At 59.9% G+C, this 113,381-nt stretch carries 106 protein-coding genes, 3 tRNA genes, 1 other RNA gene and 3 pseudogenes (2 of these 113 running past the window's edge); 70 read left to right on the top strand and 43 right to left on the bottom strand.

Going from position 1 to position 113,381, the window contains the following annotated elements; all coding sequences use genetic code 11:
* From AACY42_RS10755 to AACY42_RS10700, 12 genes and pseudogenes are all read right to left on the bottom strand, one after another.
* Positions 1 to 809, bottom strand: a pseudogene (locus tag AACY42_RS10755) (YfjI family protein); it reaches 585 nt to the left of the window's first position.
* Between the two features lie 1,385 nt (positions 810 to 2,194).
* Positions 2,195 to 3,181: a ComEC/Rec2 family competence protein gene (locus AACY42_RS10750; RefSeq protein WP_339479186.1), complete on the bottom strand. Its 987-nt coding sequence runs from the start codon at positions 3,179 to 3,181 to the stop codon at positions 2,195 to 2,197.
* A 75-nt stretch (positions 3,182 to 3,256) separates the two neighbouring features.
* The gene (locus tag AACY42_RS10745; protein ID WP_339479184.1) at positions 3,257 to 5,782 is read right to left on the bottom strand and encodes a hypothetical protein; all 2,526 of its coding nucleotides are present in this window, start codon (positions 5,780 to 5,782) and stop codon (positions 3,257 to 3,259) included.
* A 361-nt stretch (positions 5,783 to 6,143) separates the two neighbouring features.
* Positions 6,144 to 6,275, bottom strand: a complete 132-nt coding sequence (locus AACY42_RS10740; RefSeq protein ID WP_256573472.1) for a hypothetical protein — start codon at positions 6,273 to 6,275, stop codon at positions 6,144 to 6,146.
* A 544-nt stretch (positions 6,276 to 6,819) separates the two neighbouring features.
* The gene (locus AACY42_RS10735; RefSeq protein WP_339479182.1) at positions 6,820 to 8,076 is read right to left on the bottom strand and encodes an integrase domain-containing protein; all 1,257 of its coding nucleotides are present in this window, start codon (positions 8,074 to 8,076) and stop codon (positions 6,820 to 6,822) included.
* A gap of 187 nt (positions 8,077 to 8,263) precedes the next feature.
* Positions 8,264 to 8,660: a transfer-messenger RNA gene (gene ssrA, locus AACY42_RS10730) on the bottom strand.
* Positions 8,661 to 8,757: 97 nt separating this feature from the next.
* Complete coding sequence (locus tag AACY42_RS10725) at positions 8,758 to 9,048, bottom strand: hypothetical protein (RefSeq protein WP_339479181.1); 291 nt, start codon at positions 9,046 to 9,048, stop codon at positions 8,758 to 8,760.
* 96 nt (positions 9,049 to 9,144) lie between these two features.
* The gene (locus AACY42_RS10720) at positions 9,145 to 12,012 is read right to left on the bottom strand and encodes an FAD-binding and (Fe-S)-binding domain-containing protein (protein ID WP_339479179.1); all 2,868 of its coding nucleotides are present in this window, start codon (positions 12,010 to 12,012) and stop codon (positions 9,145 to 9,147) included.
* A complete protein-coding gene (locus AACY42_RS10715; protein ID WP_339479178.1) occupies positions 12,009 to 12,680 on the bottom strand; it encodes a LutC/YkgG family protein in 672 nt (223 codons plus the stop codon). Before AACY42_RS10715 ends, AACY42_RS10720 begins: the two co-directional genes overlap by 4 nt.
* Positions 12,677 to 14,134: a LutB/LldF family L-lactate oxidation iron-sulfur protein gene (locus AACY42_RS10710; protein ID WP_339479176.1), complete on the bottom strand. Its 1,458-nt coding sequence runs from the start codon at positions 14,132 to 14,134 to the stop codon at positions 12,677 to 12,679. Before AACY42_RS10710 ends, AACY42_RS10715 begins: the two co-directional genes overlap by 4 nt.
* The gene (locus AACY42_RS10705; RefSeq protein WP_339479175.1) at positions 14,131 to 14,955 is read right to left on the bottom strand and encodes a (Fe-S)-binding protein; all 825 of its coding nucleotides are present in this window, start codon (positions 14,953 to 14,955) and stop codon (positions 14,131 to 14,133) included. The genes AACY42_RS10710 and AACY42_RS10705 overlap by 4 nt, the downstream gene beginning before the upstream one ends.
* Before the next feature lie 149 nt (positions 14,956 to 15,104).
* Positions 15,105 to 16,799, bottom strand: a complete 1,695-nt coding sequence (locus AACY42_RS10700) for a lactate permease LctP family transporter (protein WP_339479174.1) — start codon at positions 16,797 to 16,799, stop codon at positions 15,105 to 15,107.
* 262 nt (positions 16,800 to 17,061) lie between these two features.
* On the opposite strand from AACY42_RS10700, the gene AACY42_RS10695 reads away from it, so the two are divergent.
* On the top strand, positions 17,062 to 17,829 hold the full coding sequence (locus AACY42_RS10695; RefSeq protein ID WP_339479172.1) for an FCD domain-containing protein: 768 nt from the start codon (positions 17,062 to 17,064) through the stop codon (positions 17,827 to 17,829).
* Positions 17,830 to 18,012: 183 nt separating this feature from the next.
* On the opposite strand, the gene smpB is transcribed toward AACY42_RS10695, so the two are convergent.
* The gene (smpB, locus tag AACY42_RS10690; RefSeq protein ID WP_003197663.1) at positions 18,013 to 18,495 is read right to left on the bottom strand and encodes an SsrA-binding protein SmpB; all 483 of its coding nucleotides are present in this window, start codon (positions 18,493 to 18,495) and stop codon (positions 18,013 to 18,015) included.
* 118 nt (positions 18,496 to 18,613) lie between these two features.
* Between smpB and AACY42_RS10685 the strand changes: the two genes are divergently transcribed.
* Genes AACY42_RS10685 through AACY42_RS10675 form a run of 3 tightly spaced genes read left to right on the top strand, consistent with a single transcriptional unit; the run spans position 18,614 to position 20,767 of the window.
* Positions 18,614 to 20,017, top strand: a complete 1,404-nt coding sequence (locus AACY42_RS10685) for a sodium-dependent transporter (RefSeq protein WP_339479171.1) — start codon at positions 18,614 to 18,616, stop codon at positions 20,015 to 20,017.
* 7 nt (positions 20,018 to 20,024) lie between these two features.
* Positions 20,025 to 20,468: a type II toxin-antitoxin system RatA family toxin gene (locus tag AACY42_RS10680; RefSeq protein ID WP_339479170.1), complete on the top strand. Its 444-nt coding sequence runs from the start codon at positions 20,025 to 20,027 to the stop codon at positions 20,466 to 20,468.
* The gene (locus tag AACY42_RS10675) at positions 20,465 to 20,767 is read left to right on the top strand and encodes an RnfH family protein (RefSeq protein WP_339479169.1); all 303 of its coding nucleotides are present in this window, start codon (positions 20,465 to 20,467) and stop codon (positions 20,765 to 20,767) included. Before AACY42_RS10680 ends, AACY42_RS10675 begins: the two co-directional genes overlap by 4 nt.
* A gap of 61 nt (positions 20,768 to 20,828) precedes the next feature.
* Here the strand turns inward: AACY42_RS10675 and AACY42_RS10670 are convergent, their stop codons facing one another.
* The gene (locus AACY42_RS10670) at positions 20,829 to 21,356 is read right to left on the bottom strand and encodes an outer membrane protein assembly factor BamE (RefSeq protein WP_339479168.1); all 528 of its coding nucleotides are present in this window, start codon (positions 21,354 to 21,356) and stop codon (positions 20,829 to 20,831) included.
* A gap of 97 nt (positions 21,357 to 21,453) precedes the next feature.
* Between AACY42_RS10670 and fur the strand changes: the two genes are divergently transcribed.
* A complete protein-coding gene (gene fur / locus AACY42_RS10665) occupies positions 21,454 to 21,858 on the top strand; it encodes a ferric iron uptake transcriptional regulator (protein WP_230150441.1) in 405 nt (134 codons plus the stop codon).
* Positions 21,859 to 21,933: 75 nt separating this feature from the next.
* Here fur and recN read toward each other — a convergent pair whose 3' ends face one another.
* On the bottom strand, positions 21,934 to 23,607 hold the full coding sequence (recN, locus tag AACY42_RS10660; protein WP_339479164.1) for a DNA repair protein RecN: 1,674 nt from the start codon (positions 23,605 to 23,607) through the stop codon (positions 21,934 to 21,936).
* Between the two features lie 241 nt (positions 23,608 to 23,848).
* On the opposite strand from recN, the gene grpE reads away from it, so the two are divergent.
* From grpE to AACY42_RS10620, 8 genes are all read left to right on the top strand, one after another.
* Positions 23,849 to 24,415, top strand: coding sequence for a nucleotide exchange factor GrpE (grpE, locus tag AACY42_RS10655; RefSeq protein WP_013692249.1), 567 nt, complete (start codon positions 23,849 to 23,851; stop codon positions 24,413 to 24,415).
* A gap of 104 nt (positions 24,416 to 24,519) precedes the next feature.
* Entirely contained in the window at positions 24,520 to 26,436 is a 1,917-nt protein-coding gene (gene dnaK / locus AACY42_RS10650) for a molecular chaperone DnaK (RefSeq protein WP_339479162.1), read from the top strand.
* Between the two features lie 321 nt (positions 26,437 to 26,757).
* Positions 26,758 to 27,882, top strand: coding sequence for a molecular chaperone DnaJ (dnaJ, locus tag AACY42_RS10645; protein ID WP_339479161.1), 1,125 nt, complete (start codon positions 26,758 to 26,760; stop codon positions 27,880 to 27,882).
* Between the two features lie 9 nt (positions 27,883 to 27,891).
* A complete protein-coding gene (gene dapB / locus AACY42_RS10640) occupies positions 27,892 to 28,698 on the top strand; it encodes a 4-hydroxy-tetrahydrodipicolinate reductase (RefSeq protein WP_003197696.1) in 807 nt (268 codons plus the stop codon).
* A gap of 256 nt (positions 28,699 to 28,954) precedes the next feature.
* Positions 28,955 to 30,091 carry a glutamine-hydrolyzing carbamoyl-phosphate synthase small subunit gene (gene carA, locus AACY42_RS10635; protein WP_339479159.1) on the top strand — a complete coding sequence of 379 codons (1,137 nt, stop codon included), beginning with the start codon at positions 28,955 to 28,957 and terminating at the stop codon, positions 30,089 to 30,091.
* A 105-nt stretch (positions 30,092 to 30,196) separates the two neighbouring features.
* The gene (carB, locus tag AACY42_RS10630; RefSeq protein WP_339479158.1) at positions 30,197 to 33,418 is read left to right on the top strand and encodes a carbamoyl-phosphate synthase large subunit; all 3,222 of its coding nucleotides are present in this window, start codon (positions 30,197 to 30,199) and stop codon (positions 33,416 to 33,418) included.
* 2 nt (positions 33,419 to 33,420) lie between these two features.
* A complete protein-coding gene (greA, locus tag AACY42_RS10625; RefSeq protein ID WP_339479203.1) occupies positions 33,421 to 33,897 on the top strand; it encodes a transcription elongation factor GreA in 477 nt (158 codons plus the stop codon).
* A gap of 28 nt (positions 33,898 to 33,925) precedes the next feature.
* Positions 33,926 to 34,330, top strand: coding sequence for an MFS transporter (locus AACY42_RS10620; protein ID WP_339479156.1), 405 nt, complete (start codon positions 33,926 to 33,928; stop codon positions 34,328 to 34,330).
* A 10-nt stretch (positions 34,331 to 34,340) separates the two neighbouring features.
* On the opposite strand, the gene AACY42_RS10615 is transcribed toward AACY42_RS10620, so the two are convergent.
* Complete coding sequence (locus AACY42_RS10615) at positions 34,341 to 34,649, bottom strand: YhbY family RNA-binding protein (protein ID WP_003197704.1); 309 nt, start codon at positions 34,647 to 34,649, stop codon at positions 34,341 to 34,343.
* 107 nt (positions 34,650 to 34,756) lie between these two features.
* Here AACY42_RS10615 and rlmE point away from each other — a divergent pair, with 107 nt between their 5' ends.
* The 17 genes from rlmE (at position 34,757) to AACY42_RS10530 (ending at position 51,670) form a co-directional block, all read left to right on the top strand.
* Positions 34,757 to 35,407, top strand: coding sequence for a 23S rRNA (uridine(2552)-2'-O)-methyltransferase RlmE (gene rlmE / locus AACY42_RS10610; protein WP_060739222.1), 651 nt, complete (start codon positions 34,757 to 34,759; stop codon positions 35,405 to 35,407).
* Between the two features lie 191 nt (positions 35,408 to 35,598).
* Positions 35,599 to 37,509: an ATP-dependent zinc metalloprotease FtsH gene (gene ftsH / locus AACY42_RS10605; RefSeq protein WP_339479153.1), complete on the top strand. Its 1,911-nt coding sequence runs from the start codon at positions 35,599 to 35,601 to the stop codon at positions 37,507 to 37,509.
* 8 nt (positions 37,510 to 37,517) lie between these two features.
* Positions 37,518 to 38,369 carry a dihydropteroate synthase gene (gene folP / locus AACY42_RS10600; protein ID WP_339479151.1) on the top strand — a complete coding sequence of 284 codons (852 nt, stop codon included), beginning with the start codon at positions 37,518 to 37,520 and terminating at the stop codon, positions 38,367 to 38,369.
* Between the two features lie 16 nt (positions 38,370 to 38,385).
* On the top strand, positions 38,386 to 39,723 hold the full coding sequence (glmM, locus tag AACY42_RS10595) for a phosphoglucosamine mutase (protein WP_339479149.1): 1,338 nt from the start codon (positions 38,386 to 38,388) through the stop codon (positions 39,721 to 39,723).
* 66 nt (positions 39,724 to 39,789) lie between these two features.
* Entirely contained in the window at positions 39,790 to 40,545 is a 756-nt protein-coding gene (gene tpiA / locus AACY42_RS10590) for a triose-phosphate isomerase (protein ID WP_339479147.1), read from the top strand.
* 4 nt (positions 40,546 to 40,549) lie between these two features.
* Positions 40,550 to 40,933: a preprotein translocase subunit SecG gene (gene secG, locus AACY42_RS10585; RefSeq protein ID WP_339479201.1), complete on the top strand. Its 384-nt coding sequence runs from the start codon at positions 40,550 to 40,552 to the stop codon at positions 40,931 to 40,933.
* A gap of 21 nt (positions 40,934 to 40,954) precedes the next feature.
* Positions 40,955 to 41,040 (top strand) — tRNA-Leu (locus tag AACY42_RS10580).
* A gap of 97 nt (positions 41,041 to 41,137) precedes the next feature.
* Positions 41,138 to 41,214: transfer RNA gene (locus AACY42_RS10575), tRNA-Met, on the top strand.
* 140 nt (positions 41,215 to 41,354) lie between these two features.
* Positions 41,355 to 41,813, top strand: coding sequence for a ribosome maturation factor RimP (rimP, locus tag AACY42_RS10570; protein ID WP_013692254.1), 459 nt, complete (start codon positions 41,355 to 41,357; stop codon positions 41,811 to 41,813).
* Positions 41,814 to 41,872: 59 nt separating this feature from the next.
* Positions 41,873 to 43,354, top strand: coding sequence for a transcription termination factor NusA (gene nusA, locus AACY42_RS10565; RefSeq protein WP_003177868.1), 1,482 nt, complete (start codon positions 41,873 to 41,875; stop codon positions 43,352 to 43,354).
* A 27-nt stretch (positions 43,355 to 43,381) separates the two neighbouring features.
* The gene (infB, locus tag AACY42_RS10560) at positions 43,382 to 45,901 is read left to right on the top strand and encodes a translation initiation factor IF-2 (RefSeq protein WP_339479144.1); all 2,520 of its coding nucleotides are present in this window, start codon (positions 43,382 to 43,384) and stop codon (positions 45,899 to 45,901) included.
* Between the two features lie 157 nt (positions 45,902 to 46,058).
* Positions 46,059 to 46,460, top strand: a complete 402-nt coding sequence (gene rbfA, locus AACY42_RS10555; protein ID WP_003177871.1) for a 30S ribosome-binding factor RbfA — start codon at positions 46,059 to 46,061, stop codon at positions 46,458 to 46,460.
* Between the two features lie 3 nt (positions 46,461 to 46,463).
* Positions 46,464 to 47,381: a tRNA pseudouridine(55) synthase TruB gene (truB, locus tag AACY42_RS10550; protein ID WP_339479142.1), complete on the top strand. Its 918-nt coding sequence runs from the start codon at positions 46,464 to 46,466 to the stop codon at positions 47,379 to 47,381.
* Between the two features lie 143 nt (positions 47,382 to 47,524).
* On the top strand, positions 47,525 to 47,794 hold the full coding sequence (gene rpsO / locus AACY42_RS10545) for a 30S ribosomal protein S15 (protein WP_003197723.1): 270 nt from the start codon (positions 47,525 to 47,527) through the stop codon (positions 47,792 to 47,794).
* A gap of 194 nt (positions 47,795 to 47,988) precedes the next feature.
* Positions 47,989 to 50,094, top strand: a complete 2,106-nt coding sequence (gene pnp / locus AACY42_RS10540; RefSeq protein ID WP_339479140.1) for a polyribonucleotide nucleotidyltransferase — start codon at positions 47,989 to 47,991, stop codon at positions 50,092 to 50,094.
* Between the two features lie 125 nt (positions 50,095 to 50,219).
* Positions 50,220 to 50,295: transfer RNA gene (locus AACY42_RS10535), tRNA-Thr, on the top strand.
* A 163-nt stretch (positions 50,296 to 50,458) separates the two neighbouring features.
* Positions 50,459 to 51,670: a tyrosine-type recombinase/integrase gene (locus tag AACY42_RS10530; protein WP_339479139.1), complete on the top strand. Its 1,212-nt coding sequence runs from the start codon at positions 50,459 to 50,461 to the stop codon at positions 51,668 to 51,670.
* Here AACY42_RS10530 and AACY42_RS10525 read toward each other — a convergent pair.
* From AACY42_RS10525 to AACY42_RS10445, 17 genes and pseudogenes are all read right to left on the bottom strand, one after another.
* On the bottom strand, positions 51,640 to 51,888 hold the full coding sequence (locus tag AACY42_RS10525) for a helix-turn-helix transcriptional regulator (protein WP_339479138.1): 249 nt from the start codon (positions 51,886 to 51,888) through the stop codon (positions 51,640 to 51,642). The two genes, AACY42_RS10530 and AACY42_RS10525, sit on opposite strands and share 31 nt — an antisense overlap.
* 2 nt (positions 51,889 to 51,890) lie before the next feature.
* Positions 51,891 to 52,667, bottom strand: a complete 777-nt coding sequence (locus AACY42_RS10520) for a hypothetical protein (protein ID WP_339479136.1) — start codon at positions 52,665 to 52,667, stop codon at positions 51,891 to 51,893.
* 85 nt (positions 52,668 to 52,752) lie between these two features.
* Positions 52,753 to 52,926, bottom strand: a complete 174-nt coding sequence (locus AACY42_RS10515) for a hypothetical protein (RefSeq protein WP_339479134.1) — start codon at positions 52,924 to 52,926, stop codon at positions 52,753 to 52,755.
* Complete coding sequence (locus tag AACY42_RS10510; RefSeq protein ID WP_339479132.1) at positions 52,923 to 53,558, bottom strand: hypothetical protein; 636 nt, start codon at positions 53,556 to 53,558, stop codon at positions 52,923 to 52,925. Before AACY42_RS10510 ends, AACY42_RS10515 begins: the two co-directional genes overlap by 4 nt.
* Positions 53,555 to 53,863, bottom strand: coding sequence for a hypothetical protein (locus AACY42_RS10505; protein WP_339479130.1), 309 nt, complete (start codon positions 53,861 to 53,863; stop codon positions 53,555 to 53,557). Before AACY42_RS10505 ends, AACY42_RS10510 begins: the two co-directional genes overlap by 4 nt.
* 15 nt (positions 53,864 to 53,878) lie before the next feature.
* The gene (locus AACY42_RS10500; protein ID WP_339479128.1) at positions 53,879 to 54,736 is read right to left on the bottom strand and encodes a phosphoadenosine phosphosulfate reductase family protein; all 858 of its coding nucleotides are present in this window, start codon (positions 54,734 to 54,736) and stop codon (positions 53,879 to 53,881) included.
* Positions 54,737 to 54,738: 2 nt separating this feature from the next.
* On the bottom strand, positions 54,739 to 55,347 hold the full coding sequence (locus AACY42_RS10495; RefSeq protein WP_339479127.1) for a 3'-5' exonuclease: 609 nt from the start codon (positions 55,345 to 55,347) through the stop codon (positions 54,739 to 54,741).
* Between the two features lie 362 nt (positions 55,348 to 55,709).
* A pseudogene (locus tag AACY42_RS10490) lies at positions 55,710 to 55,907 on the bottom strand (DNA translocase FtsK); the annotation flags it as partial.
* Between the two features lie 540 nt (positions 55,908 to 56,447).
* Complete coding sequence (locus AACY42_RS10485; protein ID WP_339479125.1) at positions 56,448 to 56,648, bottom strand: hypothetical protein; 201 nt, start codon at positions 56,646 to 56,648, stop codon at positions 56,448 to 56,450.
* Between the two features lie 14 nt (positions 56,649 to 56,662).
* Positions 56,663 to 58,360 (bottom strand): YqaJ viral recombinase family protein, encoded by a 1,698-nt coding sequence (locus tag AACY42_RS10480; protein ID WP_339479123.1) that lies wholly within the window; start codon positions 58,358 to 58,360, stop codon positions 56,663 to 56,665.
* The gene (locus AACY42_RS10475; protein ID WP_339479122.1) at positions 58,357 to 59,244 is read right to left on the bottom strand and encodes a RecT family recombinase; all 888 of its coding nucleotides are present in this window, start codon (positions 59,242 to 59,244) and stop codon (positions 58,357 to 58,359) included. The genes AACY42_RS10480 and AACY42_RS10475 overlap by 4 nt, the downstream gene beginning before the upstream one ends.
* Before the next feature lie 149 nt (positions 59,245 to 59,393).
* On the bottom strand, positions 59,394 to 59,537 hold the full coding sequence (locus tag AACY42_RS10470) for a hypothetical protein (RefSeq protein ID WP_339479121.1): 144 nt from the start codon (positions 59,535 to 59,537) through the stop codon (positions 59,394 to 59,396).
* Positions 59,527 to 59,682: a hypothetical protein gene (locus tag AACY42_RS10465; protein WP_339479119.1), complete on the bottom strand. Its 156-nt coding sequence runs from the start codon at positions 59,680 to 59,682 to the stop codon at positions 59,527 to 59,529. Before AACY42_RS10465 ends, AACY42_RS10470 begins: the two co-directional genes overlap by 11 nt.
* Positions 59,679 to 59,921, bottom strand: a complete 243-nt coding sequence (locus AACY42_RS10460; RefSeq protein WP_339479118.1) for a hypothetical protein — start codon at positions 59,919 to 59,921, stop codon at positions 59,679 to 59,681. Before AACY42_RS10460 ends, AACY42_RS10465 begins: the two co-directional genes overlap by 4 nt.
* A gap of 70 nt (positions 59,922 to 59,991) precedes the next feature.
* A complete protein-coding gene (locus AACY42_RS10455) occupies positions 59,992 to 60,183 on the bottom strand; it encodes a hypothetical protein (protein WP_339479116.1) in 192 nt (63 codons plus the stop codon).
* Between the two features lie 71 nt (positions 60,184 to 60,254).
* On the bottom strand, positions 60,255 to 60,395 hold the full coding sequence (locus AACY42_RS10450; protein ID WP_339479114.1) for a hypothetical protein: 141 nt from the start codon (positions 60,393 to 60,395) through the stop codon (positions 60,255 to 60,257).
* Positions 60,396 to 60,750: 355 nt separating this feature from the next.
* Positions 60,751 to 61,428 carry an XRE family transcriptional regulator gene (locus tag AACY42_RS10445; RefSeq protein WP_339479112.1) on the bottom strand — a complete coding sequence of 226 codons (678 nt, stop codon included), beginning with the start codon at positions 61,426 to 61,428 and terminating at the stop codon, positions 60,751 to 60,753.
* Between the two features lie 100 nt (positions 61,429 to 61,528).
* On the opposite strand from AACY42_RS10445, the gene AACY42_RS10440 reads away from it, so the two are divergent.
* From AACY42_RS10440 to AACY42_RS10295, 30 genes are all read left to right on the top strand, one after another.
* Complete coding sequence (locus tag AACY42_RS10440) at positions 61,529 to 61,717, top strand: helix-turn-helix domain-containing protein (protein WP_339479110.1); 189 nt, start codon at positions 61,529 to 61,531, stop codon at positions 61,715 to 61,717.
* 2 nt (positions 61,718 to 61,719) lie between these two features.
* Positions 61,720 to 62,025 (top strand): CII family transcriptional regulator, encoded by a 306-nt coding sequence (locus tag AACY42_RS10435; RefSeq protein WP_339479108.1) that lies wholly within the window; start codon positions 61,720 to 61,722, stop codon positions 62,023 to 62,025.
* A gap of 30 nt (positions 62,026 to 62,055) precedes the next feature.
* Positions 62,056 to 62,823 (top strand): hypothetical protein, encoded by a 768-nt coding sequence (locus tag AACY42_RS10430; RefSeq protein WP_339479106.1) that lies wholly within the window; start codon positions 62,056 to 62,058, stop codon positions 62,821 to 62,823.
* Complete coding sequence (locus AACY42_RS10425; protein WP_339479104.1) at positions 62,820 to 63,539, top strand: replication protein P; 720 nt, start codon at positions 62,820 to 62,822, stop codon at positions 63,537 to 63,539. The genes AACY42_RS10430 and AACY42_RS10425 overlap by 4 nt, the downstream gene beginning before the upstream one ends.
* Positions 63,532 to 63,768 carry a hypothetical protein gene (locus AACY42_RS10420; protein ID WP_339479103.1) on the top strand — a complete coding sequence of 79 codons (237 nt, stop codon included), beginning with the start codon at positions 63,532 to 63,534 and terminating at the stop codon, positions 63,766 to 63,768. The genes AACY42_RS10425 and AACY42_RS10420 overlap by 8 nt, the downstream gene beginning before the upstream one ends.
* A complete protein-coding gene (locus tag AACY42_RS10415; RefSeq protein WP_339479102.1) occupies positions 63,765 to 64,208 on the top strand; it encodes a RusA family crossover junction endodeoxyribonuclease in 444 nt (147 codons plus the stop codon). Before AACY42_RS10420 ends, AACY42_RS10415 begins: the two co-directional genes overlap by 4 nt.
* Positions 64,205 to 64,471 carry a hypothetical protein gene (locus AACY42_RS10410; protein WP_339479100.1) on the top strand — a complete coding sequence of 89 codons (267 nt, stop codon included), beginning with the start codon at positions 64,205 to 64,207 and terminating at the stop codon, positions 64,469 to 64,471. Before AACY42_RS10415 ends, AACY42_RS10410 begins: the two co-directional genes overlap by 4 nt.
* A 2-nt stretch (positions 64,472 to 64,473) precedes the next feature.
* Positions 64,474 to 64,734: a hypothetical protein gene (locus AACY42_RS10405; protein ID WP_339479098.1), complete on the top strand. Its 261-nt coding sequence runs from the start codon at positions 64,474 to 64,476 to the stop codon at positions 64,732 to 64,734.
* 117 nt (positions 64,735 to 64,851) lie between these two features.
* Positions 64,852 to 65,058 carry a hypothetical protein gene (locus AACY42_RS10400; protein WP_256454349.1) on the top strand — a complete coding sequence of 69 codons (207 nt, stop codon included), beginning with the start codon at positions 64,852 to 64,854 and terminating at the stop codon, positions 65,056 to 65,058.
* A complete protein-coding gene (locus AACY42_RS10395; protein WP_339479096.1) occupies positions 65,058 to 65,567 on the top strand; it encodes a glycoside hydrolase family protein in 510 nt (169 codons plus the stop codon). The genes AACY42_RS10400 and AACY42_RS10395 overlap by 1 nt, the downstream gene beginning before the upstream one ends.
* Before the next feature lie 4 nt (positions 65,568 to 65,571).
* Positions 65,572 to 65,796 (top strand): hypothetical protein, encoded by a 225-nt coding sequence (locus AACY42_RS10390; protein ID WP_339479095.1) that lies wholly within the window; start codon positions 65,572 to 65,574, stop codon positions 65,794 to 65,796.
* A 28-nt stretch (positions 65,797 to 65,824) separates the two neighbouring features.
* Positions 65,825 to 66,322 carry a DUF2829 domain-containing protein gene (locus AACY42_RS10385; protein WP_339479094.1) on the top strand — a complete coding sequence of 166 codons (498 nt, stop codon included), beginning with the start codon at positions 65,825 to 65,827 and terminating at the stop codon, positions 66,320 to 66,322.
* Between the two features lie 2 nt (positions 66,323 to 66,324).
* Entirely contained in the window at positions 66,325 to 66,777 is a 453-nt protein-coding gene (locus tag AACY42_RS10380; protein ID WP_339479092.1) for a lysis system i-spanin subunit Rz, read from the top strand.
* A 70-nt stretch (positions 66,778 to 66,847) separates the two neighbouring features.
* Positions 66,848 to 67,276: a hypothetical protein gene (locus AACY42_RS10375; RefSeq protein ID WP_339479090.1), complete on the top strand. Its 429-nt coding sequence runs from the start codon at positions 66,848 to 66,850 to the stop codon at positions 67,274 to 67,276.
* Between the two features lie 5 nt (positions 67,277 to 67,281).
* Positions 67,282 to 67,485, top strand: coding sequence for a hypothetical protein (locus AACY42_RS10370; protein WP_339479089.1), 204 nt, complete (start codon positions 67,282 to 67,284; stop codon positions 67,483 to 67,485).
* On the top strand, positions 67,482 to 69,074 hold the full coding sequence (locus tag AACY42_RS10365; RefSeq protein WP_339479088.1) for a portal protein: 1,593 nt from the start codon (positions 67,482 to 67,484) through the stop codon (positions 69,072 to 69,074). The genes AACY42_RS10370 and AACY42_RS10365 overlap by 4 nt, the downstream gene beginning before the upstream one ends.
* A complete protein-coding gene (locus AACY42_RS10360; RefSeq protein WP_339479087.1) occupies positions 69,071 to 69,310 on the top strand; it encodes a hypothetical protein in 240 nt (79 codons plus the stop codon). The genes AACY42_RS10365 and AACY42_RS10360 overlap by 4 nt, the downstream gene beginning before the upstream one ends.
* Before the next feature lie 2 nt (positions 69,311 to 69,312).
* Positions 69,313 to 70,161: a hypothetical protein gene (locus AACY42_RS10355; protein ID WP_339479085.1), complete on the top strand. Its 849-nt coding sequence runs from the start codon at positions 69,313 to 69,315 to the stop codon at positions 70,159 to 70,161.
* 196 nt (positions 70,162 to 70,357) lie between these two features.
* Positions 70,358 to 71,224 (top strand): phage capsid protein, encoded by an 867-nt coding sequence (locus tag AACY42_RS10350; RefSeq protein WP_339479083.1) that lies wholly within the window; start codon positions 70,358 to 70,360, stop codon positions 71,222 to 71,224.
* Between the two features lie 42 nt (positions 71,225 to 71,266).
* Complete coding sequence (locus AACY42_RS10345; protein WP_339479081.1) at positions 71,267 to 71,791, top strand: hypothetical protein; 525 nt, start codon at positions 71,267 to 71,269, stop codon at positions 71,789 to 71,791.
* Positions 71,792 to 71,864: 73 nt separating this feature from the next.
* The gene (locus AACY42_RS10340; protein ID WP_339479079.1) at positions 71,865 to 72,452 is read left to right on the top strand and encodes a hypothetical protein; all 588 of its coding nucleotides are present in this window, start codon (positions 71,865 to 71,867) and stop codon (positions 72,450 to 72,452) included.
* A complete protein-coding gene (locus AACY42_RS10335) occupies positions 72,452 to 74,602 on the top strand; it encodes a hypothetical protein (RefSeq protein WP_339479078.1) in 2,151 nt (716 codons plus the stop codon). Before AACY42_RS10340 ends, AACY42_RS10335 begins: the two co-directional genes overlap by 1 nt.
* 9 nt (positions 74,603 to 74,611) lie before the next feature.
* Positions 74,612 to 75,055, top strand: coding sequence for a GNAT family N-acetyltransferase (locus AACY42_RS10330; protein WP_339479077.1), 444 nt, complete (start codon positions 74,612 to 74,614; stop codon positions 75,053 to 75,055).
* Positions 75,056 to 75,057: 2 nt separating this feature from the next.
* The gene (locus AACY42_RS10325; protein WP_339479075.1) at positions 75,058 to 75,576 is read left to right on the top strand and encodes a hypothetical protein; all 519 of its coding nucleotides are present in this window, start codon (positions 75,058 to 75,060) and stop codon (positions 75,574 to 75,576) included.
* The gene (locus AACY42_RS10320; RefSeq protein WP_339479073.1) at positions 75,576 to 77,597 is read left to right on the top strand and encodes a hypothetical protein; all 2,022 of its coding nucleotides are present in this window, start codon (positions 75,576 to 75,578) and stop codon (positions 77,595 to 77,597) included. The genes AACY42_RS10325 and AACY42_RS10320 overlap by 1 nt, the downstream gene beginning before the upstream one ends.
* Positions 77,594 to 79,486: a hypothetical protein gene (locus AACY42_RS10315; RefSeq protein WP_314383150.1), complete on the top strand. Its 1,893-nt coding sequence runs from the start codon at positions 77,594 to 77,596 to the stop codon at positions 79,484 to 79,486. The genes AACY42_RS10320 and AACY42_RS10315 overlap by 4 nt, the downstream gene beginning before the upstream one ends.
* A gap of 75 nt (positions 79,487 to 79,561) precedes the next feature.
* Entirely contained in the window at positions 79,562 to 82,006 is a 2,445-nt protein-coding gene (locus AACY42_RS10310) for a hypothetical protein (RefSeq protein ID WP_339479070.1), read from the top strand.
* Position 82,007: 1 nt separating this feature from the next.
* Positions 82,008 to 82,346: a hypothetical protein gene (locus AACY42_RS10305; protein ID WP_092348004.1), complete on the top strand. Its 339-nt coding sequence runs from the start codon at positions 82,008 to 82,010 to the stop codon at positions 82,344 to 82,346.
* Positions 82,336 to 83,958 carry a phage terminase large subunit gene (gene terL, locus AACY42_RS10300; RefSeq protein ID WP_339479065.1) on the top strand — a complete coding sequence of 541 codons (1,623 nt, stop codon included), beginning with the start codon at positions 82,336 to 82,338 and terminating at the stop codon, positions 83,956 to 83,958. Before AACY42_RS10305 ends, terL begins: the two co-directional genes overlap by 11 nt.
* An 83-nt stretch (positions 83,959 to 84,041) precedes the next feature.
* Positions 84,042 to 86,351: a hypothetical protein gene (locus tag AACY42_RS10295; protein ID WP_339479064.1), complete on the top strand. Its 2,310-nt coding sequence runs from the start codon at positions 84,042 to 84,044 to the stop codon at positions 86,349 to 86,351.
* A gap of 41 nt (positions 86,352 to 86,392) precedes the next feature.
* On the opposite strand, the gene AACY42_RS10290 is transcribed toward AACY42_RS10295, so the two are convergent.
* Together AACY42_RS10290 and AACY42_RS10285 are read right to left on the bottom strand one after the other, a co-directional pair.
* On the bottom strand, positions 86,393 to 88,057 hold the full coding sequence (locus AACY42_RS10290) for a D-glucuronyl C5-epimerase family protein (RefSeq protein WP_339479063.1): 1,665 nt from the start codon (positions 88,055 to 88,057) through the stop codon (positions 86,393 to 86,395).
* 323 nt (positions 88,058 to 88,380) lie between these two features.
* Positions 88,381 to 88,929: a hypothetical protein gene (locus tag AACY42_RS10285; protein ID WP_339479200.1), complete on the bottom strand. Its 549-nt coding sequence runs from the start codon at positions 88,927 to 88,929 to the stop codon at positions 88,381 to 88,383.
* Positions 88,930 to 89,233: 304 nt separating this feature from the next.
* Between AACY42_RS10285 and AACY42_RS10280 the strand changes: the two genes are divergently transcribed.
* Positions 89,234 to 89,539 (top strand): DUF6388 family protein, encoded by a 306-nt coding sequence (locus AACY42_RS10280; RefSeq protein ID WP_339479061.1) that lies wholly within the window; start codon positions 89,234 to 89,236, stop codon positions 89,537 to 89,539.
* Positions 89,540 to 89,577: 38 nt separating this feature from the next.
* On the opposite strand, the gene nadC is transcribed toward AACY42_RS10280, so the two are convergent.
* Complete coding sequence (gene nadC, locus AACY42_RS10275; protein WP_339479060.1) at positions 89,578 to 90,426, bottom strand: carboxylating nicotinate-nucleotide diphosphorylase; 849 nt, start codon at positions 90,424 to 90,426, stop codon at positions 89,578 to 89,580.
* A gap of 226 nt (positions 90,427 to 90,652) precedes the next feature.
* Between nadC and AACY42_RS10270 the strand changes: the two genes are divergently transcribed.
* From AACY42_RS10270 to AACY42_RS28600, 5 genes and pseudogenes are all read left to right on the top strand, one after another.
* Positions 90,653 to 92,866: a DUF1631 domain-containing protein gene (locus AACY42_RS10270; RefSeq protein ID WP_339479058.1), complete on the top strand. Its 2,214-nt coding sequence runs from the start codon at positions 90,653 to 90,655 to the stop codon at positions 92,864 to 92,866.
* Positions 92,867 to 92,930: 64 nt separating this feature from the next.
* Positions 92,931 to 93,491: a 1,6-anhydro-N-acetylmuramyl-L-alanine amidase AmpD gene (ampD, locus tag AACY42_RS10265; RefSeq protein WP_339479056.1), complete on the top strand. Its 561-nt coding sequence runs from the start codon at positions 92,931 to 92,933 to the stop codon at positions 93,489 to 93,491.
* Positions 93,488 to 94,324, top strand: a complete 837-nt coding sequence (ampE, locus tag AACY42_RS10260; protein WP_339479055.1) for a regulatory signaling modulator protein AmpE — start codon at positions 93,488 to 93,490, stop codon at positions 94,322 to 94,324. Before ampD ends, ampE begins: the two co-directional genes overlap by 4 nt.
* 340 nt (positions 94,325 to 94,664) lie before the next feature.
* Positions 94,665 to 95,756, top strand: a pseudogene (locus AACY42_RS28605) (methyl-accepting chemotaxis protein); the annotation flags it as partial.
* Positions 95,733 to 96,662, top strand: a complete 930-nt coding sequence (locus tag AACY42_RS28600) for a methyl-accepting chemotaxis protein (RefSeq protein ID WP_445261742.1) — start codon at positions 95,733 to 95,735, stop codon at positions 96,660 to 96,662. The pseudogene AACY42_RS28605 and the gene AACY42_RS28600, both read left to right, overlap by 24 nt.
* Before the next feature lie 118 nt (positions 96,663 to 96,780).
* On the opposite strand, the gene AACY42_RS10250 is transcribed toward AACY42_RS28600, so the two are convergent.
* Both AACY42_RS10250 and cra read right to left on the bottom strand, forming a co-directional pair.
* Entirely contained in the window at positions 96,781 to 97,557 is a 777-nt protein-coding gene (locus AACY42_RS10250; RefSeq protein ID WP_339479052.1) for a TatD family hydrolase, read from the bottom strand.
* 20 nt (positions 97,558 to 97,577) lie between these two features.
* Positions 97,578 to 98,573: a catabolite repressor/activator gene (gene cra / locus AACY42_RS10245; RefSeq protein WP_339479050.1), complete on the bottom strand. Its 996-nt coding sequence runs from the start codon at positions 98,571 to 98,573 to the stop codon at positions 97,578 to 97,580.
* 288 nt (positions 98,574 to 98,861) lie between these two features.
* Between cra and ptsP the strand changes: the two genes are divergently transcribed.
* From ptsP to AACY42_RS10225, 4 genes are all read left to right on the top strand, one after another.
* Entirely contained in the window at positions 98,862 to 101,726 is a 2,865-nt protein-coding gene (gene ptsP / locus AACY42_RS10240) for a phosphoenolpyruvate--protein phosphotransferase (protein WP_339479048.1), read from the top strand.
* A complete protein-coding gene (gene pfkB / locus AACY42_RS10235; protein ID WP_339479046.1) occupies positions 101,726 to 102,667 on the top strand; it encodes a 1-phosphofructokinase in 942 nt (313 codons plus the stop codon). Before ptsP ends, pfkB begins: the two co-directional genes overlap by 1 nt.
* Positions 102,668 to 102,681: 14 nt before the next feature.
* Complete coding sequence (locus tag AACY42_RS10230) at positions 102,682 to 104,424, top strand: PTS fructose-like transporter subunit IIB (RefSeq protein ID WP_339479044.1); 1,743 nt, start codon at positions 102,682 to 102,684, stop codon at positions 104,422 to 104,424.
* Positions 104,425 to 104,613: 189 nt separating this feature from the next.
* Positions 104,614 to 106,155 carry an alkaline phosphatase D family protein gene (locus AACY42_RS10225; RefSeq protein WP_339479042.1) on the top strand — a complete coding sequence of 514 codons (1,542 nt, stop codon included), beginning with the start codon at positions 104,614 to 104,616 and terminating at the stop codon, positions 106,153 to 106,155.
* Between the two features lie 138 nt (positions 106,156 to 106,293).
* On the opposite strand, the gene AACY42_RS10220 is transcribed toward AACY42_RS10225, so the two are convergent.
* The 5 genes from AACY42_RS10220 to AACY42_RS10200 all read right to left on the bottom strand — a co-directional run.
* Complete coding sequence (locus tag AACY42_RS10220) at positions 106,294 to 108,819, bottom strand: sulfite reductase flavoprotein subunit alpha (RefSeq protein WP_339479198.1); 2,526 nt, start codon at positions 108,817 to 108,819, stop codon at positions 106,294 to 106,296.
* 687 nt (positions 108,820 to 109,506) lie between these two features.
* Entirely contained in the window at positions 109,507 to 110,670 is a 1,164-nt protein-coding gene (locus AACY42_RS10215; RefSeq protein WP_339479040.1) for a type III PLP-dependent enzyme, read from the bottom strand.
* Positions 110,671 to 111,147: 477 nt separating this feature from the next.
* Positions 111,148 to 112,305, bottom strand: coding sequence for an osmoprotectant ABC transporter ATP-binding protein OsmV (locus AACY42_RS10210; RefSeq protein WP_339479039.1), 1,158 nt, complete (start codon positions 112,303 to 112,305; stop codon positions 111,148 to 111,150).
* A complete protein-coding gene (locus AACY42_RS10205; protein WP_339479037.1) occupies positions 112,302 to 112,955 on the bottom strand; it encodes an ABC transporter permease in 654 nt (217 codons plus the stop codon). Before AACY42_RS10205 ends, AACY42_RS10210 begins: the two co-directional genes overlap by 4 nt.
* 15 nt (positions 112,956 to 112,970) lie before the next feature.
* Positions 112,971 to 113,381, bottom strand: the final stretch of a protein-coding gene (locus AACY42_RS10200) for a glycine betaine ABC transporter substrate-binding protein (protein ID WP_339479036.1). 492 nt of this gene lie beyond the right edge of the window; only the last 411 of its 903 coding nucleotides appear in the window; its start codon lies beyond the right edge, outside the window — the gene reads right to left on this strand; the stop codon is at positions 112,971 to 112,973.

The following is a 113,381-nucleotide window of genomic DNA, read 5'->3' as shown; positions in this document are numbered from 1 at the left end:
CTTGTAGAGCCGCTGGCCGGCCAGGCGCTCGGGCCAACTGATCAGGCAACGGCCCAGGATGCCTTGGCCATTGATCACCGGGTCTTTGAACAGCTGGTTGGCCAGGTAGGGCTGCAGCATCAGGTGCAGGCTGAGGCGGCGATCATAGGCACGCAGGCTTTCTCCGGCCAAGGAGCGGGCCCGGTCGATCGGGCTGCCATCCCACAGCATCGACAAGGTGGTGATTGCCTTGAGCAGATTCTCTTTGCTCATGGTACTGCTGCCCAAGAACTGGCCACCTTCATCATTGAACAAGCCCATGCTGGGCAGGCCATGGCACAGGCTTTTGACCAGGGCCTCAATGGTCGGCTCGGCAATGATCAGTCTCGGTGGCACCGGCTGGGATAGCCCACCGCCTTCCGCCTCCGCGTGTTTCTTTGAGGTTTTGGGTTTGGCCATGATATTGCTGGCTGCACGATAGGCTTTGAGCTTTTCCGCATACAGGGTCCACTGCTGTCGTTCCCAGTCGCGCGCCGCCTTCAGTGCCAGCTGATCCACCGCGCTTTTACGATCACCCGAGGACGCCACCGTCAGTAGGTAGAGGGACAGCGGATAGGTTCGACCGTCGAGTTGGACATTGGCATGGCCCTGACTCACCAGAGCAGCGCTGGCCAGCACCGATTGTGCAGCCATGGCGCAGGGCACGCCGATCACCTCGGCCAGTCGCTCGACCGCGGGGCCCAACAGACCCCGAGTGCTTCGACCGGATAGGGCGCCTGTTGGTATTCCAGCAATGGTTGTGGTGGCTCGAACGCTTCGCACAGTTGCATCGCTATTCTCCTGAGATTATCGACTTCGTCCTCACTCATCCCGCCACGGTTGTTGAGTGTTATCAGGGTTCAAGGCCCCTGCGACCTGTGAGGTTTGTCCACTTACGCGGGACTGACGGCTCCTTACGACCGGGAGCTTGGGCATCTCATGATCTGGCCTCCTGAGCACTTCCGAAGAAGTGGGCGGGTGGAGGCTGCACTGGCTGACGAGACCGGTGCCGCGAGATCCTGAGTCGGGTGAAGGCAATGAGGCGATGACCGGGGCGTGCCTGACTGTCAGTCAGGTGCAGTCCATTCCTTGGGCTGCGGCACCATCATCGGCATCGCTGTTGATGGTGACTTCGGTGTTTGTCACGCCGATTGTCACGAGGAGGGAAGCCGCAAAGGCCCGTGCGAGCAGGGCTGCAGCAGTGTGATATGCGCCCGTCTCTTTAGGGGGCAAAGAGACGGGCAACAGGTTGGCGCAAGAAATGGCCAAGCGAATAAATTGCTGCGGAGCAGCCAGGAGAAGGCCTGAGTTGCCGCAATGGGCAAAGCTGAGAAGTAGGCATCCATCACATCGCTGTGACCGTGCGAGCCGCCGGACACTAATCGCACTTGGGGTGAACCACCACGATGTGGCGTAGCCTCAAAGGTTCTAGCTACCTGGGTGCTATCGAGGACAGCGCTTGTACAGTTCTGGTTTAGCGCTCGTTCTGCTCGAGGTCAACCGTATTTTGGGGGCGGCTGTTGCGCCAATCGATAGCGCTGGAAGACCTTGGAGGCCGGTGGCTTTCCATGGCCGGGTGGTCGTTTGTCGGTTTTTAATGTGAACCTGCGTAATTGCATGGACTTGACCGTTTGCATTGTTACTGACTAGTCAATTGCAGTCGTGCGGATCAGCCGTTTTCATTCGACTTGATCAGCACACGCTGTGGTGACGACCAGCGGACAGCGGCCAGAAGCGGCCAGTTCAGCGGCTGGCGCACGACACTTCCACAGTACTGAAGAATGCAATGTCACGATCAGCCGCGCCAGCACTGGATCAGTTGGGAAAACCGCAGACGCGCTGTCTGCTCGGGCGTGCTCAGGCTGCGGGTGATGTTGCTTTAAACCCGATCAAAAGGCTCACGGATATCATCATTCTCAACCGAAAAGTTGAACCATGGACCCAGTAGATCTAATAGGGCAGGATCCCGCAGCCGAATCTATTGCCGAGAAGTTCCACCAGGCTGAGCAGATCGGTATTGGGGCGATTCCTGTGGTTCGGAGTGTCTGCGGTTTCTCTCTCACAAACCGTTCAGTCGGCCATGCCAGAACTGACAGGGAGTCGGCCATCCGGCGGTGTATGACCAAGCCCCGCCCTAGTGGGCTTGAAGAGTCAACGCTCTAACAGTGGGCCCAACCTAAAGCAGAACATCCACAAATCGGTCGCCGTATTCGGGATAACGAGCGCTATAGAAAGGCCAACCTTGAGGGCGTTGCTTCCATTTTCCAGACCACCCCGTGTTGTAGTTGAATATAATTTCTGGGCTCCGGCCATCTGCAACCAGACGTTCTATCAACCCATGGTCGGGGTGGCTGTGCGTTTTGCCGCTGGTGCTGATCAGAAAACGTTTGCACCCCATCAGCTTCAACAGGGGCATGTGAGTGTTTCCTTTACTGCCGTGATGAGACACTTTCAAAAGGTCGACGGTATCTACGCCCGGGCCATTCAGCTCAAGCCCTGCCTTCACCACCTCTGCAAATGCGTCCCCGGCGAGTAACGCACGCTTGTTATCAAAGGTTAGAAGCAAGGCAATGCTGCTTTGGTTTGGTATTGAGCGATCCGGCGTATACGAGTGGACGCGCGTGGCAGAAAACTCCTTCGGTGGCCATGTGTCGGCACGGCCGAGGGCATCCCCTGGTACCTGGTGTGGCTCGGCGGGCGGTACGGCCGGATTTTTCCAAACCCTGGCCAGTGCAGACAGCCCGCGCTGATCAGGCGAAAGCACTCGGATTTCGAGCCCGTCTGGCAGAAAGACTGGCTTCGAAGCCTGCAAGACGGCTCGACCCACGTTGTCGTCCCCGTTTTTTTGAAAATACTTGTTCCAAGGCAACCCAAGCTTGCGGATAAGGGCGGACAGCGCGTCAGCCTCCTTCGCACCCAAGGCGTCGGCGGCGCCCAGATGGTGGTAACCGTTGAACCAGACGTCTTCGATTTCCAGCCACGGTGGTAGCGCTTCGAGCAATTCAATTACGCCCTGAATATGGTCAAGATCATAATGAGTGACCACCAATGCCTCGAGCTTCAGCACTTCGTCCACCCGTGCGCGCTCAAGCACGGACAACAGCGTGGCGATCGATTGGGATGGACCGCCATCGACGAGCAGGTGGCGTGGACGCTCAGCCATGCCATAGCTCACTAACAGCGCGTCACCCTGTTGAACTTGAACTGCCCGTACTCGAAACATATCAGCCTCTATTGATCATGCGTTGCCGAGCACCACATCTGCGTCACCGAACGCCACTACCGCCAAGCCAAGGGCTAGCCCGTCGGCTAGGAGTTTTCTGCGGATATTGCTCATGATCGTGCCTACATAAGCCGAATTAGGTGCCTGGGCCGCATCGCGCAAGGTGGTCGCCAAGTCTCGTGCGACGCGGTTGGCGTGGCGGCCAAGCACGGTGGTCATTGCCGCTATCACCACACGAGCACCGTTTCTTTGAAGGATCGCCGGCAAGCTTCCGCCACGCGCGTCTCCTAAGCCGGTTGAACAACCAATGGCAATGACCACCTGGGCATCGCGGATATGCTTCTGATCGATAGCGCCCTGATTGAGGTCGGAGTTCGCCCCCACATACAGGACGTTATCTTCTAAGTGGATCAGTAGCAGCAACAGCGCAGGTGAGGGCGTGGAATCCTCGAGGCTGGCTTTCCAGGCCTTCCAGTCCGTAATGCTGTTGACCCCCAAAGCCGCCTCGATGCCTGCGATTCTTACTACCTCGTGGGGCAACACGTCTTCGTCTTCGAAATCGTCCGCCCTATTGCTGGCAGCGAATGCAATGCTCGACAAATCCTTGATCCGGTGCCGCTCGAGTTGCTGTTCGCCTGATGCCCCCCACACTTGCGCAGCCCGTCCTGTCTGCCAGGTATGGCGCTCGATTACCGCCGACACGCCCAAAAAACCCATGGGGCATAACGCGTCGCCAGATGCGCGGATGCTACAGTCGGCAATTGCTCGGCCCGCTTTCAAGCACCCTGCGCGTTCTGCACATAGCGGGGCCTGGGAAGAATCCGGCAACGTGCCCTCGAATAGGTATTCAATGGGAAAGAAAGCATCGCTCTGAGTGACCAACTGCACTCTGTCAAGCTTGCTCGGCCATTGGGGAATCACTTCCCGCAACCCATCCATTATGATCTTGCCGCGGTTGGCCAACCGGACCATCAAAGGTGCCAACGGCGCGTTCGGGTTGGCGACGGCTTCATCGAGCACGTTCAGCAACTGCTGCCTCGCTGTTGTCAGATCGTATTCTTTGAGCGCGACATGCATAGCGCTTCCATCCGCGGTAATGGCGGTCACGCTTGGCTGCTTCCCGAGGCTGTCATTCACCAGCAGTGCGACATCGAACCCTGCTTTTGCCCGGTCCAGCGGGGTAACAATAGTTTCAATAAAGAAGCGGATTGCCCCGCCCCGCTCCGCCTGAAGGCGGGCGGTTTGAAGAAGCTGTGCGCCGTCGCTGATGATAAAGCGCAGATCTATCTCATTAACGTCGGCGTTATGGTTGAAGGTTACAACTGAAGAATTCCCTGTTCTGGACAGCAGCAGCGTTTGACTCACCGGCTTCTGCCCCAGTTCGAACATGTGGACTTGAAGAAGCTTACTGTCTCCCTGCCACTCAATTCTGTCTTCGGGAAATGCCGGGATGGCTGCATGCAAAGGAGTTTTCGGCTCAATGCCCACGTTGATATCTACTTGGCCGCTTGTCGGCCATGCCTGTAACTGCTTGGCGCCTTGGACAACGGTGGCGGTCAAGACCCGCTCGGTAGGTGGCGCAGACCGCGAAATCACTTCAGGCGGAGTAGTTACTTCATAGTCCCTGAGATAAATACGATCGCCTGAATAGGTGATGGATTCGGTCTCGGTTTTGAAGCGAGTGTAGGATGCGTTGGCGCCTACAATGAATGACTGGGTAGAGGACAGAATCAGCGTCTCCAGGCCCAAACCTTTGTTAGCGAACTGCATAGCGTCCAACAAAGGCCATCCGTTCGAGACCCACAGTCCGACGACTTCTTGCAACCAAGCCGCTGCACGTTCCCCATCCGCCTGCACGTGAACGACACTTTGCGCGTATAGATCCCGGCGCAGCACACTTACATTGGCGAACGCATCCTTGGCGAGCTGACCGTAGATAACGATCAACTTCGCCGCCCTGATCTGCTGAACTGCCTCGACGGAACCGGCGATGGCAATGTCTACTACCTCGCCGTCGTCGCGCCACTCAACATCCTCAAGCGCTTTGATACCGAGGGCATCACGGCCAAGAGTAGGGCTGGTTATCACGCAGTGACCGCTCGACAATGCCGGACGCATAGGAAAACGCGGTCTCGCGTTAACCTCCCATTCTGGAATCACCCGCAATGGGCCAAGCAAGTCGGACAGTTCCAGAACGGAGGCGTGAACAGTGCCGCTTCCCCCTGGCCAACTCCACACGGATCTGGACACTTTGATGGTTACACGGCGCCCGCTTTTCAGTTTCTCAAAAGCTTGGGCCAGCGCCAGAGCCCTCAGCGGATCAACCCACTGATCGGCATCCAACAGACTGGCATCGCCGCCCCACGCAGCAGGCCTGTACTGAGGCACTGCGTCATCAAGACAGTCGAATGTCTTGGATTGGTCATGCCACCATGACCAATCCCTTGTCTCCAGAAGAATTCCCAATGCCGCACGGGCTGCCGGGCCGAGGTGTGCGTCCTCTTCGCCTAGCCATTGGATGTCCTTTTCCTGTTTGCTCATCTCGAAGTTCCTATTACTCGGCTATGCTACTGATACGCGGCAAGTGGAATCAGGTATATATCGATAGGCGCCCCAATTGGTGGCGTCGCCGCTGGCCGAGCAAGTTGCGCCCGTAATCAGTCTAAACATACCTGTTCCCCAACAGTGTCCTGTTCCATGGGCAGGTTGCTTGCCCCACCCATCATGAACCCCAAGCGCCATCAGAACCGCCCAACCTACAGACCCCATCTGGACCAGATATTATATTTATACACGACTGGTTGTGACGCTTCCCAAATGTCAAAAGCAAGTACTTAAGCGTTGATTCACGGCTCTCATGTTTATGAAAAAGCCCCGTCATGGAAGACGGGGCTTTGATTGGTCACTCACCTTTTTTGTGCTTATGCACATCTAAATCAGGATGTTTAGGCTTGTTCTCGGGGGTAACACGACGACGCTGGTCTTCTTTTCCGGTCGATTGAGCTATTGGTTTTGGTCCAGGTTTGAGGCCCATATGGCTATCTCCTTCAATTGGTATGTACATCTCTTGGCAAAACATCGACATGTAGATGGCCGCCCAGCACCCTAATCACGAACACGCTTGAAACTGTAGCTGATATCTTTATGCCAGCAAACTTCCTTCAGCCTTCACTCTTATGTCTCCTACCTGCGGACGGCCCGGCTGCTATGGTCTGTTGCAGGCCTTCAGTGCTTGGCTGACGTACTTGCGCTGAGTGGCACCCGCTGACACCCATCAACAGCAAGCGGCTGGTCAGCGCGAACGCAAACGACTGGTCAGTGGCAATGCAATTAGGTGGTCCAGTGAGACGCAATTACGTAGAGCCCATGCGAGTGGGAATGCGGAGCCTTCCCGCTCGCGTGGGCTTAGCCGAGAAAGCCCCAAGAGCGAAACTTGCAACGGCGACAGTCGCCACTTTTGTCGCCATGCTGCAGGCCGAGTACGACGCGGGTTGTCGCTGGTGTCGCCGCTGTCGCCAAATCAACTATCACTCTATCTGGGGAGTCATTTCCGGTTACCTGTGGCGTCCGGTGAGCGCTCACCGTATGGGCACGACGTTGTGGTCCCTGGTTTGATTGATCGCAGATGCCGACAGGTTGCCAGTGGCTGCTTTCTGGATGTGGTCACTCCACCAGGCCATCATCGGACGACGGCGTTCGATATAGTCAGCTCGGTTGTAGGCACTTCGGACTTCGTCCTTGTCGACATGCGCCAGCGCGACTTCGATCAGCTCCGGATCCCACCCATGCTCGTTCAGGATGGTGCTGGCCATGGAGCGCATGCCGTGGCTGACCAAGCGGTCCTGGAAGCCCATGCGTTTCAACGCCATGTTGGCGGTCTGGCTATTGGCGTGGGTGCGCGGGTTTCTATCTGCCGGGAACACGTATTCCCTGTGACCACTGTGGGGCTTGAGCGCCTCCAGTAACGCGAGTGCCTGTTCGGTCAGCGGGATGGTGTGCGAACGACGCTTTTTCATGCGCTCCGGCGGGATGGTCCAGATACGTTTGTCGAAGTCGATGTCTATCCATCGGGTGGTGGCCGCTTCGGCGGGGCGGGTCATGGTGTGCAGTTGCCATTCGATCAGGCAGCGGGTGATCCGCTTGATGCTGGCATTCGCGATTTCCAGCATGAGCTCCGGAAGTTCATCAGGTGCAAGCGCAGCCATTTTCTCTTTCTTCGGCTTCTTGAATACCGCCCGGATACCGCTGAGGGGGTTCGCGAAGATCATTCCTGAGTTGACCCCGTAGGTCATGATCTCGTTGAGCCGTTGGCTCAGTCGCTTCACTGTCTCGAGACTGCCTTTGGCCTCGATTGGACGAAGCAGTTCTATGACCATCGGTGCGGTAATTTTCGAGAGCGGCGTTGTTTTCAGGTCTGGAAATACGTGCAGCGTGAGCGATCGCCAAATGTCCTCGGCGTACGCTGGCGTGACGGAGTCCTTCTTCAGCTCGAACCAGGCGGTGGCCACGTTCTCGAACGTGTGTTCCGTCTCCGCTCGTTTGGCTTCGTCCTGTGCATTGCGTTGCACCTTGGGATCAATGCCTTGTGCAAGCAGCTCGCGCGCTTCCACCACTTTTTTCCTGGCGTTCGCTAGTGAGAGCTCTGGGTACGTGCCGAGCCCCATATTGATACGGTTCTTGGTTACCGGCTCGCGGTAGTTGAAGTTCCACAGCATCGAGCCGTTGCTCCTGACTCGGAGCTGGAGGCCGTCACCATCGCTGAGGACGTAATCCTTGTCTTTTGCCTTGACTGCCTTGAGCTGGCGGTCGGAGAGGCGAAGGGCTAGAGCAGGCATGAGAGCTACCTCTGACACCGTTTTGGTATTCCAAAAAATAGCACCGGATGGCTTGGAATACCATTTGGAATACCCAAATGGCTGGAACTCAGAAAATCTCTACGGAGCCCAATAGCGCTTAAACCCTTGATTTTGCTGGATTTCAGGCACAAAAAAAGACGTCCGTGGACGTCTTTAGATGATGAAGTGGTGGAGCCGGGGGGATTTGAACCCCCGTCCGCCAGTACTCCGCTGTCGGTACTACATGCGTAGCCGTGTCTATTAAGTTAACCCTCAGCGACCCGACGGGCAGGGTGCTTTGGGCGAGTTGTGTAAGTTTTAGCCGATTCGTCCACAACGTACTGCACGGCGATTCCGTTCTATATGACAATCACTTTGGGTTTACGGACATCCCCTCATGATTGCTGGACCCGAAGGTACCAGAAGCTCAGGGTCTAAGGCTGCTTACGCAGCGATAGCGAATTCCTGGCCGTAGTTTTCGTCATTGGCAACTATAGAAGTTGCAACAGTGGATTTACGAGTTCTGTTACCAACTCGGCATGCACCTAAAGTTTCGCAACCGGCGTCGAATCCTAAACGGCCCCGAACCTGCCGCTCCGTGAAGCTGGAGGAGCAGCAGGCATTCGCAGTGTACGCCAATCCGCGTCTGAGGCCAACCCGAAGGTTGGCCGCACGCGACAATTACTGTTGATCGCCTTTGGTGTTGTTCTGCAATTTCTGAAGAGCCTGGGTGGTCAGCGAGATGCAATTCTTGCTGCCTTCCTCGGTGCCTTTGGCTTGTTCGGTCGTGGCCTGCTTGACGGTGGCGTCGATGTCGTTTTCCATGCTTTTGCTCATCTGCTCGGTGCTGACTTTCGCATCCTTGATTTTTTGCAGATTGACCTGGCAAAGGTCTGGCTGGCTATCTGCAAACACCGGAGAGGCCAACATCGCAGCGGAAATGAACAAGCCAGCAAGTGCGGTGCGCTTCATGTGTATCTCCTTGAACGTAGGGTCTCGGTGCCGCTGGACAGTCGCGGCCAGGCCGAGTCGGTGGATGGCCCAGCGGAGCCGGGCCTATTCAAGTGACTATAGCGATGCGCAGGAATTCGATTTTTCTTCGAGTCCCGCGGCAAGGCCCTCTCCCTCAGCGGGTTTGGGGCGGGTGACACGGTCAACCAGATAGACCAGTCCGTGGTAGTCGATTGCGCCGTGTTGTGTAAGACCTATCTCGCAGGTGCGGCTGGTGGAAATCCCTTCGCTGCAATGCTGTACCGCGTCCTTCAGTGAGCGCAGCGAGTGGGCGTTCAGCTCTGGCGTGGAGAAGCCTTTGTCGCCGGCGAAACCGCAACAATGGATGCCTTCCGGGATGACCACGTTTTTACTGCATTGGCGCGCCAGGTCGATCAGCGCCTGGCTTTCGCCAAGGTGCTGCGTGCTGCACGTGACGTGCACGGCGATGGGCGCCTCTTGGGGAGTGAAGTCGAGTCGATCCATCAAGTGGGTGCGGATGAAACGCACCGGGTCATACAGGTCCAGGCGCACGTCGCCAAGGTCCTGGACCAGCCGCAATGTGCAGGGGCTGGTGTCACAGTAGATGGGGTCGAGCCCGCCGCGACTGGCGTGCAGCAAGGCGCCGATCAGTTCCTGGCGCTTATGCTCGGCCTGTTCTGTGTAGCCTTTGGACGCAAAGGGCTGGCCGCAGCAGAGGCTGTCCACATTGTCTGGAAAGACCACTTGATAACCGGCCTTTTCCAGCAGGCCGCGGGTCTTGTCGTACAGCGACATCTGCTCTTTGTCCTTCGCCGTTGGGCCCATGACCCGCGACACGCATGCCGCCAGGTACACGACTCTCGGGCGCTCGTCCGACACGGTGACGCTTACGCGGATGGCCTTTTCCGGCTGGGGCATGGCGTTGGTCCACTGTGGCACCTGGCCCTTGGACAGGTGCGTCAACGAGGCCGACAGTTTCGCCAGGCGAGGCGCGCCCAGCAGCATGCGTGCGCCGTTGGCGACGTGCAGGGCGAAGCGTGCGCCTTGCAGTGTGGTGGCGAAATTTCCTTCAATCCAGTTGGCGGTTTTCGTCTTCGTCGCGTCACGGCTGCGCAGTTTTTTCACCAGTTCGCCGGTATTGATGCCGACCGGGCAACGTTGTGCACACAGGCCCGTGGCGGCGCAGGTATCGATGCCCTGGTATTGGTAGGCACGTTCCAGTTCGGTGGTGTCGGTGCCTGCGCGTTTCTTCGCTTGGATATCCCGCCAGATCACGATGCGCTGGCGCGGGCTCAAGGTCAGGTCCTTGGACGGGCACACCGGCTCGCAAAAACCGCACTCGATGCACTTATCCACAATCTCATCGGCGGCCGGCAGCGGTTTGAGGTGCTTGAGGTGGATTTGCGGATCTTCGCTGAGCACCACGTCCGGGTTGAGGATGCCGTTGGGATCGAGCAGGCGTTTGAGCTGCCACATCAATTGGTAGGCGTCGCTGCCCCACTCCAGCTCGACGAACGGCGCCATGTTGCGCCCAGTGCCGTGTTCGGCTTTCAGCGAGCCGCCGAACTCCACCGCCACCAACTGCGCCACCTCATCCATGAACGCCTGGTAGCGTGCGACTTCTTCAGGGTTGTTGAAGCCTTGGGTGAAGACGAAGTGCAGATTGCCTTCCAGTGCGTGTCCGAAAAGGATCGCTTCGTCGTAGTGATGTTTGTCGAACAGCTCGATCAGGCGGTTCACGCCCAGGGCCAGTTGTTCCACCGGGAAGGTCACGTCTTCGATGATTACCGTGGTCCCGGTTTTACGTACCGCACCCACGGCTGGAAAGGTGTCTTTGCGGATCGCCCAGAGCCGGGCGTTTTCCCGTGGGTCTTCGGTAAAATCAACCTGTTTTTCCACCGGGAAACCGGCCAGGGCGGCCATGATCCGGGCCAGCTGTTCTTGCAGTAGCGATGAGGACGCGGCGCGGGATTCGATCAGCAAGGCGCAGGCATTGGTCGACAGATGCTGTACGAAATCTGGCATGCCCGGTTTCTCCTGCACCGAGCGCAGGCTGCGACGGTCCAGCAGTTCCACGGCCGAGACGGGCTGGCTTTTTAGCACGCTGACGGCGTTGCAGCAGGTTTCCACATTGGGGAATACGATCAGGGCCGAGGCTTTGTTCGGATGGTCGATGACGGTGTTGTAGGTCACCGCACTGATGAAGCCTAGGGTGCCTTCGGAGCCGACCAGCAGGTGGCTCAAGATATCCACAGGCTCGTCAAAATCCACCAGGGCATTGAGTGATAGGCCGGTGGTATTTTTCAGACGATATTTATGCCGAATTCGCGCAGCCAATTCAGTGTTGGCGCGGGTCTCGCGGCCCAGAGTCGCCAGGCGTTCCAGCAGTTCGCCATGGCTCGTACGAAAAGCCGCCACGCTGCTGTCGTCTTCGGTATCCAGGCGTGTGCCATCGGCCAGTACCAGGCGGATGCCGGCCAGGGTGTGATAGGTGTTCTGCGCCGTTCCGCAGCACATGCCGCTGGCGTTGTTGGCGACGATGCCGCCGATTTTGCAGGCGTTGATCGACGCCGGATCAGGGCCGATCTTGCGCCCGAACGGGGCCAGCCAGGCGTTGGCCTGGGCGCCGATCACGCCGGGCTGCAAGCGGATCTGCGTGCCTTGTTCACGAATCTCGCGCCCGTTCCAGTTATCCCCCAGCACAATCAGCACCGAGTCGCTGATGGCCTGCCCGGACAGGCTGGTGCCGGCGGCGCGGAAGGTGACCGGCACCTGGTCGCGCTGGGCCAGTTTCAGCAGGGCAATCACTTCATCTTCGGATTCGACGCGTACCACCAGTTTCGGAATCAACCGATAGAAACTGGCGTCGGTACCGAAGGCCAAGGTCGACAGCGGATCGTCGAAACGTCGTTTTTGCGGAATCAGTTGCTGTACATCACGCAGGAAAGGGGCCGGAAGGGTCATTGGTCCTCCAGAATCAAAACCACCAGATCCTTCGGACCATGGGCGCCGTAGGCCAGGACTTGTTCGATGTCGGCGGTTTTCGACGGGCCCGATACCAGCAAGGCGTTGCTGGGCATGCCCTGGGCCCATGCGAATTCCTGCTGCACTTCATAGAAGTTGTCACGGATTTGGCTGGCTTTGAGCAGGGCGAAATGTACCGGTGGCACCAGGCTCATCAGCCGCGGTTCTTCCCGCGTTGGCCAGAGAATCAAGCTGCCGGTGGCGGCGATGGCGCCGAGGGTGCCGGTGAGGCTGGCGGGGGTGTCGTTGAACAACTCGGCCTTCCACTCTTCTACCGGGCGGTCGTAGGCCTTGAGGGTTGGCAGGTCCGGATGGTTCGCCCAGAACTGTGTGATTTTTTTCCCGTGCGCGGTGGTCGGGGCGATGAGCAGGCTCGGTAATTGTCGGTCGCGCAGCAATTGCGCGAGCAGGGCCGGCCAGCCTTCGTCGGATGTGAGGTGGATTTCGGTGTGCACCGCTTCCATCAGCTTGCGCAATTGCGGGATGCGCTCCTCGGGCGCATAGCGATAGGTTTGCGTCACCAGCTCGACGTCGAAGTTGTCGGCAACCGGCGTGGCGCCGGTCAGGCTTTTGCGCAGTTTGGCGAGGATATTGTCCTTGGCGCTCATCGGCGGTCTCCCGGCGGGTTCAGGTGTTCACGGGCCAGGTCATGCAATGAGCGGGCGGCGGGTTTGGGGGCGCTGTGGTTCTGGGTCCATGGGCCGACGTTTTTGGGCGTCAGGGCGCGCAGGCGCGTGGCGAGGAACCCGAACAGCCGATACAACCGTGGCGAGCTGTTGAGCCGAGCCCAGGCATTCCAGATGAAGCGTTCCTTGGGTGAGTACTTGCTGCCCTGGCCGCGCATCACTTGATGGGGGCTGTCCGGCGCCTTGACGTTTTCTTCGCGCAGCCGTCGCAGCAAAGCCGGGATCGGAATTTTCACCGGACACACTTCACCGCAGGCGCCGCACAGTGAAGAGGCGCTCGGGTGGTCCGGCACCTTGGCCAGGCCGACCATGTGCGGCGTGATGATTTTTCCGATAGGCCCCGGGTAAACCTCGCCGTAGGCATGACCGCCGATTCGGGTATAGACCGGGCAATGATTCATACAGGCGCCGCAGCGAATGCAGTTCAGCGTCTGGCGCAATTCGCTGTCGGCAAACGCCTGGCTGCGACCGTTGTCGAGCAGGACCAGGTGGACTTCCTGGGGACCGTCCAGTTCGTCAGCCTTGCGCGGGCCGGAGATCATGTTGACGTAGGTGGTGATCGGCTGGCCGAGGGCCGAACGGGTCAGTAGCGAGAGCAGTGGCACGACGTCGCGCAGGTTCTCGACGACTTTTTCGATGCCAGTCACGGCAATATGCACCGGCGGCACGGTGGTGGACATCCGCCCGTTGCCTTCGTTTTCCACCAGCAACAGCGTGCCGGTTTCGGCGACGGCGAAGTTGACGCCGGAGACGCCGATGTCGGCCTCGAAGAATTTCTGCCGCAATACCTTGCGACCGATCTGAATGAGTTGGTCAACGTCCTTGGTGTACTCCACGCCGAGTTTGTCGTGGAACAAGGACGCGACCTGACCGGCATTCTTGTGGATCGCCGGCATAATGATGTGTGAAGGCTTCTCGTGGTCGAGCTGGACGATGTATTCCCCCATGTCGGACTCAAGACATTCAATGTCCCGAGCCTCGAGGAAATGGTTCATTTCCATCTCTTCGCTGACCATCGATTTGCCCTTGATCACTTGCCGCGCCTCGTGAGCGCGGATGATCGAGAGGACGATGCCGTTGGCTTCGTCCACCGTTTCCGCCCAGTGCACGTTCACACCGTTGCGGGTCAGGTTGCTTTCAAGTTGCTCGAGCAGGTCGGGCAACTTCGATAACGCACGGGCGCGGACAGCATTGCCCAGCACGCGCAGGTGTTCTCTTTCGTGGGCATCGCTGAAGGACGTTGCCCGTTTGGTCATCAGTGAATCCATCGCGCTGCGAAAGTTGTTTCGCAGTTGCGTGTCGTCCAGGGCCTTGTGGGCTCGGGCGCGAAAATCTTCCTGCACCTCAACGGTCGGAATCAGCGTCGGTGTGCTCATGCGACACCTCCGCTACGCTGCCAGAGGAAGCTCGCCAGGTGCTGGCCGCGTAGCGCCTCCTGCTGTTTTTCCAGGGCGCCGTTGATGTTCATCAAGCAGCCGCAGTCGGCGCTGACGACCTGATGCGCGCCGGATTCCTTCAGCGCTCGGGTCTTGTCGGCCACCATCGCGCCGGAAATATCCGGCATACGGACGCTGAACGTCCCACCAAAGCCACAACATTCGCTTTCGTGGCTGTGTTCGACTCGTTCCACATTGCGCAACTGCGCCAATAAGGCACGGCCGTGCAGGTGGGTATTCATTTCACGCCGTGCCGAGCAGGACGTGTGCAGCGCAACCTTCACCGGCTTGCCGCTGTCGTTCAACTGCACCTTGCAGACAAACAGCAGGAATTCGGCCAGTTCATAGGTCCGGGCGGCCAGGGCCTGGACCTGTTTGAGCGTGTCGGGCTCGTCCTTGAACAGGTCGGCGTAATGCTCGCGCAGCATGCCGGCGCAGGAGCCCGAGGGCACGACCACCGGATAGTCTTCGGCGAACAAGGCCAACTGCGCCCGTGCCACCGTCCGCGCTTGCTCGGTGTAGCCCGAGGTGTAGGCCGGTTGGCCGCAGCAACTTTGCCCTTGCGGGTAGTCCACCCGGATCCCTTCGCGCTCCAGCAGATGAATCGCATCCATCCCGGCTTCGGGATAGAACAAGTCCACCACGCACGTGCCGAACAGGTAGACCCGTTGCGGTTTCTCGCTGGGGTACTGCCGCGGTTCGGGCACTGGCGGGGCGACACGGGTCGCGTTCGGCACGGCGTTGTAAAAAAGCTCGCTCATCAGGCGTGTCTCCGGGTGGTCCCGGTTCTCCGTCCGCTGAGGCTGCTGAATATAGACAGGAAATCTTTCAGCAGCCTTGCAGACCCGGTGGTGATTGGCAGACGCCGAGTCACGGTTCGGCGTCGGTTTTCCAGTGTTATGTGTAGGACTTAATGAACCAGCATGCCGGTAAACCAGTAGGCCTGGGCCAGCGTGATCAGGCCGACAATCGTTGCAAAGAATAGGCTGTGTTTGAGGGTGAAACGGAACAGATCCGATTCCTTGCCCACCAGCCCGGTCGCGGCGCACGCCACCGCGATCGATTGTGGCGAGATCATTTTGCCGGTCACGCCGCCGCTGGTATTGGCCGCGACGAGCAAGGTGTCGTGGACGCCGATCTGGTGCGCGGTGGTGGCTTGCAGCGAGCTGAACAGCGCGTTGGACGACGTATCGGAACCGGTCAGGAATACACCCAGCCAACCCAGGAACGGCGAGAAGAACGGGAACGCCGCGCCCGTGCCGGCCAGCACCAGGGCCATGGTCGACGACATGCCCGAGTAGTTGGTGACGAAGGCGAACGCCAGCACCATGCCGATGGACAGGATCGGCCAGCGCAGCTCGAACAGTGTCTCTTTAAAAGTGGTAAGACCAGTTCTGATGTTGATGTTCAGCACCAGCATCGAGATCAGTGCGGAGAAGAAAATCGCCGTGCCGGTGGCGGAAATCGGATCAAGCTTGAACACGGCCGGAAGGGCGGTGGGGTTGAGCACGATGGGCGCGACCTTGATCACCATCTGGTCCAGATGCGGGATGGCGAAGTTGAACACCCAGCCGTACATCGAGCCGCCAGCGGCGAACATCGCCTTGAACGGCTTGAGGGTCCAGATCGTCACCAATACGGTCAGGATCAGGAACGGCGACCAGGCCTTGATGATTTTCCCCAGGCTGTAGGGCGAAGCCACGGTGCTGCGCGGTTGGCCGAAACCGCCGACGTTGGCGGTGACCGTTGCGCTGGAGGTGGCGCCGGCAATCTGGGCGCCAGCGGTGCGCTTGGGCTGCCAGACTTTCAGGAACAGCGTCAGGGAAATCAGGCTGGCCAGGGCGGAGGTGATGTCCGGCAGTTCCGGGCCAATGAAGTTGGAGGTGAAGTACTGGGTGATGGCGAAGCTCAAGCCTGCTACCAGCGCAGCTGGCCAGGTTTCCCGCACGCCGCGCAGACCGTCCATCATGAACACCAGCCAGAACGGCACGAACAACGACAGCAAGGGCAACTGGCGACCGGTCATGGCGCCGATCTTGAAGGCGTCGATCCCGGTGACCTGACCGGCCACGATGATCGGAATGCCCAGCGCACCGAACGCTACCGGTGCGGTGTTGGCGATCAGGCACAGGCCCGCGGCGTACAGGGGGTTGAAGCCCAGGCCGACTAGCAGGGCGGCAGTGATCGCCACCGGAGCACCGAAACCGGCGGCACCTTCCAGAAATGCGCCGAAGCAAAAGCCGATCAGCAGCACTTGCAAGCGTTGGTCATCGGTAATCGACAGCACCGAGCTGCGAATCACCTCGAACTGGCCGCTCTTGACCGTCAGTTTGTAGAGGAATACGGCGGCGACGATGATCCAGGCGATGGGCCATAGACCGTAGGCAAAGCCATAGCCGGCGGCGGCAAAGGCCATGTCGGCGGGCATATTGAACGCGAAAATCGCCACGGCAATCGCCAGGGCCAGGGTGACGCCGCCGGCCACATGCCCCTTGAGGCGAAACACCGCCAGGGCCAGGAAGAAAAAGACGATGGGAATGACGGCCGCGAGTGCGGACAAGCCGAGACTGCCGAGCGGATTGTAGAGCTGTTGCCAGGTTTGCATGGTGGGTGGGCCCCTAATTGTTGTTGGTCAGGCACTGATCAGCGCTTTGGATAATTGGTAATACCAATTTACAAGCGCTGTTGGCTAGGGTAAAAGCCTTGGTTGTCGTGTGTCAATTTGCCGCCCTGAAACTTTCGTCGAATAAGCGGTGCAGAGGGCATCTGATCCGGTGGTGAAAACGGCTTTTGATGGGTGTGGATAAGCCCCGGATGGGCCAGAATAGAGAGCCCGGCGAGCCGTCGGGATCGTGGAGAATTGAGTTATGGGGTTTGATCAGATTCGTCAGCGCCGTTTGTCTGACGATATTGTCGAGCGGCTTGAAGGCATGATCCTTGAGGGCACGCTCAAGTCGGGTGAGCGGCTGCCGGCCGAACGGACCCTGGCTGAGCAGTTCGGTGTGTCACGCCCTTCGTTGCGCGAGGCGATCCAGAAACTGGCGGCCAAAGGCTTGTTGGTCAGTCGCCAGGGCGGCGGCAACTATGTGGTGGAGTCGCTGGGCTCGACGTTCAGTGATCCGCTGCTGCAGCTTTTGGAAAGCAATCCCGAAGCGCAGCGTGACTTGCTGGAGTTCCGTCACACCTTGGAAGCGTCCTGTGCTTATTACGCGGCGCAGCGGGCCACGGAGGTGGACCGCGAGCGGCTGACGGCGGCATTCGACGAACTGCAGGACTGTTACTCGCGTCACGAGGAGGTGAGCCGGGTGGAGGAGGGCGCGGCGGATGCCCGGTTTCACCTGGCGATTGCCGAGGCCAGTCATAACGCGGTGTTGCTGCACACCATCCGCGGCCTGTTCGACCTGCTCAAGCGCAACGTGGTGACCAACATCGGCGGTATGTACAAGCAGCGCAGTGAAACCCGCGACATGTTGATCAGCCAGCACCGGGAGTTGTACCAGGCGATTATGGCCGGGCACGCCGAACAAGCGCGGGAAGTGTCCAGCCGGCATATCTTGTATGTGCAGGAGGTTTTGGAAGAGGTGCGTCAGGAAGTGCAGCGCGTGGCGCGGGCGGAGCGGCGTAAAGGCATGTAGTCAGTTAGTGCTGTGGTGGTTGGGTGATCGCATTCGCGAGCAAGCCCGCTCCCACATGGGATTTATGCTCGATCATCATTGTGTGATCGGCGCAGGATCCATGTGGGAGCGAGCTTGTCTGACACATCAATGTCGCCTGTGTCGTCATCGCGAGCAAGCTCGGTTCCCGCTGTCGATCCCGGGCTAGTCTTCCTTGCCCTTGTTGCGCACCGCGCGCTGCAGCTCGCGGCCGGCATCGCGTTCGCGTTCGGTGTCGCGCTTGTCGTATTCCTTCTTGCCCTTGCCCAGGGCAATTTCGCACTTGATCAAGTGCTTGCTCCAGTACAGCGACGTGCAGACGCAGGTGTAGCCCTTCTGCTGCACGGAGGCGAAGAGCTTTTCCAGCTCGCGCTTGTTGAGCAGCAGCTTGCGTGAGCGTGTCGGGTCGGCGATCACGTGGGTGCTGGCGGTGGTCAGCGGCGTGAAATGGCTGCCCAGCAGCCAGGCCTCGCCGTCCTTGAGCAGCACGTAGCTGTCGACCAGTTGCGCCTTGCCGGCACGCAGGCTCTTTACTTCCCAGCCGGCCAGGACCATGCCAGCCTCGAAACGCTGTTCGATGAAGTAATCGTGTCGCGCCTTTTTATTTTGCGCGATGGTCCCTGTGGGGTGTTTCTTCTGTTTAGCCATAGGGGCGGCATTATAGGCAGTTGCGTGCGTGTCGGCTACGGTGAAGCAGCGTGCTTGAGCACGTTGAGTGAATCCCGGACAATGCGGCCTCTTTTTTGAATGCTTGGGCGTGATCACGATGTCGACAGACAAGGTTTCTGTCCACGGCAGTTGGGCTAGCCGCTGGGTCTTTATATTCGCTGCAACCGGTTCGGCGGTGGGGCTGGGCAGTATCTGGAAATTCCCCTACATGGTCGGCGTCTACGGTGGCGGTGCCTTCGTACTGATGTTCCTGGCGTGCATTGCGTTGATCGGCGCGCCGGTCATGCTGGCCGAAACCCTGATCGGTCGTCGGGCCCGGCAAAGCCCGGCCAATGCCCTGAAGGTGCTGGCGGTGGAAGCAGGGCATTCGGCCAAGTGGTCGTGGGGTGCCTTCGCCGGGATGATCACGGCGCTGTTGATCCTGTCTTTCTATAGCGTGGTCGGTGGTTGGTCGCTGGATTACATCATCGACATGGGGCGTGGGGATTTTCAGGGTGTGACGCCTGATCAGGTAGGCGCCTACTTTGGCAATGTGATTGCCGATCCCTGGAGGCTGACCCTCTGGCACACGATTTTCATGGTGCTCTCGGCGGTGGTGATTGCCCGGGGCGTGGTGGCCGGGCTTGAACGCAGCCTGCGGATCATGATGCCGTTGCTGTTCGTGATGATCCTGGTGCTGCTGGGTTACAGCATGACCACTGGGCATTTCATGGAGGGCGTGCATTTCATGTTCGACTTCCAGCCGGAGAAAGTCATGGAGGGCCTGCTGCCGGCCATGGGGCATGCGTTTTTCTCCCTGAGCGTCGGGGTCGGTTCGATCATGATCTATGGCGCCTACATGCCCAAGAATGCGTCCCTGACCCGGACCGTTGTCGGTGTCGCGCTGTTGGATACCTTCGTATCGTTGTTGGCGGGAGTGGCGTTGTTTCCGATTGTGTTCGCCGCCGGCCTGAACCCCAGTGAGGGGCCGGGGCTGATGTTTGTCAGCCTGCCTTTTGCCTTTGGCAACATGGCCTTCGGCCAAGTGATGGGCGTGGTATTTTTCCTCCTGGTAGCCATTGCGGCCTGGAGCTCGGCCATTTCCCTGTTGGAGCCCATGGTGGCTTACCTGGTTGAACGGACTCGGCTCAGTCGTGCCTGGGTGACCTTTTGGCTGGCCTTTACCTGCTGGTTTGTCGGTCTGGGTACGGTGTTTTCCTTCAATATATGGAAGCAGGCGAAGTTTTTCGTGAGCGAAGACGGGCTCTTCCACCTCTACCGGTGGGGCGCAGCCGGAGGGCTGGATTTCTTCGGCGTGATTGATTTCTTCACCTCACGGATCATGCTGCCATTGGGTGGTTTGTGTTTCGTCGTATTTGCAGGGTGGATCATGGGGCGTGAAGCGGTGCGTGATGAATTGTCGCTGCGTAGTCCAGTATTGTTTGGTTTGAGCCTGTTCTTGATGCGCTACGTGGCGCCCATCGGCATTCTTGTAGTGTTTGCCGCCCAGCTGTGGAAGTGACGCTTACATGACGACACATATTCAACGCTCGGCCTTGCTGCCCTACCCGGCGCAGGCGCTGTATGACCTGGTCAACGATGTGGCGAGCTACCCGGAGTTCCTGCCGTGGTGCTCATCGGCCGAGGTGCTGGAGAGCTCTGAAACGCATATGCGCGCCAGCCTCAACATTGCCAAGAGCGGCTTGAGCCAGCGCTTTGTCACGCGCAATACGCTGGTACCAGGGCAGTCCATCGAGATGAATCTGGAAGAAGGGCCTTTCAATCAGCTCCACGGTGTCTGGGTGTTCAAGCCTCTGGGCGAAAAGGCCTGCAAGATCAGCCTGGACCTGTCGTTCGACTACGCCGGCCCTCTGGTGCGGGCGACGCTGGGGCCGCTGTTCAATCAGGCCGCCAATACCCTGGTCGATGCGTTCTGCCAGCGGGCCAAGCAGAATGCAGAGCTCAGGCGTTGATTGAGGTAGAAGTGGTGTATGCCTCGGCGGAGCGCCAGGTCTTGCATGCATGCCTGGTGCAGGAAGGCTCGAGTGTTCGTGCAGCACTGCTGGCATCAGGCATTGGCGATGTGTTTCCGGAGCTGGACCTGGTGACTTGCCCGGTGGGGATTTTTGGCAAAGTGGTTGCCGATCCGGAGCGCCAGGTGGTGCAGGCGGCTGATCGACTAGAGATTTATCGACCGTTGTTGGCCGATCCGAAAGAAGTTCGTCGCTTGCGCGCGGCTAAGGCTGCCCAGGCGCGTCAATCGGAGCAATAACCTGGCTTGAATGACAGGCAATAAAAAAACCCGGCATGCCGGGTTTTTTTATTGCCGCAATTTATTGCGGCGAGGTGTCCAGGGGCTCTGGCGTCGGGACTGGTACAGTCTCGACCTGGTCCACGTCCTTCTGGATCTGGTCCAGCAACGAACCTGGCTTGGCCGGTTTTTCCGGTTTCGGCTGTTCGGCATTCTGGGCCGGGTCGGTCATGGTGTTGTCGCTATCCTTGCCCAGGATGGCCTCGTCACGGCTCACGCCAGGCATGAAATCGCCTGACAGGCTGACGAGTTGGTCGTTGGGGCTAAAGATAACGCTGATGCGTTCCTGTTGGCGCTCACCGCCGCCTGGCTGCAAGCTGTACAGGTAATCCCAGCGATCGGCATGGAACGTGTCGGTCAGCAGGGGGTTACCCATGATAAACCGTACTTGCCGGCGGGTCATTCCCGGGCGTAACTGGTCTATCATGTCCTGCGTGACGACATTGCCCTGCTGGATGTCGATTTTGTAAACCCCGGGGAATGAACAACCGGCGAGTGCGAGCAGTCCCACAAAGGTGAAACTGGTTAGCAAGAGCTTGGTGTTTTGCATCGGTGGGCGACTTCCACTATCTTGGCTGGGACAACGTAAACGCCGATCATACCCGCATTAAGAGAAGCTGCGAAGCAGCATCGCGAGAAAGCTGACCATGGTTGAAAATAGCGAACTACGCAAAGCCGGCCTCAAAGTGACCCTGCCACGGGTCAAAATTCTACAAATGCTCGATTCCGCCGAGCAACGCCACATGAGTGCTGAAGATGTCTATAAGGCGCTTATGGAGGCTGGTGAGGACGTCGGTCTGGCCACGGTTTACCGTGTTCTGACTCAGTTCGAGGCTGCGGGTCTTGTGGCTCGTCATAATTTCGATGGCGGTCATGCGGTCTTTGAATTGGCTGACGGGGAGCACCACGATCACATGGTGGACGTGGATACCCGTGAGGTCATCGAGTTCATCAGTCCGGAAATCGAAGCGCTGCAAAAAGAAATTGCTGAAAAGTATGGCTTCGAGCTGATCGATCACCATCTCGTCTTGCATGTGCGCAAGAGGAAGTAAGCTCGTTGTGTGAGCCCACAGCTCCCAAACGAAAGAAGGCGACCCTAGGGTCGCCTTCTTGCTGTGCGGTTTTTGTCAGGTTTTTACGGTAACGACCATTTTTTTCGCGTGGGCCAGGGATTCCTTAGTGAGGTCGATACCTCCGAGCATTCGCGCCACCTCTTCCACACGCTCGTTTTTGTTGAGCTTGGACACGGCGGTACGCGTGGCGTCTTCGCCACGTACCTTGTGCACAAATAAATGCTGGTGTCCCTGGGCGGCGACCTGGGGTAGGTGAGTCACCGTCAGCACCTGGCCGCGTTCCCCCAGCCGCCGAAGCAACTGGCCGACAATTTCCGCGGTTGGGCCACCGATGCCCACGTCCACTTCGTCGAATACCAGCGTCGGCACGCGAGAGGTCTGCGCGGTGATCACCTGGATGGCCAGGCTGATTCGTGACAGCTCGCCGCCGGAGGCGACTTTGGCCAGGGCCTTGAGCGGTTGCCCGGGGTTGGCGCTGGCCAGCAGTTCCACTTGCTCCAGGCCATTGGGCTGGAGCTCGGCACCAGCGTTGGGGCGCAATTCTATGGTGAAGCGACCGCCCGGCATGCCCAGGCGCTGGATTTCCTGCTCCACGGCGCTGGCCAGCCCTGTTGCGGCGCGCTGCCGCAGTTCACTGAGCTCCTTGGCCTTTTCCTGGTAATGACGGGCATAAGAAGCCAGTTCGTCCCCCAGGCGCTCGATGGATTCATCGTTGGCGTTCAGGGTTTCCAGCTCTTCCAGCAGCCGCTGCTGGAGTTCGGCAACATCGGTCGGCTGGATGCGGTGCTTGCGCGCCAGTGTATAGATGGAGTCCAGGCGCTCTTCCAGGTATTGCAGGCGGGCCGGGTCGGCATCGAAATGATCGAGGAACCGATTCAGCTCCCCGACGGCTTCTTCGACCTGGATCTGCGCACTCGTCAGCAGGTTGGTCGCTTCGTTCAGGGTGCCCACCGAATTGTTCACGCTGGAGAGCCGGTTCAAGCTCGCTGTCAGTGCGTTGAGCACATTGCCTGAATCGCTCTCGCTGCATTGTTCGACCACTTGCCGGCAAATGCTCAGCAGGGTTTCGGCGTTGGTCAGGTTCTTGTGTTCCTGCTCCAGTTCTTCCAGTTCATTTTCACCCAGGGCCAGGTTCTCCAGCTCTTCGAGCTGGTAGCTCAACAACTGGTGACGAGCACGCTGTTCGTCACCGGAGTTGGAAAGACGATCCAGTTCCTGCCGGGTCTGGCGCCAGCGTTGGGCCGCCAGTTGGACCTGGCGGGCCAGGTCCGTGGCGCCGGCGTATTCATCCAGCAGGCGTCGATGGGTATCGGTCTTGAGCAGGGATTGGTGTTCGTGCTGGCTGTGAATGTCGATCAGCAGCTCGCCGAGGGCCTTGAGGTCGCCCAGGGGGCAGGGCGTGCCGTTGATGTAGCCTCGGGAGCGGCCTTCGGCGGTGATGACCCGGCGCAGGATGCACAGGCCGTCGGTGTCCAGGTCGCGTTCGGCCAGCCAGGCACTGGCCTCGGGGATGTCGAGCAAGTCGAACGTCGCCAGGATGTCGGCTTTATCCGCTCCGGGGCGAACCACGCCGCTGTCGGCGCGGTCGCCCAGCGTCAGGCCCAGGGCATCGAGCATGATCGACTTGCCAGCGCCGGTTTCACCGGTGATCACACTCATGCCTCGATCAAGTTCGAGGTCGAGGTGTTCGACGATGGCGTAGTTGTGTACGGACAGGTGCACCAGCATAAGGCCGCTCCCAGGCTTTAGGTCTGGTTATTTATACAGTGTTTTGTTTTGGCCTGACAATGCCCCTGCTTAGCTCGATTTGCGTGGACAGATGATTTTCTTAGCGCTAAGGGGAATGGTTATGCAGCGGTTTTTTGTAAGGTCAATTCGTCAGATGGCCCTTGAAGCTGCAAAACCCGGCCCCATATACCGGGGCAGAAGCGCGAGTTGAGCTCGCGGACGAAGTTGAGAGGAGAAATCTATGGCTGACGAACAGACGCAGGACACGCAAAATCTAGACGCCAATCAGGCTTCCCAGGATTCCGGTGAAGACCTGGCGGCACGTGTACAAGTGCTCGAGGAGCAACTGGCCGGTGCGCAGGATCAGGCGTTGCGTGTCGCCGCCGACCTGCAGAATGTCCGCCGTCGCGCCGAGCAGGATGTAGAGAAGGCTCATAAATTCGCCCTGGAGCGTTTTGCAGGCGACCTGCTGCCGATCATCGACAGCCTGGAGCGTGGCCTGGAGCTGTCCAACCCGGATGACGAAAACATTCGTCCGATGCGTGAAGGCATCGAGCTGACCCTGAAAATGTTCCAGGACACTCTCAAGCGTTATCAGCTCGAAACCCTTGATCCGCATGGTGAGCCCTTCAACGCCGAGCACCACCAGGCCATGGCGATGCAGGAAAGTGCTGATGTCGAGCCAAACAGTGTGCTGAAGGTTTTCCAGAAGGGCTATCTGCTTAACGGTCGTCTGCTGCGCCCGGCCATGGTCGTGGTCAGCAAGACGCCAGCGCCGGTTTCGCCTTCGATTGATGAGCAGGCTTGAAATCGGTCTTGGCGGCCCCATCTATAAGTCAAGCGTTTAAGTGCTACCGCAGTTAGCCACCACTGCTGCGGCAACAAAATCCAAGTTTCGGGAGAGTTAAGAACATGGGCAAGATTATCGGTATCGACCTGGGGACCACCAACTCGTGCGTCTCCGTGCTGGAAAACGGCAAGGCCAAAGTCATCGAAAACGCTGAGGGCGCGCGTACTACGCCGTCGATCATCGCTTACGCCAATGATGGCGAGATTCTGGTTGGCCAGTCGGCCAAGCGTCAGGCAGTGACCAATCCGCATAACACCCTGTACGCGGTGAAGCGTCTGATCGGTCGCAAGTTCGACGAAGAAGTCGTTCAGAAAGACATCAAGATGGTGCCTTACAAAATCGCCAAGGCTGACAACGGCGACGCCTGGGTTGAAGTGAACGGCCAGAAAATGGCGCCGCCACAGATTTCGGCTGAAATCCTCAAGAAAATGAAGAAAACCGCCGAAGATTACCTCGGCGAAGCGGTGACTGAGGCGGTCATTACTGTTCCTGCCTATTTCAACGACAGCCAGCGCCAGGCGACCAAAGACGCTGGCCGCATCGCGGGCCTCGACGTAAAACGTATCATCAACGAACCGACCGCGGCCGCTCTGGCCTACGGTATGGACAAGGCCAAGGGCGATCACACCGTGATCGTTTATGACCTGGGTGGCGGTACCTTCGACGTTTCCGTGATCGAAATCGCTGAAGTCGACGGCGAGCACCAGTTCGAAGTACTGGCAACCAACGGTGACACGTTCCTCGGTGGTGAAGACTTCGACATCCGCCTGATCGACTACCTCGTCGACGAGTTCAAGAAAGAAAGCGGCATGAACCTCAAGGGTGACCCGCTGGCCATGCAGCGCCTGAAAGAAGCCGCTGAAAAAGCCAAGATCGAACTGTCCTCGAGCCAGTCGACCGACGTGAACCTGCCGTATATCACGGCAGACGCCACTGGTCCTAAGCACCTGAACGTAAAAATCTCCCGTTCCAAGCTCGAAGCGTTGGTGGAAGACCTGGTTCAGCGCACCATCGAACCTTGCCGCATTGCGATGAAGGATGCCGGTATCGACGTTGGCGCCATCAACGACGTGATCCTGGTCGGCGGTCAGACCCGTATGCCGCTGGTTCAGAAACTGGTCACCGATTTCTTCGGCAAAGAAGCGCGTAAGGACGTGAACCCGGACGAAGCCGTTGCCATGGGTGCTGCTATCCAGGGCGCTGTTCTGGCCGGCGACGTGAAGGACGTTTTGCTGCTCGACGTCAGCCCGCTGACCCTGGGTATCGAAACCATGGGTGGCGTGATGACCGCGCTGATCGAGAAAAACACCACGATTCCTACCAAGAAATCCCAAGTGTTCTCGACGGCCGACGACAACCAGGGCGCCGTGACCATCCACGTGCTGCAGGGTGAGCGCAAGCAGGCTGCCCAGAACAAGTCCCTGGGCAAGTTCGACCTGGCTGAGATTCCACCGGCGCCACGTGGCGTGCCGCAAATCGAAGTGACCTTCGACATCGACGCCAACGGCATCCTGCACGTCGGCGCGAAAGACAAGGCCACTGGCAAGACCCAGTCGATCGTGATCAAGGCCAACTCCGGTCTGTCCGAGGAAGAAATTCAGCAGATGGTTCGCGATGCTGAAGTCAACGCCGAGGAAGACCGCAAGTTCGAAGAGCTGGCCAGCGCCCGCAACCAGGGCGATGCCCTGGTGCACTCGACTCGCAAAATGATCGCTGATGCTGGCGAGAAAGTGACCGCGGAAGAGAAAACCGCCATCGAAGCGGCTGTGGTTGCCCTTGAAGCTGCCGTCAAAGGCGACGACAAGGCGGCCATCGAGGCCAAGATCGAAGAGCTGTCCAAGGTCTCCGCGCCAGTGGCTCAGAAGATGTACGCCGAACAGGGTCAACCTGCCGAAGGCGCGGCTGCGCAGGACGAATCGGCCGAGAAAGCCGACGACGTCGTTGACGCCGAGTTCGAAGAAGTGAAAGACCACAAGTAATCGCTTGTTGGTCGACCGGTTGACTGCATTTGTGCGGTGGCTGGTAGGATGTCGCCGCGCGGGAGCTTGCTCCCGCGTTGGCGTGTCTGGAACCAGTGAATTTTTACAGCATGCGACAGTGTTCGGGTGTTGGCGGTGTGTTCGGGAATGCTCCTGCTTTCCGACGATGGACGCCGCGTTTTGGCCGGGGCCCTGGCTGAAAGATATATGACCAGGATCGTTGAATTGACGTGAGTTGGGTCCGGGCCTGTATTGGGGCTCAACGAGTTTGGCAAGGTTCAGGAGAGGTTTGCCAGACGTCCTATAAGAGTGCAAAGACTAATGGCAAAGCGTGACTTTTACGAAGTGTTGGGTGTCGAGCGGGGGGCCAGCGAGGCAGACCTGAAGAAGGCTTATCGTCGCCTGGCGATGAAGCACCACCCGGACCGTAATCCCGGCGACAAAGCGTCGGAAGAGATGTTCAAGGAGGCCAACGAGGCCTACGAAGTACTGTCCGATTCGAGCAAGCGCGCGGCTTACGACCAGTACGGTCATGCCGGCGTCGATCCAAGTATGGGTGGCGGTGGTGCCGGTTTCGGCGGTCAGAACTTTTCCGATATTTTCGGTGATGTGTTCAGCGATTTTTTCGGTGGCGGTCGCGGCGGTGCCCGTGGCGGCGCCCAGCGTGGCAGTGATCTGCGCTACACGCTGGAGCTGAACCTGGAAGAGGCGGTGCGCGGTACCACCGTCAATATCCGTGTTCCGACACTGGTCAATTGCAAGCCGTGCGATGGCTCGGGCGCCAAGAAGGGTTCTTCGCCCGTGACATGCCCAACCTGCGGCGGGATCGGCCAGGTTCGCATGCAGCAGGGCTTCTTCTCGGTGCAGCAGACCTGCCCGCGTTGCCATGGCCAAGGCAAGATCATTTCCGATCCGTGCGACTCCTGCCATGGCGAAGGGCGTGTCGAAGAGTACAAGACGCTGTCGGTCAAAGTGCCGGCGGGTGTTGACACCGGTGACCGCATTCGCCTGTCCGGCGAAGGCGAGGCGGGCGCCCTGGGCGGCCCGACTGGCGACCTGTATGTGGTCATCAACGTGCGCGAGCATGCGATTTTCCAGCGCGACGGCAAGCACCTGTTCTGCGAAGTGCCGATCAGCTTCGTCGATGCGGCCTTGGGTGGTGAGCTTGAGATCCCGACCCTCGACGGTCGCGTCAAGCTGAAAATTCCCGAGGGCACGCAAACCGGCAAACAGTTCCGGATCCGTGGCAAAGGCGTCGCGCCAGTGCGTGGCGGTGGTGCGGGTGATCTGATGTGCCGCGTGGCGGTGGAGACGCCGGTCAACCTGGGTCGGCGTCAGCGTGAGCTGTTGGAGGAGTTTCGCAGCTCGCTGGCGGATGACAACAGCCACTCCCCGAAAACCACCGGTTGGTTCGAAGGCGTGAAACGCTTCTTCGGCGACCTGTAAGGAGTTCGCATGCGACGTATAGCTGTGATGGGCGCTGCGGGGCGCATGGGGAAGGCGCTGGTCGAGGCGGTGCAGCAGCGCTCGCCGCTTTCCGGCCTGACGGCGGCCATCGTTCGGCCCGACAGCACGCTGGTGGGTGCCGATGCGGGTGAGCTGGCCTCCCTGGGGCGTATCGGCGTGCCGATGTCTGGCGGCCTGGAGAAAGTGCTCGACGAGTTCGATGTCCTGATCGATTTCACCCTGCCGGAAGTGATGCTGAAAAACCTTGCGATCTGCCGCAAGCACGGCAAGGCCATGGTGATCGGCACGACGGGGTTGGATGCCGCGCAAAAGCAGTTGCTGGCCGATGCGGGCAAAGATATTCCGATCGTGTTCGCCGCGAACTTCAGCGTAGGCGTGAACCTGTCGCTGAAGCTGCTGGACATGGCGGCTCGGGTCTTGGGTGACGATGCGGATATTGAAATCATCGAGGCGCATCATCGGCACAAGATCGACGCGCCTTCGGGAACGGCTTTGCGCATGGGTGAGGTGATTGCCGATGCGCTGGGGCGTGACCTGCAGGAAGTGGCCGTGTATGGGCGTCAGGGGCACACCGGTGCCCGTGAGCGCAGCACCATCGGTTTCGCCACTGTGCGCGGTGGTGATGTGGTGGGCGACCACACCGTGCTGTTCGCCACTGAAGGCGAGCGCCTGGAGATCACCCACAAGGCGTCGAGCCGGATGACTTTCGCCAAGGGTGCCGTTCGTGCCGCGCTGTGGCTGGATGGCCGCGAGCCTGGTTTGTACGACATGCAGGACGTTCTCGACCTGCGTTGATGCCCTTAAGTATGGGGTTCAGGTTATACTGAGCCCCCGTTTTACACCGCCTCGCGACGCCCTGTCGCATTCCCCTGCCTTTAAGGCTCATTAGCGGTGGACCAAAAAAGCCTTTTTCTGTAAGCTACAGCTTTAGTGTGTCCACTAAAAGCGCGCAGAATAATTCAGTGAACAAGCGGGGTGACGTGTCCATACGTCACTCCGCTTTTTTACAACCTGCGATCGCCCTTTCAGGCTTTATTTACGGGAGGTCTTCTTGACTAAGCCAGCCATACTCGCCCTTGCTGATGGCAGCATTTTTCGCGGCGAAGCCATTGGAGCCGACGGTCAGACCGTTGGTGAGGTGGTGTTTAACACCGCAATGACCGGCTATCAGGAAATTCTTACCGATCCTTCCTACGCCCAACAAATCGTTACCCTGACTTACCCGCACATCGGCAACACCGGCACCACGCCGGAAGACGCCGAGTCTGATCGTGTCTGGTCCGCCGGCCTGGTCATCCGTGACTTGCCGCTGGTAGCGAGCAACTGGCGTAACACGATGTCCCTGTCCGATTACCTGAAAGCCAACAATGTCGTGGCGATCGCCGGTATCGACACCCGTCGCCTGACCCGCATCCTTCGGGAAAAAGGCGCGCAGAACGGCTGTATCATGGCCGGCGACAACATTTCCGAAGAGGCGGCCATCGCCGCTGCCCAGGGCTTCCCTGGCCTCAAGGGCATGGACCTGGCAAAGGTCGTCAGCACCAAGAAGCAGTACGAATGGCGCTCCACGGTCTGGGACCTGAAGACCGACAGTCACGCGACGATCGAGGCTTGCGAGCTGCCTTACCACGTGGTGGCCTACGACTACGGCGTCAAGCTGAACATCCTGCGCATGTTGGTCGAGCGTGGTTGCCGCGTCACCGTAGTGCCGGCCCAAACCCCGGCTGCCGACGTCCTGGCCCTCAAGCCCGATGGTGTGTTCCTGTCCAACGGCCCGGGTGATCCGGAGCCTTGCGACTACGCGATCCAGGCGATCAAGGACGTGCTGGAGACCGAGATCCCGGTATTCGGTATCTGCCTCGGTCACCAGCTGCTGGCCCTCGCTTCGGGCGCCCAGACCTTGAAGATGGGTCATGGCCACCACGGTGCCAACCACCCCGTGCAGGACCTGGACACCGGCGTGGTGATGATCACCAGCCAGAACCACGGTTTTGCGGTGGACGAAGCCACCCTGCCGGCCAACGTGCGCGCGATTCACAAGTCGCTGTTCGACGGCACGCTGCAAGGTATCGAGCGTACCGACAAGAGCGCGTTCAGCTTCCAGGGCCACCCTGAAGCGAGCCCGGGCCCGAACGATGTGGCTCCGCTGTTCGATCGCTTCATCAACGAGATGGCCAAGCGACGCTGACCGCGAGAAGCCCGAGGGCGGCCCCGAGCGCGGCGGCCCCTTCGGGCGCTTCAAAGATTGTTCGACGGCCTAGCCGACTGACCTGCGGATTTGAGTGACAAACCCATGCCAAAACGTACAGACATAAAAAGCATCCTGATTCTCGGCGCTGGCCCGATCGTGATCGGCCAGGCCTGCGAATTCGACTACTCCGGCGCCCAGGCCTGTAAAGCCCTGCGCGAAGAGGGCTACCGCGTCATCCTGGTGAACTCCAACCCGGCCACCATCATGACCGACCCAGCCATGGCCGACGCCACCTACATCGAGCCGATCAAGTGGCAGACCGTTGCCAAGATCATCGAGAAGGAGCGCCCGGACGCGCTGCTGCCGACCATGGGTGGCCAGACTGCGCTGAACTGCGCCCTGGACCTGGAGCGCGAAGGCGTCCTGGAGAAGTTCGGTGTGGAAATGATCGGCGCCAACGCCGACACCATCGACAAGGCCGAAGACCGTTCGCGCTTTGACAAGGCGATGAAATCCATCGGCCTGGACTGCCCACGTTCGGGCATCGCCCACAGCATGGAAGAGGCCAACGCCGTCCTGGAGCGCCTCGGCTTCCCGTGCATCATCCGTCCGTCCTTCACCATGGGCGGCACCGGTGGCGGTATCGCCTACAACCGTGAAGAATTCGAAGAAATCTGCGCCCGTGGTCTCGACTTGTCGCCGACCAAGGAACTGCTGATCGACGAATCCCTGATCGGCTGGAAAGAATATGAAATGGAAGTTGTCCGCGACAAAAAGGACAACTGCATCATCGTCTGCTCCATCGAGAACTTCGATCCGATGGGCGTGCACACGGGTGACTCGATCACCGTCGCACCAGCCCAGACCCTGACCGACAAGGAATACCAGATCCTGCGTAACGCCTCCCTGGCGGTCCTGCGTGAGATCGGCGTGGAAACCGGCGGTTCCAACGTCCAGTTCGGCATCTGCCCGAACACGGGTCGCATGGTGGTCATCGAGATGAACCCGCGGGTATCCCGTTCGTCGGCCCTGGCTTCCAAGGCCACCGGTTTCCCGATTGCCAAGGTCGCTGCCAAGCTGGCCGTGGGGTACACCCTGGACGAATTGTCGAACGACATCACCGGCGGCAAGACCCCGGCGTCCTTCGAACCGTCCATCGACTATGTCGTTACCAAGCTGCCACGTTTTGCCTTCGAGAAGTTCGCCAAGGCCGATGCCCGCCTGACTACCCAAATGAAGTCGGTCGGTGAAGTCATGGCCATCGGCCGGACCTTCCAGGAATCCCTGCAGAAAGCTCTTCGCGGTCTGGAAGTGGGCGTCTGCGGTCTCGATCCGAAGCTGGACCTGGCCGACCCGGAAAGCATGGGCGTGCTCAAGCGCGAGCTGACCGTGCCGGGCGCCGAGCGTATCTGGTACGTGGCCGATGCCTTCCGTGCCGGCATGACCGTCGAGCAGATCTTCGGCATGAACATGATCGACCCTTGGTTCCTGGTACAGATCGAAGATCTGATCAAGGACGAAGAGCGGGTCAAGACCCTGGGCATGTCCAGCATCGACCGCGACATGATGTTCCGCCTCAAGCGCAAAGGCTTCTCCGACATGCGCCTGGCCAAGTTGCTGGGTGTGACCGAGAAGAGCTTGCGCGCGCATCGCCACAAGCTGGAAGTGTTCCCGGTCTACAAGCGCGTCGACACTTGCGCGGCCGAGTTCGCCACCGACACCGCGTACCTGTACTCCACGTACGAGGAAGAGTGCGAAGCTGCGCCATCGACTCGCGACAAGATCATGATCCTGGGTGGCGGTCCTAACCGGATCGGCCAGGGCATCGAGTTCGACTACTGCTGCGTACACGCGGCACTGGCCCTGCGCGATGACGGTTACGAGACCATCATGGTCAACTGCAACCCGGAGACCGTCTCCACCGACTACGACACTTCCGATCGGCTGTACTTCGAGCCAGTGACCTTGGAAGACGTGCTGGAAATCGTTCGTGTCGAGAAGCCAAAAGGCGTGATCGTCCAGTACGGCGGCCAGACCCCGCTGAAACTGGCGCGCGCCCTTGAAGCCGCCGGCGTGCCGATCATCGGCACCAGTCCGGATGCGATCGACCGCGCCGAAGACCGTGAGCGCTTCCAGCAGATGGTCGAGCGCCTGAACCTGCGCCAGCCGCCAAACGCTACCGTGCGCAGCGAAGACGAAGCGATTCGTGCCGCCGCCAAGATCGGTTACCCGCTGGTGGTGCGTCCGTCCTATGTGCTGGGCGGCCGTGCGATGGAAATCGTCTATCAAGAAGACGAGCTCAAGCGCTACCTGCGCGAAGCGGTCCAGGTCTCCAATGACAGCCCGGTGCTGCTGGATCACTTCCTCAACTGCGCCATCGAAATGGACGTGGACGCGGTCAGCGACGGCAAGGACGTGGTGATTGGCGCGATCATGCAGCACATCGAACAGGCGGGCGTTCACTCCGGTGACTCCGCTTGCTCGCTGCCGCCTTACTCGCTGCCGGCGCACATCCAGGACGAGATGCGCGATCAGGTCAAGAAAATGGCCCTGGAGCTGGGCGTCATCGGCCTGATGAACGTGCAACTGGCCCTGCAGGGTGAAGACATTTACGTCATCGAGGTCAACCCGCGCGCTTCCCGGACCGTGCCGTTCGTCTCCAAGTGCATCGGTGTTTCCCTGGCGATGATCGCTGCACGGGTCATGGCTGGCAAAACCCTGAAGGAACTGAATTTCACCAAGGAAATCATTCCGAACTTCTACAGTGTGAAAGAGGCGGTCTTCCCGTTCGCCAAGTTCCCTGGCGTCGACCCGATCCTCGGCCCGGAGATGAAGTCCACCGGTGAAGTGATGGGTGTGGGCGATACCTTCGGTGAAGCCTTCGCCAAGGCTCAGATGGGCGCCAGCGAAGTGTTGCCGACTGGCGGCACGGCGTTCATCAGCGTGCGTGATGACGACAAGCCACTGGTTGCAGGCGTGGCCCGTGATCTGATCAACTTGGGCTTCGAAGTGGTCGCCACTGCCGGTACTGCCAGGCTGATCGAAGAGGCAGGCCTGAAAGTGCGTCGTGTGAACAAGGTGACCGAGGGGCGTCCGCACGTGGTCGACATGATCAAGAATGACGAAGTCACGCTGATCATCAACACCACCGAAGGTCGTCAGTCGATTGCTGACTCCTATTCCATTCGTCGCAATGCACTGCAGCACAAGATCTACTGCACCACGACCATTGCTGCGGGCGAAGCGATCTGCGAAGCGCTCAAGTTCGGTCCCGAGAAGACTGTGCGTCGCTTGCAGGATCTACATGCAGGATTAAAGGCATGAGCATAACCAAGTACCCGATGACTGTTCAGGGCGCGAAGGCCCTGGAAGAAGAGCACGCTTTGCTGACCAAGGTCGAGCGCCCGCGCTTGAGCCAGGCTATTGGTGAGGCGCGCGAGCTCGGCGATCTCAAGGAAAACGCCGAATACCACGCAGCCCGAGAGGAGCAGGGGATGGTCGAGGCGCGCGTCCGTGATATCGAAGGTCGCATGCAGAATGCGGTGATCATCGATGTCACGACGATCCCGCACACCGGCAAGGTGATCTTTGGCACTACCGTGGAAATCGCCAACGTCGAGACCGATGAAAGCGTCACTTACCAGATCGTTGGTGAGGACGAGGCAGACATCAAGCTCGGCAAGATATCCGTTGGTTCGCCCATCGCTCGCGCCTTGATTGCCAAGGAAGAGGGCGATGTGGTGGCGGTGAAGACGCCTGGTGGTGTCATTGAGTATGAGATTGTCGAAGTCCGTCACATCTGAACGAAGACGCCCGCTGCGAGCGGGCGCCATGATCTGGCAGCTCACCCAGATGTTGTGGGTGGGCGGCGTCTGGTTATTGCACGTCGGTTTGCTGCCGGTGCTGGGTCGAGTTGGCCTGGCACCGCTGCTCATCGATGAAATCGCAGGCATGCTGACGGCGCTGCTGGTGGGTTTTTCCGCGGTGTGCGTAATGTTTCAGGCTTTGGTGCTGGTTCAGGCTGAGGGCCTTGCCAGTCTATGGCGCGACATTCGCGGGCAAGTGTTGCTCATGTCGTTGTACGCGTGCGGGATGTTCTTTGCGGTGCATCTGGGCTGGCCGGAGGCGAGCCAGTGGCAGGTATTCAGTTACCTGGTGCTGGGTTTTTCCGGATTAGTGCTGGTGTTGCAGCCGGTTCCCGGGTGGAGCGGCGGGGTGTGCGAGGCACACCCTTGACCCTTTGGCATCACTTGAAGCGGTGAACGTTCGACAGTTGCTTGTTGACGCTGAAGTTCTTGCGGTAAATCAGCGCCATCTTGCCGATGACCTGCACCAGGTCTGCCTTGCCGGTCTTGCACAGTTCGGCAACGGCAGCCAGGCGGGCTTCGCGGTCGAGGATGTTGAGCTTGATCTTGATCAGCTCATGATCGCTCAAGGCGCGTTCCAGTTCGGCGAGTACACCTTCCGTCAAACCGTTGTCAGCCACAGTCAAAACCGGTTTCAGATGGTGGCCAATGGATTTGTATTGTTTCTTCTGCTCTTGAGTGAGCGGCATAATCTGACCTCTGCGTCTGATCTTGTAAAAAGCGGCGGCCAGTTTACCCGAGCAAGTCCGGGACCGCCCACTTAATCACGACCCGTTTTATTTTTTAGAGGTGGCCCGTGGCCCGTTCCAAGACTAGCCAGAACTGGCTCAGAGAGCATTTCAACGATCCGTACGTCAAAATGGCGCAAAAAGATGGTTATCGCTCTCGCGCCAGCTATAAATTGCTGGAGATCCAGGAAAAGGATCGCCTGATCCGTCCAGGCATGACCGTGATCGACCTCGGCGCGGCGCCGGGCGGTTGGTCCCAGGTGACCAGTCGTCTGATTGGCGGTCAGGGTCGCTTGATCGCTTCCGACATCCTGGAAATGGACAGCATCCCTGATGTGACCTTTATCCAGGGCGATTTCACGGAAGACGCTGTGTTGGCAAAAATCCTGGAGGCTGTCGGAAATACGCAGGTTGACCTTGTGATTTCCGATATGGCCCCCAATATGAGTGGATTGGCGGCTGTCGACATGCCTCGTGCAATGTTCCTCAGCGAACTGGCTCTGGATCTTGCCGGGCGGGTTTTGCGTCCTGGTGGTGACTTTTTGATCAAAGTCTTCCAAGGAGAAGGCTTCGACGAATACCACAAGGGCATCCGTAAATTGTTCGACAAGGTGCAGATGCGCAAGCCATTGTCGTCCCGTGACCGTTCTCGCGAGCAGTATCTGCTGGCGCGGGGGTTTCGCGGTGTTGAAGGCGCAGCCAGTGATGAGCGTCTTTGACGGGGGCGATAGTTTTTTTTGTCTCGCATTGAAAAAGTCGCGTAACGAAAATTACGCGGTCAAAGTTTCACAAAGGGTTACAGACGGCGCCTGCCAGAGTCGTAGGTAATGTAGTAAGTTAGGCCGGTGAATATCATGCGAAGCGCGCGCCAGTAGCGGAGCTTGCTTCAGAGGGTAGTTAATTGAACGATATGGCAAAGAATCTGATCCTGTGGTTGATCATCGCCGCTGTCCTTGTGACCGTGATGAACAACTTCTCCAGCCCTAACGAGCCGCAGACCCTCAACTATTCCGACTTCATCCAGCAGGTCAAGGATGGCAAGGTCGAGCGCGTAGCCGTTGATGGCTATGTGATTACCGGTAAGCGCACCGATGGCGACAGCTTCAAGACCATTCGTCCGGCAATTCAGGACAATGGTTTGATCGGCGACCTGGTGAACAATCATGTGGCGGTCGAAGGCAAGCAGCCTGAGCAGCAAAGCATCTGGACCCAACTCCTGGTCGCCAGCTTCCCGATTCTGGTGATTATTGCCGTGTTCATGTTCTTCATGCGCCAAATGCAGGGCGGCGGTGGAGGCAAGGGCGGGCCGATGAGCTTTGGTAAGAGCAAGGCCCGTCTGCTTTCCGAAGATCAGGTGAAAACCACCCTGGCTGACGTCGCGGGTTGCGACGAAGCCAAGGAAGAAGTGGGCGAGCTGGTCGAGTTCCTGCGTGATCCGGGCAAGTTCCAGCGCCTGGGTGGTCGTATTCCGCGCGGCGTGCTGATGGTGGGTCCACCGGGTACCGGTAAAACCTTGCTGGCCAAGGCGATTGCCGGTGAAGCCAAGGTGCCGTTCTTCACGATTTCCGGTTCCGACTTCGTCGAAATGTTCGTCGGTGTGGGCGCCAGCCGTGTTCGCGACATGTTCGAGCAGGCCAAGAAACACGCGCCATGCATCATCTTCATCGACGAAATCGACGCCGTCGGTCGCCACCGTGGTGCCGGCATGGGGGGTGGTCACGATGAGCGTGAGCAGACCCTCAACCAGTTACTGGTGGAGATGGACGGTTTCGAAATGAACGACGGCATCATCGTGATTGCCGCCACCAACCGTCCTGACGTGCTCGACCCCGCGCTGTTGCGCCCAGGTCGTTTCGACCGCCAGGTCGTGGTGGGGCTGCCGGATATTCGCGGCCGCGAACAGATTCTCAAGGTTCATATGCGCAAGGTGCCAATGGGTGACGACGTCGCACCGGCTGTCATCGCGCGTGGTACGCCGGGCTTTTCCGGTGCCGACCTTGCGAACCTGGTCAACGAGGCGTCGCTGTTTGCTGCTCGCACCGGCAAGCGTGTTGTGGAAATGAAGGAATTCGAGTTGGCCAAGGACAAGATCATGATGGGCGCAGAGCGCAAATCCATGGTCATGTCGGAGAAAGAAAAGCAGAACACTGCGTATCACGAGGCAGGTCACGCGATCGTCGGTCGTGTCGTGCCTGAGCATGATCCGGTCTACAAGGTCTCGATCATCCCGCGCGGCCGTGCCCTGGGCGTGACCATGTTCCTACCGGAAGAGGATCGCTACAGCCTGTCCAAGCGTGCATTGATCAGCCAGATCTGTTCATTGTACGGCGGCCGTATCGCTGAAGAGATGACGCTGGGCTTTGATGGTGTGACCACTGGCGCGTCCAACGACATCATGCGTGCCAGCCAGATCGCCCGGAATATGGTTACCAAGTGGGGGCTGTCCGAGAAGTTGGGGCCGCTTATGTATGCCGAAGAAGAAGGGGAAGTGTTCCTCGGTCGTGGTGGCGGTGGCCAGCATGCAAGCTTCTCCGGCGAGACGGCCAAACTGATCGATTCTGAAGTGCGCAGCATCATCGATCAGTGCTACGGCACTGCCCGGCAGATTCTCACGGACAACCGTGACAAGCTCGATGCCATGGCCGATGCCCTGATGAAGTACGAAACCATTGATGCCGAGCAGATCGATGACATCATGGCCGGTCGCGTACCTCGCGAGCCTCGTGACTGGACAGGTGGTACTGGTACCTCCGGTACACCTCCAGCTGTACAGGGTGAGCGTCCGGAAACACCGATTGGCGGTCCGGCCGCTGATGTCTAAGGCTTGAAATGACTTCTGTTCAGTCCTCGACCCGGTTGCCTTGCGGCAACCGGGTTCTTGATTTGGCCCATGCGCATGTCATGGGCATTCTCAATGTCACGCCTGATTCCTTTTCTGATGGTGGTCGATTCAGTCAGCTCGATGCTGCGCTGCGGCATGCCGAGGCCATGGTGGTCGCGGGCGCAACGCTGATCGATGTGGGTGGCGAATCGACCCGGCCGGGCGCGCGTGCGGTCTCGCCTACCGAAGAGCTGGAGCGAGTGGCGCCGATTGTCGAACGCATCCATCGTGAACTTGATGTCATTATCTCGGTCGATACGTCCACGCCTGCGGTCATGCGTGAGACTGCGCGGCTGGGGGCGGGCTTGATCAATGATGTTCGGTCCTTGCAGCGCGATGGTGCCCTGGATGCTGCAGCGGCCACCGGGTTGCCGGTGTGCCTGATGCATATGCTCGGCGAGCCGGGGACCATGCAGAATGACCCGCACTATGATGATGTGACCAGGGAAGTGGGGGAGTTCCTGATGGAGCGTTTGGACCAGTGTGCTGCCGTGGGCATTCCCGCCGAGCGGATCATTCTTGATCCCGGATTCGGCTTTGCCAAGACACTGGCTCACAACCTGAGTCTGTTCAAACATATGGAGGCCTTGCATGCCTTGGGGCGGCCCCTGTTGGTTGGGGTCTCACGAAAGAGCATGATAGGTAATGCCTTGGGCCGCCCGGTAGGCGAGCGCCTATATGGCGGTCTCGCGCTGGCTGCGTTGGCCCTTGCCAAAGGTGCGCGCATATTGCGCGTACACGATGTGGTCGAAACGATGGATATCGTGCGGATGATCGCAGCTGTGGATTCAGCCGAATAAGAATGACGGAGCACTTATGAGCAAGAAATACTTTGGCACCGACGGTATTCGTGGTCGGGTCGGCGAATACCCTATTACCCCTGATTTCATGCTCAAGCTCGGCTGGGCGGCCGGCATGGCGTTCCGCAAAATGGGCGCTTGCAAGGTGCTGGTCGGTAAGGACACGCGAATTTCCGGCTACATGTTCGAATCGGCCCTCGAGGCCGGTCTGACGTCGGCGGGCGCCGATGTGATGCTGCTGGGCCCGATGCCGACGCCGGCCATTGCCTACCTGACGCGTACGTTTCAGGCGCAGGCGGGCATCGTGATCAGTGCCTCGCACAACCCTCATGATGACAACGGCATCAAATTCTTCTCCGGTCAGGGTACCAAGCTGCCGGATGATATCGAGCTGATGATCGAAGAACTGCTGGACACGCCGATGACGGTGGTTGAGTCGAGCAAGATCGGCAAAGTGTCGCGGATCAACGATGCATCGGGTCGCTACATTGAATTCTGCAAAGGCAGTGTGCCGACCGGTACCAGTTTTTCCGGCCTGAAAGTCGTCGTCGATTGCGCCCACGGGGCAACCTATAAAGTTGCGCCGAGCGTCTTTCGCGAGTTGGGCGCCGAGGTGGTGGTGCTTTCCGCCCAACCGAATGGCCTGAACATCAACCATAACTGTGGCTCCACTCATACCGAGGCGTTGCAGGCTGCGGTGCTGGCTGAGCAGGCCGATCTAGGGATCGCCTTCGATGGCGACGGTGATCGGGTCCTGATGGTTGATCACACCGGTACGGTGGTCGACGGTGACGAGCTGTTGTTCATCATTGCTCGCGACCTGCATGGGCGTGGCAAGCTGCAGGGCGGTGTGGTGGGTACGTTGATGAGCAACCTCGGGCTTGAGCTGGCTCTGGCGGACCTGGATATCCCGTTCGTGCGAGCTAACGTGGGTGACCGCTACGTGATCTCGGAGCTGCTGGAGCGCAACTGGGTGATCGGGGGCGAGAACTCCGGCCATATCGTGTGCTTTGACCATACCACCACAGGGGATGCGATCATTGCGGCCCTGCAAGTGTTGATGGCGCTCAAGGCGCGTAACGAAGGGCTCGCACAATCGCGCCAGGCATTGCGCAAATGCCCGCAAGTATTGATCAACGTGCGTTTCGGTGGCGGTGTAAATCCTCTTGAGCATGCGAAGGTCAAGCAGGCCAGTGAGCGTGTGACGCAGGCGATGGCGGGGCGTGGGCGTGTGTTGTTGCGCAAGTCCGGCACAGAGCCTTTGGTGCGTGTCATGGTCGAAGGAGAGGAAGAAACTCAAGTTCGCGGTTATGCCGAAGAGCTGGCAAAGCTGGTTACTGAAGTTTCTGCCTGAATTCGGCTTGCCAGTCATGAATCGGTTGGGTAACATCTGCGCCCACTTTGACCGACGAGGTACAGCATGCGTCGCCCTATGGTAGCTGGTAACTGGAAGATGCACGGTACCCGCGCCAGCGTCGCTGAGCTGATCAATGGCCTTCGTCATCTGGCCTTGCCAAGCGGTGTTGATGTCGCGGTATTCCCGCCTTGCCTGTATATCAACCAAGTGGTTGATGGCTTGAAAGGTAAATCGATTTCGGTCGGTGCGCAGAATTCTGCGGTGGAATCCATGCAAGGTGCGCTGACCGGCGAGATTGCGCCGAGTCAGTTGGTGGATGCAGGTTGCTCCCTGGTCCTGGTCGGGCATTCCGAGCGTCGCCAGATCATGGGTGAGCAGGATAAGGTCTTGATCCGCAAGTTTGCTGCGGCTCAGGCCTGCGGTCTGACTCCGGTGCTGTGTGTGGGGGAAACCCTCGAGCAGCGTGAGGCTGGCAAGACCCTTGAAGTTGTCGGGTGTCAGCTGGGCAGCATCATCGAGGATTTGGGTGTCGGTGCTTTTGCAAAGGCAGTCATTGCTTACGAGCCGGTCTGGGCCATTGGTACCGGGCTGACTGCTTCGCCGCAACAGGCGCAGGATGTGCACGCAGCTATCCGCGCACAGTTGGCGGCAGAGAATTCTGAGGTGGCACGAGGTGTGCGGCTTCTATACGGCGGCAGCGTGAAGGCGGCCAATGCGGTCGAACTGTTCGGCATGCCGGATATCGATGGGGGGCTCATTGGTGGAGCGTCCCTGAATGCAGATGAGTTCGGTGCGATTTGTCGCGCCGCGGGAAACTGAAAAAATGCTGGAAACAGTCGTAGTCGTTTTTCATCTGCTGGGTGCGCTGGGCGTAGTTGCTCTCGTATTGCTGCAGCAGGGTAAAGGTGCGGATGCTGGTGCGTCTTTCGGTGCAGGTGCTTCAAATACTGTGTTCGGAAGCCAAGGTTCCTCTACCTTTCTTAGTAAGTTTACTGCTATACTTGCCGCCGGTTTCTTCATGACCAGCTTAGGGTTAGGTTACTTTGCTAAAGAGAAAGCTCAAGAGCTGACTCAAGCAGGTTTGCCAAACCCAGCGGTACTGGAAGCGCCAAAGCAACAGCCGGCTTCTGATGATGTCCCGGTGCTTCAAGAGCAAAAGTTGGCCAATCCGGCGACTGACGTACCTCCAGCTCAAGAGCAGAAGTAAGAAGGTTTCAAACGTTGTATTGCCGAGGTGGTGGAATTGGTAGACACGCAACCTTGAGGTGGTTGTGCCCATAGGGTGTAGGGGTTCGAGTCCCCTTCTCGGTACCAATTATCAGGAGAGCCCGCGATTGCGGGCTTTCTTGTAGGTGGAAGGGTTACATTGACCCTGTAAGGGATCGGTCGTATACTTCCGCCCCAGCTTTGTCGCGGGATGGAGCAGTCTGGTAGCTCGTCGGGCTCATAACCCGAAGGTCGTCGGTTCAAATCCGGCTCCCGCAACCAGTTTCAGGGGCCCCTTCCAAGGGGCTTTTTGTTAGCTGGACACTTTATAACGCCGCTGTTCGACGGCGTTTCAGGGATGGGCGATTCGCCCATTTTTTTTTATTTGCACAGCATGCACAAACATGCACGAGGGGGTTCAGGTGTCGAGCAAGCTAGAACAGTTGCAGGCCTTGTTGGCCCCGGTGGTCGTGGCCCTTGGCTATGAATGCTGGGGTATTGAGTTTTCGGCTCAAGGTCGCCACTCACTGTTGCGCGTTTATATCGATAAGGAAGGCGGCGTGTTGGTGGATGATTGCGCCATCGTCAGCCGTCAGATCAGCGGTGTACTGGATGTTGAAGATCCAATCACCTCCGAATACACCCTTGAGGTTTCCTCGCCAGGCATGGAGCGCCCCCTGTTCACACTTGAACAGTTCGCTTCGTTTGCCGGTGAACAAGTGAAGATCAAGCTGCGCTCGCCTTTCGAAGGACGGCGCAACTTTCAAGGCCTTCTGCGCGGTGTAGAAGAGCAGGACGTCGTGGTGCAGGTAGATGACCATGAGTTTCTGTTGCCGATCGATATGATCGACAAGGCCAACATTATTCCCAGTTTTGACTGATACGTGCCAGATACTGCGGATCCCGCGGATCCAATGGCTTGCGAAAGGCGAGGCGTACGATGAGCAAAGAAGTACTGCTGGTTGTTGAGTCGGTATCCAATGAAAAGGGCGTACCGGCTAACGTTATTTTTGAAGCGCTGGAGCTGGCCCTGGCCACTGCTACCAAGAAGCGGTTTGAAGACGAAGTTGATTTGCGTGTGGAAATCAATCGCCACACTGGTGCCTACGAGACGTTCCGTCGCTGGACGGTGGTCGAGGAAGCCGACCTGGACGATCCGGCTATCGAAACCTGGCCGAGCAAGGTTGCTGAAACGCATCCGGGCGCCAAGGTCGGTGATGTAGTAGAAGAAAAAATCGAGTCCATTGAGTTCGGTCGCATCGCTGCACAGACTGCCAAGCAGGTTATTGTGCAGAAGGTTCGCGAAGCTGAGCGCGCGCAAGTCGTCGACGCTTATCGCGAACGCCTGGGGGAAATCATCTCCGGCACCGTGAAAAAAGTCACCCGCGACAACGTGATCGTCGACCTGGGCAACAACGCCGAAGCGTTGTTGGCTCGCGAAGACATCATCTCTCGCGAAACTTTCCGGGTCGGCGTGCGTTTGCGTGCGTTGCTCAAGGAAATCCGCACCGAGAACCGCGGCCCGCAGCTGATCCTGTCGCGTACCGCGCCGGAAATGCTGATCGAGTTGTTCCGCATCGAAGTGCCGGAAATAGCTGAAGGCCTGATCGAAGTCATGGCCGCCTCCCGTGATCCGGGTTCGCGTGCCAAGATCGCGGTCCGCTCCAAGGACAAACGCATCGACCCGCAAGGCGCCTGTATCGGCATGCGTGGTTCGCGTGTCCAGGCCGTATCCGGCGAGTTGGGCGGCGAGCGTGTGGACATCGTCCTGTGGGACGACAACCCGGCTCAGTTCGTGATCAATGCCATGTCGCCTGCTGAAGTGGCGGCAATTATCGTCGACGAAGATGCCCACGCCATGGACATCGCCGTTGGCGCAGACAATCTGGCTCAGGCCATCGGTCGCGGTGGTCAGAACGTGCGTCTGGCCAGCCAGTTGACTGGCTGGACCCTGAACGTGATGACCGAATCGGACATCCAGGCTAAGCAGCAAGCTGAAACTGGCGATATCCTGCGCAACTTCATCGAAGAGCTTGAAGTCGATGAAGAGCTGGCGCAGGTGCTGGTGGATGAAGGCTTTACCAGCCTGGAAGAGATTGCCTACGTACCGGTGGAGGAAATGCTCAACATCGACGGCTTTGACGAGGAGATCGTCAACGAGCTCCGCGCTCGGGCCAAGGATCGTTTGTTGACCAAAGCCATCGCTACTGAGGAAAAGCTGGCAGACGCCCATCCGGCCGAAGACCTGCTCTCGCTTGAGGGCATGGACAAGGATTTGGCGATGGAACTGGCGGTGCGCGGCGTAATTACCCGCGAAGACCTGGCCGAGCAGTCTATTGACGATCTGCTCGACATCGACGGCATTGACGATGATCGTGCCGGCAAGTTGATCATGGCCGCCCGAGCCCACTGGTTCGAGTAATTAGGCGCGGCCTGAGGAGAGAAGTGCATGACGCAAGTCACGGTGAAACAACTGGCCGATGAGGTCAAAACACCGGTAGAGCGCCTGTTGCAGCAGATGCGTGAGGCAGGTCTGCCGCACACCGCCGCCGAGGAACATGTGACCGACAGTGAGAAGCAGTCCCTGCTGACTCACCTGAAGAGCAGTCACAAGGCGAAAGTGGAAGAACCGCGCAAGATCACTCTGCAGCGTAAAACCACCAGCACCCTGCGTGTTGCCGGTAGCAAAAGTATCAGCGTTGAAGTGCGCAAGAAGAAAGTCTTCGTACAGCGCAGCCCGGAAGAAATCGAAGCCGAGCGCAAACGTGAACAGGAAGAACGTCGCGCAGTAGAGAATGCTGCTCGTCAGAAGGCTGAAGAAGAAGCCAAGCGTCGCGCCGAAGAAGAAGCGCGTCGCCAGCCTGCTGCAGCGCAAACGGCTCAGGTAGCATCCGCCGAGGCTGTTGCCTCGGTAGCCGAGCCTGTGCGCGAAGCCGCTCCGGTCGTGGCGCCAGCGCCGGCTCCGGCCGATACTCGCAAGCGCGACGAACAGCGTCGTCCGGACAAGCCACGTGCCGACGACAACCGTCGTGGCAGTGGCGATGGTGAGCGCAAGAACGCGCCTCATCGTGCTTCGGTCAAGGAAAAGGCACCAGCACCTCGTGTTGCGCCACGTACCACCGACGAGGAAAGCGACAGCTTCCGTCGTGGCGGTCGCGGCAAGGCCAAGCTGAAGAAACGCAACGCCCACGGTTTCCAGAGCCCTACCGGCCCTGTCGTGCGCGAAGTGAAGATCGGCGAGACCATCACTGTGGGCGATCTGGCCCAGCAGATGTCGGTCAAGGCTGCTGAAATCATCAAGTTCATGTTCAAGCTGGGTACGCCAGCCACTATCAACCAGGTACTGGACCAGGAAACTGCCCAGCTGGTTGCTGAAGAGCTGGGCCACAAAGTGACCCTGGTCAGCGACACCGCCCTGGAAGATTCCCTGGCCGAGTCCCTGAAGTTTGAAGGTGAGGCGGTTTCCCGTGCACCGGTCGTGACCGTCATGGGTCACGTTGACCACGGTAAAACGTCCCTGCTCGACTATATTCGTCGTGCGAAGGTGGCGGCTGGTGAGGCTGGCGGCATTACCCAGCACATCGGTGCCTACCACGTTGAAACCGACCGCGGCATGGTGACGTTCCTCGACACCCCGGGTCACGCCGCGTTTACCGCGATGCGTGCCCGTGGTGCCAAGGCAACTGACATCGTGATCCTGGTGGTTGCAGCGGACGACGGCGTGATGCCGCAAACCATCGAAGCCGTTCAGCATGCCAAGGCTGCTGGCGTACCGCTGGTGGTTGCAGTGAACAAGATCGACAAGCCGGGTGCTGATCTCGATCGCATCCGCAGCGAACTGTCGGTTCACGGCGTGACCTCCGAAGAGTGGGGTGGCGACACTCCATTCGTTCCGGTCTCGGCGAAGATGGGTACCGGCGTTGACGAACTGCTCGAAGCCGTTCTGTTACAAGCCGAGGTTCTGGAATTGACCGCTACGCCTTCGGCTCCTGGCCGTGGTGTGGTTGTTGAATCGCGCCTCGACAAGGGCCGTGGCCCGGTGGCGACCGTCCTGGTTCAGGACGGTACGCTGCGCCAAGGCGACATGGTCCTGGTCGGCTCGAACTATGGCCGCGTGCGCGCCATGCTCGACGAGAACGGCAAGCCCATCAAAGAAGCCGGTCCGGCTATCCCTGTCGAGATCCTCGGCCTGGATGGCACCCCGGACGCTGGCGACGAGATGAGCGTTGTGGCTGACGAGAAGAAAGCCCGTGAAGTGGCTCTGTTCCGTCAAGGCAAGTTCCGCGAAGTCAAACTGGCTCGTGCTCACGCTGGCAAGCTGGAAAATATCTTCGAGAACATGGGCCAGGAAGAGAAGAAGACGCTCAATATCGTCCTCAAATCCGACGTCCGTGGCTCGCTGGAAGCGTTGAACGGCGCCTTGAATGGCCTGGGTAACGACGAAGTGCAAGTGCGTGTGGTCGGTGGCGGTGTCGGTGGTATCACCGAATCCGATGCCAACCTGGCCCTGGCCTCCAACGCTGTACTGTTTGGCTTCAACGTGCGTGCCGATGCCGGCGCTCGCAAGATCGTCGAGCAGGAAGGCCTGGATATGCGTTACTACAACGTGATCTACGACATCATCGAAGACGTCAAGAAAGCCCTCACCGGTATGTTGGGCAGTGATGTTCGCGAGAACATCCTGGGTACCGCTGAAGTGCGTGACGTGTTCCGTTCGCCGAAGTTTGGCGCGATCGCCGGTTGCATGGTGATCGAGGGTGTTGTTCACCGTAACCGTCCGATCCGTGTACTGCGTGAAGACATCGTGATCTTCGAAGGCGAGCTGGAATCCCTGCGCCGCTTCAAGGATGACGCTTCCGAAGTACGTGCTGGCATGGAATGCGGTATTGGCGTCAAGAGCTACAACGACGTCAAGGTCGGCGACAAGATCGAAGTCTTCGAGAAGGTCCAGGTTGCTCGCAGCCTCTAACTCGCGCACTTCAAGAGCCGCACCGGGCAGCCGCATGAACATGCTGCCTGGCTGGCGGACTCTAAACGCAACGCCCGGTCTGGCTTTTGCCAGGCCGGGCGTTTGCCGCTTTCAGACCTTGCGGGTTTCACCGCAGGGCAGTAACAGGTAACAAGACATGGCAAAAGAATACAGCCGTACCCAACGAATCGGCGATCAGATGCAGCGCGAGCTGGCCCAACTGATCCGTCGCGAAGTCAAAGACCCGCGCGTCGGCCTGGTCACCATTACCGCAGTGGAAGTCAGTCGTGACGTCGGTCATGCCAAGATTTTCATCACCGTGATGGGCCAGGACAGCGCCGAAGAAATCGCCCAGAGCATCAAGGTGCTCAACTCGGCTGCCGGCTTCCTGCGTATGCAGCTGGCCCGGGAGATGAAGCTGCGCAGCGTCCCACAGCTGCACTTCCACTACGACGAAAGCGTCGTGCGTGGTGCGCATCTGTCGGCCCTGATCGAACGCGCCGTGGCCGAAGACAGTCAGCACCCGGTTGCGGCTGAACCCGAAGACACCAAGGAGTAATCGGTGGCTCAGGTCAAACGTATCCGTCGTAACGTCAGCGGTATCATCCTGCTCGACAAGCCGCTGGGGTTCACCTCCAACGCGGCGTTGCAGAAGGTTCGCTGGCTGCTCAACGCTGAAAAGGCCGGGCACACCGGTAGCCTCGATCCGCTGGCCACTGGCGTGCTGCCGCTGTGCTTTGGCGAGGCGACCAAGTTCTCCCAGTACCTGCTCGATTCCGACAAGGGCTATGAGACCCTGGCGCAACTGGGTAAGACCACTACCACGGCGGATGCCGAAGGTGAGGTTTTGCTCGAACGCCCGGTGACCGTTGGTCAGGCCGATGTCGAAGCGGTGTTGCCGGGTTTTCGTGGGCAAATCAGTCAGATACCGCCGATGTACTCCGCTTTGAAGCGCGATGGACAGCCGCTGTATAAACTGGCCCGTGCAGGCGAAGTAGTGGAGCGTGAACCGCGTTCTGTTACTATTGCGCGCTTGGAATTGCTGGCCTTTGACGGTAATACTGCGCGGCTGGCCGTGGATTGCAGCAAGGGCACCTATATCCGGACCCTGGTAGAGGATATTGGTGAACAGCTCGGCTGTGGCGCGTACGTGGCAGAATTGCGACGGACCCAGGCCGGGCCTTTCGCGTTGGCCCAGACGGTTACGCTGGAAGAGCTTGAAGCGGTACATGCCGAAGGTGGCAATGAAGCGGTCGACCGTTTCCTGATGCCATCGGACAGCGGGTTGCTGGATTGGCCGCTGTTGCAGTTCTCGGAACACAGTGCGTTCTACTGGCTCAACGGCCAGCCGGTACGTGCCCCGGACGCGCCGAAGTTCGGCATGGTCCGGGTACAGGATCACAACGGTCGTTTCATCGGTATCGGTGAAGTGAGCGAAGACGGGCGCATTGCGCCGCGTCGACTGATTCGGTCGGAATGACCGGAACCAGCCTGCGTAACAGCAGGTTGGCGAGTGTGGCTGTTAACAGGCACGGTCACTACTCATTTATAGATACAGGGATTTGTCCCTGGCCTGTTGAAGCTGTTTCCTTGAAACAGTTTCCTGACTAAAAGGATTGCCTCATGGCTCTCGACGTTCAAGAAAAAGCTCAAATCGTAGCTGACTACCAGCAAGCTGTTGGTGACACTGGTTCGCCAGAAGTGCAAGTTGCACTGCTGACCCACAACATCAACAAACTGCAAGGTCACTTCAAGGCCAACGGTAAAGATCACCACTCCCGTCGTGGTCTGATCCGCATGGTAAACCAGCGTCGTAAGCTGCTGGACTACCTGAAAGGCAAGGACGTGAGCCGTTACAGCGCTCTGATCGCTCGCCTGGGTCTGCGTCGCTAATCAGCGATTGCGCTAGAGGTTGGTTGTCTGTCGTGCGTCAGTGGGTTTCCCGCTGGCGCATGGCAGGCTCCCAGCCTCAAGTTTTATCTGGATACACGTTTTACCCTGGACAGACGTCGGGCCGATTCCCGTCATTGCCCAAGAATTTCGCAAGAAGACAAGTTCCCCAAGAGCCACAAAGAAGGTAGGACACCGTGAACCCGGTAATCAAAAAATTCCAGTTCGGTCAGTCGACCGTTACCCTCGAGACTGGCCGTATCGCCCGTCAGGCCTCCGGCGCAGTGCTGGTCACCGTTGACGACGACGTCAGCGTATTGGTGACCGTTGTCGGTGCCAAGCAAGCCGATCCAGGCAAGGGCTTCTTCCCGCTGTCTGTTCACTACCAGGAAAAGACTTACGCTGCCGGTAAGATCCCTGGCGGTTTCTTCAAGCGCGAAGGCCGTCCTTCCGAGAAAGAAACCCTGACTTCCCGACTGATCGACCGTCCGATCCGTCCGCTGTTCCCAGAAGGCTTCATGAACGAAGTGCAGGTTGTCTGCACCGTCGTGTCCACCAGCAAGAAAACCGATCCGGACGTCGCTGCGATGATCGGTACCTCGGCTGCCCTGGCGATTTCCGGCATTCCTTTCGATGGCCCGATCGGCGCTGCCCGCGTCGCGTTCCACGAAAGCACCGGCTACCTGCTGAACCCGACCTACGAGCAACTGAAAGCCTCGAGCCTGGACATGGTCGTGGCCGGTACTTCCGAAGCCGTGCTGATGGTTGAATCCGAAGCCAAAGAGCTGACCGAAGACCAGATGCTGGGCGCCGTGCTGTTCGCCCACGACGAATTCCAGGTGGTGATCAACGCCGTCAAGGAACTGGCCGCTGAAGCCGCCAAGCCAACCTGGGCCTGGGCTCCGCAAGCCGAGGCCACCGAGCTGCTGGGCTTGATCCGTGCCGAGTTCGGCGAAGCGATCTCCCAGGCCTACACCATCACCGTCAAGGCCGACCGTTATGCACGCCTGGGCGAGCTGAAAGACCAGGTCGTTGCCAAGCTGTCTGGCGAAGAAGGCCAGCCATCGGCCAGCGACGTCAAAGCTGCTTTCGGTGAAATTGAATACCGCACCGTTCGCGAAAACATCGTCAACGGCAAGCCACGTATCGACGGTCGCGACACCCGTACCGTACGTCCGCTGAACATCGAAGTCGGCGTTCTGCCAAAGACCCACGGTTCGGCACTGTTCACCCGTGGCGAAACCCAGGCGCTGGTCGTTGCAACACTGGGCACCGCCCGTGACGCGCAACTGCTGGACACCCTGGAAGGCGAAAAGAAAGACCCGTTCATGCTGCACTACAACTTCCCGCCGTTCTCGGTGGGCGAGTGTGGTCGCATGGGTGGCGCCGGTCGCCGCGAAATCGGTCACGGTCGTCTGGCCCGTCGTTCGGTCCAGGCTATGCTGCCTGCCGCTGACGTGTTCCCGTACACCATTCGCGTGGTATCGGAAATCACCGAGTCCAACGGTTCGAGCTCGATGGCCTCGGTCTGCGGCGCTTCCCTGGCCCTGATGGACGCCGGTGTGCCGATGAAGGCGCCAGTTGCCGGTATCGCCATGGGGCTGGTTAAAGAGGGCGAGAAATTCGCCGTCCTGACCGACATCCTGGGTGACGAAGACCACCTGGGTGACATGGACTTCAAAGTGGCCGGTACCGCCAAAGGCGTCACCGCACTGCAGATGGACATCAAGATCAAGGGCATCACCGAAGAGATCATGGAAATCGCCCTGGGCCAGGCCCTGGAAGCGCGCCTGAACATCCTCGGTCAGATGAACCAGATCATCGGTCAGTCCCGTACCGAACTGTCGGAAAATGCTCCGACCATGATCGCGATGAAAATCGACACCGACAAAATCCGTGATGTCATCGGTAAAGGCGGCGCGACCATCCGTGCGATCTGCGAAGAAACCAAGGCTTCGATCGACATCGAAGACGACGGTTCGATCAAGATCTTCGGCGAAACCAAGGAAGCGGCAGAAGCAGCACGCCAGCGTGTCCTGGGTATCACCGCAGAGGCCGAGATTGGCAAGATCTACGTCGGCAAGGTTGAGCGCATCGTCGACTTCGGCGCGTTCGTCAACATCCTGCCGGGCAAGGACGGTCTGGTTCACATCTCCATGCTGAGCGATGCTCGCGTCGAGAAAGTGACCGACATCCTCAAAGAAGGTCAGGAAGTGGAAGTGCTGGTACTGGACGTGGACAACCGCGGCCGTATCAAACTGTCCATCAAGGACGTCGCAGCAGCCAAGGCATCGGGCGTTTAATCACCCCGTCGCCTAACCGCTGAACAAGCAAACGCCCCGACTGGTTCGGGGCGTTTTGCTGTGCGGTGAAAATCCCTGTGTCGCGGGTTGCCTGGCCACAGGGGACGGTGCTAGGTTTAGCCACCGCCCGTGTAGCTCAGTCGGTAGAGCAGCGCACTCGTAACGCGAAGGTCGCAGGTTCGATTCCTGTCTCGGGCACCAAACGTACTTCCAGCAGATCCCGATGGGTTCCGCGACCACTGATAAGCCGCCGACTATGGCGGCTTTTTAGTTCCGTCGAGTTCCGATTAGATCCTATGCGTTCCGCGCAGAAATAGTACATCATCCAGCACATCTTAATTTCGAGTGACTAGGTGATGTACTAATGCCCCTCACGGACACAGCGGTTCGCCAGGCCAAGCCGGCAGTCAAGGCGTACACCATCACGGATGGCAGCGGGCTTTCCCTGCACATCGCGCCCAACGGCACCAAGGCGTGGCACTTCCGGTTCTCCTGGCACGGCAAGCAAGCGCGGATATCCCTCGGCACCTATCCAGAGATTGGCCTGCGCGATGCCCGGGAGCGGCGGGACCAGTCGCGAGCGCTGGTGGCCAAAGGTATCGACCCGCGCATCGAGCGACGGCAGGCGAAGGCAGAGGCGGCCGTGCGCCATGAGAACACCTTCGAGGCTGTGGCGAACCGCTGGCACGCCTTCAAGGTGCCGCGCTGGGCAAAGTCCATGAAGGGTGCCGCCGCACAGTCCAGGCTCTACCTGGAAAAGGATTTGATCCCGGAGATTGGGAAATACCCGTTGGACCAGATCAAGCGGGCGGACGTGCTGAGGGCTATGCGCCGGGTCGAGAAACGCGGAGCCCTGAACTCAGCCAAGAAGTGCCGTTCCTGGCTCAACGAGATATTTCGATACGGGATGGCCGAGGGCCTGATAGACATCAACCCGGCCTCCGACCTGGACATAGTCGCCATGCCGGAGCCGCCGGTGCAGCACAACCCATTCTTGAAAATGCATGAGTTGAAAGACTTTCTCAGGACTCTGCGCGATGACAGCTGTGCCAGCTACGTGCGCAGCGCTATCAGGCTGCTGCTGTTGACGGGTGTACGTACGATCGAGCTGCGCAGCGCGACCATCGATCAATTCGACTTCGACAATGCGCTATGGGCGATACCGGCGGGGATTGTGAAGCAACTGCAGAAGAGGGTAAGGACGCAAAGCGGGGAGATTCCTGCATACCTGGTCCCGCTTTCGCGGCAGGCAGTGGAAGAGGCGAAGCGCGTGCACCAGATGACCGGGGGCTACCGCTTGCTTATCGCGGGTCGCAATGACCCGCGCAAGCCAATAAGCAATGCCACAGTCAACGCAGCTATTTCACGCATGGGATACAAGGGCAGGCTCACGGGCCACGGGATCCGCGCCACGATATCAACCGCCTTGAACGAGAAGGGATACAACGAAAAGTGGATCGACGCTCAGCTATCGCACATTGGCGACTCGTACAACCATGCTGAGTTTGTGGAGCAGAGGCGGGGGATGATGCAGGACTGGGCCGATTACCTGGATTCGTTGGAGTCCGGCGACTGACCGCGAGCCGCCGCCAGCTTGTCCCTGCTCCATTGCAGAACCTCTGACTTCACCCAGGCAACGGCGCGGCCACCCAGCTTTACCTGTTTCGGGAAGCGGCCATTGCTGGCCATGTCGTAGATGGTGCTTTGGCTCAGGCCTACCAGCTCAATTACCTTGGGGAGCCTCATGTATTCGACCGGCGCATCCTGCTGGTCGTCGTTGCGTGCGGTGTTCATGGTTATTCACCTTTCATGCATTTGAAGTAATCGGTTGGCGGTGTTTCGATAGCCGCCGCTCGGCGCCGTGCTTTGTTGCCGTTGCCAGGGCTGAAGTCTGGGATGTCGCAGTCGCAGCGAGTGGTGCACGACTGGGGGAATTGGCATTGCCCCTTGTCGGCTGGCGCGGATTGCAGGCGCTCTAACCCGTCCACGATCTCAAACCAGCTTGTGTTGTCACCGTCCAGGCTAAGTACCTTAGCTGCCCGTGCGTGAAGCTGTTTGATGTAGAACTGCCGGTCGCTACTGGAGTTGTCGTGTTCGGCTTGTGCCTCCTTGAGACGTACCACCTCAGCCCGTAGCTCAGCACACCTTGCCTTCCATGTGAGGTCATCAAATTCATGCTCACCGATGTAGGCAAGGATACGGTAGCGTTCCACCTCAGCCTGTAGCCGGGTGATGGCTTGGTGCTCTCCGCCAGCAGGCGGCACAGGGTCAGCCATGGCGGCGGGGTTGAGGGCGGACAATTGGCGCTGCACCGCATCGCGCAATACCTCCATTGAAGGGATCGGCATTTCTCGCTCGGCCTCAATGAATGTTTCCAGGCGGAAAAGTGCCGAATCAAGAAGCTCACGCAGCTCATCAACCCGCTGATCCTGCACTGTGAGGCGCTGCTGTAGGGCCAGGTTCTCGGCGGACACGCGGTTGAAGTCGGCGGCCAGCACAACGGACAGTCGCCCCAAGGCCGCGCCTTCAACAAGCCCATATTTTCCCACGTAGTACCGCTTCACGCTTTCCATACACCCTCCTGACGCCGAACACTGAATTTATAAGCGGCATATGGAGCAGCCGCATTGAGCACCAGCACACCAATCAGAAAACAGATCATGACTGACCCTCTCGCGCCCGCTGCTCTGCCATCAGGGCCTGGCGCTTCTTGCTGCATTTGTCGTGGTTGCCATGGGCGCGTGACTTGTCGCAGATGTCGCACATGACGTTGAGGTCGAGGGGCTTCATTGGAGCCCCGCGAATGGTGGTTTTGCGGCGGAGGGCGGTCATGGCATCACCCGCTTGAACTCAACGACCCAGACCCAGGGGTTGGCGTCCCATGCGCCGGCGCCATTGATTGATTCCCATAGGTAGGCGAATTGACCAACTGCCGTCGGCCTGCCGGTCATGTTGTGATCGGCGACCATGTCGTATCGCTCCTGCGCATCGGCGAGCTGGTCTAGGTCTATACCTTCTGCCTCGGCCTGCCCATCGCTAATGTCCTGCAAGCGCTCGACGCGCACGTCGGTGATCTCCAGCAGGATGCGACAGGCCGCCCGCGGCATGTGAATGCTTGGCTTCCATTTGAGGCCGAAGTCTTTGCGCGCTTCGTCCCCATGTGATCCCGGCCGCGTGTCGGCGCCGTAGGCATAACGCTGTAGAGGTCCATCCGGATCAGGACGATGCTCTACCCCGGCGCCCCGAAGATCCATGAATGTCTCGCGGACATACAGGCGGTCGCCGGGTTGTCCAAACGGACTGTTGTCGCGTACCTCGACAGGGCCGATTTCGTTCCCGGCCAGCCAGCAGCCAGTGGCCTTGTCTTTGAGCGGAAACTTGACCGCCCGCCGCGTGACAGTCTTCTGGCCGCCGAGGATGGCACGCACCATCGGGCCGCCGAATAAAATCGGGCGCTCTTTCACGACGTCACCTCCAACAACTGAATAACTTCCTTGATGCCTTGCGCGCGGCTGTACGGCTGCGCCTCGGCGTTGAGCGCCAGGTCTTGAGCAGCCTTGGCCACGACCTTTGGGTTGCGGATCGACGCGCCCAGGGCCTGGACGAAGTCCACGGCGTACCGCTTGCCCTCCAGGAACATGACGCGGTTGATTGGGCCGGTGATGACCAGGTCGGGCAGATGCTCGTTGGCCACGATTGGTGGCAGAAGCTTTGACGCAGGGACAGCCTTGCGGGCGCGGTCAAGCGCCTGCTGTGCAAGTGAGTTCATGGGGGATGCCTCGGGTTAATCGCCGCAGAAACAGGCAATTGCCTCGTCGTGGTCGGCGAACATGTCGAATTGGGTGTCGGAGTAGTCGATCATTTGCTGATAGCTGGGGCGGTCACTGCGGAAACGGGCGCCGTCACCTGTGAACTTGCCACCAGACACCACTGAGCTTTCCATGCGTGCCCACCAGTAGCCCTTCGGCCGGTCGCTCGCGATGATCGAGTAGACCTGTTTGGCTCCCTTCAGGAAGCAGAGGTCGCAGTTGCCTTCAAGCGTCCGGCCGTTGATCGTCGGCAGCATCAAATTGAATCCTTGTCTGGCCCAGAAGTCCGTCACGTCCTGCACGCTCACTCCAGCATCAGCCAACGGCATAACCATCGTGGCCCACTTACTTTCGCTGGTGCTTTTGCGGTGCCGAATCTTCACTACGCGGCGGGGCTCGTCGGCGCGGATGCCGGTCATCATGTCCACCGGGCTCTCTTCGGTAGAAAGACCCAGACTGCGCAAGTATTTGTGGATGATGCGGATCTTCAGATCGATGGTGCAGAACCTGGTCACTGGGTTGGGCAGGTATTTCCGTTTGCGGATCAGTGCCTCGAACGGCTCGCCCTGGCGACTTGCGCTCGCGAAGTCGACCACCTCAAACCCGGCCTCGTTGTCCCGGAACTCTAACCAGACAATCGGCACCGCCCAGCGCTCGGCGCAATCCCGGACAAACTCCAGGGTGGCGGGGTGTTCCTTGCCGGTGTTGGCAAAAGTGATTATCAGGTCGTCCAGATCGGTGTTGCTGTCCAGCACCTGGCGCAGCATATAGGCACTGGTCCGGCCGCCAGAGAAGCTGACGACCGTCTTCCCTCGCAGCCGGTAGTGGTTCATGGTCAAGCTACCTGAGCAGGCGGGTTCATGGCGAAGTACACGCGGGCACAGGCCTCGGTGTCTGGTCTGGCGCGGTGGCCGCCGACCAGTTCTTCACCGGTGAAGTGCAACAGGGCCTCGGCCACGGTGGGCTGCTTGAACTGCTTGCCGAAGCCCGCACGGATCATCTTTTCAGTGGGGGGGCACTGCACCAGGTTCTTGCTGGTCTGGCAGGTGCAGTAGCCGGGGGTGGTCTTGAAGGCATCGGCCGCTTCCTTGCCCCGGTACCGCGACAGAGCAATGCGCATGATCCGGTCATCGAAGTTGATGTTGTGGGCGATGCGCAGGCCGGCGCGGTCATGAATCGCCATGAAGCCGTCCAGTGCTTCCGACTCAGGGATACCCAAGTCCATGGCCATTTCGTTGGTGATGCCGTGGATCGCAGTGACGTCAGCAGGGATCACCCAGCCATCAGGGCGTACCATCGCTTCGAAGGAATCGACCAGGGCGCCGTTGGCGTCGTAGGCCAGAATGCAGATGTCCACCAGATGCGGCTGGCGCGGGTCATCGCTTGGGTCGCGGAACAGTGGCAGGCCGGTGGTTTCGGTGTCGTACGGGGTCAGCAGGTTCATGGGCACTTTCCTTTAGGAAAAAACAAAGGCGCCCGTAGGCGCCTGTGGTGTTTCGGTTGGGTGGGATTGGGCGGTTACGCCACGTCGCTGAGCTTGGCGATGACCTTGAACTTGTGCTCCAGCGCGGTCGGGCCTTCGGTTTCGAGCTCGATCACATTGTTATCCAGCAGGCGCAGCAGCAGAACGGCGGCCTGGTCGCTGTCGATTGCCATCCGGCTTTGAATCCATGCCGCGTCCAGGGTGCTGGTGACCTTGAGCACGACCAGTTGGGCGGCATCGTTGTAGGTGAATTCGCCAAACTCCGTGCCGTCGTCGGTGCTCGCCTTTTCGATAAAACTATCGACTTCTTCCAGGGTCTGGGATGGCGCCGGCGCCAGCACCTCGCGGGTGCCGTTGGTGTTCATGGCAGTGACCACACCGCCCGCTTCCATGGTTTCGATCATGCGGGCGGCGCGGTTGTAGCCGATCCTCAACTTGCGTTGCACAGCGCTGATGCTGGCGCGGCGCGTTTCAACCACGAACGCAACGGCTTCGGCATACAGCGTGTCTTGCTCATCACCAGAAATTACCTGTTCGCCGTCCGGCTCATCTGGCCCGGTTGGCTGCTTGTCGAACAGGCTGCCGGTGATGTCGCTCACATGCAGCGCCAGGTCTTTCTGGTCGCGGTCCGGCTGGATGAAGTCCAGGCCTTCGGCGTAGTCGGTCGGCGCCAGTACCAACAGGCAGAGCTTGCCGGCCACGTCGATAAGGCCTGCCCGGTTCGGGTCGTGGGCATCGATCGATGCCGAGATGGTGATTGCCTTCGGCTTGAACTTGGCGTCCTGGACCGTCAACGGGATGGTATCGACGCTGCGAGAACTGATGATTGCGATTGCCCGATACACCGACTCGGTAGCCGCGTCCGTCAGGCGGGTGATGACTTCCTGCTGGCTGCCCTCGTTCAGCTTGCTCCAGGGGGCGTGGATATTCTTGATCTCGAACAGCGCCGACTCAACCAGGTCATGCACGGTCAGTTCGTGAGCCAGGTCAGACGGCGCCAGACCGGCCAGCTTTGCACGGTCGATGATTGCCTTGTGTTCCATCTTCATGGGGGCGTTTCCTCAGTGTTTGGCGATGCGTTCGAGCTTCGACTGTTGCGCCGGGCTCAGGTTGGTGTGCGCGCCGTAGCGCTTGAAGCTGGCCCGGATGTTCTCGACGAATTCCAGTTCCCATTCACCGCTGGCATGCAGCTCAGCGGCGACAAGGACACCAATGAACTCTTCGAGGCTGTCGTAGGCCTCAAGGACAGATTGGTTAGCCATGGCTGGCCTCCGGCTTAAGCGGCGGCTTGGCTGCTCTGCACTGCCTGGATGTGGCTGATCAGGGCGTTACAGATCAGCGGGAAGTCGCCAGCGCGGTACAGCGAGGCCCCTTGCTTGCGTTCAACCGCTTCGAAGCCCAGGGAGCGCATGAAGTCGGCCGAGACCGTGAAGCCCAGGCGGGCGGCGATGTCACCCAGCTTGATGCGCTGGCCGTCGTCGGCTGCTGGCTTGGCGACTGAAGCTACATTGGCAACTGGCGCTAGCTCTTCCGGGGCTTTATCGCTTTCCTCTGGCACCGGGGTAAGTTGGGCCAAAGCAGCGAGCGCCTGTTGTTCGTCCTGACGCCGAGTGTCTTCGGATTGCTTGGCCTGTATGGCTACCTGCTCTTGCGCCTCAAGCCGCTTCTGTTCCTCTTCTTCCCGAAGCTTATTGGCGGCCTGTTCCTGGTCATGCTCGTTGATGCGCACCTTGATCAGCGCCACCAAGTCATCGTTGGCCTTGAGCACCAGGTCTTGGGCGTCGTGGAACAGGAAGGCGTGGTTGACGGCCAGCTCGCGCAGGCTGGCGAGGTTGGTGCGGATGCTGTCGGCGATGCGGTTGGCTTCGAGCATGGCCCGGGTCAGCTCGTTGCCTGCCGCTTCCTTCAGGCTGGCAACCGTCTTCTTGCCCTTGATGACGCCGGCGAAGTCCGCCACCACCTTCGGCATGCGGATCTTGCCGCCCAGGGTGCCGTTGATCTTGTCGATGTGGGTTTGCAGGTCCTTGGCCGCCTCCATCACGATATCGCTACGGATGAAGTCCTTGCGGGTCTTGACCAGCTTTTCCAGTTCCAGGCGCTTGCGGCGCGCCTCGGCGGCGATGTCATCAATGGCCTTGAACAGGGCGTCGATGCTTTCGGTTTGGCTTAAGGCGTGCTCCTTGGCGGCCTTGAGCTTGTCCTCAACATCACCGCACCACTTGACCGTTGTCTCTGCGTCGGCGAAGTCCTGGTCGGTTTTCAGCTCGGTGTTGATGTCGCCAAACACCGCCATGGCGTGTTGCTTGAAGGCATCCAGGTTGCTGGCGGTCACCATGCCGGTGACCTCGATGCGCAGCGCCGGCAGTTGGTCAGGCGCGGAACCGATGACCTCAACCTTGGCCTCTTTGACCTCGAACGTTCCCAAGTCCTCTTCGAACTTGGCCCAGCCGGCTACCAGCAGTTCGGCCCGGCCATCGACAGGCCGGTATTCCATGTGGTCGAAGTTCTCCATGGTGCCGTCGGAGCACACGAAAATCACTTTCTCGGCGCCGCTGACCAGCAGTTGCTGCTCAAGCTGCCAGTAGTAATGGGGATCCAGCTCGCCGGCCTTGATCTGGGCGACGAGCGCCTGATTCCACAGCTTGTGCTCGAACAGTGTCTCACCGAGCATCGTCGCGCCATCCATGGAGGCCAGCAGGTTGCCCTCGGTGCCAACGACCGGGTACAGCTCTTCGCCGATCATGGCTTCAACCAGCGGGCGGGCCAGCTCTTCGGTGGCGTGCCCCTTGTCGAAAGCGCGCTGCTGCTGAGGCGTCACCTCCGGCGTGATGCCGGTTTTCTTCATGGCGAGCAGTTCGGTGCGGGTCTGGTACTTCGACGCGCCCATCATGGCCGGAGCCTCTGAGGCGGTGAAGTGCTGGGCACGCAGCGCATGCCACTCGGCGGATCCTTGAGCAACGTTATGGATGATCATTCTGCAACCCCTTCAAGTGGTTTCAGCTTGTTGATGGTTTCGGCCTGGGCAGCCGTGAGGGTGTATTTGCTGGCGATCGTCCCGATAACTTTCTCGGGGGTGGTTTTGTTGGAGTCGATGGCGGCTTGCCACTTCGGCAGGTTCTCGTTGAGCTTGTCGTCGGGGTAGGCCGGGAGCGCTTCGGGCTCTGTGTTGCGTTGCGGCGATACATCGCGCATTGGCTGGGCGACCTCTTCCAGCTCGTCGGGGCTGTAGACACCCAGGATCACGTCCGGGCAGTACAGGCGCGACCAACGCTTGACGGCGAGGTACGACAGCTGCTGGCGCGGATCGTCAGCCCAGAGCCCACTGTTGCGTGTCCGCGCCTGAGCCAACAGCAACTCAATGACGCGCGGTTCGTCTTCGCCGCGAAACGTCGCCCAGACCTTTACGCCAAGCCCCTCTTCGTCGGCCATCTTCCAGCCAGGAACGCGGTATTCGCCTTTCTCGCCCTTTCGGATCTCGAACTTGCCGATCACCTTCGACCAGTCGCCGTACCACTCGTAGTGCAGCCGATCCTTTACCGGCGCCCGGCTGGTGATGACCGCGTTTACAAGCTGGGCTTCGTATCCAAGCACGCCGTTCACCTGGTGGGTTTTCTGGGCAACGGAGAATGGGTTCATTCCCCATTGCATCGATTGCATGATCACCGCCAGGCAATCGGCGGGGTTGCCATTGAAGTGCTTTGGCACCGTGGCGCGCCCGGTAGCCATCAGATCGGCCAGACGCATCATCTTGTCCAGGCTGTCACCGTCCAGCACCAGGGAGCTGGTGCTTATGGATGCATGCGGCAGGACATTCAGGGTTTGTTCTTGCGCAGTCGGCGCCAAGCTTTGTTTGGACACAAGAGTTTCCTTGCCGCGACGTGCGCAGCATTGAGGGGGTTTAAGGGGTTATTGAGTGATCAGGCCGCCGATTGCGGGGGCCAGGAAAACGGTGAGGATGAACACGGCGCCGGTGATGGCAGAACCCAGGCGGATGGCTTGGCGGGTGGTCATGGCATCCTCACAACGATCATTCCCCGCCGGATCTCGATGCGGGTTTCAGGTGGCAGGTCGGCCACAAAAACAAAACCCTGCTTTTGCAGGGCTTCGGCCAGTTGTTTGCAGGTTCGAGCGATGATCGTTCTACCGTTCATGGCGGCGCTCCAGTTGCATGCAGCGCTCATCAGAGCGCCAGTCGCCGGCCTCGAACGGGTAGTCGTTCGGCTCGGCATCGTCTTCGATCGGTTCGGGCTCATCGTCCAGGTCGGGCGGGTCGAGCCACATGTCGTAGGCGCTCACGCCCGCGCCATCCGGTCATCGCGGCAGAGCCTGACTACTCGGTTGCTGCGCACCGCATTCACCCGGTGGTGCAGCAGCGCCGCGCTGTTGTGGTCAACGTCGCCACACATCAGGGCGTAGGAGATCATCCCAGCCGCGTAGCAAAGTTCTGATTCGGAGCCGACCAGGTCACCGGCGGCCAGGTTCCGAGCCTTTTCAAGTCGTTCCTCGAAAATCGTTCGTGCTGTCTTGTTGAACATGGTCGCCTCCAGAGTGGCGGTGGTTTGCATCCGTCTGCCCACTCGGGGGGAATGGACAGAGGTGATGCATTCAGCCTTCGCAACCCATCTGGTAGTTGCTGCCGTGCTCTTTGCTGCAAAACGGCAGTTCCCGTGTCCGGACGTATGCTCTTCCGGTTGATGGGTGGCGGGATCGATCGATGATTTCCCGCTTGAAGACGGGTTCGGCTGGCTTACCGCAATAGGTGCATTTAACTGGTGCTGCTGGTTGTTGCTCGGTCATGGCTGTTGCTCCGGTTGATTTCCCGTCTAGCCCTGTCGCCAAGGCCAGCCAGTGAAATCGCGTCTTGCTGCTCAAGAACGGCGCGCTTCAGCCATGGCCGCGTCGCGAGTGTCGGCGGCCAGGTCCGCAGCCCAGAAGCGACCAGCGCGGACGTGGGCGATGATGTCGCGGTTCGCTGAGCGTGCTTTCTGTACGAGTGCTTGTTTGGTCATGGTTGGTTCTCCGGTTGTTTTCCCAATGCACCCGGTCGCCCAGGTGCATCAGTGAAAAATTCCGTGTTTCCTTAACTCCAGCCGCGACCCTGTCCGCTGGAAAACTGATTCGGGGCTTTGCGCTGCGCACCCTGGGACAGTTGCCATCCCTCTGGACCGTTGAGGCCGGTCCATCGCTTGCCTTGTTGCTGGCCGGTAGTGATCCGGCAGGGGTAGAGCTAAAGAGCGGTCGCGTATTGCTGCGATGTGCGAACGATACGAAAACGGATTGATTCCGTCAATACGTAAATGCATCGATTTTTCTCCGGGCGAAAAAAAAGCCCGCTCAGTGGCGGGCTCTTCGGGTTTCTTGGGTCTACAGCTTTCTTGAGTTCCAGGCCAGCAGCACCCGGGCATGAATGCGCAACAGGTCCAGCTCAGCGCCCTTGATGTCATACGGGGGGAAGGCATCGTTGTCGGAGATCATGCGGATCATCTTTGGCAGGCGCTGCAAGCGCTTGATGTACAGCATTCCGTCCAGCGAGAATAGGTAGACGCCATCAACCACCACCTCGTTGACCCCCTTGTCGATGATCAGCGGGTCACCACTGGTGAACGTCTTGTCCATGCTTTCGCCGAAGCCGGTAACCACCGCCAGGTTCTCCACCCGGCTGAAGTTGACGCCCTGTTCCCGCAGATATTCCTGGCGAACGGTGATGTTGCGGATGGTCTCGATGTAGTCGCTGGGCGCGACCTGTCCTGGCCCCATGGAGCCCATCACATCGTATTGAGGAATGTCGATATCGCCCCTTACCTTGGGGGCAAAGTTCGCCGGCACCACGTTTGATACTTTCTCGCCGCCGCGCCAGAGCCAGTCGGACGTCACGCCCAAGGCCTTGGCCAACTTCTCCACGTTGTCTTGACGCGGGTTCTTTGAATCGCCTGTGATGATGCGGTGAATGGTGGGCTGATTGACGCCAGAGCGCCGGCCAAGCTCGCCCTCCGACAAGCCAAGGCGCTCCATTTCCGCAGCCAATCTATCGCCAATCTTCATCCAAACACCCAATAAGAAAACGTATTAAAAAAGGAGTCTATTGCCTCGGCCAATCCGCTTGCGTATCATCGTCAATACGTAAACGCATTGGTGAGCCAACATGACCATTAAGAAAATGCTTGCAGACCTTGCCGGCTGGGGCTTTTCCCAGGCTGCAATAGCCAAGAGAGCCGGCACCACCCAACCAACGATCCACCGCGCAAGCAAAGGCGCGGGCATCGGCTACGAGACCGGTAAGGCCATCGAAGCCATGCACGAAGAGGCGAAAGCCTCCAAGTCGGCGGCCTGATCATGTCGAGCCCATTGAACCAAGAGCAGACCGTAAGGGCCCGCAAGAACTACGCCGTCTTGATGCAGAAGCTTGCGTCGATCGGCAACGCACCCGTGGCGCTTGCAGTGGGTTGCGACGAAGCAACAATCAGCCGCATGAAGCCGGAGAAGTTCCAGCAGTTCGCCGAGATCCTTTCCGTGCTCGGCTTGAAGATCGTGCCCGAGGAAATGCGCTGCTTTAACGAGCAAGACATTGCGATGTTTATCCACGGCTCGAAGCGCTGGATGGAGCACATCCAGGGCGTTGACCAATTGGCGGAGGGTTGATTCGTGGATTGGCTAAGGCTCTGGCACGACATGCCAAACGACCCGAAGTGGCGAACGATTGCCCGCGTATCTGCGCAACCGATATCCCTGGTCCAGGCGATGTACGTGCATTTTCTCGTCGATGCGTCACGAAATGTCACGCGTGGTCACGTGACAGTCACGAAAGAGGACATAGCGTCCGCTTTGGACGTGACAGACGATCAGGTAGAGGCTGTTTTTAATGCCATGCAAGGTCGCGTAATGGATGGGTGCCAACTCACTGGATGGGACGGCAGGCAGCCCAAGCGTGAAGACACCGGAAACCCGGAAACAGGGGCTAAGTCGGCAGCTCAACGTAAAAGAGAGCAGCGCGAGCGCCAGAGAAGCGGGAAGGAAGAAACTACCAAAAATGACATGTCACGTGATGTCACGAAAAGTCACGACAGATTAGATAAGAGAAGAGAAGAAGATCTAAAGCAAACACCCCCTTTATCCCCCCTTACCGAAAATCCGGCTCCAACCCCAGAGCCGAAGGCCAAGCGCAAAGCCCGACTCCCGGAACCGTTCAACGTCTCCGGTGACATGCGCAAGTGGGCAGCCGACCGCGCCCCAGCCGTGCACCTGATCAACGAAACAGAAAAGTTCGTGAACTACTGGCGCGGCAACGGCGCAACCAAGGCCGATTGGATCGCCACATGGCGCAACTGGCTGCTCAAGGCCCAGGAAGACGCCAACCGCCGCATGACCGCACCGCACAGAACCAACAACCAACCGTTGGACATGACCAGCACTGACTGGGCACTGGAGCCGATCCTATGAAACGCGTTTCGGAAATCACCAAAGGCCTCGACCCGCAGCAGGCACTGGCACAGATCCCGCTCGCACAGCCGATCAAGGTCGATCAGCGCACAGCCGAGATCGTGAACACCGTTTTCGACAAGCTCCAAGGCATTTTCCCGGCATGGCGCCAGGCCTGGGCCGATGACAAAGCGCTGTACAACGCCAAGCGCGAGTGGATCGCAGGCTTTGTGCAAGGCGGTATCAACAGCGATGAGCAGCTGGCCTTCGGGTTCCAGCAGGCCCGCAAGTCATCAAGCCCATTCCTGCCCAACGTCGGCCAGTTCGTTGCCTGGTGCAAGCCAACGCCAGAACAGATTGGCCTGCCGCATGAGGCGGACGCCTGGATTCAAGCCCTCGAAGGCAAGTACAGCCACGACGCTGTGCGAATTGCAGCCGAAGCCACGAGCACGTTCGACCTGCGCACAGCCAGGGCCGACGACAAGGCGCTGCGCCAACGCTTCGAACGCAACTACGCCATCGTCATGCGCCGCGCACAGACCGGCCAACCGCTCGAAGGGCGAATCGCCAAGGGCATCAGCAGCGACAGCATGCGGCCACGCGAGCAGGTCCAGCTCGAGCACAGCCGCAAGCAGGCCGACGAGCTGGTAGCCGCCCTCGAAATCCCCAAAGACCCCAATTCCTGCCGCGCCATGCTGCTGGCCAAGCTCAATATCCGGAGAGATGACCATGCGTGAACTCAATTGCAGCCTTTGCCGCCATCGCTCGGCCATCCTCAGGCTCAGCCATGAGTCAGGCGCGGTCTGTCGTGTCTGCCTGGGCATCGGGGAGGAAGCGCCAAAGCGCACGCTTCGCGCTCTGGGCTTTCTGTTCCGGATGACGTGCGACACCTGGCCTGCAGGGTGGCTCAAGTCCAAGAGCGAAGCGCTGATCAATCACGACCGGGCTCTGCGGGGTGACGTATGAGCGATCTCAAACCCGTGTCGTTCTTCGTGCCCGGCGAGCCAGTAGGCAAGGGCAGGCCGCGTGTAACCACCATCGGCGGACACGCTCGCATGTTCACGCCCAAGAAAACCGCCGACTACGAAACCCTGATCGCCGAAGCTGCGCATGAATCCATGCAGGGCCGCGAGCTGATCGCCGGCCCCGTGATGATGGAATTGGCCATCCGTGTGCCCGTGGCCGCGTCCTGGTCCAAGAAGAAAACCGCCGCAGCGCTGACAGGCGAAGTCATGCCAACCAAGAAGCCCGACGCTGACAACGTGCTGAAAGCGATCTGTGACGGCATCAACGGCATCGTGTTCTGCGATGACGTCCAGGTGGTCAACGTCTCGCTGAGCAAGCGATTCAGCGCAACACCAGGCGTAACCGTGCGTGTCGTACCACTTGTGGGAGCGAACTCATGAAACCAATCCTGAAATGGGCCTGCCGCGAACTCGACAACGGCTGGGTGATGATTGGCGTCGACGTAGATCTGTCCACGCCCGAGGAACCGGAATGCATGCTGGGGCTGCGCAGGGCTGTGCATCCGTTCCACTTCGAAGAAATGGACAGCCCGGTTATGGGTTTGAAAGCGGTTATATCCGAAATGGATGAATTCATGCGTCGGGCGGTGGCGGCGAGCGCGCCAGATCGCTCTGCCTCGCGCGTGTGCGCGTTTGAGGCCTAACCATGCTTGCCCTGGTCGAGCAGCGTGTTGACTGGTTCGCCGTCATCACCGTGCTGTCGCGCTCCGGCTACTCCCCGCAGTCGGTTGCGGACGCTATCGGCGTGGCTCGCACCACGCTACTGGGTTGGAAACAGGGCGCAGAGCCTCGCTACACGGAGGGCGAGCGCCTTGTGTCGTTCTGGTGCCAGATCACCGGCAACGACCGTACAAGACTGCCCATGGTCGCTGTTGGCGACTGGTGGGCTTATCACTCGAAAGCTTGAGGGTGAACTTGCCGCCCGCGAAATAGTCGGGATCCCGACACCCCGCTCCGATGATCCTTGCCGTCATCGCTGCCCCGCCACAGTGCGGGGCTTTTTTTTGATCGGGGAGAAACAATCTTGAACGCAGCCCAAGACGTAGCCGTTGAGGCAACCAAAGCCGCGCCGCCAATCATCGTGTCAGGGGCCATGCTGTTCGGTATGACGCCTGCCGAGTGGGTCACAGCGCTGACTGTGCTGTACCTGGTGTTGCAGATCGGCCTGTTGGTGCCGCGCTACTGGGCTCAGTTCCGTGATTGGGTTCGCCCGAACCGGACGCAAGGCTGATGAACGCTCGCCAGCGGGTTGCCGTCGCCCTCCTGACCATGTCGCTTGGCGGCCTGGGCGCCTGGAAGGCGAACGAGGGCTTCACCGATCACGCGGTCATCCCCACTAAGGGCGACGTGCCCACCATCGGCCACGGCTCGACCCGCTACGAAGACGGCACACCCGTCCGCATGGGCGACACCATCACCCCGCAGCGCGCTGACGTGCTGGCCCGCAACCTGATCAGCCAGGACGAGAAGCTGTTTGCTGCGTCCATCCAGGGCGTGAAGCTGCACCAGGATGAGTTCGATCTGTACATGGACTTCATCGGCCAGTACGGCATCGGCACCTGGCGCAAGTCCTCGATGCGCACCAAGTTGCAGACCGGCCAGTACGCCCAGGCGTGTGCCTCGCTGCTCAAGTACCGCTTCGCCGCCGGCTTCGACTGCTCCACCCCAGGCAACAAGCGTTGCCAGGGCGTGTGGACGCGCCAGCTCAAGCGCTATGACAAGTGCATGGGGGCGCAGTAAGACCATGCCAAAGCAGCCCTACACACCATGCAAGCTGTACGTCGATGGTGCTGACGGCATCGCAGTTGGCGACTACATCACCACGTCGGGCGGCTCGGCCTATCTGGTCCAGACGCTTCGCGTGAGTCGCACCAGGCCCGAGCGCAAGCATATGCAGTGCCTGCGCTGGCCGATCGCTGACATTCCTGGCGATGCGCGGCGTTTCACGCTGACTTGGTATGCACGATAAATTCCCCACCACCACCGAGAAACCCCCAATGATCACTCACTACATCGGCACCAAGATTGTTATTGCCCTGGCCATGACCAGGCTTGCGTACAACGACTATCGGGGCTGGGCTCTGCCAGCCGACGAGAATGGGGCCGATGACGGCTACCTGGTTGAGTACACGGACGGCGGTGCGCCCAACCATTCCGCCCACGACGGGTACATCAGCTGGTCACCCAAGGCGCAGTTCGATGCGGCCTATCGTCCAGCCGATGGCATGAGCTTTGGCCTTGCCATCGAAGCGTTGAAGATGGGCAAATGCGTTGCGCGGGCTGGGTGGAACGGCAAAGGCATGTGGCTCGTTCTCGATCCCGGCTCAGTTGTAAGCGAGGTGCGCGAGGGCAGCGCATACCACAAGGCCGGTGTTACTGGCGCCTTCACGATCAATCCACACATCGACATGAAGACTGCAACCGGTGAAATGCAACCGGGCTGGCTCGCTTCGCAGACCGATATGCTTGCCGATGACTGGCAGTTGGTTGGCTGACCATGGGCGCCATGACTCGCTATCTCATCGTTGGGCTGGCTGTGGCGCTCATCCTCGCCGGTTGGCGCCTCGACCATGTCACCACCAGCCTGGACGCAGCAACGGAGCGCGTGGGCACGCTGGAGCGCGCAGCAGACTCTCGCCGCAACACTCAGAAGCTCTTGCTTCAGCTCGACACCCAACACACCCAGGTACTCACCGATGCTCAAGCCCAGAACAAAGCCCTGCTTGCTCGTATTGGCACTGGCACTCAGCGGCTGTCAGTCCCAGCCCGTTGCCCAGTCGTGCGAACCGGCCCAGGCCCCAGCAGCGTGGATGATGCAGAAGCGCGAGCCGAACTTGACCCGGCGGCTGGTCAACGAATTGTCGCCATCACCAACGACGGAGACGAAGCCATCATTGCCTTGAATGCCCTGATTGATCACGTCAACGCCGGTTGTCTCCCTCGCAAATAGTCGGGAACCCGACAGCCCACCACCACGATGCTGGCCCTCGTTGATCAACAACCAACCCGAGGCCAGCACCATGCCAGCTCCAGAACTCACCACGCAGACTCCCGGCGAACCCCTCGCCACCATGACCCCGATTGCGTCCGCCGTTACTGGCGCCGCTGGTGAGTCCACCACCATCCAAGCCCAGGCACCACTGTATGCCGCCAAGCACAACGGCGGTGGGCGCTGGATCGTCATCGACGAGAACGCCCCGCTGGTTGACGGCAAGGTCGTGAAGGTCGGCGACTTCGTTGGCGCCAGCAAGGAAGAGGCCGAAAGCGAGGCCCTGCGCTTGGCCGATGGCGGCGACCCCCTCGTCATCGATGCCCAGCGCGACAGCGACCGCGAGACCCTGAGCCAGCCCAAACCAGCAGCAACCGGCGCCGTCGATCCAACCACCCTCAAACAGGCAGTCATGACACCAGACGGCTGGCTGTGCCCTGAGCCGAAGATCAAGGAGTAATGACCATGGGCAGCAAACCGAAGGCACCAAAGGTTGTTGCGCAGCCTGACCCACAGGTCGAGGCACAGAAAGCCGCCGACCTGGCCGCGCAGAAGGCCAACGAAGAAACCGCCATCCGCAAGAAGCGCAAGGCCGAGAGCAGCCTGCTCTCCACCGGTGGCGCAGCGGGCAGTGTCATGGACCAAGGGAAAAGGACACTCGGCGCATGAACGCAGACCAGATCGCCAAAACGTTGAGCACCTTGAAGTCGCTGCGCTCGCCGCATGAGTCGGTCTGGCGCGATTGTTTCGACCACAGCTATCCCATCCGGGGCAGTGGGTTCTGTTCCGATCAGATCACAGCCATGGAAGCGCAGATGCGTAAGGCCAGGATGATCGATGGCACCACCACGGACGCGGCACGGATTCTGTCGTCCGGGATCATGTCGGGCCTGACCCCGGCCAACTCACTGTGGTTCGGCATGGACGTGGGGCAGGAAACCGAGGACGAACGCCGCTGGCTGGATGACTCGGCCGACATCCTCTGGCAGAACATCCACGCATCCAACTTCGACGCAGCCGCCTTTGAGGGGCTGATTGACGTTGTGTGCGCTGGGTGGTTTGCGCTGTACATCGATCAGGACATGGAGAAGGGCGGTTTTACGTTCGATCTATGGCCCATTGCGAGCGTGTACGCCTCGGCATCCAAGGCCGGCGGCAAGATCGACACCGTGTACAGGGAATACAAGCTGACCGCCGAACAGGCGGTGAACGAGTTCGGCGAAGAGAACGTCAGCGAGGCCACGCGCAAGCTGTCCAAGTCCAAGCCGCAGGAAATGGTTCGGTTCGTTCACGCGATCTATCCCCGCACCACTCACATGGTTGGCGCGCGGCTGGCCAAGAACATGCCAATTGCTTCCTGCAAGGTCGAGGTCGAGGCCAAGCACCTGGTCAGCGAGTCGGGCTATCACGAAATGCCAGTCGTTGTTCCGCGCTGGATGATGATCCCCGACAGCGTGTACGCGGTTGGTCCGGTGTTCGATGCCTTGCCTGATGCCCGTACCCTGAACGAGCTGTGCCGGATGGACCTGGCAGCCGGTGACCTGGCCATCGCCGGTATGTGGATCGCCGAGGATGACGGCGTGTTGAACCCGCGCACCGTCAAGGTGGGCCCTCGCAAGATCATCGTGGCCAACTCCGTAGACAGCATGAAGCCCCTGCAAAGCGGCTCAAACTTCCAGTACGCGGAAACGAAGATTGCTCGGTTGCAGGGCTCTATCCGCAAGATCCTGATGGCGGACCAGCTCCAGGCCCAGGACGGCCCGGCGATGACTGCCACCGAGGTGCATGTGCGGGTGAACCTGATCCGCCAGCTGCTGGGCCCGGTGTATGGCCGGCTGCAGACTGAGTACCTGCAACCCCTGATTGAGCGGTGTTTCGGCATCGCCTACCGCGCCGGCGTCCTTGGCGCTGCGCCTGAATCTTTGGCCGGCCGCAACTTCACCGTGCGTTACCTGTCGCCGCTGGCCCGGTCGCAGAAGCTGGAGGAAGTGACGGCCATCGACACGTTCATCCAGGGCGCGCTGATCGTTGCTCAGACCGACCCAACCGTGATGGACAACATCGACATGGACGAGGCCCAGCGCTTCAAGGGTGAGGCACTGGGTGTGCCTGGCTCTGTCCTTCGCAGCTCTGCCGATCGGGACAAGATCAGGGCTGAACGCGCCCAGGCCCAGCAGGAAGCCATGGAGCAGCAGCAACAACAAATGATGATGCAGCAGGCCGGTGAGGCCGCAATGAAACAGGGAGCCGCAGCATGACGCCTGAACAGACCGACGCGATGTTCAAGCGCGTTTTCGAGGAGCACCACGAAGGCGCCATGTGCCTTGACCTGCTGGTGCAGCGCTTCGCCAAGAACGCCTGCACCGTGGGCGGCATTGACGCCATCTTGACCACCTACAAGCAAGCCGGGGCCCGTGAGGTCCTGGACCACGTTGTAAACCGCATCAACCGCGCCAACGGCGTCCAAGCCGATCCCAACGATCAAGAGGAATAACGATGAACATGTTTATCCATGGCCGACTGGGCCATTTTTTCATGGCCGAGGCGGGCGAGGGTGGCGACCCATCCACACCGGCGGCGCCAGCTCCAGCACCTGCACCGTCCGGCTCAGTGCTGGACACCGGCAACACCGGTACCGACTACATCCCTGAGAAGTACCGCACCAACAAGGAGGATGGCACCCTTGATCTGGAAGCCTCGTCGCGCAAGGTTGCCGAAGCGTACAAGCACCTTGAAACCCGCATGGGGTCGGGCGACGTTCCGCCGAAGACTGCCGATGAATACGCGGTCAAGCTGGAAGGGGTCGAGGGCTTCGACTGGAACGAATTCAAGGCCGACCCTGACACGCAGTCATTTTTGAAGGGCGCGCACGCCAAAGGCCTGACCAATGATCAGGTCGAATACGTGATTGGCGAGTACATGAAGGCCGCGCCTGGCCTGATCGACGGTGGTGTGCAGCTCAACGTTCAGGATTGCACCGCCGCGCTCAAGGCGGTTTGGACCGACGACCAGGCCATGAGCCAAAACGTACGGGCCTCCTATCGTGCTGCCGAGGCGTTCGCCAGTGAGCCGGGCAAGCCTGGGAACTTCGCTGCGCTGCAGGCCAAGTACGGCAACGACCCGGACTTCATCGCCTTCACCGCCAACATCGGCAAGGAACTCAAGGAAGACACACCCATCAACGGCGGCGCGGTCAATGAGGCTGATTTCGAGGTCAAGACGTCCGAACTGCGCACCCAGTTGCAGACCCTTCCCGCGCATGATCCGAAGCGCAAAGGCATCCAGGCCGAGCTGGATGCGCTCTACGACCGCAAGTACAACGCACGCCAATCCCGCCTGGGCTGATTACAGCCGCAAATAGTCGGGAAACCGACACCCCCCATGCACAAACATCGCAGGCATCCCAGCAATGGGCCGGCCTGCGATGGCACGCAGACACCCGGAACGCCCCAGGCGCAGCAAAGCCGATGCACGCCAGGAATACCGGCCCGCGATGCGGACACCCGGCAGGCAATCCCTTATCTGCATTGGAGTGCATCGAATGTCCTTTCAAATCACAGAAGCCTTTGTCCAGCAGTACGGCGATAACTTCCGTCACCTGGCACAGCAAATGACCTCGCGGCTTGAAACCCACGTCACCATCGAGCCAAACATCGTTGGTATGTCCAAGTCCATCAACCGTCTGGGCCAGCGTACCGCCAAGCGCCGCACCACCCGCCACGGTGATACCCCAATCAACGACCAGCCACACAGCACGCGCTTTGTGGACCTGTTCGACTGGGAAGACGGCGACATGATCGATGACCAGGACAAGATCCGCATGTTGGTTGATCCGACCTCGGACTACGTCAAGGCCATGGTTTCGTCCCTGAACCGTGCCAAGGATGACGTAATTATCAGCGCATTCGGCGGCTTCTCTCGCTCCACCACCGGCAACATCATCCTGCCTACCAAGCAGAAGATCGCGGTCGGCGGCACTGGCTTGACCAAGGCCAAGATCATCCAGGCCCGCAAGCTGTTCCGTCAGAACGAAGCTGACAATCACAACGGCGAAGAGCTGTGCATCACCTATTCCGCGCAGGCTGCCGCCGACATTCTCGCCGACCCGACCTTGACCAGTGCTGACTACATGGCTGGCAAGTTCCTGGAAAGCGGAGACGTTGAAGGCAAGTGGATGGGCTTCACCTGGATTCCAAGCGAGCGCACTCCGCTGTCTGGTGGCACTCGCCTGCTCTACGCCTGGGCCAAGTCCGGCGTGACGCTGGGCAAGGGCGCCGATATCACCACCAAGGTAGGCGAGGATCCAGGCAAAGGCTTCAACGTGCGCATCTACGCAAAAATGTCCATCGGCTCTGTGCGGGTGGAAGAAGAGAAGGTTGTTGAAATTGCAGCAGCCGAAGCCGCGTAAGCGGCTTTAGCCCTTCTCCCAACCAGATCAGGAGCATGAATCATGGCAGTAGTTACCACCAAATCCACAGCCGTCACCAACGCTGACGCGCTCCCACAAACCCTGTCGCCGCAGCGTATCGACGGTGGCCGCCTGCGTGAGCGTGTCGGCGTCATCGAGGCCGGCGCTGCTGACTCTATCGGTTCCGTGTATCGCCTGATGCGCATCAACTCGGTGGATCGCGTCTCCCGCCTATTGCTGTCCTGCGATGCGATCACCACGGCTGCAGGGAACATCGGTCTGTACGACGTGACGGCAGTCAATGCTGGCGCCGTGGTTGACGCTGACTTCTTCGCCTCGGCACAGGATCTGTCTGCCGCCCTGGTGAATACGGACGTTACCCACGAAGCGGATGCGGCTGACGCAGGTGCTGGCTTCGGTCTGGCCGACGTCGAGAAACCGCTGTGGCAGGCGCTGGGCCTCGCTGCTGATCCGGGCAAACAGTATGACGTTGCTATCACCCTGACAGCCGCTGCAACTGGCGCCGGTACCGTTGGCCTCAAGCTGCAATACATCGACGGCAACTGATTCACGGGCCGCCAAGGAAGGCAAAACACTTACCGGGGCCCTGTGCCCCGGTCTTTTTATCTGGAGGTTGAGGATGACAATGGCCACCGGTGTATCGATCTGTTCCAACGCGCTGCTGATGCTTGGATCGCAGACCATCAACGACTTTGCTGACCAACTGAATCTGGACCGGGCGAAGCTTTGCGCAAACCTGTACCCGACCGTGCGCGACGATCTGTTGCGCTCTCACCCCTGGAACTGCTGCATCAAGCGGGCAGTTCTGGCCCCTGACGCTGTTGCGCCTTTGTTCGGCTACTCCCACGCCTTTGAGCTGCCCGCCGACTTCTCCCGCGTCCTGGAGGTCAGCACCAACGGCTGCATCATTGACCACCTGGTGGAAGGCCGGACTATCCAGGCCAACACCACGGTGCTCGAGCTGCGCTATGTGTTTCGCAACGAGGTTGAAAACACGTGGGACGCGCACCTGGTGGCGCTTGCCACTCAGGCCATGTGTGCAGCGCTGGCGTATCCAATCACCCAGTCGACCGCCAAGCAGGCCGGCGAAGAGCAAAAGCTTGAGCTGATGATGCGTCGAGCCCGCGCCGTGGATGGCCAGGAAGATCCACCGCAAACCCTGGGTGATGAACGCCTTCTTGCCTCGCGATTCGGGAGTTACTGGTAATGGCTCGCCTGACGCTCAATCAAACCAACTTCACCGCCGGCGAGGTATCCCCGCGGATGCTGGGGCGTGTCGATATCGCCCGCTACCAGAACGGCGCCGAAATCATCGAGAACGCTTGGCCTGTCATCCACGGTGGTTGTGTGCGACGTGACGGCACGCTGATGTGCGCGCCAGCCAAGTTCCCGGACAAGAATTGCCGGCTTATCCCATACGTGTTCAATACCTCGCAGGCGTACATGGTTGAGTTCGGCGATCTGTACGTCAGGATCTTCTTTGCAGATGGCAGCTACAGCGGCATCGAGCTGGTTAGCCCCTACAGCCACACCATGCTTGACCGCATGGACTATGTGCAGGGCGCGGACACGATGTTCATTTTCAACACGACGGTGCCTATCCACAGGCTTCGCCGGATCACCAACACCGAGTGGAGCCTTGCCCCAGCACCATTTGTGACCAAGCCCTTTGACGAAAAGGGCATAGATTTTCTGACCCTGTTTACGATCAGCGCGCCGACTGTAGGCGTCGGGCGAACCGTTACCGCGGCGGAGCCGGCCTTCCTGGATGCCGACGTCGGCCGTGAAATTTGGTCAGGTGGCGGGGTGGCCAAGGTCACAGCCGTTACCAGCGCAACCGTAGCCACCGTCGAGGTGGTTAATGCGTTCAGCGCCACTACTCGGCCGACCTGGTCTTTGAAGGGATCGCCCCAGACCACCAATACCCTCAGTGCGTTCTCACCTGTTGGCGGTGTCGTGACCATGACGCTCGGTGTTCCTGGCTGGCGCTCCAGCGATGTGGGCAAGTTCGTCAAGATCAATGGCGGGTTGCTGGAAGTCACGGTCTACACCAGCCCGACAGTGGTGTCTGGCGTCATTCGCACGGCACCAACATCCGCTGTTGCCTCTCCGGCCAACGCCTGGTCGCTTGAATCATCGGTTTGGAATGATGTGGACGGCTACCCTGGCGCGGGCACGTTGTACGAACAGCGCCTTGCCCTGGGCGGTTCGCCGAACTTCCCCCAAACAATCTGGGAGTCGCGCACCGGGGAATATCTGAACTTCGAACTTGGTACCAAGGACGATGACGCGATCTCCTACAACCTGTCCTCCGACCAGATAAACCCAATCCTGCACATCGGGCAGATCAACGCCTTGATCCCGCTGACCTACGGCGGTGAATTCACGGTAAGCGGTGGGGTTGAGAAGGCCATAACCCCGACCAACATCCGCGCCAAAAACCCATCCGTGTACGGCTGCAACCGTGTTCGCCCGGTGCGCATCGGCAACGAGCTGTATTTCGTCCAGCGCGCCGGCCGCAAGCTGCGCGCCATGGCCTACAAGTACGACTCCGACACTTTCGGATCACCCGATATGTCCGTGCTGTCCGAGCACGCCACCAAGTCCGGCATCGTCGATATGGCCTACCAGCAGGAACCTGAATCCATTCTGTACCTGGTTCGGGCGGATGGCGTCATGGCCACTATGACCGTGGACAGGGATCAGGATGTCATCGGCTGGGCCCGCCAAACCACAGATGGGGCTTTCGAGTCGGCAGCTGCAATCCCTACAGGTAACGGGGATCAGGTGTGGACGGTAGTGCGCCGCACCATCAACGGCCAGAACGTGCGCTATATCGAGCGGTTCACCGCTGACGTGCGTGTTGATTCTGGTGTGAATGCCACCAGCGTCGAGGGTGCCACTGTCTGGGGTGGGCTTGGGCATCTGGAGGGGAAGATGGTCGACATCGTCGCGGATGGCGTTGTGATGCAGCAGCAGCTGGTTACCGCGGGCCAAGTCACCATTCCGCGCAAGGCCTTCGCTACATCGATCGGTCTCAACTTCAAGACGCGAATCAAGACCTTGACGCCAGAGGTGTCCGGCAACACCGGCAGCGCCCAGGGCAACAGCATGCGTATTGGCGAGGTCACGCTGCGCTTTCTCGAAACCATCGGCTGCAAGATCAACGGCCAGACCATCGCATTCCGTGACCTGGGCCCGCAGATCCTCGACAAGCCGCCCGTGCTGTTTACCGGCGTGCATCGACTGGAGAACCTTGCGTGGGATCGGGGTCAGGCCACGCTGGAGATTGTGCAAGACCAGCCACTGCCGTTTCACCTGCTCAACGTCATCAAGAAAATCACGATCAACGACTGAGGTAAGACCATGATCAGGCCCGCCAAACATTCCGACGTGCCCAGGCTGATCGAGCTGGGCACGCTGCTGCATTCCACCACCAGCTATTCGGCCATGAGCTTTTGCCCGGATAAGTCGGCCGCATTCCTGCATGAGCTGATCAATGGCCAGGGGGTTGTGTTCGTGGCCGAAGTGCGCGGCGAGGTGGTCGGTGGCATGGCCGGTGCCGTGACTGATCAGTGGTTCAGCAATGACTTGATCGCCTACGACTACTCGCTGTTCGTTGAACCATCCAAGCGCAATGGCGTGATCGCTGTTCGCCTGATCCAGACGTTCAAGGAATGGGCAAGGCTCAAGGGCGCGAAGCAAATTTACATGGGGATCGGGACCGGCGTGAGCGTCGAAGGCACGACCCGGCTGTATGAGTCACAGGGCCTGCGCAACATCGGCCCGCTTTTGATGATGGAGATCTGATCATGGCAGTAGGTGCTGTAGGGATGGCCGCTTATGCGGCAATGGCGGCCGCGACGGTCTACTCGGTTTATTCGACCCAGCAGTCAGGCAAGCAGGCCCAGCTCAATGCGAACGCCCAGGCCGACCAGGCGCAGGCGGATGCCGACACGGCGGCCAGCGCCGCGGTGGTACAGGCTGATCGCATCCGCAGGCTTGCGCGCAACCAGGCCAGTGAGGCCAATGCCGCCCTGGCCGCCTCTGGCGTTGAGACCGGCGCCGGTACGGCGATCAACATCAACGAGGAAATCATAGGCAATGCCGAGGAAGATGCGGCGCTGACCATATTTAACGGCCAAAACCAAAGAGCCCGAGGCTACGCCGACGCGAGCAACTACAGCCTGGCGGGCAGTCAGGCGCGTTCGGCTGCGAACTCGCAATCCATCGGCACCGTGCTCAACGCCGGCGCCAACGCCGCCATGTCTTGGAAGGCGTCCGCCGCCGGCAAAAATGGCACCGTGACGAAAGTAGGGGGGAACGGCTAATGGCACAGATTCCGCTGGGTAACTTCGCACAAACCCGCGTGCTGCCAGAGGCTGCGCAGAACCGCGTCATCACCGTGGACAACCGTGGGCAGGCTCAGGCAGCGCAGCAGGCAGCCAGCACCATCCAGAACGCAGCGCTTGGCGTCCTGGACAATATCAACAAAGAGGATCAGGCCCTTGCTCGAGTAAAGGCCAGCAACGCGCTGATCGATCGTGAATCGCAAATCAAGACCATTGCCACGGAGCTGGACGAGCAGATGCGCACTGGGCAGTTGCCCTACGAGAAGTCCGAAGAGGCCTTCACCAGTGCAGTATCGAAGCTCGACCCTCTGGAAACTCCTGGTCTTGATGAGGCGCAGCAGGGTGAGATAGGCAACTCGCTCAAACGCATTCAATTGGGCGGCCTGGACAGTATCCGCGCATCAGCCGCCAAGGGGCGAATTCAGTCAGCTCGGAGCGACCTTACGTCCCGTATGGATATGCTGGGTAAAGACGCCGCACTACCTGGGGCAAACGTCGAGCAGATCAATGCCCGGATGGACGCCGAAGATATCGACGTTGCTGGGCGCCTGGCATTCGGCGAGGCCTGGGCCAGCAAGAAACAGGAATTCAAGGACGGCAACTGGACCACGCACGCGACACAGCGCGTCATCGAGTCCCGCGAAAGCATCGGTAGCCTTCAAAAGCTGGAGCATGACCTGACCGCCGAGGACGGTTTCTACGCCCACAAGCTTGACCCAGAGAAGCGTAACCAACTGCTCAACACGGTGAGCGGTCGCATATTCCAGGTGAAGGAACACCAGCAGCGCCAGGCGGAAATGCGGGAAGTGAAGGCCGAGCGGATCCTTTCGCAGATGGACCGGCAGGCCTCTACGGGCGTTCCGCCAACCCCGGCAGATCAGCAGCGGTGGAAGGCCGCGCTGTCCGGCACCTCTGCTGCCGGCGAGTTCAACACCCGCATGCAGGAAATGACGCAGGTGCAAGGACTGCTCCGGCAGCCCCCCGCAGTTGCCCAGCAGCTGATTGACCGGCAGCGCCAGCAGATGCAGGCCAACGGTGGCAGTGTTGCCCAGCAAGCCAATCTGGATCGTTTGCAGGCGGCGGTGGATAACAATACCAAGATGATGCGCGAGAACCCGCTGACGTTTAACGCAATGCGAACCGGCGCCGATGTGGCGCCTCTTGACGTTTCGGGAATCGCCAGCCCCGAAGGTCAGCAGAAGCTGGGCGAGCAGATCGCCGAGCGCTTCGACGTGGTCAACGCCGTGCGCAAGGCATACGGCCCCGAAGTCAACCGCAACCCATGGAAGCCGGAAGAGCAGACCATGCTGTCATCACTGATCAAGCAGGCCGACGACGGGACCAAACTGCAGTTGTTCGGCGCCATTGCTGCATCATCGCCAACCGGCGCCGACTATGCCGCCGCTATCAAACCTCTGGTGGCCGATGACCCCATCGTCACGCTGGCCGGAATGGCTCAATTCCGTGGACTCAAGGGCGCCGACGGCACTGACGTTCCCCGCACGCTGCTGTCCGGTGCGAAGGTGCTGACGGACAAATCTACCCCCATGCCCAAAGATGCCATGTTCCGCGAAGCCTTCGATGGTTCGGTGGGCAACTCGCTGGTTCCGGGTACTCCGCAGCGGGAACAAGCCTACCTGGCCTTCAAGTCGTTGTACGCGGGAATGTCCGGGCCCAAGGGCGTCAAGCACGACGGCCCATCACCTGACCTTGACAAAGACCTGGCGGAACAGGCCGCAGAAATGGCAACCGGCGGCATCATGGAAAGAGGCGGTGCCAAGGTCATCAAGCCTTACGAAATGGATGAAGGGACGTTCGATGCCTTGGTGGATATGCAGCTGGAGGGCCTGGCTATGCACAGCAAGCTCCCTATCAGCCAGCTTGAAGACATGCCGCTGTCGCCGGTACCAGGCAAGGAAGGCTCCTATTACCTGATGAATGCAGGCCGGGTGCAGGTAGACCCGCAAACCAATCAACCCATGGTGGTGAAAGTCAAATGAGCTGGTTAGACGGGATGGTCGAAGAAGGTGAAGCCGCGAGCCAGGATCAGCGGCTGGACCGAACCGCCGAGAAACTCAAGCCGGGTTTCTTTACTGGTGCCCTGGATGTGGTCGGGCCGAACTTGCTGCGCGGCGGGATTGAGGCAGGCACTGCAATTGAGTCCGGCCTCAGCTCTGTGTGGCAGGGCGGCCTCGATGCGGCTGCCGAGCTGTTGCTACCTGAGCCGAAGTTCGGCGGCAAGCCAAACGTAACCAGCGCGGAGGAATCCAGCCAGGAAGCCCTGGGCGTGGGCGTGGGCGAAATGGCCAAGGAATACCGGCCAGATCCTACCGAGGTTGGCGTGGCGGGCCAGATCATTGGAGAGGCTGCCGCCATTCTTCCGCGAACGCTGGCGGGTGCCGTCCTGGGCGGGCCTGTCGGTGCCGCCGCTGCTGCTGGCGGACCTGCCGGCTACTCTCGCAAGCGCACGGCCATGGAAGAAGGTATTGACGAAAATACGGCCACTTGGCTGGGTGTTACTGAGGGGGCAGTAACCGGCGTGGGGGCAGCGATCCCCGCCGCAGGCTTTGCCAAGTCCTTTTTTGGTGACGCGGCATTGGCTGTTGGTGCCAACGTTGGGCTGGGCATGGCTCACCGGGGTGTTTCGGCAGAGCTTCTTGACTCCGGCGGTTATCACGCCCAGGCCGCGCAATACCGGGCAATGGATGGTACGGCTATCGCTACTGATGCCATCTTGGGGGCGGCCTTCTTTGGCATTGGTCGAGCCACAATGCGCCGGCCTTCAACCGAACAAATCGACGCTGCGCTGGCAGATCGCAACGCCCAGCACGCCGATATCGACACCGCTCCCGGCGCGCCAATTGACGCCCGGTCAGCGGTCGCACACCAAGACGCGCTCCGGGCTGCCATTGACGCGATCAACCGTGGCGAACCCGTGGTGCTGCCGGACAATATCCAACGGGCATCCTTCCTGCGCGATCTTGATGAATCTCCCGTAATCGCCCCAGGCCGTGATCAGGCCCTGGCCAGCGCACGGGAAGAGCTGTTGCCGATCGTTCGCGCCGAGACGGAGCAGGCCGCCGCTGGCAGCTTGCCGAACGTGAAGGACGTGAAAGCCGAGCTGTCCGCCGTAACCCGCAGCATTGAAGGGCTGGACAATACTTTCCGCGCTCGAGCAAAAGAGTTACAGGGCCAGGGCATGGGGCGCAAGCAGGCCGAGCAGGCCGCCCGCCAGGCCATTGCCGACGAGCGCGCCCAATTGGCCGACCGCCAGTCAGCGTTGACGGAAAGCCTGGACGGCAACCGCTCAGCCGAACAGGCCCGTGCCGACCTGAATGCATTGGATCGGGGCGAGACTCCTTCCCGGTTTGAAGATCGATTCAGCGCGCGGGCCGATGAAATCATTCAGGGCTTCCGACGTAAGCCGCTGGCTGATGGAGTGGCGGGGGCTCGCAGGACCCCAGCCCCGCGCCAAATCAACGAGCGTGCGGCACGCGAAGAACTCGACACCCTGATCAGAGAGCATGACGCGACGTTGCCGCGGGAGGCGGAGCCGGCACCAACACCCAGGTCCGACTTACCACCTGGTGGTAAACCGGCTGAGCCAGAAGTTGCCGCCCCAGATAAATCAGGGCCTGACGTGGTAAACGCTGCTGGTAAACCATCTGGTGATGGCAAACCAGCCGCTGAATCACCCGAGCTGCAGTTGCTGCGCGGCGCGGTGGCTAAGAACCCGGAGGCGATGGTGCGCACCGGCTACGACGCTGACGGCAACCCAACCAGCGCCCGCGCCGATCAGGTGCTGGCCGAGATTGAGGCAGAACACGCCGCCGGCACTCGCGAAGCATCCTCCTACATGGCAGCCGTTGGCTGCTTGCTGGGCCTGTAACGCCATCCCAAATAGTCGGGAAACCGTCTACCCCACCACCATAGGCTTGCTTCCAATCTCACTGGAGGCAAGCCCATGGCCATGCGTGCCGATTGCATCAAACAAGTCGAGGCGGCCATAGGCCGACCCCTCAAGGCGGCGGAAGCCAAAGCCATCGAAGACAAGATCAGTTTTCACATCCGCGATCTTGCCCGCACCGATCCGTCAAAATTTAACGCAATGACCGAGCAGCAACGCCAGCTCGCCGCCGCCCAGGCCGCGATGGTCGATCACATTGCGTCCGTGGACAAGGCCGCCCAGCGCAAGGGCCAGAACCTGCTGGCGCAAACCCGAGAACTGGCCAACCAGGAAGCGCGCGCGGCGGTTATTGGCGGCAAGCAGCCGTTCACGTCGGCGCTATTCGAGCGCCTGCGCCAGGTTGACAGCCGTATCAAGGGCGAGCGTAACCGGGCGTTCAGTTCGATCATGGAAACCATCGACGCCGCCGCGCCCAAGCTCCTGGGAATGATCACCAACAAGGCCGCAGAGCGCGACTTTGTGCATGAGGTGTTCGGGCGTGACACTGGCAACCAGCTGGCAGCGAAGGGGGCGAAGGTCTGGCGGGAGCAGATGGATGCGTTGCGGGAGCGCATGAACGCCGCCGGCGCGATGATTGGCCGGCTTGATTACGGCTGGTTGCCGCAACCCCATAGTCTGGTGAAGGTGCGCGCCGCAACCGCTGACGCCTGGGCCGCGTTCGTTATGAATCGGCTAGACCGAAAGCGCTACCTGAACGAAGACGGTACGCAGATGAATGACGCCCAGGTAACGGACTTCCTGCTGGCTGCCCATGAAACCCTGAAAACCGATGGGTTAAACAAGATGACGCCAGGCGCTGCTGGTGGCGCAAGCCGTGCGGCCAAGCACGACGAGGCCCACCGGCAAATCCACTTCAAGGACGGTGACGCCTATCTGGAGTACATGCGCGACTTCGGCCCAACATCCGTGTTTGAGGCGATGCAGGGCTCTGTACATGCCCAGATCAAAGATACGGTAATGATTGAGCAGCTCGGCCCCAATTCTGCACAGACCTACCGCCTGCTGCACGACACGGCCAAGGTGAAGGACGGTGTCGGCGATGGCTTTTTCTCCGGTACGGAATTCGGTGCCACCCCGGATATGGTGTGGAACGTACTGAATGGCAGCCTCGGCGTTCCGGTAAATGCGCGCTTTGCCGAGTTCAACCAGGGGATCCGAAATTTCATGGTCGCGGCCAAGCTCCAGTCAACCCTGATTGCCTCTGTGATAGGCGACATTCAATCGATGGCCATCACCAGCGCCTACCACGGACTGCCGATCGGCAAAACACTGGTGAGCGCCCTCAAGAGCGTTTCCAAGGACTACCGCGCCGAGGCCAACCGCATGGCCATCGGCCTGGATAGCATCACCAACGACATGGTGACGTTCCACACTGACAACCTGTCGGCGGGTTGGACCTCGAAGCTTGCCAACGCAACCATGAAAGTGACCCTGCTGGAGGGTTGGACCACTGCAATGCGGCGCGGCTTCTCGGTGTCGATCATGTCGCGCATGGCTGCAGATACCCGCGGCGCATGGGGATCAGACCCCAAGCTGCAAAAGCGGCTTGAGGTGTACGGCATTACCAAAGAGGACTGGGCCGTATGGCAGGCTGCAACCCCAGAAGACTGGCGCGGGCAAGCTATGTTGACGCCGGAGTCCATCGCATCGCTGCAAGGCTTTAGCGCCAAACAGAAGAACGATGCCGTTGGCAAGCTGCTGGGCTATATCCAAAACGAATCCGAATTTACATCAATCCTACCTGGAATCATGACCCGGGCGACCATGCGTCAGGGCACCCAGTCGGGCAGCCTTGGCGGTGAGTCCCTGCGCCACCTGACGCTGTTCAAGTCCTTCGGTGTGGCGATGTTCGAACGCCACTGGAAGCGTGCTTCGCAGATCGAGTCAACCGCCGGCAAGCTGGCGTATTCCGCGTCGGTGTTTACTGGCCTGCTGATGGCTGGGGCAATGACCAACCAGCTTATGGACATCATGAACGGGCGCGACCCGCGCAAGATGAACGACGGTAAGTTCTGGCTGCAGGCCGCGCTACGTGGGGGCGGCGTGGGGATCTTTGGCGACATCCTGAACACGGGCCTTGGCGGCGATAACCGTGGTGGCCAGTCGAACCTGACGGGGCTGCTGGGGCCTGTGTACGGCACGGCTGCGGACCTTGGGCTGACGGCCGGCAGCGTGTTCAAAGAGAAAACAGAGCCGGCTGACGTGGGGGCGAACCTGCTACGCCTCGGCTACCAGAACACGCCATTCCTGCGCAACTGGTACACCAAGGCGGCATTCGAGCATGCGGTTTTTCATGACATGCAGGAACAGCTATCGCCCGGCTACCTGCGCAGGATGAAGCGCCGTGCAAAAAAAGACTTCGGGCAATCGTTCTGGTGGGAGCCGGGCGAGGCAACGCCAGATCGCGCTCCAAACCTTGGCACCGCTGTAGGAGACCGCTGATATGCGCGACGATCAAATCACCCGCCTGCAAGCCCTGAGCGAACGCCTGGGAGAGGTTGTCATCACCGAAGTCGACCCGCACAACTGGCCCGGAGCCGAGAAGGTGCCGGCAGAGCTTACCCAGCAAGAACGTGGCGACCGATACTGGTGCAAGAAGAACGCCGCCGCCACCATGACGCTGCTGCTCAAGGTGGTGAACATCGCCGGCATCATGAACAGGCAGAAGCCGGCACCGGACGCTGGTCACGCTGTAGACGAGTTGGACGGCGAACTGGCTGCCGCTGAACGTGAGGCCCAGGCCATCATCGAGCGGATGCAGAAGGCCGGGAATGTCCACTGACCCAGACAAGAAAGTCAGCCTGCTGGTTTTCTTCATGCTGTGGGCGCGGCGCATGCGTTGGGATGTGCCGGATATCCACGTTCGTGCACTGATATGGCTGGAGGCCAAAGGGTCTCTGGCCGTTTTGCGTTGTTTTCGGGGGTTCGGCAAGTCGACGTTGCTGGCGATTTACAACGCCTGGCGGTACTACAAAAACCCGACCGATCGGATATTGCACCAATCCGAATCTGACCCAACGGCCTACAAGACCAGCCGCGACACCCAAAACGTCATCCGCAATCACCCACTGACCCGCCATCTGTTGCCGCCCAACCAGGGCACGGTAGAACAGTGGTGGGTTGAAGGTGCGTCCGACTTTCGTAACGCATCGATGTTTGCCAAAGGGATCCTTTCTAACGTCACATCGGCGCGCGCGGACGAATGCCAGAACGATGACGTCGAGGTGCCGCGCAACATCCAGACCCCAGAGGCGCGTGAAAAGCTGCGCTACCGCCTGGGCGAGCAGACGCACATCCTGGTGCCAGGCGGGAGCAAGTTGTACATCGGCACGCCGCACACCCACGACAGCCTGTACGACGAGCTTGAGAGCATGGGCGCCGACTGCCTCACCATTCGCATGTTCGCCCTGGAGCACCGGATAGAGGACGCCAAACACAATGCCTACGACGTGCCTTTCGTGCCGGACGTGGTGTTCTCTGGCATTGGAAAGCATGCCCGTGTGCTGGTGCTGGGCACGGATTACCAGCAGACGAAAACCGGTATCGCCTTTTTCACGCCGCCCGGCACGCTGGTGGACTGCTACGCCGGCAGCGCCTGGCCCGAGCGTTTCGACATGGCGACCCTGGAAACTCGGCGCCGCGAAACCCGCACCATTAACGAATGGGATTCGCAGTATCAGCTCCACTCGAAACCCGTCACGGAGGTTCGCTTGGACCCTGCGCGCATCATCCCCTATGACGTCCAGCCCACCATGCGCTATGCCAACGGGGCGGCAGCCATGTTCCTGGGGTCTACGCAGATCGTCGGCGCCGTCGCTTACTGGGACTGCTCACTGGGTAAGATCAAGTCTGACGCCTCGGCCTTCTCCTTGATCCTTACCGATGCCCGCGGCCAATTGTATTGGCACCTGGCCGTTGGCCTCACCGGGGAAATCGCGGAATTCGACGACAAGGACCGGATCATAGGTGGCCAGGTGCACCAGATCCGCGAACTGGTCATCAGGCACCAAATCCCCCGTGTCATCATCGAGACCAACGGGCCGGGCGGGTTCGCTCCCTCGATCCTCAAGCAGGCATTGAAGGGCACTGGGTGCGGGGTAGGGGAAGAGCATTCCAGCACCAACAAGCAGAAACGAATCCTCGACGCCTTCGAATCCCCGCTATCAGCCCGCTTCCTGTGGGCCCACGTCGACGTGTTGCGCACGATCTGGGATCAGATGCGCGACTTCAACCCAGCGCTCACTAACCAGGAAGACGACTACATCGATTCCGGCGGCGGCGCGATCAGCCAAACCCCCGTGCGCATTGGGCGAATAGTCGGGAAACCGACAGAGGCTCGGCGTGACGATTGGCGCCCAGATGCGGGCGTGCATGAGGTTCAAGTGGACTACTAGCCCGCGACCACCAGAGGGCGCAGAGCATGTCAGTTCAACCAGGACCAACCGAGAAACGATACGCCGCAAATGGCGTATCCCTTATGTACCCCGTCCCTTTTCTGGTCATCGAGGCCGGCGACCTCCAAGTACTGCTTAACGGCAGCCTGCTCACCTCGGGATTCACTCATGTAGGGGTTGGCCTGCCGATCAGCTACATCGAATTCACCTTGCCGCCTACAGGCGACCTTCTGCTGCAACTCAACGTTCCGTTTCAGCGCCTGGTGGACTACCAAGAAAACGGCGACTTCCTGTCATCCACGGTAAACCGTGACTTCGACAGGATCTGGCAAGCGCTAAAGCAGCTGCTCAGGACCACCAGCCGCTCGCCCGTTCTGGGCATCAATGACATTGACGGCGAAGGGTTCTACAGGGCTAAAGGTAATGGCCTGATTGATCTTGCGTCGGCTGATGGCTTGGACAGCGCGGCCACGAACTGGAAGGACGTTAAAGACCTGGTGGCGCAGGTGCTTGAAACAGGCCAAGGTCCGATCAACAACGCTGCCAATGTCGTTTATACCTATCCAGACAACACGGTCCATGTTGTACAGGACCTGTCCGGAGCTACAGGGGCCAGCGGCATCGGCGCCCCCGGCGGGACCGTGGGGGACTATCTTCCGGCGCGTGTTCATGTGCGGAAATTCGGAGTCATCGGCGATGGCGTTGCTGATGACTCGACAGCCTTGGAAAATGCCATTCTCGCGGGCGTTCCAATCGATTATGGCAACTTGAATATCCGCATCACCAGAGCGCTAGGAAACCAGGCAACCATTCTCGGTGCGATTGACTGGAAATCGAACGGCGCAAGGGTTTTCATGGATTCGGCGGTTATTACTGAGTCCGTGATGTATTTCGCTGTCCTTCCTCTTTACCACCGGATTGAGGGTGTTCTCCAGATCGACGGAGGAGCAAAGGCTTTCGCTGGTCTGTACATCAGGAATAACTCCACCGACTTCTACCCATTGGGATACGGATCTTTATACGCTGCAGATTTGCGGGTAAAGAACATTCGCCGAGCCGACGCAACCTACTTCAACGGAGACGGCATTCTGATACGAGGCGGCTTCTCGACGGTCACTCTTGTTCGCCCGGTCGTAGAGAACGTAATGCTGGCGCCTGGTGCCGGCACGACTGGAGTTGTCGGAGTGTCTGGCATTGTCATTTTCGGCAATAGCGACGGAGTCGGCTATCCAAGGACTGTCAATATCATTGACCCCATTATCGACACTGTAGGCAGTGAAGATCCGGCACAACAGGACGATATGGATGGAATCCGGGTGTTCGGCCCGGCCTCGGTTACTGGGGGAACGGGCGCTATAGACAGCACGTTCAATATCGTCCGGGGTGTCTTCAGGAACTGCTTTGGGCGAAGCATCAAGTCGCAGATGACGAATGGTGTTGTGAGTGGTTCGAAATTTATTCGAACAGCCGGACCGGCCTCCGGTTTTGGGAATGAGGAAATCGCTTTCCAGCAGGGAGCAGGATTCGTAGAGGATATTACATGCCTGTACTATGGCGGAAACGTACCGAACACGGTGATTAACGGTGGAGAAGGAACAACTGAGCGCAAACGGCCATCCCTTAAGGTCAGTGGCGTGTACGTCGCCAACCATTCTTTGCCAGCTATCCCGCAGATCGTTCAAACGTTCTCACCAGGCATCAGCACAGGCCTAATTATCGTCGAAGACATCGAAGTGCAAGGCCCTGTTGATCGCGTTGTTGATTATCTGGTAAACGGCGATTTGAACTCTCTCAGGATAGCCAGCATTACCGTAGACAACCTGACCACTGAGCTTGTACGGGCCAAGACAAGCGGGTCGTCTTCCCCATTTGGAGCGAAGGTTTACGCAGAAAACTGCATCAATACTGGCGTAGTGAGGCCTCTTCTCACGCATCGTGTAGCTGGCAATGCAGTGACAACCGAGCTTAGCGAATATGGGTGCTCTGGTTTTACGCGTAACGGTTCTGCTGACACGTTCTTGCCAAACCCTGGTAGCGTCATGAGGCCATACGCAATTGCCGGTGAGGGACAGACCGTAGGCGGCAGCATGCGACCTCAGGCTATTTCTATACCGGCTGGAGGAACTGTGCAGCTACCAGCTCACGGTATAAACGGGGGGGTATGCCTTGCATTAATCTCGTTCAATAGAACAAATCAGTCACAGGCCGTGGTAGCGATTTCGGCTGCCGGCGTGGTATCGATGTTTATTGGTAGCGAAGTAACAGTGGGTTCCACTACTGAGCCTGCGACTGGGCTTTTCCGTATTTGGTCGCAGGCTGGCGGTGGAGGAATGGTGAATATAAAAAATACCGACTCGTCGGCACGGGTTGCCACTGTTTTTAGCTTTGGGTGAGCGGCAAGCGCGCCGATGAAATCGGGTCGGCGCGCAACTTGTCATCGTTCTGATGTTTTGATTTCTGTTATCTCAGTTACATCCTTATCGAAAGAGATAAGCGCGTATTTTCCATTTACTCTGATTCGCTCACCTGAGTGGATTGGTATAGACTTTTCAGGGCTCCAGGTTTTCATGTTCCAGCTATTTTTTATTCTGAAATTTGCATCCTTGGCTCCGTTCCCTGAAACACGCAGGTAGGGCTTGCCTTTTTCCATGGGTACGAATACCCATCCAGCGCAGCGGATTTCCATCGTTGTCTCAGGGTTGCCGTCGAGCGCACTGTTAAGTACGTAAATTATTTCGTTCGTGCCAGACTCTCGGCGATGGTTGCACTCGTCGGCTATTGGCGCAAGTTCAATGTCTTTTCGTATCGCCATGAGCGAGGTGATAGCCGTTATTCTGTCACCTTTCTTAAACTCTAACTCTAGTTTGTCAGCCTCGACTGGCCATTTAAAATTTGCGTCCATCCAAAGCTTGTCGTTATTTCTAACTTCCTTGAATCCAACAACCCGTCCACGGCGGTATGCTGTTAAATCAAAATCTATAGGGCGTCTGGCCAGGTCTAGGGCATCAACAGCAACACCTTTAAAATGTGTTGGTTTTTGAGGCGTTATTGTAAATGTCGTTGGGAATTCATTAGTTGTCCAAGAGGCCCCAAACAGAAGCGCTTTTGCTCGCTCCGGGCCATTTGTTTTGCTATTTACCGAATAGGATGCCTCATATTTATCTGAGTTCATTTCGTATGACTGAAAGTGTGAGGCCCACTTCAGAAAGTCAGAGTCTCCAGAATACTGGTACATCCATAGAAGCTGGCTAACATGCAAGGAATTATAGCCGCCGCGCTCTGCTGTTCGTCTTGTTGGTGCGGGCCAGTCTACGGAGTAAAATGAAATGAACCCTCCATCAAATTTGGGGAGGTCCCGTTTAACTGCGGCAACCCCTTGCTTTATCAGCTCGCTCCATCGAGGATCTTTAGTGATGTCGTAAATATCCGTTAAACCCATTAGTGCAGTAATGTGCCCGTTTAGCACTTTGTAGCTTCGGCCATTTGGGTCGGGCGCTTCCTCGATCCATGTAACACCGTTATCAAAGGTCACAACACCACCGCTCTTGAGGTCGTGGAGGTATGTCTCCATCGCTGCATCCGCTGCGGCCTTATACTTTGGGTTTTCCGTGACAGCGTGTGCCCTGTAGAGAATCCCAGCAATACGAGCTTGACCGATCCCAGAAATCCACCCCGGAGCTAAATCAAAGTACTGATTGTGGAATGGATAGGTCCATATAGCCATGCCGTTCTTTGTGATCGCTTCCTCCAAATACCAATCAGCAACGCGCAGAAACTGAGACTTTAGTTTTTCATCAGTGCACTTTGTATCTCTCCAGTCACGATAAAGAGCGTTGGCAAAGTTTGAATTGAAGTAAGGGTTGGCCCATTTACCAAGGTTATTGTAGTTTGTCCCATAATCGAAAAGTGTGATGCCATCTTCTCTTAGAGAAAATTTCCCATGCGTTGCATAGTAGTGACCTGATGCGCGCAAGGTTCGTGGCGCAACCTCAATGCCTGGGCAGGCCGAGACAACATCTTTTGTTACGGTTTCACTTGAATAAGCCTGTTGCGCTGCGCAGAAAAGCATTGCAGCTAAGAATGTCTGCTTCATGTCCATGAGAATTTTCTATTTCCTGAATGTATGCAGTGTTAGGCGGCGGACCTTACACCACGGGCTTGATGTCTATCAATAAACCTGCGCCGGTCATCCTGCGCTTACCGTTGCTTTGGGCATTGCATGTTTTTCGTCCAGCATCCCTTCGCCAAGCGCATCCAGAAAATCGGCATACCACTGCATCATGTTTCATCGGATCCAGTCGCCAGCAGCGTTGAAAAAGTACATTGGGCAGTACGCTGCTGCTCCTGCTATCCGTCATATTCCAATAATTGCTGGGGTAATCGGCTCGGATTTGGTTCCTGTCTCGGGCACCATCCCCCTTGTTATTTCACTTTCCTGCTCAGTTCCTCGACCGTACGTTTGAGCTGATCCATCTCGCGATCCTGATCGCTGAGCTCGCGTTTCAGGGACGAAATCTCGCTGTTGCTCGAACTCGAGCTGGAGCTGCTTTTGCGCTTGAGTTCTTCCACTTGCTTGCCCAGATCGTTCAGGTCGCGTTCCTGTTCCTTGATGGTGCGCTTGAGCTCGTCAATCTCCTTGCTGCTGGAGGTGGAGCTGGAGCCACTGGTGCGCTTGAGTTCTTCGAGCTGGCGGGCCTGCTCACTGAGGACGCGTTTCTGGTTTTCCAGTTCCTCGGCGTTGTTCTTCACGGTTTTTGGCAGGTTTTCCAAGGCGCTGACGTTGACGTTAGTCTTGACGAGTACGAACTTATCAAATCGGTTAAAACGAAGGGCAGGAATGGTGTCGTGGGAAGACGGCATATCGGAGGAGACTTCAACAGCCGCTTGGGCAGCGCCGGTCAAGGTCAGACTGCCGAGCAGCAGGGTCGCGGTAGCAAGCCGGGTCAACGAACGTTTCGAAAAGCTGCGCATCACTGGAGTTCCTTGTGAAGTGCCGGCATGGCACATGGCTATGACTGGTTGTTTTGACAGATGTTCCCAAGCTCCCCTGATTTTCCATGCGCATGGTTTTTTGTGGGATAGGTGTAAAGAACCGTGTAAATCGTCGGCAAAACGTCCTATATTCATTGCCTGCATGTGCATCGCCCAGCAGTTTTCAGATGATCCCCGAATGGTTCTGAAGGCCAGATAAACCGGGCTTCACACGGTTTTTTGCGTCAGAGAGATCCTTGATGATCCAGATCCATCTTCCATTCCTCCGATCAACGAGAACGCCATGACCGCTAAAGAACTGACGCAAGAAGCCAGACACGAAGAGGCCCTGCGAAAATACGCCCTGGACACGCCTCAGTTACTGGACGAAATCAAGGACCTGAGCGCCGACGATCAAAAAGACCAGATCCAATGGGCGTTCGAAGACGAGGCCGAGGCCCAGGGCCTGCAGCCTTGGGAGTTGACGCTCAAGTACACCAGCACAGCTGAAGAGTTCGAGGTGCAGCGCCTTGCGCTGCACAAGGAAGCGGCCGAGGTGCTGGGTGTGGAATGGGATGAGTACTGCGAGATGAACAATCTGGTGGTCTGAAAAAAAACGCCAGCCTTCAAGGCTGGCGTTTTTTGTTGTCAGAGGCTCAAGCGCATCGACAGATCCACTGCCTTCACATCTTTGGTCATCGCGCCGATCGAGATGTAGTCCACCCCCGTCTCGGCAATCGGGCGCAACGTGCTTTCGTTGATCCCGCCGCTGGCCTCCAGCTTCGCCTTGCCGCCATTGAGGCGTACGGCTTCACGCATGTCGTCCAGGCTCAGTTCGTCGAGCATGATGATGTCGGCGTTGGCCGCCAGGGCTTCTTTCAATTCCGCCAGGCTTTCGACTTCGACTTCTACCGGTTTGCCCGGTGCGATCTTGTGGGCGGCAGCAATGGCCTGGGCGATCCCGCCGCAGGCGGCGATGTGGTTTTCCTTGATCAGGAAGGCATCGTACAGGCCAATGCGGTGGTTGTGGCAGCCACCGCAGGTGACCGCGTACTTCTGGGCCATGCGTAACCCCGGCAGGGTCTTGCGGGTGTCCAGCAGCTTGACCTGGGTACCGGCGACAAAGTCGGCCAGGTAACGGGCCCGCGTGGCAACGCCGGACAGCATTTGCACGAAGTTCAGTGCGCTGCGTTCGCCGGTCAGCAGCGAGCGGGCCGGGCCCTCCAGGTGGAACAGCGCTTGATCGGGGGTGACCCGCTCGCCGTCGCGCACTTGCCAATGCACCGCGACACGCGGGTCCAGTTGCCGGAACACCGCATCGACCCAGGCGGTGCCACTGATGATCGCCGCGTCGCGGGTGATGATGGTGGCCTTGGCCAGGCGTTCGGCGGGGATCAGTTGCGCGGTGATGTCGCCGCTGCCGATGTCTTCAAGTAACGCACGGCGCACGTTGGCTTCGATTTCGGCGGTCAGATCGGCGAGGCGTAGATTCGGCATAACGGGCTCCACAAACAAAGTGGCCTGATTATAGGGTGTCGAACCCCGCATTTGGTCGCGTCCTCGCAACATTTCCTCATTCCCCAGGTCACTTATTGCGTCGTATTTCGAGATGGGTCGCAGAGTGTGCTGGTACGACGGGGTTCTTTTACCTGATAATCCGCCTTTTGATTGACGTCATAGCTTTGACGTTATGAGCCGCAGAAAGCCGTTGCAGGAGGCCAGGATGCACAACGACGGGAATGTAGTGCCTTTGCACAAGGTCGCTACCGATCAGGCGAACCCTTCGCCGCTCGCCCGCCTGCCTGTGATTCTGCTTCAGGTTCGCGACAAGGCCGCCCAGCAGTTGCGCCAGGGCTTGCAGGGACTGTTCGATAATGCCGACGACACGTTGTTTGAAATGGCTGACCGGGCGCGCGACGACATTGAGCAGAACCTGTACTTTGAGGCCATGCGGGACCTGCGCCTGAAGCGCAAAAGCATCGAACGTGAATTCATCGAGCAGTTTTTCGGGACCTTCGTCAGCCTTGCCCAATACGACTTGACCCACGCCACCTTGGCGCCTGCCCTGGCGCCGGACAGCCAAGCCCAGCGCTCCCAGGACGACCTGGAGCGCCATCTGGCGGTCGAGGCGATGGTCACTCGGGTGCTCAGGCGCGATGGCGTGTCGTTGGAACAACTGACGGCCCGGCTCGGAGTGTTGCTGGCCCGACCGCTGGCCAATCAGCACAATCCCCTGAGCCCGGCCTTGCTGTGCGAGAAATTCCTGCAGGCCGGGCGCAACCTGGGCGTGGAAATCAAGGTCAAGCTGATCCTGCTCAAGCTGTTCGAGCGTTATGTGCTCAGCGATTGCGACCAACTCTATACCGAGGCCAACCAGTTGCTGGCCGCCACAGGCATCCTGCCAGAGCTCAAGGTTACGCTGACGCGCCGGGCGTCGGATCGCACCGAGGATAACCCCGGGCCCAACGCCGAGATGGCTGCCAAGCCCAGCGATGCCGAGGTTGATGACAGCGTGCAGGAAGTGTTCGCCGCCTTGCAGAAACTGTTGATGCAGGTGCGTGGCTCTGTGGCGCCGACCCTGGAGCCCAGCGTTGCGCCCCAGCCGATTTCTACCCGTGACCTGCTGCGACTGCTCTCTCATTTGCAGCAATACGTGCCGGCGCCTACCGTTCACGACGAGTTCGATTTGCGTAGCCAGCTCGAACAGCTGCTGACCCGGGTCAGCGTCAGGAGTGGCAAGTCCCGGGTGGTCGAAGGCGCCGATGAAGACGTGATCAACCTGATCTCGATGATGTTCGAATTCATCCTCGACGATCACAACCTGCCAGACTCCTTCAAGGCTCTGATCGGCCGTCTGCAAATCCCGATGCTCAAGGTCGCGGTGCAGGACAAGAGCTTCTTCAGTCGCGGCAATCATCCGGCCCGGCGACTGCTTAACGAAATCGCAGCCGCGGCCATGGGCTGGGGTGATTGCGACGATCATCAGCGCGACAGCCTGTACCTGCGCATCGAGCAGGTGGTGCAGCGTTTATTGAATGATTTTGTCGATGACCCGGCGATTTTCTCCGAACTGCTGGCCGACTTCCTGGCCTTCACCAGTGACGAGCGGCGCCGCAGTGAACTGCTCGAACAGCGCATCCGCGATGCCGAAGAGGGCCGAGCCAAGGCCGAACTGGCGCGTCACCGAGTCGAAGGGACGCTGAACTTGGTGATGATGGGCAAAGTCTTGCCGCAAGCCGTGGTGGAGTTCGTGCAACACGCCTGGAGCCAAGTGTTGCTGCTGACGTGCTTCAAGCATGGCAAGTATTCCGCCGAGTGGCAGGCCGACGTCTTGACCCTGGAGCAATTGATCTGGAGTGTCCGGCCTCACGACGAATCCGGTGCCGGCCTGCGTTTACTGGCGATGGTGCCCGAACTGCTCAAAGCCCTGCGTGAAGGCTTGAATCGCTCGGCGTTCGACCCGTTCGCCACCAGCGAGTTTTTCAGTGAACTGGAAGCCCTGCATGTGCAGGCCCTCGAGCGCATGGGCCAAGCGACGGAACAGGCCCAGTCGTTCACTTCACCGGTTATGGTCGAGGTGCTGGAAAAAATCGTCTTGCGTCCCCCTCAAAAGTCGGCGGGGGAGAGCGTGGCGGTGCATTTGCCGGCTGATGACGTGGGCCTGCTGCAGGTCGACCAGTTGCACCTGGGGAGCTGGGTCGAGTTCCAGGAGGACGATGACAACACCCTGCGTTGCAAGCTGGCGGCGATCATCGAGGCGACCGGCAAATATGTCTTCGTCAATCGCACTGGCCTCAAGGTGCTGGAGCACGGCCGTAGCAGCCTGGCCCTGGAGTTTCGCCGGGGGGCGGCGCGGCTGTTGGACGACACCCTGTTGTTCGACCGGGCGTTGGAGTCGGTGCTGGGCAATCTGCGCCAGCTCAATCGCGGCAAGTGATCGCGCTGCCCGGTCCGATCACGGCATACTGGCGGCATTCACTGTCGTCATCGAAGGAACCTGTATGCAGTTGGACTCCGCGAGCGGTTGGTGCGAGGGGGTGCGTCATTGCCCATCGCCCAACTTCAATGCGCGCCCCGAAGGCGAAATTTCCCTGCTGGTGATCCACAACATCAGCTTGCCACCGGCGCAATTCGCCACGGGCAAGGTGCAGGATTTCTTCCAGAATCGTCTGGATGTCACGGAACATCCCTATTTTGTCGGTATCGCCGACCTGCGCGTCTCTGCACATTTTCTGATCGAGCGTGACGGCGCCGTGACCCAGTTTGTCTCTTGTCTGGATCGCGCGTGGCATGCCGGTGTCTCGTGCTTCGAGGGGCGTGAGACCTGTAACGATTTTTCCCTGGGCATCGAGCTTGAGGGCACGGATGATCTGCCGTTCACCGACGCGCAATATGCCGCATTGGTGGACCTGACCCGGCAGTTGCAAGCGGCGTTCAGGGCGATCACTGTGCAGCGTATCTGCGGGCACAGCGACATCGCACCGGGGCGCAAGACCGATCCGGGACCGGCATTCGACTGGGTGCGCTATCGCGCGGCCCTGACAGAAGGGGAAGGACAATGAGTTTTCTGGTGTTGCTGCTGGCCGTCTGGATCGAGAAGTTCTCGGCCTTGCGCCAGCGAGTCCAGCGCGACGGTGGTTGGCTGCACGAGCTGAACAAGCTCGAGGCGGGCCCACGTTGGGTTAACCGACCGTGGTGGGTGCTGACGGTGATGGTTTTGCTACCCGTGGCGCTGTTGGCGTTGTTGCTGTGGGTGCTGGAACCGGTGGCCTACGGTCTGTTGGCGCTGCCGGTGCATTTGCTGGTGGTGATTTACAGCTTGGGGCGCGGCGATCTGCTGGCCGGCCTCGGGCCATTTCGCGACGCGTGGCGTCGGGAAGACCTGCAAGCGGCGGCCCATGTGGCCAAGCGCGACCTGGACATTGAAGCCGATGACGGTGAGCAGTTGCTGGAGCGGGTCCAGGGGCATTTGTTGTGGCAGGCCTACCAGAGCTTTTTCGCGGTGATTTTCTGGTACTTCGTGTTGGGCCCGGTCGCAGCCTTGAGTTATCGGCTGCTGGCGCTCGCCGCCGAGCACAGCCAGAACCCCGGCGTGGCCGAGCGGGCCGCGCACATGCGCCATGCCTTCGATTGGGTGCCGGTGCGGTTGCTGGCGGCGAGCTTCGCTCTGGTGGGGAATTTCGTCGCGGTCAGCCGGGTCATGCTGCATGAGCTGTTGAACTGGAACATCAGCGCCGCCGCCCTTATCGACAAAGTCGGTCTGGTGGCCGGCGAGATCACCAGGCCCGTCGCCGGGCCGGACGGCATCAACAGCCTGGATCGCCTCTGGGAATTGCTGCTGCGTGCGGCGGTGCTCTGGTATGCCGGGTTTGCGTTGTGGACGGTGTTGGCCTGATCAATGTAAGGGCTGTGGTTAGGCGCTTTTGTGGCAAGGGCGCTTGCTCCCGCTCTGTAGGAGCTGGCGAAGCCTGCGATTTTTTGATCTTTTGATCTTTTGATCTTTCGCTTGAGATTCAAGTGTTTTTGGAAAGATCGCAGCCTCGTTGCACTCGACAGCTCCTACGCAGCTCCTACACCGTTAACCTTAAGTTACAAAACTCCCCGTCGATTTAGGCTATACAAGGACAGCGCCCGAATAGTGGCTTTCTGCTGTCTTCGTGCGCGAGCCCATAACAATAAGAACACTACCGGGAGACTTCCTTGTGAAGAGTTTGCTCTGGCCCGCCGTCGCGCTGATGAACCGCCTGAGCTTCGGCATGAAGTTCAGCCTGATCAGCGTGCTGTTCCTGTTGCCAATGCTGGTGACCAACTTCTTTCTGGTGCGCGATTCCTATCGGGAATTTCAGGGCACGCAAGTGGAGCTGCAAAGCCTCGACCTGCTGGGCAGCAGCCTGATCCTGCGCAGGGACCTGGAAACCCTCTACAACCTGGTACAGATCAATGCCAGCCTGGGCCAGTCCGGCAAGGCCGGTGATGTCGAAGCGAAGATCGGCAGCCTGGAACAACAAGTCCTCGCGCGCCTGCAAGGCATGACCTCCGTGACCATCGAGCCTGAGCAGATCAGTGCCTTCGAGGCCAAACGTGACGAGATGATCGGTGCTTACAAGACCCAGAAGGCCGAAAGCTCCCTGCAGAGCAAAAGCGCACTGATTGGCAAGTTGCTCAACAACGCCCAGATGTTCAGCCAGATCATCGCCAGCCAGGCAGGGCTGAGCCGCGACAGCCAGAGCGACATCCGTCAGCTCAGTGAGCTGATCATCAGCACGACCCCCAAGGTCACCCAGATCCTCGGCGAAGGCCGGGCGCTGGGTGCGTCCTCGTTGGGGCTGGGGTTTCTCAATTCGGCGTCGAGCACCCGTTTCGACGAGTTGCTGTCACAGATCGAAAAGCTCCAGGGTGAATATGACTTGAAACTGCAGGATGCCTTGGGTTCCAGCAAGGTCGCCGGGCAGGCCTTGGCCGATCAGGCCAATGGCAGCAAGAGCACCCTTAAGAAGGCCAGTGAACTGATTGAAGAGCAGGTGGTGATGGCCGACACGCTCGATGCGCCATGGTCGGCATTTTATCAGCAAGTCAGCGGCCTGATGGAGCAGACCTACCGGCTGAACGAGGCGACCCAGGGCTTCCTGGGAGTCCAGTTGCAGCAGCGCCTGGAGCAGAACCGCAGCCATATGGTGCTGCAAGCCGTGGCGCTGGTGCTGGTGTTCCTGTTGATTTTTTACCTGTACGCCGGTTTCTACGCCTCGACCCGTACCACGCTCCAGCACCTGGGCCAAATGATGGACAAGGTGGCGGCGGGGGACATGACGGTCAATTTCGCCGCCCGCAGCAAGGATGAACTGGGCGAGTTGGGTGAAGTGTTCAACGGTACGGTGGCGAAGATCCATGACCTGATCGAACAGGTCGGCCGCACCGTTGCGCAAGTCGAGCGCCAGGCCGGGCAGGTGGAAACGGTTTCGGCCCAGAGCAACCAGGCCGTCGCCGGTCAGCGCAGCCAGATCGAACTGGTGGCCACGGCGATGAACCAGATGTCGGCCACGGCCCAGGAAGTGGCCCGCAGTGCCGCCGCTGCCGTGAGCAGTGCCCACAGTGTGAACGACGAAACCCTCAGTGGGCGAGGGCTGGTGGAGTCCCAACAGGGCAGCATCGTCCGCTTGGCCAGCGAGATCGATCAGTCAGTGCAGGTGATCAATCAACTGGCGACCGACAGCCAGGCGATCAGCCGCGTGCTGGATGTGATCAAGAGCATCGCCGAGCAGACCAACCTGCTGGCCCTCAATGCCGCTATTGAGGCAGCCCGGGCCGGTGAGCAGGGACGCGGCTTCGCGGTGGTGGCCGATGAAGTGCGGACCCTGGCCAAGCGAACCCAGCAATCGACCGAAGAAATCGAAGCGATGATCGCCCGCCTGCACGGCGGTGTCGGCGCCGCGGTCAAGGCGATGGGTACCAGTCATGAGATGGCCAGCGGCACGGTCGGCCAATCGGAAAAGGTCCAGATGGCCCTGGAAAATATCCTCGGTGCCGTCGGCATGATCGTTGACCAGAATCAGCAGATCGCCGCCGCTGTAGAGCAGCAGACGGCCGTGGCCCATGACATCGACCAGAACATCGTCGAGATCAACCGCGCCGGCGAACGCACCGCTGAAGGTGCCCATCAGACCGAAGACGCCAGCCGTGAATTGTCTGCCCAGGTGGTGCAGCTCAAGCAGTTGATCAATGCGTTTCGGGTGTGATTCCGAGGCCCACCACCGAACCAATGTAGGAGCGGGCTTGCTCGCGAAAGCGGTGTGTCAGTCGACAAATGAGTTGTCTGACACTCCGCTTTCGCGAGCAAGCTCCCACAGGGGGGTGTCACCAGTTGAACAATTGGCGGGCATTGGCCGTGCTGGCCTCAGCCAATCGTTCCGAGCTGATACCCATGATCCCGGCCAACGCCTCACAAATCGCCGGCAAATGCGCCGGGCTGTTACGTTGGCCGGGGAACATCGCCGGGGCCATGTCCGGGGAGTCGGTTTCCAGTACCACCGCGTCCAGCGGCAAGTTCGCCAGCACCCGGTGCATGCGTAACGCCTGGGGCCAGGTCGCGGCGCCGCCCAGGCCGAGCTTGAAGCCGAGTTTGATGTACTCACGGGCCTCTTCAAGGCTGCCGGCGAAGGCGTGGATGATTCCAGCGCGTTTGGGCCCCATGCGCTTGAGGGTCGCGATCACGTCGGCATGGCTGCGGCGCACATGGATCAGCGCTGGCAGTTCGAACTCCACCGCCTGTTGCAGTTGTGCTTCGAACAGCGCCTGCTGGTGTTCGCGGTCCAGGGTCGGGATGTAGTAATCCAGGCCGATTTCCCCCACGGCACACAATTGCCGGTGTCCGGCCAGGCGGCTCAGCCACTCGCGCAGCAGCGTCACGTCCTCGGGTCGGTGCTGATCGAGATACAGCGGGTGCATACCCAGTGCGGCATGCAGGTCCGGGTCGCTTTGCACCAGGTCCCAGACCCGCTGCCAGTTGTCCCGGTACACGCCCAGTACCACCATTTGCCGCACGCCCAAGGCGCGGCTTTCGGCCAGCAGTGCCGGGCGGTCCGCGTCAAAATCTGGAAAATCCAGGTGGGTGTGGGTGTCGATCAACTCCATGCATCAATCCTGAAGAAGCGTCAGCCTTGGTGAATACGCTGCTTGAACGTCCGCGCAATGGCCTGCACGCCTGGCTGGTAGTCATCGTTTTCGATGGCCGCCAGGGCCAGTTCCAGGGCTTTGTCGGCGATCAGTTGGTGCTGCTGGGACATGGCATTGACCGGCAGGGGCAGGAAATCCAGCAACTGCGTGTCACCAAACGTGCCCAGGCGCAACGGTCGCGACTTGAGCGGGAAATCGTGCAGGGCGTCGAACACCCCTTGCAGCAGCACGTAGGATGTGGTAATCAGCGCATCGGGCAGATGCCCCAGGCGCGCGAGCATTTCATCCATCAATTGGCGGCCGCATTCACGGCTGAACGACTCACCATGCTCGATCAGCACCTGGCCCTCGAACCCGGCCAAGGCTTCGCTAAAGCCTGCGGTCCGTTCCTGGCTGATGCTCAGCTCGGGACGAGCGCTGATCAGCGCAATTTGCCGAGGGTGGGTCTCCAGCAGGCTACGAGTCAGTTGCAGGCTGGCCTGGCGATCGTCGCTGATCACCGAGCAGAACCGCGCAGGGTTCATGACCCGGTCGATGGCGATGATGGGAATGCCCTTGGCCTGCAACTGTTGGTAGCTGTCGTCTCCGGCCGGTAGGCAACTGGCCACGATCAGTGCATCGCAGCGGCGGGCGCGGAACAACTGCAACAGTTGCCGTTCGCTGTCGGGGGCGTCGTCGGAACTGGCGATCAGCAACTGGTAGCCCCGCGCCCGTGCGCCTTGCTCCAGCAGCTTGGCGATGCGTGCGTAACTGGGGTTTTCCAGGTCCGGCAGGATGAAGCCCAGGGTACGGGTGTGGCGGCTGCGCAGCCCGGCGGCCTGGGGATTGGGCGTAAAGCCATGTTCCTGGACCACCGCTCGCACCCGTTCGACGGTGGCGCTGCTGATGCGTTGTTGTTCGGCCTTGCCGTTGATGACGTAGCTGGCGGTGGTCACGGAGACACCGGCCAGTTGGGCAATATCACTGAGTTTCAACCCGGTTTTCCTTGTTTTTTCGAGTTAGCCCCGACGATAAGGGGCATCCTACCCGATTCAAGCTGACGGTCACCGTCCAAGCGCTTACGACAAGTTGCACTTCAAGGATGAGAGATTATCGAGTAACGTGCCAATCTTTCTAGATTAAACGTTTCAGCAAGCGTATTTTCAAGCCTAGCAGGATTTTTCGGCCTTCTGCCGCGATCACGCCAAAAGTCATCCTGCGGGGCTAAGCTGATTCATTCAAAACAATACCTGGCGCCAACCGAACGCCAAAAAGGAGAAAGCATGCTCGAGCTCACTCTAGAGCAGATATCCATGGCTCAGACGGCTGTGGATAAAGACGCTGCACTGCAACTGCTCGCCGACAAACTGGTGGCCGATGGCTTGGTGGCTGAGGGTTACCTCGCCGGCTTGCAGGCTCGCGAAACCCAGGGCTCGACCTTTCTCGGCCAAGGTATTGCCATCCCCCACGGCACCCCGCAGACCCGCGACCTGGTCTACTCCACCGGCGTGCGCCTGCTCCAATTCCCGGAGGGCGTGGACTGGGGCGATGGTCAGATCGTTTACCTGGCGATCGGTATCGCGGCCAAGTCCGACGAACACCTGCGCCTGTTGCAACTGCTGACCCGCGCCCTGGGCGAGACTGACCTGGGCCAGGCCCTGCGCCGTGCCGGTTCCGCCGAAGCGTTGCTGAAGCTGCTGCAAGGCGCGCCGCAGGAACTGGCCCTGGATGCCCAGATGATCGGCCTCGGTGTGTCGGCTGACGATTTTGAAGAGCTGGTATGGCGCGGTGCCCGCTTGCTGCGCCAGGCCGATTGCGTGAGCAATGGCTTTGCCGGGGTGTTGCAGCAAGTCGATGCGCTGCCCCTGGGCGATGGCTTGTGGTGGCTGCACAGCGAACAGACCGTCAAGCGTCCGGGCCTGGCTTTCGTCACGCCGGACAAGCCCATCCGCTACCTGGGTCAACCGCTGAGCGGTCTGTTCTGCCTCGCCAGCCTCGGCGAGGCTCACCAAGCCTTGCTGGAAAGGCTTTGCGCCTTGCTGATCGAAGGCCGCGGTCACGAGCTGGGTCGCGCCACCAGCAGCCGCAAGGTGCTGGAAGTGCTCGGCGGCGAATTGCCCGCCGACTGGCCCAGCGCGCGCATCGGCCTGGCCAATGCCCATGGCCTGCATGCACGCCCGGCGAAGATCCTCGCCCAGTTGGCGAAAAGCTTTGAAGGCGAGATTCGCGTGCGCATCGTCGACGGCCAGGACAACGCCGTGTCGGCCAAGAGCCTGAGCAAGCTGTTGAGCCTGGGTGCCCGCCGCGGTCAGGTTCTGGAATTCATCGCCGAGCCGAGCATTGCCGCCGATGCGTTGCCGGCACTGCTGGCGGCCATCGAAGAAGGCCTTGGCGAAGAAGTTGAACCGTTGCCGCCACCGAGTGCGCCGCGGGAAACCGTGATGGCCGAAGTGGCGACAGTCGTGTTGGCGCCCGAATCTGGCAGCCTGATCCAGGCCGTCGCCGCCGCACCGGGCATCGCCATCGGCCCGGCCCACATCCAGGTATTGCAGGCCATCGACTACCCGTTGCGCGGTGAATCGGCGGCCATCGAGCGCGAGCGCCTGCAAAACGCCTTGAACCAGGTGCGCCGCGATATCCAAGGCCTGATCGAACGCGCCAAGGCCAAGGCCATCCGCGAAATCTTCATCACCCACCAGGAAATGCTCGACGACCCGGAGCTCAGCGACGAAGTCGACACCCGCTTGAAGCTGGGCGAGAGTGCGCAAGCGGCGTGGATGGGGGTGGTCGAAGCCGCCGCGAAAGAACAGGAAGCGTTGCAGGACGCCTTGCTGGCCGAACGTGCCGCTGATTTGCGAGACGTCGGCCGTCGGGTGCTGGCGCAACTGTGCGGCGTCGAAACCCCGAATGAACCCGATCAACCCTACATTCTGGTGATGGACGAAGTCGGCCCGTCCGACGTGGCGCGCCTGGACCCAACGCGTGTGGCGGGGATTCTCACCGCCCGTGGCGGCGCCACCGCCCACAGCGCCATCGTTGCCCGGGCCTTGGGCATTCCGGCGCTGGTGGGCGCCGGTGCGGCGGTATTGCTGCTGGCGCCGGGCACGTCCTTGTTGCTGGATGGCCAGCGCGGTCGTTTGCACGTGGACCCAGACGCCGCCACCTTGCAACGGGCTGCAGAAGAACGCGACACCCGCGAGCAGCGCCTCAAGGTCGCGGCCGAGCAGCGTCACGAACCGGCGCTGACCCGTGACGGCCATGCCGTGGAAGTGTTTGCCAACATTGGCGAAAGCGCCGGCGTTGCCAGCGCAGTGGAGCAGGGCGCCGAAGGCATTGGCCTGTTGCGCACCGAACTGATTTTCATGGCCCACACCCAGGCGCCGGACGAAGCGACCCAGGAAGCCGAATACCGCAAGGTCCTCGATGGCCTGGCCGGTCGGCCGCTGGTGGTGCGCACCCTCGATGTGGGTGGCGACAAGCCGCTGCCGTACTGGCCGATCGCGAAAGAAGAAAACCCGTTCCTTGGCGTGCGTGGCATCCGCCTGACCTTGCAGCGTCCGCAGGTCATGGAAGCGCAACTGCGTGCCCTGTTGCGCTCGGCGGACAGTCGTCCGCTGCGGATCATGTTCCCGATGGTGGGCAGCGTCGATGAATGGCGCCAGGCCCGGGACATGACCGAGCGCCTGCGCCAGGAAATCCCCGTGGCGGACCTGCAACTGGGGATCATGATCGAAGTGCCGTCCGCCGCATTGCTGGCCCCGGTGCTCGCCAAGGAAGTCGACTTTTTCAGCGTCGGTACCAACGACCTGACGCAATACACCCTGGCGATCGACCGTGGTCACCCGACCCTTTCGGCCCAGGCCGATGGCTTGCACCCGGCGGTGCTGCAACTGATCGACATCACCGTGCGCGCCGCCCATGCCCATGGCAAATGGGTCGGTGTGTGTGGCGAACTGGCGGCCGATCCGCTGGCGGTGCCGGTGCTGGTGGGCTTGGGTGTGGACGAGCTGAGTGTCTCGGCCCGCAGCGTTGCCGAGGTCAAGGCGCGGGTCCGCGAATTGAGCCTGGCGCAAGTACAAACCTTGGCTCAAGAGGCCTTGGCCGTGGGCAGCGCCGATGACGTGCGCGCATTAGTGGAGGCGCTGTAATGGCGAAGATTCTTACCCTGACCCTCAACCCGGCGCTCGACCTCACGGTGGAGTTGGCGCGCCTGGAGCCGGGCCAGGTCAACCGCAGCGACGCCATGCACGCCCACGCCGCTGGCAAGGGCGTGAACGTGGCCCAGGTGTTGGCCGATCTCGGTCATACGCTGACGGTCAGTGGCTTTCTGGGCGAAGACAATGCCCAGGTGTTCGAGACGCTGTTTGCCCAGCGTGGTTTTGTCGATGCTTTTATCCGTGTACCAGGCGAAACTCGCAGCAATATCAAACTGGCTGAGCAGGACGGACGCATCACTGACCTCAACGGCCCGGGCCCGGTGGTTGATGAAGCCGCACAGCAGGCCTTGCTGGCGCGCCTTGAGCAACTCGCCCCCGGTCACGACGTGGTGGTGGTGGCAGGCAGCTTGCCCCGGGGCGTCAGCCCGCAGTGGCTGCTGGCCTTGATCACGCGCTTGAAAACACTCGGCCTGAACGTGGCCCTCGACACCAGTGGCGAAGCCTTGCGCGTCGCCCTGGCAGCGGGGCCGTGGATGATCAAGCCGAACACCGAGGAACTGGCTGATGCACTGGGTTGCGAGGTGGTGAGCGAGTTGGCCCAGGCGCAAGCGGCGCAGCGCCTGCATGCCCAGGGTGTCGAACATGTGGTGATTTCCCACGGCGCCGATGGCGTGAACTGGTTCAGTGTCGGTACGGCGCTGCATGCCTCGCCACCCAAGGTCAGCGTCGCCAGCACCGTGGGCGCCGGGGATTCGCTGCTGGCGGGCATGCTGCACGGCCTGCTCAGCGCCGACACCCCGGAACAGACGCTGCGCACCGCCACGGCCATCGCCGCCATGGCGGTCACGCAGATCGGTTTTGGCATCCACGACACCGCGTTGCTGGCGTCGCTTGAACAGGGTGTGCGCGTGCGCCCCCTGACAGAACAATAAGAGGGTTCGCAAGAATGAAACTAGCCATTGTGACGGCCTGCCCCAACGGCATGGTCACCAGTGTGTTGTGCGCCCGCCTGCTGGACGCCGCGGCTCAGCGCCAGGGTTGGAGCACCAGTGTCGAAGTCCATGATACGGCCCATCCGGAGCGCCAGTTGTCGGCGGCGGCCCTCGAAGCGGCCGAGTGGGTGTTACTGGTCGCCAGCGGCCCGGTGGACATGTCACGGTTCGTCGGCAAGCGTCTGTTTCGCAGCACGCCGGCCCTGGCCCTGCAAGACGTCGACTCGGTGCTGCGCCGCGGCGCCGAAGAGGCCGAGGTTTTTCTCGCCTCTGATGTCGTGGAGGAGGCACCGGCGGTGTCGACCGAGCGTGCGCCGCGCCTGGTTGCCATCACCGCTTGCCCGACGGGCGTTGCCCATACCTTCATGGCCGCCGAGGCATTGCAACAGGCGGCGAAGAAGCTCGGCTACGACCTGCAAGTGGAAACCCAGGGTTCAGTCGGTGCGCGCAATCCGTTGAGCGCCGAGGCCATCGCCGAGGCGGACGTGGTGCTGCTGGCGACCGACATCGAAGTGGCCACCGAGCGTTTTGCCGGTAAGAAGATCTACCGCTGCAGCACGGGCATCGCCTTGAAACAGGCCGAAGCAACGCTGAACAAAGCGCTGGTCGAAGGTCGCCAGGAAAGCGCGGCGAGCGGTGCCAGCGCCCCGGCCAAGGCGGAGAAGACCGGCGTCTACAAGCACCTGCTGACGGGCGTGTCGTTCATGCTGCCGATGGTGGTGGCCGGTGGTCTGTTGATTGCCTTGTCGTTTGTATTCGGCATCACCGCCTTCAAGGAGCCCGGCACACTGGCGGCGGCACTGATGCAGATCGGCGGCGACACCGCGTTCAAATTGATGGTGCCGCTGCTGGCCGGATACATCGCCTATTCCATCGCCGACCGCCCGGGCCTGGCGCCGGGGATGATCGGCGGGATGCTGGCGAGTACCCTGGGTGCCGGCTTCATTGGCGGGATCATCGCCGGTTTCCTGGCCGGTTACGTGGCCAAGGCGATCAACCGCTACGCGCGCCTGCCCCAGAGCCTGGAAGCGCTCAAGCCGATCCTGATCATCCCGCTGCTGGCGAGCCTGATCACCGGCCTGGTGATGATCTACATTGTCGGCAAACCGGTGGCGGGGATGCTTGAAGGCCTGACTCATTTCCTCGACAGCATGGGCACCACCAATGCGATCCTGTTGGGCGTGCTGCTGGGGTCGATGATGTGTGTCGACCTCGGCGGGCCGATCAACAAGGCCGCCTACGCGTTTTCGGTGGGACTGCTGGCTTCCCAGAGTTATGCACCAATGGCCGCGACCATGGCCGCCGGCATGGTGCCGCCCATTGGCCTGGGCATCGCCACGTTCATCGCCCGGCGCAAATTCGCCCAGACCGAGCGCGAGGCCGGTAAAGCCGCGCTGGTGCTGGGGCTGTGCTTCATTTCCGAAGGGGCGATTCCGTTCGCGGCCAAGGACCCGTTGCGGGTGATCCCGGCCAGCATCGCCGGCGGCGCGCTGACCGGTGCGCTGTCGATGTACTTCGGCTGCAAGCTCATGGCCCCCCACGGCGGTCTGTTCGTGATGCTGATCCCCAACGCCATCAACCATGCGCTGTTGTACCTGCTGGCGATCGTGGCGGGGAGCCTGCTGACGGCAGTGGCGTATGCGCTGCTCAAGCGGCCTGAGGTGGTGGAGATGGCGTTGGAGCCGGCCAAGGCCTGATCACTGCTGTGCCTACTGTGGGAGCGAGCCTGCTCGCGATAACGGAGTGTCAGACAGCCTGTTTGTCGACTGATACACCGCTATCGCGAGCAGGCTCGCTCCCACATTTCGTTCTGCTGAGTTCATGAGGTCCTGTCACACCCACTTCACAGAGCCATGCTTAAGTTTTCCCCTTTAAGGGAGAACACCATGAGCGAATTCGACCTGGGCCGCCGCCGTGTGATGCAAGCCGTGGGGGCGGGGTTGTTGTTGCCGGGGCTGGCGCCGGCGGTGATGGCGTCGGTCAAGGATCGGCCGGTGCTCACCGACGGTGTGCAGTCGGGCGACTTGCAGGGCGACCGGGCGATGATCTGGAGCCGCAGTGACCGTCCGGCGCGGATGGTGGTGGAGTGGGACACGCGCAGCCAATTCAGCAATCCCCGCCGCTTCGTCTCCCCCATGGTCGATTCCCGCAGCGATTTCACTGCCCGTGTTGAACTCACCGGCCTGCCGCCCGACCAGGCCATTTTCTACCGGGTGCATTTCGAAGATGCCCAGAGCGGCGTCGCCAGCGAACCCTGGCTGGGCCACCTGCGCAGCGTGCCGACGTTCAAGCGCAACATCCGTTTCGTCTGGAGTGGCGACACCGTCGGTCAGGGTTTCGGCATCAACCCGGACATCGGCGGCATGCGCATCTACGAAGCCATGCGCCTGCGCCTGCCAGACTTCTTTATCCACAGCGGCGACACCATCTACGCCGACGGCCCGGTGCCGGCGCAAATCACCGCCGAAGGTGGACGCGTCTGGCGCAACCTCACCACCGAGGCCAAGAGCAAGGTCGCCGAGACCCTGGATGAGTATCGCGGCAACTATCGCTACAACCTGATGGACGAAAACATACGCCGCTTCAACGCCGAAGTGCCGCAGATCTGGCAGTGGGACGACCATGAGGTGGTCAACAACTGGTCGCCGGGCAAGCAACTGGACGAGCGCTACCAGACCAAGGATATCCACAGCCTCGTGGGGCGCGCGCGACAGGCCTGGCTGGAGTACGCGCCAATGCGCCTGCAGAAGGCCGACGGCGGTGGACGTATTTACCGCAAGCTCGGTTATGGGCCGCTGCTGGATGTGTTCGTGCTGGACATGCGCAGCTACCGCGAAGCCAACGACGCCAACCTTGGCGCGGCCAAACCGTTCCTGGGGCGTGAGCAGTTGAATTGGCTCAAGCGCGAACTGAAGCAGTCCCGTGCCCAATGGAAAGTCATCGCTGCCGACATGCCCATCGGCCTCGGTGTGCCGGATGGTGAGGTCAGCCCTGGCGTGCCGCGCTGGGAAGCGGTCGCCAACGGTGACCCGGGCGCGGCCCAGGGGCGTGAAATGGAGATCGCCGAACTGCTCGGCCACCTGCGCAAGCATCAGGTGCGCAACTATGTCTGGCTCACCGCCGATGTCCACTATTGCGCCGCCCATCACTACCACCCCGAACACGCCGCGTTCCAGGATTTCGAACCATTCTGGGAGTTTGTCGCCGGGCCATTGAACGCCGGCAGCTTCGGGCCTAATGCCCTGGACAAGACCTTCGGCCCGCAAGTGGTGTTCCAGAAAGCGCCCCTGGCCCAGAACACCTCGCCGTTTGCCGGGTATCAGTTTTTTGGCGAAGTGAACATCGACGGGCCAAGCGGGGAGATGAGCGTGGTGTTGCGGGATCTGGAGGGTGTGGCGGTGTTCGAGAAGAAGTTGCAGCCGGTTTGATCCCCATTACGCCACGAGCCTCTGTGGGCGCAAAACTTGCTCGCGATGACAGCTATATCTGTCAATAAAGGGCTGACTGACAGTCCGCCATCGCGAGCAAGCTTTGCTCCCACAAGGGGTACTTAAGATGGGTGTCTGTCAGTAGACATCCCGCCGATACCGCCCCTGCTCGATCAGCCGCTCCACTTCCTCGCGCCCCAGCACGTTGTTGAGCACGTGATCCACCCCGGATGCCATGCCCTGCAAGCTGCCGCAGACATAGATCACCGCGCCGTCGGCCAGCCATTGCTTGAGCAGCGCGGCCGATTCCAGCAGGCGGTCCTGGACGTAGACTTTCTGCTTCTGATCCCGGGAGAAGGCCAGGTCCAGGCGTTCCAGGTCGCCTGAGGTCACCCATTCCTGCAACTCATCGCGGCAGTGGAAATCGTGTTCGCGGTTGCGCTCGCCAAACAGCAGCCAGTTGCGCTGCATGCCTTCGGTGACGCGCGCCTTGAGCAGGCTGCGCAGGCCGGCCAGGCCAGTGCCGTTGCCCAGCAGGATCATCGGCACACCCTGGGCCGGCAGATGGAAGGCGCTGTTGCGGCGCAGCCGCAGGCTGACGGCGCTGCCCAGCGGTGCGTGTTCGGTCAGCCAGCCGGAACCGATGCCCAGGCTGCCGTCGGCGTGACGTTCCTGGCGCACGATCAGTTCCAGCACGCCGTCGGCCGGGATCGAGGCGATGGAATATTCGCGCATCGCCAGCGGTGCCAGCGCATCCACCAGCGCCTGGGCATGCAGGCCGACCAGGTGGGCGCGGTTTTCCGCAAGCTGGCGGGTCGCCAGGGCCTGGTCGAGGCTCTGGGACAGGCCATCGACTTGCACGCTCGCGTGGCCGGAGAGGCCAAGCCCGTCGAGGAAATGCTCGATGGCCAACAGATCATTGCGCGGCAGGATTTGCACCAGGTCACCGGCCAGCCAACTGCTCGGGCCGGGGGCGGTGAGGCCCAGCAGGTACACGCTCGAGCCACTGCTGTCGGGGTTGAGCAGGGTGCGCTGGCTGAGGGTCCAGTTTTCGAAGCTTGGCGCCTGCCAGGTATCCACTGGCGCCTGGCCGGTCAATTCGGCCAGTTGTTGTTGCCAGTGACGCAGGGCGTAAGGGTCGCCGCTGTCCACTTCCACCGGCGCGAACAGGGTCTTGCCACCGTGCTCAGCCAGCCAGGCGTGCAGGCGCCGGGCGAAGCCGCAGAAGTGTTGATATTGCCGGTCGCCCAGGCCCAGCACCGAATACTTCAGGTGCTCCAGGCTCAAGGCCTGGCCCAGCACCTTGCGTTCGAAGCTGCGGGCGCTGTCCGGCCCTTCGCCGTCGCCAAAGGTGCTGACGACAAACAATGCGTGGGTGGCGTTGCTCAGGTCCTGCTCACGCACACTGGCCAGTGGCTGGACCTTTACGGGTAAGCCGGCAACCTGAAGTTGGCCGGCGGTCTGCCAGGCCAGTCGTTCGGCGAAACCGCTTTGGCTGGCGAAGCCGATCAGCCAGGCCGGCGCATTGCCCGAATTGGCGGCGAGGGCCTGGCGGGCGTTTTTGACTTGGCGCTTCTTGCGGCGGCGGTCCAGGTACAGCAACCAACCGGTGATGAAGAACAGCGGCATGGTCAGCGCGGCGACGGTCACCAGGATCCGCCCAACCAGGCCGAAGTAACTGCCGATATGCAGGGCATAGACACTGGTCAGCCACTGCGCCTTGAGGCTCTTGTCGCTGTAGCGACTGTGCCGGCTGATGACGCCGGTGGCCGGGTCGAGGGTGAGCTGGTTCAGCGCCCGGTCATGGGGCGAGTGGTTCAGCAGGTAGAACACGGTCGCCGGTTGCCCGGCCACGGGCGGCATGCGCACGTTATAGGCCGACAGTCCCGGGCCGGCGGCGCTGTAGATGCTGCTCCACATGGCCCGGTAATCGGCCACGGGAAGTGGGCCGCTCGGCGCCGGGCCGCGATTGCGCACCCGTTCATCTTTCGGTGAATCGGAGAGCAGGCGGGTCACGCCTTTGTTGTACCACTCGTAGGACCAGGTCAGCCCGGTCAGGGCCGCCAGCAGATAGAACAGCAGGCACCAGGTGCCCGCCACCGAGTGCAGGTCCCAATTGAAGCTCCGACCTTTTTTCCCCCAGTCGAGGGTCAGCCAGGCGCGCCAGCTTTTCCATTGCCGCGGCCAGCGCAGGTACAGCCCGGACAGGCAGAAAAACACCAGGATCAGCGTGCAGGCACCGGTGATTTGCCGACCGACATCATCCAGGGTCAAGACGCGGTGCAACCTGAGCATCAGGCCGAAGAAGTCCTGGCCCGTCACATCGCCCATGAACTGCGCGTTGTAAGGGTTGAAATAGCGCATGGGGCCACGGTTTTCCCCAGGGGGCGCCGCAAAGATCACCCGCGCGGCGTTGCCGCTGTCGGTCTCGACCCAGAGCAGGGCGACAGTCTTGCCGGAGGCGGCCTCGATCTGTTCCACCAGCTCGGCGGGCGGCAGGACACCGGCCGGTTGCTTCTCGACCATCAGCACCTGCGGGTTCAAGGCCCGCAGGATTTCATCCTGGAACGACACCACCGCCCCGGTAACGCCCATCAACGCCAGGACCAGTCCGGCACTGATGCCGAAAAACCAGTGCAACTGGAACAGGGTTTTCTTCAACACGTCGCTCGCCTTGTTCATTGACTGTTCATCACGGCGTGCATTATGCCGTGTGTTATCGAGAAGCATTCATAAACACACGAAAAAGCCCCGATCATTTGCATGAGCGGGGCAGTGATGGCGTGAGCGAAGAAATCCTGTGGGAGCGAGCTTGCTCGCGAAGAGGTCGGCACATCCAGCATCTTCATTGACTGAAACACCGCATTCGCGAGCAAGCTTTGCTCCCACAGGTCCTGCTCAAACAGATCTGATGGGTGTACGACCGGGAGAGCCAGGTCGGCTGTTAGGCCGCCTCGCGGTGGACGTTGATCTCGGCGCCCCGTTAACCACGCTGGCTGAACGAAGGTATTGCGCAGTGGGCAACCCGGCACGGATGCCGGGTTAGCCGCGCTGGGCCATGGATGGCCCTTCGCGGCGGCCCACGGAGTAATGCCTTCGTTCAGGCATGCCGAGCCTAGGCGAGGCACCGAGTGGTGGGGCACAAGCGCTTTGGTTACTTTCGACTGGGCCGGCTTCCGGGCTTTTCGAAAGTGACCCGCTGTAAGAGCGGAACCGCCAGTAGCCGTTACCGCAGCAACGGATATGCACGCCAACCATCCAAAAAAAAAACGGCGCTTTCCATTTCTGGAAAAAGCGCCGTTTTTCATTACGCAACAGGGCAAGAACTATAAGCTCAAGCGCCCAAACACATCACACGTAAAACGATTTCAACGGCGGAAAGCCATTGAATTCCACCGCGCTATAGCTAGTGGTATAGGCCCCGGTCGACAGCCAATACAGGCGATCCCCAATAGCCAGGTTCAACGGCAACCCGTACTTGTAGTTCTCATACATGATGTCGGCGCTGTCACAGGTAGGCCCGGCGATGACCACTTCTTCCATTTCGCCTTTCTTCTCGGTCCAGATCGGGAACTTGATGGCTTCGTCCATGGTTTCGATCAGGCCGGAGAACTTGCCCACATCCGTGTACACCCAACGCTCGACGGCGGTACGGGACTTGCGCGCCACCAGCACCACTTCGCTGACCAGGATGCCGGCGTTGGCGATCAACGAACGGCCCGGCTCCAGGATGATTTCCGGCAGGTCGTCGCCGAAGTCTTCCTTGAGGAAGCGAATGATTTCCTCAGCGTAGGTTTCCAGGCTGTTGGTGCGGGTGATGTAGTTGGCCGGGAAGCCGCCACCCATGTTGATCAGCTTCAGGACGATGCCGTCTTCTTCCTTCAGGCGCTCGAAGATCACCTTGACCTTGGCGATGGCTGCGTCCCAGACGCTGATGTCGCGCTGTTGCGAGCCGACGTGGAACGAAATGCCGTACGGCACCAGGCCCAGGTCGCGGGCCAGGATCAGCAGGTCCATGGCCATGTCGGTCTGGCAGCCGAACTTGCGCGACAACGGCCAGTCAGCGGTGGTGGAGCCTTCGGTAAGAATGCGTACATAGACTTTCGAGCCCGGCGCGGCCTTGGCGATGTTGCGCAAGTCAGCTTCGGAGTCGGTGGCATACAGGCGCACGCCCTTCTCGTAGAAGTAGCGAATGTCGCGGGATTTCTTGATGGTGTTGCCGTAACTGATCTGGTCCGGGCCGACGCCACGGCTCATGACCTTATCCAGCTCATAGATCGAGGCGATGTCGAAGTTGGAGCCTTTACTCTTGAGCAGGTCGATGATTTCCACCGCCGGGTTGGCCTTGACGGCGTAGTAAACCTTGGCGAAATCGAAACCGGCGCGCAGGTCGTCATAGGCCTGGGAGATCATCGCGGTGTCGATCACCACGAATGGGGTTTCCTGCTTGTCGGCGAACGCTTTCATTTTCTGGAAGGTTTCGCGCGCGAAATAATCTTCGACCTGGATCGACATACTTGGGACTCCTACTGGCAAACATCAGGATCAATGGGTGTGAGGGCAAGCAGCCCTCGTGAACGTCCTCCGTATCCCCACTTTGGTTCGCCTACTTCCCAAGGCATGTCGCCGAAAGCAAAAAGGCCACGGGATGCATGATGCCCTTGGCCTTGCTGTCTCGTCGTCAGTACTTGAGCCGGATGGATCGTTTCCAGCATGGACGTTCGGCGCGAACTTTAGGGCGTGAGGGGCCTGAGATCAACTAAAAATGTCGCGTTTTTGCACACATCCGTCGTGCGGCCCGCGACAGCTCATGATGTAACCGACCTGCGTGACAGATTGATGTTCCCTTTGAAGTTGTCTTTGAGGTGTTTCAGGGACATTTGTGCGGCTCCATTCGCGAGCAAGCCCGCTCCCACACTGGGCTGCGGTCAACCACAAATAGTAGGCTGACGCAGACCAGTGTGGGAGCGGGCTTGCTCGCGAAGGCTTCAGTCAGGCCAACGCCATCTCGGCGGGCGAGACAATGCTGGTTTTGCCCCCGCGCGAACGTCCGGAACTCAGGTACTCGGCAATCGACTCCTGGGTCACTTCCCCGAGGAACACCCGCTCGGCGTCCATCACCGGCAGCCACGAACGGTTGAGCTCGTACATGCGCGACAGCAGGATCCGCAGGTGTTCGTCGTATGCCGCTGTGGCGTTGAATTCGCTCAGGTACTGCGAGCAGGCGCCGGTCTGACGGTGCAGGTCGCGGCGTCGTACAAAGCCCAGGGCCTTGTTCTCGACGCAGGTCACCACCAGGTAGCGACGGTCATGTTCGTCCATCAACTCCAGTGCCTCACCCACTGTCGTCTCCGGGCTGACCGACGGGGCGTTGTCCGCCGCGTCTTCGGCCTTGACCAGCAACAAGCGCTTGAGCGTGCTGTCCTGACCAACGAAGCTGCTGACGAACTCGTCGGCCGGATGGGCCAGCAGCGTGTCCGGGTGATCGAACTGGACCAGCTTGCCGGCGCGGAAGATCGCAATCTTGTCCCCCAGCTTGATCGCTTCGTCGATGTCGTGGCTGACCATGATCACGGTCTTGTTTAGCGCCCGCTGCATCTCGAAGAACTCGTTCTGGATCATCTCGCGGTTGATCGGGTCGACCGCGCCGAAGGGTTCGTCCATCAGCAGCAGCGGCGCATCGGCCGCCAGGGCACGGATCACGCCGATCCGCTGCTGCTGACCACCGGACAGTTCACGGGGGTAGCGATGCAGGTACTGCTTGGGTTCGAGCTTGATCATGCTCATCAATTCGCGGGCGCGGTCGTGGCATTTCTGTTTGTCCCAGCCGAGCAGGCGCGGGACTACGGTGATGTTTTCCTCGATGGTCATGTTCGGGAACAGGCCGATCTGCTGGATCACGTAGCCGATGTTGCGACGCAGGGTCACTTCGTCCAGGCCGGTGGTGTCTTCGCCGTTGATCAACACCTTGCCCGAGGTGGGCGGGATCAGGCGATTGATCATCTTCAGCGTGGTGCTTTTGCCACAGCCCGACGGCCCGAGGAACACGCAGATCTCGCCTTCGTTGACGGTCAGGTTCACCGAGTCCACGGCCTTGACGTCTTTGCCGTTGCTCTTGAAGGTTTTGCTGAGGTTTTGAAGTTCGATCATTTCAATAGTCCTTTAGGAGTCAGCGAGCGTTGCAGCCATTGCAGAAGCAGGTCGGCGAAGATGGCCAAGAGGCTGACCAGCACGGCGCCGACGATCAGCATCGACATGTCGCTGCGGCTGATGGAAGCGAGGATGAGCACGCCCAGGCCACCGGCGCCGATGGTGGCGGCGATGGTCATGACGCCGATGTTCATGACCACGGCGGTGCGTACGCCGGCCAGGATCACCGGCACGGCGATGGGCAGTTCGACCATGCGCAGGCGCTGGCCGAAGGTCATGCCGATGCCACGGGCCGCTTCGCGGATGCCCGGTTCGACGCTGGTCAAGGCCAGGTAGGTGTTGCGCATGATTGGCAACAGGGAATAGAGAAACACTGCGGTGATCGCCGGCATTGGGCCCAGGCCTTGGCCGAACTTGGAATAGAACGGCAGCAGCAGGCCGAACAACGCAATCGACGGAATCGTCAGCAGCACCGTGGCGCTGGCCTGCAATGGGCCGGCGAGCGCCGGGAAACGGGTCATGAAAATACCCAGCGGTACGCCGACCACAATCGCCAGGGTCACGGCGATGCCCACCAAGGTGATGTGCTGCCAGATCAGGTTCAGTACCAGCGGCCAGTCCAGGTGGGAAAAGGCGTCAAGAAAATCCATGGCTTTTCCTCCAGGTCATTGGGTTGAGAGCAGGGCGTGCTGGCGCAGGAAATCGGCGGCAACGGCGGAAGGGCTTTCGTGGTTGACGTCCACGCGGGCGTTGAGCTGGCGCATGGTTTCATCGTCGAACAATTCGGCCAGGGGTTTGAGCTGCGCGACCAGGTGCGGATTTGCATCCAGAGTCGTCTGGCGCACCACGGGCGCGGCGGTGTAGTCCGGGAAGTACTGCTTGTCGTCTTCCAGCAGTTTCAGTTTGAACGCGCTCAGGCGCCCGTCGGTGGTGTACACCAACCCGGCGAATACCTGGCCGTTGCGCAGGGCGGTGTAGACCAGGCCTGCGTCCATTTGCCGGATATTCTTGCGGGTCAGGTTCATGCCGTACAGCTTGACCATGCCATCCAACCCGTCGAAACGGTTGGCGAACTC

It is taken from the genome of Pseudomonas sp. RL_5y_Pfl2_73 (genome assembly GCF_963970515.1).
GTDB lineage: Bacteria > Pseudomonadota > Gammaproteobacteria > Pseudomonadales > Pseudomonadaceae > Aquipseudomonas.
Note: the sequence above shows the minus strand (reverse complement) of the source record. Positions and strands in the feature narration are given on the sequence as shown.

Excerpts from the sequence above, each read along its gene's own strand:
- ptsP (WP_339479048.1), top strand. The coding sequence starts at position 98,862 with ATGCTCGAGCTCACTCTAGAGCAGATATCCATGGCTCAGACGGCTGTG.
- AACY42_RS10460 (WP_339479118.1), bottom strand. The coding sequence starts at position 59,921 with ATGTTCAACAAGACAGCACGAACGATTTTCGAGGAACGACTTGAAAAG.
- AACY42_RS10355 (WP_339479085.1), top strand. The coding sequence starts at position 69,313 with ATGAACATGTTTATCCATGGCCGACTGGGCCATTTTTTCATGGCCGAG.
- terL (WP_339479065.1), top strand. The coding sequence starts at position 82,336 with ATGTCCACTGACCCAGACAAGAAAGTCAGCCTGCTGGTTTTCTTCATG.
- AACY42_RS10305 (WP_092348004.1), top strand. The coding sequence starts at position 82,008 with ATGCGCGACGATCAAATCACCCGCCTGCAAGCCCTGAGCGAACGCCTG.
- carB (WP_339479158.1), top strand. The coding sequence starts at position 30,197 with ATGCCAAAACGTACAGACATAAAAAGCATCCTGATTCTCGGCGCTGGC.
- AACY42_RS10505 (WP_339479130.1), bottom strand. The coding sequence starts at position 53,863 with ATGAACTCACTTGCACAGCAGGCGCTTGACCGCGCCCGCAAGGCTGTC.
- AACY42_RS10270 (WP_339479058.1), top strand. The coding sequence starts at position 90,653 with ATGCACAACGACGGGAATGTAGTGCCTTTGCACAAGGTCGCTACCGAT.
- AACY42_RS10215 (WP_339479040.1), bottom strand. The coding sequence starts at position 110,670 with ATGTCGATCCAGGTCGAAGATTATTTCGCGCGCGAAACCTTCCAGAAA.
- AACY42_RS10530 (WP_339479139.1), top strand. The coding sequence starts at position 50,459 with ATGCCCCTCACGGACACAGCGGTTCGCCAGGCCAAGCCGGCAGTCAAG.
- dnaK (WP_339479162.1), top strand. The coding sequence starts at position 24,520 with ATGGGCAAGATTATCGGTATCGACCTGGGGACCACCAACTCGTGCGTC.
- AACY42_RS10330 (WP_339479077.1), top strand. The coding sequence starts at position 74,612 with ATGATCAGGCCCGCCAAACATTCCGACGTGCCCAGGCTGATCGAGCTG.
- AACY42_RS10750 (WP_339479186.1), bottom strand. The coding sequence starts at position 3,181 with ATGGCTGAGCGTCCACGCCACCTGCTCGTCGATGGCGGTCCATCCCAA.
- AACY42_RS10310 (WP_339479070.1), top strand. The coding sequence starts at position 79,562 with ATGGCCATGCGTGCCGATTGCATCAAACAAGTCGAGGCGGCCATAGGC.
- AACY42_RS10345 (WP_339479081.1), top strand. The coding sequence starts at position 71,267 with ATGGCAGTAGTTACCACCAAATCCACAGCCGTCACCAACGCTGACGCG.
- AACY42_RS10250 (WP_339479052.1), bottom strand. The coding sequence starts at position 97,557 with ATGGAGTTGATCGACACCCACACCCACCTGGATTTTCCAGATTTTGAC.
- AACY42_RS10680 (WP_339479170.1), top strand. The coding sequence starts at position 20,025 with ATGACGACACATATTCAACGCTCGGCCTTGCTGCCCTACCCGGCGCAG.
- AACY42_RS10205 (WP_339479037.1), bottom strand. The coding sequence starts at position 112,955 with ATGGATTTTCTTGACGCCTTTTCCCACCTGGACTGGCCGCTGGTACTG.
- AACY42_RS10485 (WP_339479125.1), bottom strand. The coding sequence starts at position 56,648 with ATGGCTAACCAATCTGTCCTTGAGGCCTACGACAGCCTCGAAGAGTTC.
- AACY42_RS10695 (WP_339479172.1), top strand. The coding sequence starts at position 17,062 with ATGGGGTTTGATCAGATTCGTCAGCGCCGTTTGTCTGACGATATTGTC.
- ampD (WP_339479056.1), top strand. The coding sequence starts at position 92,931 with ATGCAGTTGGACTCCGCGAGCGGTTGGTGCGAGGGGGTGCGTCATTGC.
- AACY42_RS10525 (WP_339479138.1), bottom strand. The coding sequence starts at position 51,888 with ATGAACACCGCACGCAACGACGACCAGCAGGATGCGCCGGTCGAATAC.
- AACY42_RS10365 (WP_339479088.1), top strand. The coding sequence starts at position 67,482 with ATGAACGCAGACCAGATCGCCAAAACGTTGAGCACCTTGAAGTCGCTG.
- AACY42_RS10615 (WP_003197704.1), bottom strand. The coding sequence starts at position 34,649 with ATGCCGCTCACTCAAGAGCAGAAGAAACAATACAAATCCATTGGCCAC.
- AACY42_RS10700 (WP_339479174.1), bottom strand. The coding sequence starts at position 16,799 with ATGCAAACCTGGCAACAGCTCTACAATCCGCTCGGCAGTCTCGGCTTG.
- AACY42_RS10320 (WP_339479073.1), top strand. The coding sequence starts at position 75,576 with ATGGCACAGATTCCGCTGGGTAACTTCGCACAAACCCGCGTGCTGCCA.
- AACY42_RS10710 (WP_339479176.1), bottom strand. The coding sequence starts at position 14,134 with ATGAGCACACCGACGCTGATTCCGACCGTTGAGGTGCAGGAAGATTTT.
- AACY42_RS10470 (WP_339479121.1), bottom strand. The coding sequence starts at position 59,537 with ATGAACGGTAGAACGATCATCGCTCGAACCTGCAAACAACTGGCCGAA.
- recN (WP_339479164.1), bottom strand. The coding sequence starts at position 23,607 with ATGCTGGTGCACCTGTCCGTACACAACTACGCCATCGTCGAACACCTC.
- smpB (WP_003197663.1), bottom strand. The coding sequence starts at position 18,495 with ATGGCTAAACAGAAGAAACACCCCACAGGGACCATCGCGCAAAATAAA.
- AACY42_RS10405 (WP_339479098.1), top strand. The coding sequence starts at position 64,474 with ATGCTTGCCCTGGTCGAGCAGCGTGTTGACTGGTTCGCCGTCATCACC.
- AACY42_RS10295 (WP_339479064.1), top strand. The coding sequence starts at position 84,042 with ATGTACCCCGTCCCTTTTCTGGTCATCGAGGCCGGCGACCTCCAAGTA.
- AACY42_RS10340 (WP_339479079.1), top strand. The coding sequence starts at position 71,865 with ATGACAATGGCCACCGGTGTATCGATCTGTTCCAACGCGCTGCTGATG.
- rpsO (WP_003197723.1), top strand. The coding sequence starts at position 47,525 with ATGGCTCTCGACGTTCAAGAAAAAGCTCAAATCGTAGCTGACTACCAG.
- AACY42_RS10455 (WP_339479116.1), bottom strand. The coding sequence starts at position 60,183 with ATGACCGAGCAACAACCAGCAGCACCAGTTAAATGCACCTATTGCGGT.
- AACY42_RS10230 (WP_339479044.1), top strand. The coding sequence starts at position 102,682 with ATGAAACTAGCCATTGTGACGGCCTGCCCCAACGGCATGGTCACCAGT.
- glmM (WP_339479149.1), top strand. The coding sequence starts at position 38,386 with ATGAGCAAGAAATACTTTGGCACCGACGGTATTCGTGGTCGGGTCGGC.
- AACY42_RS10445 (WP_339479112.1), bottom strand. The coding sequence starts at position 61,428 with ATGAAGATTGGCGATAGATTGGCTGCGGAAATGGAGCGCCTTGGCTTG.
- nadC (WP_339479060.1), bottom strand. The coding sequence starts at position 90,426 with ATGCCGAATCTACGCCTCGCCGATCTGACCGCCGAAATCGAAGCCAAC.
- dnaJ (WP_339479161.1), top strand. The coding sequence starts at position 26,758 with ATGGCAAAGCGTGACTTTTACGAAGTGTTGGGTGTCGAGCGGGGGGCC.
- AACY42_RS10745 (WP_339479184.1), bottom strand. The coding sequence starts at position 5,782 with ATGAGCAAACAGGAAAAGGACATCCAATGGCTAGGCGAAGAGGACGCA.
- infB (WP_339479144.1), top strand. The coding sequence starts at position 43,382 with ATGACGCAAGTCACGGTGAAACAACTGGCCGATGAGGTCAAAACACCG.
- AACY42_RS10420 (WP_339479103.1), top strand. The coding sequence starts at position 63,532 with ATGCGTGAACTCAATTGCAGCCTTTGCCGCCATCGCTCGGCCATCCTC.
- AACY42_RS10225 (WP_339479042.1), top strand. The coding sequence starts at position 104,614 with ATGAGCGAATTCGACCTGGGCCGCCGCCGTGTGATGCAAGCCGTGGGG.
- AACY42_RS10380 (WP_339479092.1), top strand. The coding sequence starts at position 66,325 with ATGGGCGCCATGACTCGCTATCTCATCGTTGGGCTGGCTGTGGCGCTC.
- AACY42_RS10685 (WP_339479171.1), top strand. The coding sequence starts at position 18,614 with ATGTCGACAGACAAGGTTTCTGTCCACGGCAGTTGGGCTAGCCGCTGG.
- AACY42_RS10390 (WP_339479095.1), top strand. The coding sequence starts at position 65,572 with ATGCCAAAGCAGCCCTACACACCATGCAAGCTGTACGTCGATGGTGCT.
- AACY42_RS10395 (WP_339479096.1), top strand. The coding sequence starts at position 65,058 with ATGAACGCTCGCCAGCGGGTTGCCGTCGCCCTCCTGACCATGTCGCTT.
- AACY42_RS10725 (WP_339479181.1), bottom strand. The coding sequence starts at position 9,048 with ATGAAGCGCACCGCACTTGCTGGCTTGTTCATTTCCGCTGCGATGTTG.
- AACY42_RS10280 (WP_339479061.1), top strand. The coding sequence starts at position 89,234 with ATGACCGCTAAAGAACTGACGCAAGAAGCCAGACACGAAGAGGCCCTG.
- AACY42_RS10325 (WP_339479075.1), top strand. The coding sequence starts at position 75,058 with ATGGCAGTAGGTGCTGTAGGGATGGCCGCTTATGCGGCAATGGCGGCC.
- dapB (WP_003197696.1), top strand. The coding sequence starts at position 27,892 with ATGCGACGTATAGCTGTGATGGGCGCTGCGGGGCGCATGGGGAAGGCG.
- AACY42_RS10290 (WP_339479063.1), bottom strand. The coding sequence starts at position 88,057 with ATGGACATGAAGCAGACATTCTTAGCTGCAATGCTTTTCTGCGCAGCG.
- AACY42_RS10440 (WP_339479110.1), top strand. The coding sequence starts at position 61,529 with ATGACCATTAAGAAAATGCTTGCAGACCTTGCCGGCTGGGGCTTTTCC.
- AACY42_RS10385 (WP_339479094.1), top strand. The coding sequence starts at position 65,825 with ATGATCACTCACTACATCGGCACCAAGATTGTTATTGCCCTGGCCATG.
- ftsH (WP_339479153.1), top strand. The coding sequence starts at position 35,599 with ATGGCAAAGAATCTGATCCTGTGGTTGATCATCGCCGCTGTCCTTGTG.
- folP (WP_339479151.1), top strand. The coding sequence starts at position 37,518 with ATGACTTCTGTTCAGTCCTCGACCCGGTTGCCTTGCGGCAACCGGGTT.
- secG (WP_339479201.1), top strand. The coding sequence starts at position 40,550 with ATGCTGGAAACAGTCGTAGTCGTTTTTCATCTGCTGGGTGCGCTGGGC.
- grpE (WP_013692249.1), top strand. The coding sequence starts at position 23,849 with ATGGCTGACGAACAGACGCAGGACACGCAAAATCTAGACGCCAATCAG.
- AACY42_RS28600 (WP_445261742.1), top strand. The coding sequence starts at position 95,733 with ATGACGGTCAATTTCGCCGCCCGCAGCAAGGATGAACTGGGCGAGTTG.
- AACY42_RS10670 (WP_339479168.1), bottom strand. The coding sequence starts at position 21,356 with ATGCAAAACACCAAGCTCTTGCTAACCAGTTTCACCTTTGTGGGACTG.
- AACY42_RS10435 (WP_339479108.1), top strand. The coding sequence starts at position 61,720 with ATGTCGAGCCCATTGAACCAAGAGCAGACCGTAAGGGCCCGCAAGAAC.
- AACY42_RS10735 (WP_339479182.1), bottom strand. The coding sequence starts at position 8,076 with ATGCCTGCTCTAGCCCTTCGCCTCTCCGACCGCCAGCTCAAGGCAGTC.
- AACY42_RS10375 (WP_339479090.1), top strand. The coding sequence starts at position 66,848 with ATGCCAGCTCCAGAACTCACCACGCAGACTCCCGGCGAACCCCTCGCC.
- AACY42_RS10415 (WP_339479102.1), top strand. The coding sequence starts at position 63,765 with ATGAGCGATCTCAAACCCGTGTCGTTCTTCGTGCCCGGCGAGCCAGTA.
- nusA (WP_003177868.1), top strand. The coding sequence starts at position 41,873 with ATGAGCAAAGAAGTACTGCTGGTTGTTGAGTCGGTATCCAATGAAAAG.
- AACY42_RS10720 (WP_339479179.1), bottom strand. The coding sequence starts at position 12,012 with ATGACCCTTCCGGCCCCTTTCCTGCGTGATGTACAGCAACTGATTCCG.
- AACY42_RS10500 (WP_339479128.1), bottom strand. The coding sequence starts at position 54,736 with ATGAACCACTACCGGCTGCGAGGGAAGACGGTCGTCAGCTTCTCTGGC.
- AACY42_RS10350 (WP_339479083.1), top strand. The coding sequence starts at position 70,358 with ATGTCCTTTCAAATCACAGAAGCCTTTGTCCAGCAGTACGGCGATAAC.
- AACY42_RS10425 (WP_339479104.1), top strand. The coding sequence starts at position 62,820 with ATGAAACGCGTTTCGGAAATCACCAAAGGCCTCGACCCGCAGCAGGCA.
- tpiA (WP_339479147.1), top strand. The coding sequence starts at position 39,790 with ATGCGTCGCCCTATGGTAGCTGGTAACTGGAAGATGCACGGTACCCGC.
- AACY42_RS10335 (WP_339479078.1), top strand. The coding sequence starts at position 72,452 with ATGGCTCGCCTGACGCTCAATCAAACCAACTTCACCGCCGGCGAGGTA.
- rbfA (WP_003177871.1), top strand. The coding sequence starts at position 46,059 with ATGGCAAAAGAATACAGCCGTACCCAACGAATCGGCGATCAGATGCAG.
- AACY42_RS10210 (WP_339479039.1), bottom strand. The coding sequence starts at position 112,305 with ATGATCGAACTTCAAAACCTCAGCAAAACCTTCAAGAGCAACGGCAAA.
- AACY42_RS10715 (WP_339479178.1), bottom strand. The coding sequence starts at position 12,680 with ATGAGCGCCAAGGACAATATCCTCGCCAAACTGCGCAAAAGCCTGACC.
- AACY42_RS10450 (WP_339479114.1), bottom strand. The coding sequence starts at position 60,395 with ATGACCAAACAAGCACTCGTACAGAAAGCACGCTCAGCGAACCGCGAC.
- AACY42_RS10705 (WP_339479175.1), bottom strand. The coding sequence starts at position 14,955 with ATGAGCGAGCTTTTTTACAACGCCGTGCCGAACGCGACCCGTGTCGCC.
- AACY42_RS10430 (WP_339479106.1), top strand. The coding sequence starts at position 62,056 with ATGCCAAACGACCCGAAGTGGCGAACGATTGCCCGCGTATCTGCGCAA.
- AACY42_RS10620 (WP_339479156.1), top strand. The coding sequence starts at position 33,926 with ATGATCTGGCAGCTCACCCAGATGTTGTGGGTGGGCGGCGTCTGGTTA.
- AACY42_RS10495 (WP_339479127.1), bottom strand. The coding sequence starts at position 55,347 with ATGAACCTGCTGACCCCGTACGACACCGAAACCACCGGCCTGCCACTG.
- AACY42_RS10315 (WP_314383150.1), top strand. The coding sequence starts at position 77,594 with ATGAGCTGGTTAGACGGGATGGTCGAAGAAGGTGAAGCCGCGAGCCAG.
- ampE (WP_339479055.1), top strand. The coding sequence starts at position 93,488 with ATGAGTTTTCTGGTGTTGCTGCTGGCCGTCTGGATCGAGAAGTTCTCG.
- AACY42_RS10515 (WP_339479134.1), bottom strand. The coding sequence starts at position 52,926 with ATGACCGCCCTCCGCCGCAAAACCACCATTCGCGGGGCTCCAATGAAG.
- AACY42_RS10410 (WP_339479100.1), top strand. The coding sequence starts at position 64,205 with ATGAAACCAATCCTGAAATGGGCCTGCCGCGAACTCGACAACGGCTGG.
- AACY42_RS10520 (WP_339479136.1), bottom strand. The coding sequence starts at position 52,667 with ATGGAAAGCGTGAAGCGGTACTACGTGGGAAAATATGGGCTTGTTGAA.
- AACY42_RS10285 (WP_339479200.1), bottom strand. The coding sequence starts at position 88,929 with ATGCGCAGCTTTTCGAAACGTTCGTTGACCCGGCTTGCTACCGCGACC.
- AACY42_RS10360 (WP_339479087.1), top strand. The coding sequence starts at position 69,071 with ATGACGCCTGAACAGACCGACGCGATGTTCAAGCGCGTTTTCGAGGAG.
- fur (WP_230150441.1), top strand. The coding sequence starts at position 21,454 with ATGGTTGAAAATAGCGAACTACGCAAAGCCGGCCTCAAAGTGACCCTG.
- AACY42_RS10370 (WP_339479089.1), top strand. The coding sequence starts at position 67,282 with ATGGGCAGCAAACCGAAGGCACCAAAGGTTGTTGCGCAGCCTGACCCA.
- AACY42_RS10480 (WP_339479123.1), bottom strand. The coding sequence starts at position 58,360 with ATGATCATCCATAACGTTGCTCAAGGATCCGCCGAGTGGCATGCGCTG.
- pfkB (WP_339479046.1), top strand. The coding sequence starts at position 101,726 with ATGGCGAAGATTCTTACCCTGACCCTCAACCCGGCGCTCGACCTCACG.
- AACY42_RS10740 (WP_256573472.1), bottom strand. The coding sequence starts at position 6,275 with ATGGGCCTCAAACCTGGACCAAAACCAATAGCTCAATCGACCGGAAAA.